Origin of the sequence: Melghirimyces thermohalophilus, from assembly GCF_900102685.1 — a bacterium.
Taxonomy (GTDB): domain Bacteria; phylum Bacillota; class Bacilli; order Thermoactinomycetales; family DSM-45169; genus Melghirimyces; species Melghirimyces thermohalophilus.
This window is the reverse complement of sequence record NZ_FMZA01000001.1, coordinates 56,498-168,223: the sequence shown is the minus strand read 5'-3', so window position 1 is coordinate 168,223 and position 111,726 is coordinate 56,498. Positions and strand designations below refer to the sequence as shown.

At 52.6% G+C, this 111,726-nt stretch carries 127 protein-coding genes, 6 tRNA genes and 3 pseudogenes (2 of these 136 only partly in view); 28 read left to right on the top strand and 108 right to left on the bottom strand.

Annotation, left to right across the window (positions count from 1 at the left end; all coding sequences use genetic code 11):
* The 31 genes from pgeF to BLP91_RS00785 form a co-directional block, all read right to left on the bottom strand.
* Positions 1–490, bottom strand: the 5' portion of a protein-coding gene (gene pgeF / locus BLP91_RS00935; protein WP_091565584.1) for a peptidoglycan editing factor PgeF. It extends 341 nt beyond the left edge of the window; the window shows 490 of its 831 coding nt (coding positions 1–490); the start codon lies at positions 488–490; its stop codon lies off the left edge, out of view.
* A 60-nt stretch (positions 491–550) separates the two neighbouring features.
* Positions 551–856 carry a YlmC/YmxH family sporulation protein gene (locus tag BLP91_RS00930; RefSeq protein ID WP_091565581.1) on the bottom strand — a complete coding sequence of 102 codons (306 nt, stop codon included), beginning with the start codon at positions 854–856 and terminating at the stop codon, positions 551–553.
* Positions 857–953: 97 nt separating this feature from the next.
* Positions 954–1,733 carry an RNA polymerase sporulation sigma factor SigG gene (sigG, locus tag BLP91_RS00925; protein WP_091565578.1) on the bottom strand — a complete coding sequence of 260 codons (780 nt, stop codon included), beginning with the start codon at positions 1,731–1,733 and terminating at the stop codon, positions 954–956.
* 361 nt (positions 1,734–2,094) lie between these two features.
* Entirely contained in the window at positions 2,095–2,817 is a 723-nt protein-coding gene (gene sigE / locus BLP91_RS00920; RefSeq protein WP_091565575.1) for an RNA polymerase sporulation sigma factor SigE, read from the bottom strand.
* A 32-nt stretch (positions 2,818–2,849) separates the two neighbouring features.
* Positions 2,850–3,758, bottom strand: coding sequence for a sigma-E processing peptidase SpoIIGA (spoIIGA, locus tag BLP91_RS00915; protein WP_091565572.1), 909 nt, complete (start codon positions 3,756–3,758; stop codon positions 2,850–2,852).
* Between the two features lie 221 nt (positions 3,759–3,979).
* Positions 3,980–5,089, bottom strand: a complete 1,110-nt coding sequence (gene ftsZ, locus BLP91_RS00910) for a cell division protein FtsZ (RefSeq protein WP_091565569.1) — start codon at positions 5,087–5,089, stop codon at positions 3,980–3,982.
* 40 nt (positions 5,090–5,129) lie between these two features.
* A complete protein-coding gene (gene ftsA / locus BLP91_RS00905) occupies positions 5,130–6,362 on the bottom strand; it encodes a cell division protein FtsA (protein WP_091565566.1) in 1,233 nt (410 codons plus the stop codon).
* A 257-nt stretch (positions 6,363–6,619) separates the two neighbouring features.
* Positions 6,620–7,348: a cell division protein FtsQ/DivIB gene (locus BLP91_RS00900; RefSeq protein WP_091565564.1), complete on the bottom strand. Its 729-nt coding sequence runs from the start codon at positions 7,346–7,348 to the stop codon at positions 6,620–6,622.
* A 147-nt stretch (positions 7,349–7,495) separates the two neighbouring features.
* Complete coding sequence (gene murA / locus BLP91_RS00895; protein ID WP_091565561.1) at positions 7,496–8,767, bottom strand: UDP-N-acetylglucosamine 1-carboxyvinyltransferase; 1,272 nt, start codon at positions 8,765–8,767, stop codon at positions 7,496–7,498.
* Positions 8,768–8,781: 14 nt separating this feature from the next.
* Entirely contained in the window at positions 8,782–9,690 is a 909-nt protein-coding gene (gene murB / locus BLP91_RS00890; RefSeq protein WP_091565559.1) for a UDP-N-acetylmuramate dehydrogenase, read from the bottom strand.
* Positions 9,691–9,803: 113 nt separating this feature from the next.
* Positions 9,804–10,913, bottom strand: coding sequence for an undecaprenyldiphospho-muramoylpentapeptide beta-N-acetylglucosaminyltransferase (gene murG, locus BLP91_RS00885; protein WP_091565556.1), 1,110 nt, complete (start codon positions 10,911–10,913; stop codon positions 9,804–9,806).
* A gap of 29 nt (positions 10,914–10,942) precedes the next feature.
* On the bottom strand, positions 10,943–12,040 hold the full coding sequence (gene spoVE / locus BLP91_RS00880) for a stage V sporulation protein E (protein WP_091565553.1): 1,098 nt from the start codon (positions 12,038–12,040) through the stop codon (positions 10,943–10,945).
* A 36-nt stretch (positions 12,041–12,076) separates the two neighbouring features.
* On the bottom strand, positions 12,077–13,489 hold the full coding sequence (murD, locus tag BLP91_RS00875) for a UDP-N-acetylmuramoyl-L-alanine--D-glutamate ligase (RefSeq protein WP_091565550.1): 1,413 nt from the start codon (positions 13,487–13,489) through the stop codon (positions 12,077–12,079).
* A complete protein-coding gene (gene mraY, locus BLP91_RS00870) occupies positions 13,447–14,448 on the bottom strand; it encodes a phospho-N-acetylmuramoyl-pentapeptide-transferase (protein ID WP_091565547.1) in 1,002 nt (333 codons plus the stop codon). Before mraY ends, murD begins: the two co-directional genes overlap by 43 nt.
* Complete coding sequence (locus tag BLP91_RS00865) at positions 14,449–15,834, bottom strand: UDP-N-acetylmuramoyl-tripeptide--D-alanyl-D-alanine ligase (protein WP_176757738.1); 1,386 nt, start codon at positions 15,832–15,834, stop codon at positions 14,449–14,451. It lies immediately after the preceding gene.
* Complete coding sequence (locus BLP91_RS00860; protein WP_091565542.1) at positions 15,815–17,326, bottom strand: UDP-N-acetylmuramoyl-L-alanyl-D-glutamate--2,6-diaminopimelate ligase; 1,512 nt, start codon at positions 17,324–17,326, stop codon at positions 15,815–15,817. The genes BLP91_RS00865 and BLP91_RS00860 overlap by 20 nt, the downstream gene beginning before the upstream one ends.
* A 123-nt stretch (positions 17,327–17,449) precedes the next feature.
* Complete coding sequence (locus tag BLP91_RS00855; protein ID WP_091565539.1) at positions 17,450–19,360, bottom strand: stage V sporulation protein D; 1,911 nt, start codon at positions 19,358–19,360, stop codon at positions 17,450–17,452.
* Positions 19,361–19,520: 160 nt separating this feature from the next.
* Positions 19,521–19,850 carry a YolD-like family protein gene (locus BLP91_RS00850; protein WP_091565537.1) on the bottom strand — a complete coding sequence of 110 codons (330 nt, stop codon included), beginning with the start codon at positions 19,848–19,850 and terminating at the stop codon, positions 19,521–19,523.
* 260 nt (positions 19,851–20,110) lie between these two features.
* Positions 20,111–21,865, bottom strand: a complete 1,755-nt coding sequence (locus tag BLP91_RS00845) for a peptidoglycan D,D-transpeptidase FtsI family protein (RefSeq protein WP_091565534.1) — start codon at positions 21,863–21,865, stop codon at positions 20,111–20,113.
* On the bottom strand, positions 21,862–22,272 hold the full coding sequence (gene ftsL, locus BLP91_RS00840) for a cell division protein FtsL (protein ID WP_091565532.1): 411 nt from the start codon (positions 22,270–22,272) through the stop codon (positions 21,862–21,864). Before ftsL ends, BLP91_RS00845 begins: the two co-directional genes overlap by 4 nt.
* A gap of 18 nt (positions 22,273–22,290) precedes the next feature.
* Positions 22,291–23,244: a 16S rRNA (cytosine(1402)-N(4))-methyltransferase RsmH gene (gene rsmH / locus BLP91_RS00835; protein ID WP_176757737.1), complete on the bottom strand. Its 954-nt coding sequence runs from the start codon at positions 23,242–23,244 to the stop codon at positions 22,291–22,293.
* Positions 23,245–23,246: 2 nt separating this feature from the next.
* On the bottom strand, positions 23,247–23,684 hold the full coding sequence (gene mraZ, locus BLP91_RS00830; protein WP_091565526.1) for a division/cell wall cluster transcriptional repressor MraZ: 438 nt from the start codon (positions 23,682–23,684) through the stop codon (positions 23,247–23,249).
* A 141-nt stretch (positions 23,685–23,825) separates the two neighbouring features.
* Positions 23,826–25,085, bottom strand: a complete 1,260-nt coding sequence (locus tag BLP91_RS00825; protein ID WP_091565524.1) for an adenosylhomocysteinase — start codon at positions 25,083–25,085, stop codon at positions 23,826–23,828.
* 33 nt (positions 25,086–25,118) lie between these two features.
* Positions 25,119–26,744 carry a bacillithiol biosynthesis cysteine-adding enzyme BshC gene (gene bshC / locus BLP91_RS00820; RefSeq protein WP_091565521.1) on the bottom strand — a complete coding sequence of 542 codons (1,626 nt, stop codon included), beginning with the start codon at positions 26,742–26,744 and terminating at the stop codon, positions 25,119–25,121.
* A 64-nt stretch (positions 26,745–26,808) separates the two neighbouring features.
* Positions 26,809–28,200: an MFS transporter gene (locus BLP91_RS00815; RefSeq protein WP_091565519.1), complete on the bottom strand. Its 1,392-nt coding sequence runs from the start codon at positions 28,198–28,200 to the stop codon at positions 26,809–26,811.
* A 25-nt stretch (positions 28,201–28,225) separates the two neighbouring features.
* On the bottom strand, positions 28,226–29,146 hold the full coding sequence (locus BLP91_RS00810) for a ketopantoate reductase family protein (RefSeq protein WP_091565516.1): 921 nt from the start codon (positions 29,144–29,146) through the stop codon (positions 28,226–28,228).
* A gap of 76 nt (positions 29,147–29,222) precedes the next feature.
* Positions 29,223–30,758: an acyl-CoA carboxylase subunit beta gene (locus BLP91_RS00805; RefSeq protein WP_091565514.1), complete on the bottom strand. Its 1,536-nt coding sequence runs from the start codon at positions 30,756–30,758 to the stop codon at positions 29,223–29,225.
* A gap of 18 nt (positions 30,759–30,776) precedes the next feature.
* Complete coding sequence (locus BLP91_RS00800) at positions 30,777–31,553, bottom strand: enoyl-CoA hydratase (RefSeq protein ID WP_091565511.1); 777 nt, start codon at positions 31,551–31,553, stop codon at positions 30,777–30,779.
* The gene (locus BLP91_RS00795; protein WP_091565510.1) at positions 31,550–32,467 is read right to left on the bottom strand and encodes a hydroxymethylglutaryl-CoA lyase; all 918 of its coding nucleotides are present in this window, start codon (positions 32,465–32,467) and stop codon (positions 31,550–31,552) included. Before BLP91_RS00795 ends, BLP91_RS00800 begins: the two co-directional genes overlap by 4 nt.
* Before the next feature lie 19 nt (positions 32,468–32,486).
* Positions 32,487–32,702, bottom strand: coding sequence for a biotin/lipoyl-containing protein (locus BLP91_RS00790; RefSeq protein ID WP_091565507.1), 216 nt, complete (start codon positions 32,700–32,702; stop codon positions 32,487–32,489).
* Positions 32,699–34,048, bottom strand: coding sequence for an acetyl-CoA carboxylase biotin carboxylase subunit (locus BLP91_RS00785; RefSeq protein WP_091565787.1), 1,350 nt, complete (start codon positions 34,046–34,048; stop codon positions 32,699–32,701). The genes BLP91_RS00790 and BLP91_RS00785 overlap by 4 nt, the downstream gene beginning before the upstream one ends.
* Positions 34,049–34,336: 288 nt before the next feature.
* On the opposite strand from BLP91_RS00785, the gene BLP91_RS00780 reads away from it, so the two are divergent.
* On the top strand, positions 34,337–34,810 hold the full coding sequence (locus BLP91_RS00780; RefSeq protein ID WP_091565505.1) for an N-acetyltransferase: 474 nt from the start codon (positions 34,337–34,339) through the stop codon (positions 34,808–34,810).
* Between the two features lie 92 nt (positions 34,811–34,902).
* Here the strand turns inward: BLP91_RS00780 and BLP91_RS00775 are convergent, their stop codons facing one another.
* Both BLP91_RS00775 and BLP91_RS00770 read right to left on the bottom strand, forming a co-directional pair.
* Positions 34,903–35,523 (bottom strand): RsfA family transcriptional regulator, encoded by a 621-nt coding sequence (locus BLP91_RS00775; protein WP_091565502.1) that lies wholly within the window; start codon positions 35,521–35,523, stop codon positions 34,903–34,905.
* 190 nt (positions 35,524–35,713) lie between these two features.
* Positions 35,714–36,457 carry an enoyl-CoA hydratase/isomerase family protein gene (locus tag BLP91_RS00770; protein WP_091565500.1) on the bottom strand — a complete coding sequence of 248 codons (744 nt, stop codon included), beginning with the start codon at positions 36,455–36,457 and terminating at the stop codon, positions 35,714–35,716.
* Between the two features lie 196 nt (positions 36,458–36,653).
* On the opposite strand from BLP91_RS00770, the gene BLP91_RS00765 reads away from it, so the two are divergent.
* A complete protein-coding gene (locus tag BLP91_RS00765; protein ID WP_091565497.1) occupies positions 36,654–36,881 on the top strand; it encodes a DUF2626 family protein in 228 nt (75 codons plus the stop codon).
* Between the two features lie 60 nt (positions 36,882–36,941).
* Here the strand turns inward: BLP91_RS00765 and BLP91_RS00760 are convergent, their stop codons facing one another.
* The 6 genes from BLP91_RS00760 to BLP91_RS00735 all read right to left on the bottom strand — a co-directional run bounded on the left by BLP91_RS00760 (position 36,942) and on the right by BLP91_RS00735 (position 41,354).
* Positions 36,942–38,069 (bottom strand): class I SAM-dependent methyltransferase, encoded by a 1,128-nt coding sequence (locus tag BLP91_RS00760; RefSeq protein WP_091565495.1) that lies wholly within the window; start codon positions 38,067–38,069, stop codon positions 36,942–36,944.
* Positions 38,069–39,019: a cysteine synthase A gene (cysK, locus tag BLP91_RS00755; protein ID WP_091565493.1), complete on the bottom strand. Its 951-nt coding sequence runs from the start codon at positions 39,017–39,019 to the stop codon at positions 38,069–38,071. Before cysK ends, BLP91_RS00760 begins: the two co-directional genes overlap by 1 nt.
* Positions 38,995–39,321, bottom strand: coding sequence for a rhodanese-like domain-containing protein (locus BLP91_RS00750; protein ID WP_091565490.1), 327 nt, complete (start codon positions 39,319–39,321; stop codon positions 38,995–38,997). Before BLP91_RS00750 ends, cysK begins: the two co-directional genes overlap by 25 nt.
* 77 nt (positions 39,322–39,398) lie before the next feature.
* Positions 39,399–39,935, bottom strand: coding sequence for a thiol-disulfide oxidoreductase ResA (resA, locus tag BLP91_RS00745; protein ID WP_091565487.1), 537 nt, complete (start codon positions 39,933–39,935; stop codon positions 39,399–39,401).
* A gap of 73 nt (positions 39,936–40,008) precedes the next feature.
* Positions 40,009–40,728 (bottom strand): cytochrome c biogenesis CcdA family protein, encoded by a 720-nt coding sequence (locus BLP91_RS00740; protein ID WP_425412155.1) that lies wholly within the window; start codon positions 40,726–40,728, stop codon positions 40,009–40,011.
* Between the two features lie 17 nt (positions 40,729–40,745).
* Positions 40,746–41,354 (bottom strand): TlpA family protein disulfide reductase, encoded by a 609-nt coding sequence (locus BLP91_RS00735; protein ID WP_176757736.1) that lies wholly within the window; start codon positions 41,352–41,354, stop codon positions 40,746–40,748.
* Positions 41,355–41,568: 214 nt separating this feature from the next.
* Here BLP91_RS00735 and BLP91_RS00730 point away from each other — a divergent pair, with 214 nt between their 5' ends.
* Together BLP91_RS00730 and BLP91_RS16280 are read left to right on the top strand one after the other, a co-directional pair.
* Positions 41,569–42,120 (top strand): TVP38/TMEM64 family protein, encoded by a 552-nt coding sequence (locus tag BLP91_RS00730; protein WP_176757735.1) that lies wholly within the window; start codon positions 41,569–41,571, stop codon positions 42,118–42,120.
* Between the two features lie 182 nt (positions 42,121–42,302).
* A pseudogene (locus BLP91_RS16280) lies at positions 42,303–42,431 on the top strand (3-hydroxyacyl-CoA dehydrogenase NAD-binding domain-containing protein); the annotation flags it as partial.
* A 137-nt stretch (positions 42,432–42,568) separates the two neighbouring features.
* Here the strand turns inward: BLP91_RS16280 and BLP91_RS00725 are convergent.
* The 3 genes from BLP91_RS00725 to BLP91_RS00715 all read right to left on the bottom strand — a co-directional run bounded on the left by BLP91_RS00725 (position 42,569) and on the right by BLP91_RS00715 (position 45,483).
* On the bottom strand, positions 42,569–43,213 hold the full coding sequence (locus BLP91_RS00725) for an SDR family oxidoreductase (protein ID WP_091565784.1): 645 nt from the start codon (positions 43,211–43,213) through the stop codon (positions 42,569–42,571).
* Between the two features lie 679 nt (positions 43,214–43,892).
* Positions 43,893–44,684 carry an OsmC family protein gene (locus BLP91_RS00720; RefSeq protein WP_176757734.1) on the bottom strand — a complete coding sequence of 264 codons (792 nt, stop codon included), beginning with the start codon at positions 44,682–44,684 and terminating at the stop codon, positions 43,893–43,895.
* A gap of 358 nt (positions 44,685–45,042) precedes the next feature.
* A complete protein-coding gene (locus BLP91_RS00715) occupies positions 45,043–45,483 on the bottom strand; it encodes a DUF2690 domain-containing protein (RefSeq protein WP_091565475.1) in 441 nt (146 codons plus the stop codon).
* Positions 45,484–45,703: 220 nt separating this feature from the next.
* On the opposite strand from BLP91_RS00715, the gene BLP91_RS00710 reads away from it, so the two are divergent.
* Positions 45,704–46,126 (top strand): DUF2690 domain-containing protein, encoded by a 423-nt coding sequence (locus tag BLP91_RS00710; RefSeq protein ID WP_176757733.1) that lies wholly within the window; start codon positions 45,704–45,706, stop codon positions 46,124–46,126.
* 110 nt (positions 46,127–46,236) lie between these two features.
* Here BLP91_RS00710 and BLP91_RS00705 read toward each other — a convergent pair.
* Positions 46,237–46,312: transfer RNA gene (locus BLP91_RS00705), tRNA-Ala, on the bottom strand.
* Positions 46,313–46,432: 120 nt separating this feature from the next.
* Positions 46,433–47,071, bottom strand: a complete 639-nt coding sequence (locus BLP91_RS00700; RefSeq protein ID WP_245661964.1) for an MBL fold metallo-hydrolase — start codon at positions 47,069–47,071, stop codon at positions 46,433–46,435.
* A 149-nt stretch (positions 47,072–47,220) separates the two neighbouring features.
* Between BLP91_RS00700 and BLP91_RS00695 the strand changes: the two genes are divergently transcribed.
* On the top strand, positions 47,221–47,802 hold the full coding sequence (locus tag BLP91_RS00695) for a YhcN/YlaJ family sporulation lipoprotein (protein WP_091565470.1): 582 nt from the start codon (positions 47,221–47,223) through the stop codon (positions 47,800–47,802).
* Between the two features lie 48 nt (positions 47,803–47,850).
* Here the strand turns inward: BLP91_RS00695 and BLP91_RS00690 are convergent, their stop codons facing one another.
* The gene (locus tag BLP91_RS00690) at positions 47,851–48,306 is read right to left on the bottom strand and encodes a pyridoxamine 5'-phosphate oxidase family protein (RefSeq protein ID WP_091565467.1); all 456 of its coding nucleotides are present in this window, start codon (positions 48,304–48,306) and stop codon (positions 47,851–47,853) included.
* 165 nt (positions 48,307–48,471) lie between these two features.
* Here BLP91_RS00690 and BLP91_RS17450 point away from each other — a divergent pair, with 165 nt between their 5' ends.
* Positions 48,472–48,672, top strand: a complete 201-nt coding sequence (locus BLP91_RS17450; protein ID WP_091565465.1) for a DUF2197 domain-containing protein — start codon at positions 48,472–48,474, stop codon at positions 48,670–48,672.
* On the opposite strand, the gene BLP91_RS00680 is transcribed toward BLP91_RS17450, so the two are convergent.
* From BLP91_RS00680 to BLP91_RS00640, 9 genes are all read right to left on the bottom strand, one after another.
* A complete protein-coding gene (locus tag BLP91_RS00680) occupies positions 48,642–48,938 on the bottom strand; it encodes a hypothetical protein (protein WP_091565462.1) in 297 nt (98 codons plus the stop codon). The two genes, BLP91_RS17450 and BLP91_RS00680, sit on opposite strands and share 31 nt — an antisense overlap.
* 33 nt (positions 48,939–48,971) lie before the next feature.
* Positions 48,972–49,256, bottom strand: coding sequence for a YlaH-like family protein (locus BLP91_RS00675; protein WP_091565460.1), 285 nt, complete (start codon positions 49,254–49,256; stop codon positions 48,972–48,974).
* Positions 49,257–49,268: 12 nt separating this feature from the next.
* Positions 49,269–50,114, bottom strand: coding sequence for a deoxyribonuclease IV (locus tag BLP91_RS00670; RefSeq protein WP_091565457.1), 846 nt, complete (start codon positions 50,112–50,114; stop codon positions 49,269–49,271).
* 107 nt (positions 50,115–50,221) lie between these two features.
* Positions 50,222–50,956 carry a glycerophosphodiester phosphodiesterase gene (locus BLP91_RS00665; RefSeq protein ID WP_091565455.1) on the bottom strand — a complete coding sequence of 245 codons (735 nt, stop codon included), beginning with the start codon at positions 50,954–50,956 and terminating at the stop codon, positions 50,222–50,224.
* Positions 50,957–50,969: 13 nt separating this feature from the next.
* The gene (locus tag BLP91_RS00660) at positions 50,970–51,278 is read right to left on the bottom strand and encodes an iron-sulfur cluster biosynthesis family protein (RefSeq protein WP_176757732.1); all 309 of its coding nucleotides are present in this window, start codon (positions 51,276–51,278) and stop codon (positions 50,970–50,972) included.
* Position 51,279: 1 nt separating this feature from the next.
* Positions 51,280–51,954 (bottom strand): endonuclease III domain-containing protein, encoded by a 675-nt coding sequence (locus BLP91_RS00655; protein ID WP_176757731.1) that lies wholly within the window; start codon positions 51,952–51,954, stop codon positions 51,280–51,282.
* A 22-nt stretch (positions 51,955–51,976) separates the two neighbouring features.
* The gene (locus BLP91_RS00650) at positions 51,977–52,732 is read right to left on the bottom strand and encodes a fumarylacetoacetate hydrolase family protein (RefSeq protein WP_091565447.1); all 756 of its coding nucleotides are present in this window, start codon (positions 52,730–52,732) and stop codon (positions 51,977–51,979) included.
* Between the two features lie 119 nt (positions 52,733–52,851).
* Positions 52,852–54,354 carry a leucyl aminopeptidase gene (locus BLP91_RS00645; RefSeq protein ID WP_091565444.1) on the bottom strand — a complete coding sequence of 501 codons (1,503 nt, stop codon included), beginning with the start codon at positions 54,352–54,354 and terminating at the stop codon, positions 52,852–52,854.
* A 153-nt stretch (positions 54,355–54,507) separates the two neighbouring features.
* Positions 54,508–54,699: a hypothetical protein gene (locus BLP91_RS00640; RefSeq protein WP_091565779.1), complete on the bottom strand. Its 192-nt coding sequence runs from the start codon at positions 54,697–54,699 to the stop codon at positions 54,508–54,510.
* A gap of 297 nt (positions 54,700–54,996) precedes the next feature.
* Between BLP91_RS00640 and BLP91_RS00635 the strand changes: the two genes are divergently transcribed.
* Positions 54,997–55,629 carry a YktB family protein gene (locus tag BLP91_RS00635; RefSeq protein ID WP_091565776.1) on the top strand — a complete coding sequence of 211 codons (633 nt, stop codon included), beginning with the start codon at positions 54,997–54,999 and terminating at the stop codon, positions 55,627–55,629.
* Positions 55,630–55,840: 211 nt separating this feature from the next.
* Here the strand turns inward: BLP91_RS00635 and BLP91_RS16275 are convergent, their stop codons facing one another.
* From BLP91_RS16275 to BLP91_RS00625, 3 genes and pseudogenes are all read right to left on the bottom strand, one after another.
* Positions 55,841–55,960: a GapA-binding peptide SR1P gene (locus BLP91_RS16275; protein WP_143003425.1), complete on the bottom strand. Its 120-nt coding sequence runs from the start codon at positions 55,958–55,960 to the stop codon at positions 55,841–55,843.
* A 173-nt stretch (positions 55,961–56,133) separates the two neighbouring features.
* Positions 56,134–56,337, bottom strand: a pseudogene (locus BLP91_RS00630) (SAV0927 family protein); the annotation flags it as partial.
* A gap of 59 nt (positions 56,338–56,396) precedes the next feature.
* Positions 56,397–56,843: a GAF domain-containing protein gene (locus tag BLP91_RS00625; protein WP_091565439.1), complete on the bottom strand. Its 447-nt coding sequence runs from the start codon at positions 56,841–56,843 to the stop codon at positions 56,397–56,399.
* 242 nt (positions 56,844–57,085) lie between these two features.
* On the opposite strand from BLP91_RS00625, the gene BLP91_RS00620 reads away from it, so the two are divergent.
* Together BLP91_RS00620 and BLP91_RS00615 are read left to right on the top strand one after the other, a co-directional pair.
* A complete protein-coding gene (locus BLP91_RS00620; protein ID WP_091565436.1) occupies positions 57,086–57,514 on the top strand; it encodes a DUF1885 family protein in 429 nt (142 codons plus the stop codon).
* A 147-nt stretch (positions 57,515–57,661) separates the two neighbouring features.
* Positions 57,662–58,882: a DNA polymerase IV gene (locus tag BLP91_RS00615; RefSeq protein ID WP_091565434.1), complete on the top strand. Its 1,221-nt coding sequence runs from the start codon at positions 57,662–57,664 to the stop codon at positions 58,880–58,882.
* A gap of 16 nt (positions 58,883–58,898) precedes the next feature.
* On the opposite strand, the gene BLP91_RS00610 is transcribed toward BLP91_RS00615, so the two are convergent.
* The 7 genes from BLP91_RS00610 to BLP91_RS00585 all read right to left on the bottom strand — a co-directional run bounded on the left by BLP91_RS00610 (position 58,899) and on the right by BLP91_RS00585 (position 61,053).
* Complete coding sequence (locus BLP91_RS00610) at positions 58,899–59,432, bottom strand: phosphatase PAP2 family protein (RefSeq protein WP_091565431.1); 534 nt, start codon at positions 59,430–59,432, stop codon at positions 58,899–58,901.
* Positions 59,433–59,624: 192 nt separating this feature from the next.
* A tRNA-Val gene (locus tag BLP91_RS00605) sits at positions 59,625–59,699 on the bottom strand.
* 15 nt (positions 59,700–59,714) lie between these two features.
* Positions 59,715–59,790, bottom strand: a tRNA-Ile gene (locus BLP91_RS00600).
* A 10-nt stretch (positions 59,791–59,800) separates the two neighbouring features.
* A tRNA-Asp gene (locus BLP91_RS00595) sits at positions 59,801–59,877 on the bottom strand.
* A gap of 5 nt (positions 59,878–59,882) precedes the next feature.
* Positions 59,883–59,958: transfer RNA gene (locus BLP91_RS00590), tRNA-Met, on the bottom strand.
* 70 nt (positions 59,959–60,028) lie between these two features.
* Positions 60,029–60,205 (bottom strand): hypothetical protein, encoded by a 177-nt coding sequence (locus BLP91_RS16515; protein WP_176757730.1) that lies wholly within the window; start codon positions 60,203–60,205, stop codon positions 60,029–60,031.
* Between the two features lie 305 nt (positions 60,206–60,510).
* Positions 60,511–61,053, bottom strand: coding sequence for a phosphatidylglycerophosphatase A family protein (locus tag BLP91_RS00585; protein ID WP_091565428.1), 543 nt, complete (start codon positions 61,051–61,053; stop codon positions 60,511–60,513).
* Positions 61,054–61,275: 222 nt separating this feature from the next.
* On the opposite strand from BLP91_RS00585, the gene BLP91_RS00580 reads away from it, so the two are divergent.
* Both BLP91_RS00580 and BLP91_RS00575 read left to right on the top strand, forming a co-directional pair.
* Positions 61,276–61,785 carry a YjcG family protein gene (locus BLP91_RS00580; RefSeq protein ID WP_091565773.1) on the top strand — a complete coding sequence of 170 codons (510 nt, stop codon included), beginning with the start codon at positions 61,276–61,278 and terminating at the stop codon, positions 61,783–61,785.
* A 13-nt stretch (positions 61,786–61,798) separates the two neighbouring features.
* Positions 61,799–62,239, top strand: a complete 441-nt coding sequence (locus tag BLP91_RS00575; RefSeq protein ID WP_091565426.1) for a GNAT family N-acetyltransferase — start codon at positions 61,799–61,801, stop codon at positions 62,237–62,239.
* A gap of 20 nt (positions 62,240–62,259) precedes the next feature.
* Here BLP91_RS00575 and BLP91_RS00570 read toward each other — a convergent pair whose 3' ends face one another.
* Complete coding sequence (locus tag BLP91_RS00570) at positions 62,260–63,102, bottom strand: PHP domain-containing protein (protein WP_091565423.1); 843 nt, start codon at positions 63,100–63,102, stop codon at positions 62,260–62,262.
* The gene (locus BLP91_RS00565) at positions 63,099–63,806 is read right to left on the bottom strand and encodes a hypothetical protein (RefSeq protein ID WP_091565421.1); all 708 of its coding nucleotides are present in this window, start codon (positions 63,804–63,806) and stop codon (positions 63,099–63,101) included. The genes BLP91_RS00570 and BLP91_RS00565 overlap by 4 nt, the downstream gene beginning before the upstream one ends.
* A 135-nt stretch (positions 63,807–63,941) precedes the next feature.
* Between BLP91_RS00565 and BLP91_RS00560 the strand changes: the two genes are divergently transcribed.
* On the top strand, positions 63,942–64,280 hold the full coding sequence (locus BLP91_RS00560) for a hypothetical protein (protein ID WP_091565418.1): 339 nt from the start codon (positions 63,942–63,944) through the stop codon (positions 64,278–64,280).
* A gap of 99 nt (positions 64,281–64,379) precedes the next feature.
* Here the strand turns inward: BLP91_RS00560 and BLP91_RS00555 are convergent, their stop codons facing one another.
* Entirely contained in the window at positions 64,380–64,598 is a 219-nt protein-coding gene (locus BLP91_RS00555; protein WP_091565415.1) for a hypothetical protein, read from the bottom strand.
* 42 nt (positions 64,599–64,640) lie between these two features.
* Entirely contained in the window at positions 64,641–65,171 is a 531-nt protein-coding gene (locus BLP91_RS00550; protein WP_091565413.1) for an AAA family ATPase, read from the bottom strand.
* A 115-nt stretch (positions 65,172–65,286) separates the two neighbouring features.
* Here BLP91_RS00550 and BLP91_RS00545 point away from each other — a divergent pair, with 115 nt between their 5' ends.
* Positions 65,287–66,648, top strand: a complete 1,362-nt coding sequence (locus tag BLP91_RS00545) for a sodium-dependent transporter (protein ID WP_091565410.1) — start codon at positions 65,287–65,289, stop codon at positions 66,646–66,648.
* A 35-nt stretch (positions 66,649–66,683) separates the two neighbouring features.
* Here the strand turns inward: BLP91_RS00545 and BLP91_RS00540 are convergent, their stop codons facing one another.
* The 4 genes from BLP91_RS00540 to BLP91_RS00520 all read right to left on the bottom strand — a co-directional run bounded on the left by BLP91_RS00540 (position 66,684) and on the right by BLP91_RS00520 (position 70,973).
* Entirely contained in the window at positions 66,684–68,162 is a 1,479-nt protein-coding gene (locus tag BLP91_RS00540; RefSeq protein WP_218119229.1) for an SEC-C metal-binding domain-containing protein, read from the bottom strand.
* 168 nt (positions 68,163–68,330) lie between these two features.
* Positions 68,331–69,338 (bottom strand): resuscitation-promoting factor, encoded by a 1,008-nt coding sequence (locus BLP91_RS00535; protein ID WP_091565405.1) that lies wholly within the window; start codon positions 69,336–69,338, stop codon positions 68,331–68,333.
* A gap of 268 nt (positions 69,339–69,606) precedes the next feature.
* On the bottom strand, positions 69,607–70,677 hold the full coding sequence (locus BLP91_RS00525) for a VanW family protein (protein WP_091565399.1): 1,071 nt from the start codon (positions 70,675–70,677) through the stop codon (positions 69,607–69,609).
* A gap of 65 nt (positions 70,678–70,742) precedes the next feature.
* Positions 70,743–70,973, bottom strand: coding sequence for a DUF1294 domain-containing protein (locus BLP91_RS00520; RefSeq protein ID WP_425412154.1), 231 nt, complete (start codon positions 70,971–70,973; stop codon positions 70,743–70,745).
* A gap of 266 nt (positions 70,974–71,239) precedes the next feature.
* Here BLP91_RS00520 and BLP91_RS00515 point away from each other — a divergent pair, with 266 nt between their 5' ends.
* Together BLP91_RS00515 and BLP91_RS00510 are read left to right on the top strand one after the other, a co-directional pair.
* Positions 71,240–72,562 (top strand): cytochrome ubiquinol oxidase subunit I, encoded by a 1,323-nt coding sequence (locus BLP91_RS00515; RefSeq protein WP_091565394.1) that lies wholly within the window; start codon positions 71,240–71,242, stop codon positions 72,560–72,562.
* A 13-nt stretch (positions 72,563–72,575) separates the two neighbouring features.
* On the top strand, positions 72,576–73,592 hold the full coding sequence (locus BLP91_RS00510; RefSeq protein ID WP_091565392.1) for a cytochrome d ubiquinol oxidase subunit II: 1,017 nt from the start codon (positions 72,576–72,578) through the stop codon (positions 73,590–73,592).
* 18 nt (positions 73,593–73,610) lie between these two features.
* Here the strand turns inward: BLP91_RS00510 and BLP91_RS00505 are convergent, their stop codons facing one another.
* The 17 genes from BLP91_RS00505 to BLP91_RS00425 form a co-directional block, all read right to left on the bottom strand.
* Positions 73,611–74,348 (bottom strand): gamma-glutamyl-gamma-aminobutyrate hydrolase family protein, encoded by a 738-nt coding sequence (locus tag BLP91_RS00505; protein WP_091565389.1) that lies wholly within the window; start codon positions 74,346–74,348, stop codon positions 73,611–73,613.
* Positions 74,349–74,470: 122 nt separating this feature from the next.
* Complete coding sequence (locus BLP91_RS00500) at positions 74,471–74,689, bottom strand: DUF378 domain-containing protein (protein WP_091565386.1); 219 nt, start codon at positions 74,687–74,689, stop codon at positions 74,471–74,473.
* A gap of 220 nt (positions 74,690–74,909) precedes the next feature.
* Positions 74,910–76,007 carry a flavodoxin-dependent (E)-4-hydroxy-3-methylbut-2-enyl-diphosphate synthase gene (gene ispG / locus BLP91_RS00495; RefSeq protein ID WP_091565384.1) on the bottom strand — a complete coding sequence of 366 codons (1,098 nt, stop codon included), beginning with the start codon at positions 76,005–76,007 and terminating at the stop codon, positions 74,910–74,912.
* A 131-nt stretch (positions 76,008–76,138) separates the two neighbouring features.
* Positions 76,139–76,390: a YkuS family protein gene (locus BLP91_RS00490; RefSeq protein ID WP_091565381.1), complete on the bottom strand. Its 252-nt coding sequence runs from the start codon at positions 76,388–76,390 to the stop codon at positions 76,139–76,141.
* Between the two features lie 13 nt (positions 76,391–76,403).
* A complete protein-coding gene (locus BLP91_RS16510) occupies positions 76,404–76,577 on the bottom strand; it encodes a hypothetical protein (protein WP_176757728.1) in 174 nt (57 codons plus the stop codon).
* On the bottom strand, positions 76,574–76,780 hold the full coding sequence (locus tag BLP91_RS00485) for a YqzE family protein (protein ID WP_245661960.1): 207 nt from the start codon (positions 76,778–76,780) through the stop codon (positions 76,574–76,576). The genes BLP91_RS16510 and BLP91_RS00485 overlap by 4 nt, the downstream gene beginning before the upstream one ends.
* 43 nt (positions 76,781–76,823) lie before the next feature.
* Entirely contained in the window at positions 76,824–77,351 is a 528-nt protein-coding gene (locus BLP91_RS00480) for a shikimate kinase (RefSeq protein ID WP_091565378.1), read from the bottom strand.
* A 480-nt stretch (positions 77,352–77,831) separates the two neighbouring features.
* Positions 77,832–78,221 (bottom strand): pilus assembly PilX N-terminal domain-containing protein, encoded by a 390-nt coding sequence (locus tag BLP91_RS00475; protein ID WP_091565375.1) that lies wholly within the window; start codon positions 78,219–78,221, stop codon positions 77,832–77,834.
* Entirely contained in the window at positions 78,218–78,652 is a 435-nt protein-coding gene (locus tag BLP91_RS00470) for a hypothetical protein (protein ID WP_091565372.1), read from the bottom strand. Before BLP91_RS00470 ends, BLP91_RS00475 begins: the two co-directional genes overlap by 4 nt.
* 26 nt (positions 78,653–78,678) lie before the next feature.
* Positions 78,679–79,044 (bottom strand): type II secretion system protein, encoded by a 366-nt coding sequence (locus BLP91_RS00465; RefSeq protein WP_091565369.1) that lies wholly within the window; start codon positions 79,042–79,044, stop codon positions 78,679–78,681.
* Positions 79,041–79,448, bottom strand: a complete 408-nt coding sequence (locus BLP91_RS00460) for a GspH/FimT family pseudopilin (protein WP_143003424.1) — start codon at positions 79,446–79,448, stop codon at positions 79,041–79,043. Before BLP91_RS00460 ends, BLP91_RS00465 begins: the two co-directional genes overlap by 4 nt.
* 34 nt (positions 79,449–79,482) lie before the next feature.
* Positions 79,483–79,824 carry a competence type IV pilus major pilin ComGC gene (locus tag BLP91_RS00455; RefSeq protein WP_176757727.1) on the bottom strand — a complete coding sequence of 114 codons (342 nt, stop codon included), beginning with the start codon at positions 79,822–79,824 and terminating at the stop codon, positions 79,483–79,485.
* Positions 79,825–79,840: 16 nt separating this feature from the next.
* The gene (locus BLP91_RS00450; RefSeq protein ID WP_091565360.1) at positions 79,841–80,884 is read right to left on the bottom strand and encodes a type II secretion system F family protein; all 1,044 of its coding nucleotides are present in this window, start codon (positions 80,882–80,884) and stop codon (positions 79,841–79,843) included.
* The gene (locus tag BLP91_RS00445; RefSeq protein WP_091565357.1) at positions 80,877–81,959 is read right to left on the bottom strand and encodes a GspE/PulE family protein; all 1,083 of its coding nucleotides are present in this window, start codon (positions 81,957–81,959) and stop codon (positions 80,877–80,879) included. The genes BLP91_RS00450 and BLP91_RS00445 overlap by 8 nt, the downstream gene beginning before the upstream one ends.
* Before the next feature lie 250 nt (positions 81,960–82,209).
* Positions 82,210–83,130 carry a ribose ABC transporter substrate-binding protein RbsB gene (gene rbsB / locus BLP91_RS00435; protein WP_091565351.1) on the bottom strand — a complete coding sequence of 307 codons (921 nt, stop codon included), beginning with the start codon at positions 83,128–83,130 and terminating at the stop codon, positions 82,210–82,212.
* 22 nt (positions 83,131–83,152) lie between these two features.
* Entirely contained in the window at positions 83,153–84,103 is a 951-nt protein-coding gene (locus BLP91_RS00430; RefSeq protein ID WP_091565347.1) for an ABC transporter permease, read from the bottom strand.
* Positions 84,100–85,599, bottom strand: coding sequence for a sugar ABC transporter ATP-binding protein (locus BLP91_RS00425; protein WP_091565768.1), 1,500 nt, complete (start codon positions 85,597–85,599; stop codon positions 84,100–84,102). Before BLP91_RS00425 ends, BLP91_RS00430 begins: the two co-directional genes overlap by 4 nt.
* Before the next feature lie 466 nt (positions 85,600–86,065).
* Here BLP91_RS00425 and uvsE point away from each other — a divergent pair, with 466 nt between their 5' ends.
* Both uvsE and BLP91_RS00415 read left to right on the top strand, forming a co-directional pair.
* On the top strand, positions 86,066–87,034 hold the full coding sequence (gene uvsE, locus BLP91_RS00420; protein ID WP_091565344.1) for a UV DNA damage repair endonuclease UvsE: 969 nt from the start codon (positions 86,066–86,068) through the stop codon (positions 87,032–87,034).
* 277 nt (positions 87,035–87,311) lie between these two features.
* A complete protein-coding gene (locus BLP91_RS00415) occupies positions 87,312–88,712 on the top strand; it encodes a NucA/NucB deoxyribonuclease domain-containing protein (protein ID WP_091565341.1) in 1,401 nt (466 codons plus the stop codon).
* 70 nt (positions 88,713–88,782) lie between these two features.
* On the opposite strand, the gene BLP91_RS00410 is transcribed toward BLP91_RS00415, so the two are convergent.
* A complete protein-coding gene (locus BLP91_RS00410) occupies positions 88,783–90,894 on the bottom strand; it encodes a M28 family metallopeptidase (RefSeq protein WP_245661958.1) in 2,112 nt (703 codons plus the stop codon).
* A 114-nt stretch (positions 90,895–91,008) separates the two neighbouring features.
* Complete coding sequence (locus BLP91_RS00405; RefSeq protein WP_091565338.1) at positions 91,009–91,410, bottom strand: secondary thiamine-phosphate synthase enzyme YjbQ; 402 nt, start codon at positions 91,408–91,410, stop codon at positions 91,009–91,011.
* Positions 91,411–91,794: 384 nt separating this feature from the next.
* On the opposite strand from BLP91_RS00405, the gene BLP91_RS16270 reads away from it, so the two are divergent.
* Positions 91,795–92,361, top strand: a complete 567-nt coding sequence (locus BLP91_RS16270) for a hypothetical protein (protein WP_143003423.1) — start codon at positions 91,795–91,797, stop codon at positions 92,359–92,361.
* Here the strand turns inward: BLP91_RS16270 and BLP91_RS00400 are convergent.
* Complete coding sequence (locus BLP91_RS00400) at positions 92,282–92,878, bottom strand: restriction endonuclease (RefSeq protein ID WP_245661956.1); 597 nt, start codon at positions 92,876–92,878, stop codon at positions 92,282–92,284. The genes BLP91_RS16270 and BLP91_RS00400 overlap by 80 nt on opposite strands.
* A 158-nt stretch (positions 92,879–93,036) precedes the next feature.
* Between BLP91_RS00400 and BLP91_RS00395 the strand changes: the two genes are divergently transcribed.
* Both BLP91_RS00395 and BLP91_RS00390 read left to right on the top strand, forming a co-directional pair.
* Positions 93,037–93,111: transfer RNA gene (locus tag BLP91_RS00395), tRNA-Gln, on the top strand.
* A gap of 131 nt (positions 93,112–93,242) precedes the next feature.
* Positions 93,243–94,061, top strand: a complete 819-nt coding sequence (locus BLP91_RS00390; RefSeq protein WP_425412153.1) for a metallophosphoesterase — start codon at positions 93,243–93,245, stop codon at positions 94,059–94,061.
* Between the two features lie 68 nt (positions 94,062–94,129).
* On the opposite strand, the gene BLP91_RS00385 is transcribed toward BLP91_RS00390, so the two are convergent.
* The 3 genes from BLP91_RS00385 to BLP91_RS00375 form a co-directional block, all read right to left on the bottom strand.
* Entirely contained in the window at positions 94,130–95,245 is a 1,116-nt protein-coding gene (locus BLP91_RS00385) for an MGDG synthase family glycosyltransferase (protein WP_091565334.1), read from the bottom strand.
* Entirely contained in the window at positions 95,238–95,828 is a 591-nt protein-coding gene (locus BLP91_RS00380) for a YkoP family protein (protein ID WP_091565331.1), read from the bottom strand. The genes BLP91_RS00385 and BLP91_RS00380 overlap by 8 nt, the downstream gene beginning before the upstream one ends.
* A gap of 87 nt (positions 95,829–95,915) precedes the next feature.
* Positions 95,916–96,581, bottom strand: a complete 666-nt coding sequence (locus BLP91_RS00375; protein ID WP_091565328.1) for a TerC family protein — start codon at positions 96,579–96,581, stop codon at positions 95,916–95,918.
* A gap of 137 nt (positions 96,582–96,718) precedes the next feature.
* On the opposite strand from BLP91_RS00375, the gene BLP91_RS00370 reads away from it, so the two are divergent.
* Positions 96,719–96,997 (top strand): 4a-hydroxytetrahydrobiopterin dehydratase, encoded by a 279-nt coding sequence (locus BLP91_RS00370; RefSeq protein WP_176757726.1) that lies wholly within the window; start codon positions 96,719–96,721, stop codon positions 96,995–96,997.
* Between the two features lie 4 nt (positions 96,998–97,001).
* Here the strand turns inward: BLP91_RS00370 and BLP91_RS00365 are convergent, their stop codons facing one another.
* The 7 genes from BLP91_RS00365 to BLP91_RS00340 form a co-directional block, all read right to left on the bottom strand.
* Complete coding sequence (locus tag BLP91_RS00365) at positions 97,002–98,654, bottom strand: M20/M25/M40 family metallo-hydrolase (protein ID WP_091565323.1); 1,653 nt, start codon at positions 98,652–98,654, stop codon at positions 97,002–97,004.
* 70 nt (positions 98,655–98,724) lie between these two features.
* A complete protein-coding gene (gene thiI, locus BLP91_RS00360) occupies positions 98,725–99,927 on the bottom strand; it encodes a tRNA uracil 4-sulfurtransferase ThiI (RefSeq protein WP_091565320.1) in 1,203 nt (400 codons plus the stop codon).
* On the bottom strand, positions 99,927–101,087 hold the full coding sequence (locus BLP91_RS00355) for a cysteine desulfurase family protein (protein ID WP_281220312.1): 1,161 nt from the start codon (positions 101,085–101,087) through the stop codon (positions 99,927–99,929). Before BLP91_RS00355 ends, thiI begins: the two co-directional genes overlap by 1 nt.
* A 163-nt stretch (positions 101,088–101,250) precedes the next feature.
* Positions 101,251–101,388, bottom strand: coding sequence for a hypothetical protein (locus BLP91_RS16505; RefSeq protein WP_176757725.1), 138 nt, complete (start codon positions 101,386–101,388; stop codon positions 101,251–101,253).
* A 2-nt stretch (positions 101,389–101,390) separates the two neighbouring features.
* Entirely contained in the window at positions 101,391–101,528 is a 138-nt protein-coding gene (locus BLP91_RS00350) for a substrate-binding domain-containing protein (RefSeq protein WP_091565315.1), read from the bottom strand.
* A gap of 163 nt (positions 101,529–101,691) precedes the next feature.
* On the bottom strand, positions 101,692–102,015 hold the full coding sequence (locus BLP91_RS00345; protein ID WP_176757723.1) for a type 1 periplasmic-binding domain-containing protein: 324 nt from the start codon (positions 102,013–102,015) through the stop codon (positions 101,692–101,694).
* Positions 101,984–102,268, bottom strand: coding sequence for a LacI family DNA-binding transcriptional regulator (locus BLP91_RS00340; protein ID WP_176757722.1), 285 nt, complete (start codon positions 102,266–102,268; stop codon positions 101,984–101,986). Before BLP91_RS00340 ends, BLP91_RS00345 begins: the two co-directional genes overlap by 32 nt.
* A gap of 187 nt (positions 102,269–102,455) precedes the next feature.
* Between BLP91_RS00340 and selD the strand changes: the two genes are divergently transcribed.
* The 5 genes from selD (at position 102,456) to wrbA (ending at position 105,105) form a co-directional block, all read left to right on the top strand.
* Entirely contained in the window at positions 102,456–103,508 is a 1,053-nt protein-coding gene (selD, locus tag BLP91_RS00335) for a selenide, water dikinase SelD (protein ID WP_091565305.1), read from the top strand.
* Between the two features lie 133 nt (positions 103,509–103,641).
* Positions 103,642–103,764 carry a hypothetical protein gene (locus tag BLP91_RS17215; protein WP_281220311.1) on the top strand — a complete coding sequence of 41 codons (123 nt, stop codon included), beginning with the start codon at positions 103,642–103,644 and terminating at the stop codon, positions 103,762–103,764.
* Positions 103,765–103,881: 117 nt separating this feature from the next.
* The gene (locus BLP91_RS00330) at positions 103,882–104,235 is read left to right on the top strand and encodes a YolD-like family protein (protein ID WP_091565303.1); all 354 of its coding nucleotides are present in this window, start codon (positions 103,882–103,884) and stop codon (positions 104,233–104,235) included.
* Positions 104,228–104,392 carry a hypothetical protein gene (locus BLP91_RS16500; protein WP_176757721.1) on the top strand — a complete coding sequence of 55 codons (165 nt, stop codon included), beginning with the start codon at positions 104,228–104,230 and terminating at the stop codon, positions 104,390–104,392. Before BLP91_RS00330 ends, BLP91_RS16500 begins: the two co-directional genes overlap by 8 nt.
* Before the next feature lie 59 nt (positions 104,393–104,451).
* Positions 104,452–105,105, top strand: a complete 654-nt coding sequence (wrbA, locus tag BLP91_RS00325) for an NAD(P)H:quinone oxidoreductase (RefSeq protein WP_176757720.1) — start codon at positions 104,452–104,454, stop codon at positions 105,103–105,105.
* A gap of 284 nt (positions 105,106–105,389) precedes the next feature.
* Here the strand turns inward: wrbA and BLP91_RS17445 are convergent, their stop codons facing one another.
* The 6 genes and pseudogenes from BLP91_RS17445 to BLP91_RS17440 form a co-directional block, all read right to left on the bottom strand.
* Positions 105,390–105,560, bottom strand: coding sequence for an SMI1/KNR4 family protein (locus BLP91_RS17445; RefSeq protein WP_425412152.1), 171 nt, complete (start codon positions 105,558–105,560; stop codon positions 105,390–105,392).
* Positions 105,561–106,564: 1,004 nt separating this feature from the next.
* Positions 106,565–107,236 carry an ABC transporter ATP-binding protein gene (locus BLP91_RS00315; protein ID WP_091565298.1) on the bottom strand — a complete coding sequence of 224 codons (672 nt, stop codon included), beginning with the start codon at positions 107,234–107,236 and terminating at the stop codon, positions 106,565–106,567.
* A 6-nt stretch (positions 107,237–107,242) separates the two neighbouring features.
* Positions 107,243–108,520 carry an ABC transporter permease family protein gene (locus BLP91_RS00310; RefSeq protein WP_091565296.1) on the bottom strand — a complete coding sequence of 426 codons (1,278 nt, stop codon included), beginning with the start codon at positions 108,518–108,520 and terminating at the stop codon, positions 107,243–107,245.
* The gene (locus BLP91_RS00305) at positions 108,517–109,563 is read right to left on the bottom strand and encodes an ABC transporter permease (protein WP_091565292.1); all 1,047 of its coding nucleotides are present in this window, start codon (positions 109,561–109,563) and stop codon (positions 108,517–108,519) included. The genes BLP91_RS00310 and BLP91_RS00305 overlap by 4 nt, the downstream gene beginning before the upstream one ends.
* A gap of 391 nt (positions 109,564–109,954) precedes the next feature.
* A complete protein-coding gene (locus BLP91_RS00300; protein WP_245661954.1) occupies positions 109,955–110,320 on the bottom strand; it encodes a hypothetical protein in 366 nt (121 codons plus the stop codon).
* A 21-nt stretch (positions 110,321–110,341) separates the two neighbouring features.
* Positions 110,342–110,470, bottom strand: a pseudogene (locus BLP91_RS17440) (type A2 lanthipeptide); the annotation flags it as partial.
* Positions 110,471–111,373: 903 nt separating this feature from the next.
* Between BLP91_RS17440 and selA the strand changes: the two are divergent.
* Positions 111,374–111,726, top strand: partial view of an L-seryl-tRNA(Sec) selenium transferase gene (gene selA, locus BLP91_RS00295; protein WP_091565757.1) — the start only. Its footprint extends 1,060 nt past the window's final position; only the first 353 of its 1,413 coding nucleotides appear in the window; the start codon lies at positions 111,374–111,376; its stop codon lies off the right edge, out of view.

The following is a 111,726-nucleotide window of genomic DNA, read 5'->3' as shown; positions in this document are numbered from 1 at the left end:
CTATTTCTCGTACCATCCGGGAACCGATCTTTCCCACTGTCCCCCGCCAGCCCGCGTGAGCCACCCCGATCCAAGCGGGGTCAGGGCTATAAAACAGGAGAGGAACACAGTCAGCGTAAAAAGAGGTCAGCAGAAGATCGGGTTCCCGGGTAAGCAACCCGTCTGTCTCCGGAAAAGCGGAATCCATGGACTCCCGACCCTTTCCTCGATCAGCGGAAGTCACCTCACGGATCGCCACTCCGTGCACCTGCTCACCGCAGGTCCAGGAAGAAAACGGCATACCCAATCGGCTGGCTAATCGTTTTCGGTTTTGGATCACCGTTTCCCGTCGACCGCCCACATGTAGTGCATAATTGGTGCTATTTGGGTTCTCTACGGATTCTCCGTCCCTGGCACTAATCCCTGCCGCCAAATGCGGAAATTCCCTTTCCCAGGATCGGAGAGAAAAATAAGGAACAGAAACGTCATCCTGTAACTGAAACGGTTCCATCGGTTTCCCTCCCCTAACCATATTACCATAGCCCGGGAAAGAGACAAAGCGATCCTTCCATCAGCGATTAAGTGCATCCGGGTTGGTTAAAAGCGGACGGGAATCCGATGTTTCCTCACTGAAATCGCGTTGAGTTTCCAGCCGGACCAGAATCACATCGGCACCGATCCGGATGATCTGATTCCAGGGGATTACCCATTCCTTTCCCCCTGTAAACAACCCGAACATGCGAGATTCTCCGGGAATCATCAACGCTTTCACCTTACCCAGGCGCAGATCGACTTCCAGATCGTAAATCTGACCCAGCTTCCGGCCGTCGCTTACGTTCACCACATCTTTGGACTGCAGTTCGGAAATTTTTATCATGCGGCCCACCCTGTCTTTCGGTTTTACTTCAAGTATATGAAACAGGCGGGTATTATGCCCCGCTGGTCCACGCAAAAAAAAACCGCATCCGGTGCGGTCATTGAATAAATTTATTCATCTGATGGATCGCCGCCTTTTCCAGACGCGAAACTTGCGCTTGGGAGATTCCGATCTCGTCAGCCACTTCCATCTGCGTTTTTCCATCAAAGAAGCGCATGGATAAAATCATTTTTTCCCGATTGTTGAGTCGTTCCATGGCTTCCCGGAGAGCAATCTCCTCCACCCAGTGAAGGTCTTTGTTCTCATCGTCGGAGAGCTGGTCCATCACGTAGATAGGATCGCCCCCGTCTTGGTAAATAGGCTCAAAAAGAGAAACAGGATCCTGGATCGCGTCCAGGGCGAAGACGACCTCTTCCTTAGATACATTCAGCTCTTTGGAGATCTCATTGACCGTCGGTTCCCTTGAATGGCGATAAGTCAATGTATCCCGTACCTGAAGCGCTTTGTAGGCAATATCCCGAAGGGACCGGGAAACCCGGATCGGATTGTTGTCCCTGAGATACCGGCGAATCTCCCCGATAATCATGGGAACGGCGTAGGTGGAAAACTTGACGTTTTGACTCAGGTCGAAGTTGTCGATGGCTTTCATTAAACCGATGCATCCCACTTGAAACAGATCGTCCACATTTTCTCCCCGGTTGTTGAAACGTTGGATAACGCTGAGCACCAGCCGAAGGTTTCCGTTCACCAATTTTTCTCGTGCTGATAAGTCTCCCTCCTCCTGCAGGGAGCGAAAGAGGGTACGCATTTCCTCATTTTTTAGTACAGGCAGTTTCGAGGTATCCACTCCACAGATTTCTACTTTGTTTCGCGCCATGGGTTCCCCTCCTACGGAAGCAATGCCTGAAGCGACGGCTCTCGGTTGCGGCTCGGGGAATCCGGACCTCAATCCCCGATCCCCCGAACGGCCCACAAAAGGAACCGAAGCGGTAGATTCCAAAATCACTGGCTGGGTCCCGCCTTGCAGCCTTCCCCTGATGATCGATCCCATTTCACACCAACTTAGAAGGGGAGACCGTGATGCGGGAAGTTCATTGTCAAGTATCTCCTGAGATGGGAAATTTATAAGTGGTTGCACCGCCCTCCCTGGATCGCAAAAGGATGAAACAAGGGACAGACCGTGGATTTGAGCTCATAAAAAAATCCCGCCACCGGGAAATGACCGGGGCGGGGATTCCTCACACCATTTTGTTAAACTCCTTGCGCAATCGTTTGATGATCCGCTTTTCCAAGCGGGAGATGTAGGACTGGGAAATGCCCAACAGGTCGGCTACATCCTTCTGTGTTTTTTCTTCTTCTCCGTTGAGACCGAAGCGCAGCTCCATAATTTTACGCTCCCGGTCGGAGAGTTTGGATAGGGCGGCCCGCAGAATTTTTCGGTCCACCTGTTCCTCAATATTGCGAAAGATCATATCGCTCTCCGTCCCCATCACATCGGACAAGAGCAGTTCATTGCCATCCCAGTCCATGTTAAGCGGCTCATCAAAAGAGATTTCGGAACGAATTTTGTTATTGCGGCGCAAAAACATCAAAATTTCATTTTCGATACAGCGAGAAGCGTAGGTGGCCAGTTTGATCTTTTTTGTCGGATCGAAGGTGTTGACCGCTTTGATCAATCCGATCGTTCCGATGGAGACCAAATCCTCGATATTGATTCCTGTGTTTTCAAACTTGCGGGCGATATAGACGACCAGGCGCAGATTCCGTTCGATCAGCATCGCGCGAACCGCTGCATCCCCGTTGGGAAGACGGTCCAACAGATGGGCCTCCTCTTCCCGGGTCAGCGGTGGAGGAAGTGCTTCGCTTCCCCCGATATAATATATTTCTTCTCCTTTCAACCCCATTTGCATAAGGATACGATACCAGAGGAGTTGCAAAGCCAACTTCCACTTGACGACCATACACTCAACCTCCAATCTTTGTTTTTCCTCACTCACCCCGCAGTCGGCATGCAGGCAGGATGCAGTATCGCCTGATAGGTCCCGTCGCTGGACAACCGTTTGCTGTCCAACCCGATCAACACCTTCCCCGCTTCCTTCCAGGTGCCATCCTGGAATACATCCACCCCCTCCGGCTTCAACGCCAACATCATCCCGCCGTCACTGGCCGCTCCGCGGAATGGAATAAACCGGATCCGAGTCATCCAATCGCTGGGCAGTTCCGAACTTAGTCGCTCCCAGCTCTGTTCCCGGGCTAATTTACCCACTGCCGGCGGAAGATAGGGAAGCAGAGGTTCCAATTCCACCATCATCACCGGTGTGCGCGTAATCGGATCCCGGAGCTGGTTACCGGTATCCATCAGACCCACACATTCCAGTTTGTGATTTCCGATCCGGATTGCCACCCGGGTCAGGTGATGGTTGACCGACTGACGTTCCTGAATCGATCCGAAGGAGAGACGGGCATAAAACCAAACCAGAGGAAAAGCCAACAGCACAAATACCCAGGAGACGGGAGAGCCCCACCCGTAGGATTGAGTAAGGAGCATACCGCCCGATGCTTGGACGTCTCCGGAAAAGACATAGTGGAGTGCAAACATCCCCCCTCCAGTCACAAAGGAAATCAGGTAAAAGACACCCAGGTTCCGGACAAAGGCCAGCGGACCGCGATAACCGACCGCCACCCAGACCATTAGAACGGAAAAGAGCATTTTTCCGAGAAACGTATAAGTAAGAGCCAAGGGCTGCAACAGATGTACCACAGCAAAACACGCACCGAGAAAAGCAGCTGTCAATAGACGCCAGATGGAGGTCTCCTGGCGTCTGATTGCCGCAGTCAACCACAACAACAAAAAATCGATACAGAGGTTGAGAGCAAATACCATGTCAGCATAAACAACCATATTTTGTTCCCTTCCTCTGCTCAAGGTGTTACCAGTATATCTAAATCCTATTTCAATGTCTGTCTAAACTTGCTGCCCGTCGAATACTTATTTTGTCGTTTTTTGGAGAGAGTCCATGAAAGAAGCCAGAGAATAGAGCGAGATCAGATGTGAATCCTTCCATATTGAAAAAGCCCGTCGGCCAGTTATAGGGCCAACGAGCTTGAAAGAATAGAAAAGGTTTACTTCTTACGGCGGTGGCGCAGGAAGGTGGGAATCTCCAACCCCCCGTCGGACTTTGGTTTGACGATATCGATCTGGCTGGTTTTCTCCGTGGAAGGACGGTTTTCCCGTTCCACACCGAAATCTGGTTTCCGCTGTCCGACCTCTGCTTCCTTCTGCGTATCAAATCCGGTGGCGATCACCGTGACCATAATTTCATCCTTCAGGTCTTCATTGATGACAGCTCCGAAGATCATGTTTACCTCGGGATCTGAGGCGGAAGCAACAATATCCGCCGCCTCATTCACTTCATAGAGACTGAGATTGGTTCCCCCGGTGATATTCATCAGCACCCCCCGCGCTCCATCGATGGAGGTTTCCAGGAGGGGACTGCAAATCGCCTTTTTGGCCGCTTCAGTCGCCCGGGATTCACCAGTGGCCCCGCCAATCCCCATCAGTGCTGAACCCCGTTCAGTCATGATTGTCTTCACATCGGCAAAGTCTAGGTTGATCAAACCTGGAACAGCGATCAAATCAGAGATCCCTTGAACACCCTGCCGAAGTACATTGTCCGCTTCTTGAAACGCTTCCAGCATGGGAGTGTTTTTGTCCACGATCTCCAAGAGCCGGTCGTTGGGAATCACGATCAAGGTATCCACCTTATCTTTCAGCTCCGCGATTCCCTGATCCGCCTGTAGAGAGCGTTTCCGGCCTTCAAAGGTGAAGGGACGGGTGACCACACCGACGGTGAGGGCACCCTGCTCCCGGGCCACCTCCGCGATCTCCGGAGCGGCACCCGTTCCGGTTCCGCCCCCCATCCCGGCGGTGACAAATACCATATCCGCACCTTTTAATACGTTCTCCACATTTTCCCGGCTCTCCTCCGCCGCTTTCTTCCCGATGTTAGGGTTGGCTCCTGCCCCCAGTCCCCGAGTCAACTTTTCACCGATCTGGAGTTTTACCGGTGCCTGGGAACGATTGAGCGCCTGAGCATCAGTATTGACGGCGATAAAAGAGACTCCCTGCACCCCGCTGTCAATCATCCGATTTACCGCATTGCTGCCGCCCCCGCCGACACCGATCACTTTTATTTGAGCGATTTGTTCCACTTCCATATCAAACTCCAACATCGATTGTCCCTCCAATATCAGTATAATTCTCTATAGGACCTCAGATGAACTCACCGAAAAAGTTTTTCAGCTTCATCCAGGTGGAGTGGCCCCCTTTTTTATTTGAGGATCGTTGCTGGCCGTTACCTTCAGGCAGCCGGTGTAAAAAACGTCGACGGATATAATGGATCATCCCCACTCCGCTGGTGAAGGAAGGATCCTCCACACCGATGTGACGGGGGGAAACCATTCGGACCGCCTGTCCCAACTGGTTCCGGGCTGCTCCGAGAGCGTGAGGGATCGACATCACGCCGCCGGTCAAAACATATCCCCCTGCCGGTTCGTCCACGTATCCCATCGATTCCACTTCATCCCGGATCAATTGAAATATTTCCTCCACCCGAGGTTCAATAATCATCCCTAATTCTTTCTGACTGACGGTTTTTTCACGATGGCTGCCGATCGTTTGAACCTCAAAGGTGATCTCCTCGTTCGCTTCCTCCACCAAAGCGACACCATATTTTCGCTTCAATTTTTCCGCGGTTTCCGTCTGCGTGCGTAGACCGTAAGCAATGTCGTGAGTGATGTATTCACCCCCGATGGGCAGAACGCTAGTGGCTGACAAGTGACCTTGTTCGTACACAGCCAAGGATGTGGTTCCGCCACCGATATCGGCCAGCACGACACCCATGTTTCGCTCATCAGTCGATAGACAAATTTCCCCCGCCGCCAAAGGCAATAAAATAATCCCGGCCACCGACAGATCGGCCTTTTCCACACACCGAAGCACATTGTGAATGATCGTTTTGGCGCCGGTCACGATGGTCGCTTCCACTTCGAGACGGACCCCCACCATCCCGTGAGGATCCTGGATCTCTCGCAGACCATCCACCACAAACTGTTTGGGGACCACTTCCACGACCGCCCGTTCCGGAGGGAGAGCCACCACGCGGGCAGCTTGCATCACCCGATCAATGTCTTCCTGACCGATCTCTTTGTTTTCTCCGGAAACCGCCACCACTCCATGGCTGGATTGAAGGGCTACATGATGACCGGAAATCCCTACAAACACATTGGATATGTCTATTCCAACCATCCGCTCGGCATGGTCTATCGCTTCACGGATCGATTGAACCGCTTGGTCAATATCAATAATGGCCCCTTTCTTCGTCCCCTTGGAGACTGCGGAGCCGACGCCGACAATCTGGGTATTTTCTCGGGTGACTTCGGCGACGATAACCCGCACCTTCGATGTGCCTATATCAAGGCTTACAATATACTCTCCACTGCTCAAATCCTGGGCACCTCCTTGCCCGAGATTCTGATACATGGTGGTGGAAATGGTATCTCTCTCTACTTGCAAGAGGGGAGAAGCGAAGGGAAGTTCCGCTTGTACCTCAATAATTCAACATCCACCGTTTTTTCCCCTTTTTCCCTCCCAACTTTTTCTTCCCCCTTTCCACCCATCTCCCTGATAGCGTTGTGAAACGATCAGGAGCGGTAACCCGAAAATCGCTGTCACGGGTCGAACCGAAACTCGATCACAGCGCCTTATGGCTCCCGGTGTTGGGTACCGGGAACGTACCAGGTGCTCTCCAGCAAGTTCAGCGTCCCCGGGGGACGGTTTTTGAAATGGGCGTAGTATTTCACTTTTTCGCCAAAATCCCGTGCCCGAACGTGAATCAAATGGTCCCGGCGCGTATATACCTTTACCAGATCGGAATATGTATCATCCTGTCCGGGACGAATCTCCGAGATTTCGTCAATCACCCCTGGGGATAAACGGGATAAGCCTTTGGCGACAGATATCAACACCTCTCCTTTGTTCAACCCGCGGATCACCGGCCGGTCCACCTCACCTTCCCAAGGATCCTCTCTCAACACGGAACCATCGGATAAAAGAGGGTACAGCCGGTCTCCACGAGACCAATAGCCCACCCGTTCCACCTCGTTGAGCCGAACGCGAACCGCGGAGGGAAAAGATTTGGTGACGGAAGCGTCACGAACTTCGGGAAGGGTGGTCAACGCTTCTTCAGCCTGTCCCGCATCCCAGTGGAAAAAAGACGTCCCCTTCACCAGACGAATGGTTTCGAGTACCTCCCGATCCGAAACCAGTTCGTTCCCTTCAATCCGGATGTTCCGTATTTCACTCAGGGGTGACTTCAAAAAGAGTACCACACCAATCCCGAGGAAAAACAGAAGAATAAAAAAGATGGCCGTAACCGACGGGGGCTTTCGACCATGATTCGAGGGGCGCAACGGCGGAACCCGCTCATCCACAGGCGACCACTCCTTCGCTTTTCCCCGCCCGGGGAGGGTTCGATGGAATCTTCATCTATGGTACCACAAAGAGGCAAACGTCCGGGACGGGGTTTTTTAAAAAACTGCATAAAAAAAAGCAGCCGCACTCCTGTGTGCCGCTGCAGATTACAAGGAGGCCACCTTTCCTGGGTAGCGCTGAATCTGTCCGCCCAGACGCAGGAACGTCTGATCCAAGCGCTCATAGCCTCGATCGATGTGATGTAAACCACTCACACAAGTCGTTCCTCGGGCAGCGAGGCCGGCAGTCACCAACGCAGCTCCCGCGCGAAGATCCGTCGCTTCCACTCTGGCTCCGGTGAGGGTAGGAACCCCCCGGATTTCCACCCGATTGTGACCTTGACGCAGATTGGCACCCATCCGGATCAATTCACCGACATGCCTTAGACGGCCGTCAAAAATTCGTTCAGAAATGTAGCTAGTTCCTTCTGTCAAAGACAACAGAACCATGATCTGCGGCTGCATATCCGTAGGAAATCCCGGATACGGTTGGGTCATCACTTCACCGACAGCTTTCGGTCGAAGGGTACCGCGGACCCAAAGAGCATCTCCCTCGATCTTTATTTCAGCCCCGGTCTGCTCCAGAAGATGTAAGGTAGACCGCATGTGGTCCGGTACCACATGGGTTAACAAGACCTCACCACCGGTAACAACGGCAGCTGTCGCCAGCGTCCCCGCCACAATGCGGTCCGGAATGATTTCGTATGAAACCGGATGAAGCCGTCTGACACCCCGGATTTTGACCGTATCCGTTCCTGCTCCGTGAACGTCGGCACCCATCCGGTTTAAAAACCGCTGGAGATCCACAATTTCCGGTTCCCTCGCAGCATTTTTGATCACGGTCTCCCCTTCGGCCAACACCGCCGCCATCATAATATTTTCTGTCGCTCCTACACTGGGAAGGTCGAGGTAAATGTCTGCCCCCACCAGTTTTGAAGCCTGACAGTGGATATGGCCTTCCTCCTCCCGAATTTCCGCTCCCAGCGACTTCAATCCTTTCAAATGAAGATCGATGGGACGGGCTCCAATGGCACATCCACCAGGCCGGAAAACGGTAACCTCACCGAAGCGGGCCAACAAAGGCCCCATGAGAAAGATGGAAGATCGCATCTGTTGCATCAATGCTTCGGGAATGTGTGTCGTCCGGAGGGAAGAGGTTTCCAGCTTGATACGATTGCTCTCCCACCTGAACTTGACGCCGAGGGCTTTTAAAATCCGGTTCATCACATCAATATCGGACAGTCGGGGCACATCCTGAATCTCGTGGATCCCCCCGACCAAAAGTGTGGCGGCCAGGATGGGAAGAGCTGAATTTTTCGCGCCTTGAACACGAACGGTTCCGTACAGAGGTTTTCCGCCTTTGATGACAAACTGCTCCAATGTTCCACCTCCGTCTACCCCTCGCCCACCACCTGAACTTCCGGTACCAGGGTGACACCGTATTTATCTTCGATGGTTCCGATGATGTGCTCAATCAGGGTGAGAACATCGTTTGCCGTCGCGTTCCCTCGGTTGATGATAAAGTTGGCATGTTGGGTTGACACTTCGGCATCGCCGACCCGGTATCCCTTCAAGCCGGCGGCTTCGATCAGCCGGCCGGAATGATCACCCGACGGGTTGCGGAAAACGCTCCCCGCACAAGGATACTGCAACGGCTGGGTCTGTCTGCGATAATCTTTCAATTTGGCCATGGCGGAAAGTACTTGTTCCCGGTCTCCTTCTTGCAGACGGAAGGTGGCTTCGGTGACCACTCCTCGTTTTTCCCTTTGCAAAATGGAGGTCCGGTAACTGAATTGAAGCTCCTGGTTAGAAAAGACCGCCCATTGGCCAGTCTCCAGCAGCACTTCGGCGGATTCCAACACGTGGGACAGCTCGGAACCGTGAGCGCCGGCGTTCATAAAGACGGCACCGCCAACAGTACCAGGAATACCACCGGCGAATTCCAGACCTGTAAGGCCCTGCCTGCTCACAAGAACCGACAGTTTAACAAAGGAGAGTCCACCTCCCGCCGTCACTCGGTCCTTGTCGATCCGCCACTCGTCCAGGCCATTTCCCATTTTGATCACGGCTCCGCGGATCCCCCCGTCTCTCACCAGCAAGTTGGAACCTTTCCCGATCACTCTCCAGGGAATCCCATGTTTACGGATGACCGCCATGGTCCGTTCCAATTCTCCTTTGGTTCGCGGGTAGATAAGGATATCCGCTGGCCCGCCCACCCTCCAGGTTGTGTGGCGTGACAGTGGTTCGTTGCTGCGAACATCCCGAACTTGGGATTCTTTGATCTCTTGAGCGATTTGCTCCACAGGTGGGGCCTCCTTTCGCAGACACTCAGCTTGAAAGTGATATCCGGGCACGGTATACGATAGTCTATGCCCCCGCCAACATTGTGTGACGAAAGCCTGCCCGACAGTTGCGGTCAACTAACTTTTCCAGCCAGTCGTTCCAATTCTTCAACAATCTCGCCAGCGGCGTCGGGACGACCCAATTGACGGGCGGTCTCGCTCATCTGCCGGCGGCGATCAGCATCTTCTGCGATCTCGCGAATCGTTTCCCACAAGCGCTCCCCGCTCAACTCCCGCTCCAGAATCATGCGGCCGGCTCCCTGTTCTTCCAGCCAGCGCGCATTGGCTTCCTGGTGGTTATTGGTCACATAAGGAGATGGAATCATGATGGAAGGAACCCCCAAAGCGGTCAACTCCGCCAAGGTAGAAGCTCCCGCTCTACCCACCACCAGAGAGGTTCCGGCGAGAACGTCGGGCATGTTATAGATGTATGGCCTTACAGTCAGGTTAGTGATGTCGTCCTTTATATTAGCAGTAACCGTCTCATAATGCACCTCTCCCGTCACATAGACGAAATGGAGGTGGCGTGCTTCCCGGATCTTAGGCATCATCTCGGTGACAGCATCATTCAAGGGCTTGGCCCCGCGGCTGCCGCCAAAAATCAAGATGACCGGCTTGTCCGCATCATGAATCCCCAGCGATTCCCTGCCCGCTTCGGCGTTGGCGCGGACCACTTCCGTCCCCCGGGGATTCCCCGTATGAATGATCCGCTCCGCTTTGGTCAAATGTTTCTCCGACCCACTCAAGCTGACGGCTACCGTATCCACATAACGGGAAAGAAAGCGGGTGGTAAGGCCTGGCAACACATCCGGCTCCAAAATCAGCGTCGGAACGCCCATCCGGGCGGCAGCATACAAGGAAGGACCGCTGACATACCCCCCCGTCCCCACCACCACATCCGGCTGGAAATCCCGGATATACTGTTTGCAATCCCGCACCGCACGGAGAAACTTGGCCACGGTTTGCAGGTTGTCCAGGGAAAGCTTGCGACGAAACCCTTGAATTTCCACATCAAAAAATTGAATGTTCCCTTCCTTTGGAACAATGCGCGCTTCTAAACCATTTTTCGTTCCGATGTAACCGATCTCCGCTTGGGGGTTCTGACGGCGAACCGCTTTAGCGATGGACAGGGCGGGGTAGATATGACCACCGGTTCCGCCCCCGGAAAGTAATACTTTTTTCATATGTTATCACCCGTTTTCGATCAGTCTTTTTATTTTGTGTAACGGGACAAGTTTAACAACAGGCCAACTGCCATCAAGGTTAATGTCAGGGATGAACCTCCGTAACTGAGAAAAGGCAACGTAATACCCGTAACAGGAAAGGAGCCGGTCACTACGCCGATGTTGATGACGGCCTGAATGATGATCATCGCCGTCACCCCCGTAGCGATGAGCGCCATAAACATGTCCGGCACCCGAATCGCCACCCGTAAGCCGCGCCACACCAACACCGCAAACAGAATGATGGCGGTTCCTGCGCCTAAAAAGCCGAGTTCTTCCGCCAAAATAGAAAAGATGAAGTCAGTATGGGGTTCCGGCAGGTAGAGATGTTTTTGCCGGCTCATTCCCAAGCCTAAACCCATCAGCCCTCCTGGGCCGATAGCAAACAGGGACTGGATCACTTGATAACCAGCGCCTAATGGATCCTGCCATGGGTCCAAAAAGGCAGTAATCCGTTGAATGCGATAAGGTGCCGCCAAGACGAGACCGGCAAACCCAGCTACACCCAACAGACAGAGGCCGAGCAAGTATTTTAAGCGAGCGCCCGCGGCAAAGATCAGCACAAAAGCCGTTCCCATCAAAACCGTACCGGTTCCCAAATCCGGTTGCATCATGATCAAGGCAAAAGCAGCGCCGGCGATGGAAAGGGGAATAACGATGCCTTTGGTCAGCGTCTGGTTCTCCCTCGCGTTAGAGGTTAAATATTGAGCCAAAAACAGAATGACCGCCAGCTTCATAAACTCTGAAGGCTGGATACTAAAAGCGCCGATCCCCAGCCAACTGCGCGCTCCTCCGCGAACCATACCCACTCCGGGAACGAGCACCAGAGCCAACAGGGCAAAACAGATCCACAAGGAGGGCTTCGCCCAGCGATAAAAAAGCTCGGGATCGATCCGCGAAATCAGCAGCATCAAAAAGACACCCAAGGCGGCAAAGAGCATCTGCCGCTTGGCGTAGAAGAAACTGTCGCCGAACTTGTCATAAGAGTAAGCGGCACTGGCGCTGTACACCATGATGACGCCGATCGTCAACAACGCGAGAATGGAAGCGATAATCACCACGTCCGGTGCGTTCCGTGGTTTGGGCATAGGCTTTTTCACCTCGGTGAAGATTTTGGGGCAAGCCTATTTAAGCCTATGCACGGCTTGTTTAAAAATGCTCCCCCGTTCTTCAAATGAGGTGTACATATCCCAACTGGCACAGGCTGGAGACAACAACACCACATCGCCTGCTGTTGCCAGACGATGGGCCCGCTCCACTGCTTCCGCAATATCCGAAGCCAACTCGCGGTAGGGGACTTTGGCTTCCTCCCCTCGGGCCAGCAGCGTATCCGCCGTCTGACCGATAGCGACGATCCCCTTGAGCCGGTCGCGAAAAACCGGGGTCAATTCCCTGAAATCGACGCCGCGATCCAACCCGCCCGCGATCAAGATAATCGGTTCGGTGAAGGATTCCATAGCGGAAATAGCCGCTTTGGCATTGGTCGCTTTGGAATCATTGAAATAGCAAACCCCGTCCACGGTCTCCACAAATTCCAGGCGGTGTTCCACTCCCTGAAAGGTGGCCAACTCCTCCCGGATCGCTTCCACCGGGCAGCCTGCAGCCAGAGCGATGGCCGCCGCCGCCAGGGCGTTTTCCCGGTGCACACCGGGCAGGCGGACTTCGTCTTCCCGCAAAATCCGAATCGGATCCCGATGTTCGGGAAGGCGAGCTGTCACCCAACCCTCCTCAAACATCAGCCCCCGGGCAACCGACTCCCGTCGGCTAAACCACCAAACGTCGACGTCCAACTCCGCAGCGACCGCTCGACACTCCGCGGAGTCCCTGTTAAGGACGGCAATATCCCCCGGCTCTTGGTTGGCAAACAGCTTTTTTTTGGAGCCTACATAATCCTCCATCGATCCGTGATAGTCCAAGTGGGCGGGCACCACATTGAGAAGGGCGCCGATCCGAGGTCGAAAGGAGCGGGTTCCCTTCAGCTGGAAACTGGACAGTTCCGAAACCAGCCATTCTTCTGCCTTCAGCTGCGGAGCGATTTCCGACAGGGCGGTTCCGATGTTGCCGGCGACGTGAACAGGAAGATTCCCACGATCCAGCATGCGTCCCACCATGGAAGTGGTGGTCGTCTTCCCATTGGAGCCGGTGATGCCGATGAGCGGAGCATCTGTCAACAGATAGGCGATCTCCACCTCCGTCACCACAGGAATCCCCAGCTCCTCCGCTCTTCGGATCAAGGGAATCCGATAAGGAATCCCCGGGTTTTTCACCAATAGATCCACTCCAGGTTGGATCAGATCGGGGGGATGCCCACCCAAGACCACCCGGATTCCTTCCTGTTCCAATGCCTCTGCCTCCGCCGTTTCCGAACGGGGTTTCCGGTCGTTCACCGTCACCTGTGCACCGAGGGAACGGAGCAGCCGGGCCACAGCCCGCCCACTTCTTGCCAGCCCCAACACCAGTACCCTCTTTCCGGCGAAGTCCTCACTCACCGGTTTCAAGTTAAGAACACCTCCAGGTAGATCCCTAAGCCAGCACATAGAAACCCGATAAACCAGAAGGTGGTAACCACCCGCCATTCCGACCAGCCCACCAATTCAAAGTGGTGGTGGATCGGGCTCATCCGAAAAATCCTTTTCCCCCGGAATTTAAAGGAGGAGACCTGGATCATCACCGACAAGGTTTCAATGACAAACACCGCCCCGATGATCGGCAGAAGCAGCTCTGTCTTGGTGATCACCGCCAGCGCCGCCAGCCCCCCTCCCAAAGCCAGGGATCCGGTATCGCCCATAAACACCTTGGCCGGGTGAGCATTAAACACCAGAAAGCCGAGCAGGGCCCCGACCACAGATGCAGAGAAGATCACCACCATATAGTTGCTCTGTACCATACCGATCACCGCATAAGCCCCGTAGGCGATAGCAGCTGTACCAGCCACCAAGCCGTCTAGACCATCGGTCAAGTTAACCGCGTTGGAAGCGGCAATCATCATCAACACCAACAGGGGCAGATAAAGCCAGTTCAACTCAAAATAGAGCTCGGTGCCAGGCATATGGATCGTGGAGATCGCCGGATTTTCCCCGCGAACAATCCGCACCTCCCACAACACCCAAAACAGCACCATGCCGATAAATAACTGACCCAGCAGCTTCTGTTTGGCTGTCAGCCCCAGGTTTCGCTTCATCACAACCTTGATATAATCGTCCATAAAACCCAGAATGCCATATCCCAGAGTGGCAAAAAGGAGAAAAAATAAATCCGACAACGATTCAAAGAAAAAGACATTGCTCAGCGGGATCGCGGTCAACACGACTACCGTGAGAAAGATCGTTCCCCCCATGGTCGGGGTGCCCGCCTTTTTCTGGTGGGCTTTGGGCCCTTCATCACGAATAGCCTGACCGAATTTTAACCGTCGTAGAACGGGTATGACGAACGGTCCCAACAAGACACCGAGGCCAAAAGCCACGGCGAGGGGAACCAAAATCAGCCGCATATCCATTTACCTTCGCTTCTCTCCTTTTGTCAGATGATCAACCACCCGTTCCAGACGGGCGCCGCGGGAACCTTTCACCAGTAGGACAACGGAAGAATCCCCGTCCTGATCCAGATGTCGTGCCGCTTCTTCTACCGTGGAAAAATGGGTGACCGCAAGAGTTCCCTCGGTCTCCCCGGCCGCGTCGGCGATCCAGCGAGCCCGTTCGCCCAGGGTGAACAGACGGGTGACACCTTGTTCTGCCGCATAACGACCTACCTCGCGGTGCAGGGCCTCCTCCTGATCCCCCAGCTCAAGAATATCCCCGAGCAGGACCCATTTCTCCCGGAAATCCTCCAGGGAAACAAGCAGGTCAATCGTCGCCCGCACCGCCGTCGGACTGGCGTTGTAGGCATCATTAACCACTGTCATCCCGTTAGAGGCGATCGCTGTTTCCAGGCGCATCCCCGATCTTTCCACTCGGTTCAGTCCCGTCTGAATCTCTTTTTCGACTAATCCGTAGTGGCGGCCGACTTGGATGGCGAGAAGCGCATTGACCGTATTGTGCCGCCCCATCATCCCCAGTTCAAAACGGGTTCCAGCAGCAGAGGAGCGAAAAGCGATTCCTTCTGTCCCCTTGAGCTCCAGCTCTTGGGCGATATCATCGTTACCAGGTGCAAACCCCACCCGAACCACCTTCCGCTCTTCGGCGGCCAGCCGTTCCTGCAGGAGGGGTTCGTCCCCGTCAACGAACAACACCCCATCCGGGGACAAGCCTTCACGAATCTCCAGCTTGGCATCGGCAATGGCTTCCCGGCTACCGAAAAACTCCAGATGTGCCTCTCCGATATTGGTGATCACAGCGGTATCGGGTGTTGCGATCTCGGAAAGTCGAGCGATCTCTCCAGCCCGGCTCATCCCCATCTCCACGACGGCCACTTCCGTCCCCGTCGGCATCGACAGGAGGGTAAGGGGCAGGCCGATGTGATTGTTCAGGTTGCCATGGGTGCGATGGACCTGATACCTAACACCTAAAACAGCGCTGATGAGATCCTTCGTGGTCGTCTTCCCGTTGCTCCCGGTCACCGCCACCAACTTCACCCCCAGCTCCCGACGCCAGGCGGCCGCCAGGTCCTGTAAGGCAACCAATGTATCCTCTACTTGAATCAAGGGGATCGGCGAATGGGCGGGCAACTCCTTGGCCCAGAGAGCAGCAGCAGCCCCCTGGTCCGCGGCGGCCTGCAAAAAGTCGTGCCCATCAAACCGTTCTCCCTGCAACGGGATGTACAGCTGGTTTTCTTTCATTTTACGGGTGTCGGTAGAAACCCCGTCGACCAACAAATGGACGTCGGCGACACCACCGCTCAGCTTGCCACCCACCTGCTGTTCGATTTCATTCAACGTTTTTTGCATTGTAACCCGATCCTTTTGACAGAATGGCTTTCCGTGCGACTTCGCGATCATCAAAATCATGACGGACGCCGTTGATTTCCTGATAGGTTTCGTGACCTTTTCCGGCGATCAAAATCACATCTTCCGGGCCGGCGCTCTCCACAGCATACCGGATGGCCTCCGCACGGTCAAAGATCGTTTGGATCCGGGCTTCAGCATCATCCTTCACTCCAGCCAGCATATCATCGATGATCTCCTTCGGATCCTCAGTTCGGGGATTGTCACTGGTGATGATCGCCTGGTCGCTGTATTCCGCCGCAATCCGGGCCATCACCGGCCGTTTGCTGCGGTCCCGGTCTCCACCACAGCCCACGACACAACAGACGGAGCCGGTAGCAAAATCACGGATGGTGGTCAATACATTCTCCAGGCTGTCAGGTGTGTGGGCATAGTCGACCAAAACCGTAAAGGGTTGGCCGGCGTCCACCGGTTCAAAACGACCGGGAACCCCCTCTATTCGATTCAGAGTATCCCGAATCTGTTCCGGAGAAACCCCTTCTCCCAGCGCTGCCGCTGCTGCGGTCAAAGCATTATATACGCTGAATTTGCCCACCAGCTTCATATCGATGTCGACGGACCCACGGAAGGTGTTCAACGTGAACCGGGTTCCGCCGCTATGGTAACGAATGTTTTCCGCCTGGACATCAGCCGGCTTTTCCACTCCATATGTAATCACCTGGGCGGGCGTTACCTCCATAAAAGCCCGGCTGGCTTCGTCATCGGCATTCAACACGGCCAGCGGTTGATCTTCAGCACGGTCCGCAAAAGTATTTCCCAATTGCCCAAAGAGGAGGCTCTTAGCATGTCGGTAACGTTCCATCGTCCCGTGGTAATCCAAGTGATCCTGGGTCAGATTGGTGAATACCGCCGTTTTGATGCGGCAGCCCCGGGTACGCCCCATGTGGAGGGCGTGAGAAGAAGCCTCCATCACAGCGTGGGAACAACCGGCATCCGCCATTTTACGAAACCCCCGCTGTAAATCGACGGCTTCCGGCGTGGTATTTTTCACCGGGTAGACATCGTTGTCCACAGACATATGAATCGTTCCAATCAACCCCGTTTTTCGTCCCCGATCCTGCAGGATTTCCCGGATTAAATGGGTAGTGGTCGTTTTCCCGTTGGTGCCTGTCACCCCGATCACCTTCAATTCCTGGGAGGGATGACGATAAAATACATCGGCGAGCACGGCCATGGCTCGGCGCGTGTCGGGAACGCGGACCACAGGCACGTCACCCGTAGCGCCCGCCTCCTCTTCCACGACCACCGCAGCTGCTCCTTTTTCCACCGCCTGGGATATATACTCGTGACCATCGACGGTAAATCCCTTCAGAGCGACAAATAAATCCCCCGGCTTCACTTGCCGGGAATCCACTTCGATCCCCTCAATATCAACATCGGTATTTCCGGTTGTCTGCGCAACCACGAGAGAACCGACCAACGTTTTCAGCTTCATGTGTTCCCTCCTCACCGACTCCATCCATTCGTCCGTAAATATCAACGATATGACACGAGAAATGCCAGGCAACTTTCCTGGCATCCATCTGGCATTATCAATCCTATTTTAATCTGCTTTTATTCATTTGTCACCCAAGTATATTCGGATCGGCGTGCCCTTTTCTACCCTCTCCCCGGGTTTGGGAGCTTGGTTGATCACCACCTCTCCCTTTCCGCTCACTTGGAGGGGGGTATCATAAAGGCTGTTTCGAATACGGGAAACGTTTTCCCCGATCAGATCCGGCACCGTCACAATCGGTTGGCTCGTCGGGATTTTCTCCGGCGGAATCTGTTTCTTCCGTTTTTCCACTCCCATATACCGCAAGCTGTCATACATGATGTTGCGCACAATCGGTGCGGCAACGACTCCGCCAAACTGAACCCCTTTCGGGTTGTCCACGGCCACATAGACAACCAGTTCCGGATCATCTGAGGGCGCCACCCCGATAAAGGAGACGATATGATTATTTTTCAAATAGCGGCCGTCGGGACCTACTTTTTGTGCTGTTCCGGTCTTGCCGCCCACCCGGTAACCGTCGATAAAAGCCCGACGTCCGGTACCGCGGGCGACTACGCTTTCCAAAGCATAGCGCACTTTTTTCGAAGTTTCTTCCGAAACCACCTGTCGTTTCACATTTGGTTTCGTCTTTTCCAATACCTCCCCAGTCTCGGGGTCTTTCCACGCCTTGTTAAGATAAGGTTCCATCAACTCTCCTCCGTTGACGGCTGCGGCTACCGCCGTCACCTGTTGAATCGGCGTAACTGAAACCCCTTGACCAAAAGCAGTGGTGGCCAGTTCCACCGGCCCCACTTGTTTCGGTTTAAAGAGGATGCCTTTGGCTTCCCCATTGAGATCGATCCCTGTCTTCTGACCGAAACCAAACTTGCGGATGTATTCGAACAGCTTTTCCTTGCCCAGCCGTTGCCCCAGGTTGACGAATCCGGGGTTGCAGGAGTTTTCCACCACCTCCAAAAAGGTTTGTGAACCGTGGCCGCCCCCTTTCCAGCAACGGAGCCGCGCCCCGCCCACCTTGACGTAACCCGGATCGTGAAAAGCCTCTTTCATATTCACCTTATTTTCTTCCAGAGCGGCGGCAAGCGTAATGATTTTAAAGGTAGAACCTGGCTCGTAGGTCCGCCAGATCGGCAAGTTTCTGTTGTATACCTCCGGATCTACATTCCGAAAATTATCGGGACGAAAGGTAGGACGGCTCCCCATCCCCAGGATTTCCCCTGTATCCGGATCCATCGCGATAGCGAGAACGTTTTCCGGATCATGCTGTGCCATCGCTTGATCCATTTCCCGTTCCACGATCGCCTGGATGTTTTTATCCAGCGTGAGAACCAAATCCATTCCATCTTCAGGGGGGGTGTACCGATCCACACCCCCGGGCAACCTTTCCCCCTTCGCATTGGCACCGAAGGAGACGTGACCCCGCGTACCGCTGAGCCGCTCGTCGTAAACCAATTCCAGTCCTGCCAGCCCCTGATTATCGATCCCGGCGAAACCGAGGATGTGGGCAGCCAGACTTCCTTGTGGATAATGGCGCCTGTTATCTTCCGCCACCACAATACCTGGCAGACGACGTTCCAAAATCGACTGGGCCCGCTCATTGCTGATTTTCCGACCATAGGGCTGAAGCCGCACAATCAGTTGTTTCTTCGTGATCTGCCGATAAATATTCTGTTCCGGCGCCATCAAAATGTGAGCCAGTTCCCGGGCAGTCTTGGCAGGATCTTCAATCTGAGCCGGAATCGCCAGCACCGAGGGAGAGCTGATATTGTAGGCCAACACTTCTCCCTTCCGATCCAGAATGCGGCCCCGTTTCCCTTCAAAGGGGATGTCCCTCGTCCATAGATCCCGGGCCTTATCGTTCAGCCAATTCCCTTCCACCAATTGAACATAACCCAACCGGGCCAGCAGGCCGGCAAATAGGAATAACCCGACCAAAAGGGTGATAAACAGGCGTCTCCGTACCTGGTTGCTGGGCATAGACAACAGCCCCACTCCTCCCCGCAGACAAGTCCTCCTAGAGACAACCCTATTCCGAAATCTCATACAATAGAACCGGCCCCTTTATCGCAAAAAAAAGAACCTATCCCAACGGAAGGTTTCCCCATACAATCGGCCGAGATCAATCTATGTTCCCGTATTAGGGAAGTTTGTCAGCTCCAACGATCGCCGTAAAAGAAATCGCTTCCTGAAACTCGCCGTTACATATCAGCAACATTCTTTTCACCAGATCAATCCCTACCACATGGCCGATCGATTCCCTCACTCTTCCACTATTGACAAAGCGAATCACGATAGGCTGTTCTTCCAGTTTGGAGCATTCAATCAGACGGCAGACGCGTTGTAAACTTATCGAATCGAGGGAGCGGAATTCAGTTTTTTCCGACTCTTTTCGCCGTAATTTTTCATATTTTGACATTTTTGACGGTGCCTTATTCCAGATCGAACGCTCATGTACCATCACTTCCATGTGATCACCTCATCCCCATATTGACCCCGTCTGGGTCGCCTCCCCTTCCTTAGAAGGAAAGGCGGTTTCTATCTCGGTTTCTTCCATTCCAACTTCAACCCGAGCATCTGACACCTATCATCTCAGGCGCTCCCGACAACCAATCAACCCGGCTGTTTCACCCCCGCTCCACGCTGCCTAGCCCGCGGCTATCCGTCCATTTTCGGCCAGATCACGCTTAATCGCGGTCCAATCGGCAGCAGGGCGGGCGGAGGAATACTCTAATCCGATTTTTTCTGCTCAGATTTGGGTACCTCCATCTCTCTCAGCGTTTTAGCGATGATTTCCCCTGCGGCTGGCGCGGCAACTGTTCCCCCGTGGGTCGATCCTTCCGGTTCATCCAGAGCGACATACACCACCACCTCCGGATCGTCAGCAGGAGCAAACCCGATAAAGGAGGCCACATATTTTCCTGTGGCATACCCGGAGCCATCTTCCTTAGGTTTTTGGGCGGTACCTGTTTTACCGGCAACGCGGTAACCCGCCACATCAGCTTTGCTGCCGGTTCCCTTTGTCACCACACCCCGGAGCAATTTTCGCACTTGACGAGCCGTCTCTTCGGAGACTACTTCCTTTCGAATCTCCTCGGGCTTCTTCTGTTTGAGCGTTTTACCGTTCCGGGGATCGCGGATTTCTTTCACCACATACGGCCGGTACAGCGTGCCGCCGTTCGCGATGGCAGAGACAGCCATCACCTGCTGTATCGGAGTAACCGCAATCCCTTGGCCGAAAGCAGCAGTCGCTAACTCCGTCGGATGAAGAGGAGCATGATTATAGAATACCCCATTTTCTTCCAGCGGGAGGTCGATCCCTGTTTGTCGACCGTGCGATTCCGTAATCCGACCGAAACCAAACCGATCGATGTACCGAGTCAGAACATCTGCCCCCAGTTCCTGAGCTAGACGGACAAATGCGACGTTGCTGGAGAGATAGACACCTTTGGCGTAGGTGATCTCCCCCCAGCCCTGTTCATTCCAATCCCGAAGCACTCGACCGCCAACTCGGATCGAACCGGATGGAAACTTGGCGTCAGCGTCGAAGACACCTTCTTCGATCGCAGCTGCCACAGTCACAATTTTAAAGGTGGATCCTGGCTCGTATTGGGTACGGATTGCCCGGTTGATGTTATTCTTCCCCGCCTCATAGGTAGCGCTGTATTGAGCGGGATTAAAGGTAGGGCGGCTAGCCATGGCCAATATTTCTCCAGAATCGGGGTCGGCCACGATAGCGGTCGCCCCCTCGGAATCATAGCGGGCGCTCACCTCATCCAGTACTTTTTCCACGTGGTACTGAATGTTGGCATCCAGTGTCAATACCAGATCCCTGCCGTCCTTCGGCGGTCGGTACTCTTCCGCGGAGTTGGGTGCTTGCATCCCCTGGCCATCCTTCTTGAAACTGATTTCCCCGCGCTGACCACGGAGTATTTTATCGTATTGCTGTTCCACTCCACCGACAGCCTTGCCCGCCATATTGACAAAACCGAGCACATGGGCGGCCAGTTTCCCTTCGTTGTATTGCCGCCCCGGAGTCTTGATCGGGTAGATCCCTTTTAGATCCAATTTCATAATCTTATCGGTCACTTCCCGGGAGACTTTATAATCCCCCTTTTTCCTCAGCTCCACCTGTCTTACATCTTTCCTGGTCAGATCCTTCAAAAGCTGTTTTTCCGGAATGTTCAGCAAGGGGGACAATTGACGAGCTGCCTTCTGCGGGTTTTCCAGGCGATTGAGATCGGCGGCGATCACATACTTGTCCACACTACCCGCCAGTTGCACCTCGCCGCTGCGGTCCAAGATACTGCCCCGCACCGGTTCGATCACCCGATTGACCTGCCAGGATTTTTCCGCCCGTTGCCGAAGTTCAGAAGCTTTGATGGTCTGAATCCAAAAAAGTCGAAAAATCACTGCCGTCAACAGGAGAACACATAGGAGGCCCACCAGCAGTGATCGTTTCTTGCTCGTCGGTGTCGGATTCATAAACCTTCAGCTCCGCCAGTCATTGACGGACGGTTTTTCACGTTCTCCTGTCCAGAACCTTTCGGTCGGTTTTTCTCGGCTAGGACCATCCCCTGATTCTCAGCGAATTGCCGGATCCGATCCCCGCTTTTCAATTGTTTTTTCTGCTGCTTCAGTGCCTGATTGGTCTCCTGCAATTCAGCCGTTTTTTGCTCCACCTGCTGTACCTTCATATTGATTTCCGCTGCCTTGGCGTAAAGCGACAAAACAGCAGTGGCGAGGGCGGCACAGATGATCACACTGACCAAATACAACAGTTTTTCTCCGGGAGGGAGTCCGTACGCGGGCTTTCGTTCTCTTTGCGCCGTCACTTTTTGTTGAGGTTCAGGTTGATACGCAACCGCCGTGTTTCCCCGGTACTCTCTCATTTTTATCTTTGACCCTCCTCACACTTTTTCCGCAACGCGCAATTTAGCCGACCGCGCCCGGGGGTTCTCCCCCTTTTCTGCTGCCGACGCTTGCATCGGTTTCTTTGTAATGATGCGGAGCTCCGGCTCCCTGCCACAGGTGCAGACCGGGAAATCCGGTGGACAGATACACCCTCTGGCTCTGTCCTGCATCATGTGTTTTACAATCCGGTCCTCCAGGGAGTGAAAGGTAATTACGCTAACCCTCCCTCCGGCACGAAGTCGGTCAATCGCCTGTTCTAACCCTTCCTCGAAGGCGTTCAGCTCGTCGTTTACTGCGATCCGCACCGCCTGGAAGGTCCGTCTGGCCGGATGCGGACCGGACCGTCGCGCCGGCGCTGGGATCGCTTCTTTGATGATATTGGCCAACTCCACCGTGGTTTCGATCGATTTGTGCGAGCGGTAATCGACAATTTTCTGGGCGATGCGACGGGCGAACCGTTCCTCACCATAACGGGATAGAATACGGCCGATCTCCTCCCGGGACCATTGGTTGACCACATCATAGGCAGTCAAATCACTGTCCGGATCCATCCGCATATCCAGGGGAGCATCATGTTGATAACTAAATCCCCGCTCTTTCTCATCCAACTGTGGTGAAGAAACACCCAGATCAAACAAAACGCCGTCCACCTGAGCGATCTCTAGTTCATCCAGTACCTGGGATAACCTTCGGAAATTGGATTTCACCAGACGAACCTCACACGCAAACCCCTTTAAGCGATGGGATGCGGCGGATAGTGCCTGATCGTCCTGATCCAATCCTACCAACAGTCCTGAGGAGCTGAGTTGCTCGGCGATCATCGAGCTGTGACCGGCCCCGCCCAAGGTGCAATCCACATAGACACCCTCAGGCCTCGGGCGGAGCGCTTCCACCGCTTCTTTTTTCATCACCGTTTCATGACGGAACAAAAGCTTCAACCTTTCTACCATACCTACAGGTTTAAATCCAAATCGACCAGGGATTCCGCGATTTCGTTGAAAGAATCCTCGGAGCTCTCGTAATAGGACGACCACGCTTCTCTACTCCAGATCTCCACACGGTTGGAAACACCGATGACGACACATTCCTTCTCCAGCTTCGCAAACTCCCTCAGGTTGCCGGGCAGGTTGACCCTACCCTGCTTGTCCAGCTCCGCCACCGTCGCGCCGGAGAAAAAGAAGCGCGTAAAGGCGCGGGCATCTGCTTTGGTAAAGGGGAGTGACTTCAACTTCTGCTCCAGTTGTTTCCACTCCGGCATCGGATAAACAAATAGACAGTGGTCGAGTCCACGGGTGATGACAAAGGATTCTCCCAGACCCTCCCGGAACTTGGACGGGATGATCATGCGGCCTTTATCATCGACGGTATGTCGGTACTCTCCCATGAACACGCCACCGCACCCCCTTTACCCCCCCTTACTCTCCACTTCCCTCCACTTTCCACCACATTGTAAATTATACCACATCAACACAAAAAAATCCTGCACCTTCGGCGCAGGATTTTTACAGATTCTGCTTCTCCAGGAATCGCCTTATACTCTCCAGCTACCCAAATATGCTTCTTGATCCGAGGTGAGATCATCGATACGCACACCCAGGGAGTGCAACTTGTAATTGGCCACCTGCTCATCGATATGATATGGAACATCGAGCACATGGGGACCGATCTTTTCATGGTTTTCCATGACATAGATCAAAGATAATGTCTGCAGGGCGAAGGTCATATCCATGATCTCGGCGGGATGACCATCGCCTGCAACCAGGTTGACCAGCCGGCCGTCACAGAGGAGGTGAATCCGCCGCCCATTCTCCAATTGATATTCAGTGATATCCCGGCGAACCCTCCGTTTGTCCACAGCCTGCTCCTCCAGAGCGATCTTGTCGATCTCCACATCGAAGTGACCCGCATTGGCCAACACCGCACCATCTTTCATCAGAGGGAAATGCCTTTCGGAGATCACTTTTTTGTTTCCAGTCACCGTGACAAAAATCTCACCGAGGGCGGCTGCTTCCTCCATCGACATCACAGTAAAGCCGTCCATGTGTGCCTCGGTCGCTTTGATCGGATCCACCTCGGTTACGATCACCCGCGCTCCGAGACCCTGGGCCCGCATAGCAACCCCCCGACCACACCAACCGTAGCCGACAACGACCACGGTTTTTCCGGCGACGACCAGGTTGGTGGCTCGGTTAATGCCATCCCAGACCGACTGACCCGTACCGTATCGATTATCAAAGAGAAATTTGGAAAAGGCATCGTTAACAGCGATCATCGGAAATTTCAGCTCCCCGGACTTTTCCAGAGCTCTTAACCGTAAGATCCCGGTGGTGGTCTCTTCACATCCGCCCTTCACCTGCTCAAGCAGATCCGGTCGTTCCGCATGGAGGATGCTAACCAGGTCACCTCCATCATCGATGATCAGATTGGGCCGGGTCTCCAGGGTGCGTAACAGATGTTCCTTATACTCTTCCGGTTCCGGATCGTATTTAGCATAGACCGTTACACCCGATTCGGCCAGGGCCGCTGCCACATCATCTTTGGTGGATAACGGATTGCTACCGGTAATCGTCACCTCGGCCCCGGCATCACGCAGCACCTCGGCTAGACGTGCCGTCTTCGCCTCCAGGTGGAGGGAGATCGCCACCCGTTGGCCGGCGAGGGGCTGTTCTTCCAAAAACTCCCGCCGAATCCGCTCAAGAACAGGCATATGCTGACGGGCCCAATCCATCTTAAGCCGCCCTTCAGGAGCCAAACTTCTGTCGCGAACGATGCTTTCCGAAATCGAATCCATTTCCCATCCTCCTCAATCCATGAAGCTTTGCCTTTACAGGAAGACCACCCGGTGGGCTCGGGTGCTGAGCAGCGGCGTTTGAACCAGTTCCTCCAGCCATTTTTCCCCGTATCGATTCAACCAGGGAATCACGTTATGCACTCGTTCCTGCAGTTGGCCTTTGGGGTAAAGCTCGGTCTCCAGCTGCGCAAAGCGGGAGAGATCCGTCTCTTCTCTCTTCGCCAGCGCCTTCCAGGTTTCCCTTTCCAGATACTCAATCTGTTGCAACACGAGCTTCCGGTTGGTCTCCCCCATCTGTTGCAAATCGGGGCGGACACCGGAGATTTGGCCGATCAAAGGCCGGTAGATCTCTTCCAACCGGGTCCGGACATCACGAAAGACTGCGTCCACATCCAATTGATACTGCTCTTTCAGCCACAACCGCTTCTTTTCCTCCAAGCGGTGAAACACATCATCGACGGTTAAGCGATACCGGTTCATCTCCTTTTCCGACTTTCTGCCAACTAAGGTCAACCCGATTCGGGGATATAAAATAGGCATCTCCATCCCGGCCAGGGAAAAGGCCGGTTTCAGCAAAGCCCAGTAGGCCAGCTCACCAGGTCCCAACACGGTAGCCAGAGTGGGAAAGAGATACTCCTGCATCAACGGTCGGGTCAGCACATTGTTGCTGAAATCTTCCGGGTGTTGGTGAAGGTGTTCCAACAGTTTTCCCCGAGTGAAGGTTTGCTGTCCGTCTTTCGTGCCAAAAAGCCCCTTCCCCACTCGATACAGGGGTTCTCGCTTCCCATCCACGATTAGAAACAGGTGGGCTTTATCGGGATGAACATCGACGGTGACCGGGTACCCATCCTGTTCCAGCCGATGGGACTGTTTCACCCACTCCTCCCCTAACGCTTCGTTATGCTCAATCAACCAAGTAAAGAAGGGGATTTCCAGTTGACGAAGGGGCGGAAAGGCGGAGTCGATCAACAGCAGCCCGTAACGACCGAACAGACGGTGCATCAGCCGTGCGAAATGGCGGGACAGACTGGCCGGTTCCTGGGACAACTCCATCAGGGTGGCCAATAACTCCTGCTTATAAGGGGTATCCGGCAGGTGCCAACCCAGTTCCTCGATCCAGCGGAGCAAGCTGTCCAGATCAGGCACTGTGCTGGAGATCGGGCGGTGCTCGTCCGGCACCGGAAGCGTCCATTTTTCCAGTTTCCCCTGGGTGATCAGATGAAGGTGGTTGACTTCCTCCAGATCATGATCTTCCCCCGCAATCCAGAAGATAGGGATCACCGGTCGATTCAACCGCCTCTCTTCCCTTTCCGCCAATTGAATCAATGTGATCGCCTTGTAAATGGTATAGAGCGGACCGGTCAAGATTCCCGCTTGCTGCCCACCTACCACCACCAGGCTGTCCGAGTGGGTGAGACGGTCGAGGTTGGACCGAACCGCCGGATGTTCCAATTCCCCGGCATGGTACTGGCTGATCACCCTGGCCAACTCTTCCCGAGACAACGGGCTCTCCCTTTTTTTTAAGATCCGCTCCCGTAAATGAAAAGACGAGTCATCTCCAGGAGGATAAGTATAGTACGGCTGCAACCGATCAAAAAAATGGAGATAATCTCGGTAAAGCGGATGATTCCATTCCAGAAAAATATCTTCTACTCTCATGCCAGACCTCTTTTCTTCCTCAATCAATCTCTCCCAGTATAGCAGAGGGTTCCCTTAAGGAACATCACCCTTCCGAATTCTCATCCACCTCTTTCGGCAGAGGCAACAGAAGGGATATGACAAAACCCAGAACAGCAGCGCCCGCTGCCGTTAGCATACCTGTTTGGAACCCTTGTTTCCACTGCATGGGCAAACCGTTAACCGCCGGTGAATCGGCGGGATTGAAAAAGGAAAGTCCGATCACAACCAGACCGAAGGCTGCACCCGCTGCGCGAAACATGGCTAAGGCGACCAAGCTGTTTTTTACTCGCCGGACTGGTACCACTTCAAATAACAGTTCGTGAACCGGGGCCGCCAGTGTAAATCCGAGACCGCCACCGAGAATGGCCAAAACCGCGAGCAGGGCGATCGGTTCCTCCATCAACGCCAGGATAAAATAAGCCGCTGCCGTAAAGAAAAAGCCCAACGCCAATCCCCCTTGATATCCCCAGCGGGCGGAAATCCAGCGGGCAAAAGGGAGTGTAAGCCAGGCAGCCCCAGCGACAATGGACAGATAGATGCCGCCGGTGCCCCGAGGTTGGCCAAACAGATCCGCCATCCAACCAGGGACCAGCACCACCGCCACCCAGGTACACCCAGCCAGTGCGACGGCGGCGTTTAAACCGATCAGCCGCAAATCTGTCATGAGCTCGGATTGGAAAAAGGGGTGTTCCGCCTGTCGCTCCACCATCATCATCGGGATTAGCAAGCCTACAGTCAACACAGCAAAGGGAAGAAATTCCGGATCGGTTATCATCCCCCACCCTTTGCGTGGATCCAGCTGGGAGACCGCCACCATAGCAGACAAAAGGATGCCGGCGAAATAGAAGAGTCCCACCGTGTGATAATCCGGAATCCGATAACCACCGCCTCGCGCAAATCGAAAACTGAGCACATAAATGACAGCAGCCACCGGCAAGTTGATCCAAAACAGCCAACGCCAACCGAAATGCCAAGTGATGCCGGAGGACAACATAGGGACCCAAATAAACAGTACCGCTAAAACCACGTGAACAAAGACTCGCCATGACCGCTTTCGCAGATAGGTGAGCCGGCGGATTTGCACCGAGAGAAGAGGAACGATCCCTCCCGCCCCCAGGGCCTGAACCACACGTCCGGCAATCAAGGTCACCCAGCTGTCGCTGGCACCCGCGGCGAAGGAACCGCCGGCAAAAAGCAGGAGGGAGAGGGCAAACCAATTCCGGATGCCAGCACGGGCTCCCCAAGCTTCCATCAAAGGCAAGGCCAGTACAAAAACCGCCAGGTGAAGGGCGATCACCCACACCACCGCCCGCACCGGAAATTGAAGGTCGGCGGCGATCACGGTAAGAGACGGCGCAACAATGCCCAGGTCTAGCGCACTCAGGAAAATAGCGATTATAAAAGCGTCCAGCGTCAGTTTTTTTCCGAAGGGCATCGGTCCATCGCCTCCAATTTCAACCCTACAGCAGTTTCCGCTCTTTCTCCGCCTGATGGATGAGGCCAATCAGCCGGCGGTTGAGAGGGGTGGGAATACCGTGCCGCTCCCCTCTGTCTGCCACTGCACCGTTGATAAAATCCACCTCGGTGCGCTTTCCACGGGAGAGGTCCTGCAACATCGATGACCGGTTCGACGCTGTTAATCGACACACCGTTTCAATTTGATCCGTCAATTCCTTCTTGGAGAAGATCCATCCTTCCGCCGCCGCCACCTGGACTACTTCCTCCAGGAGCCCCTCCATCCAACGGGTAAATCCGGCCTGTTTAGACAGTCTCCCGTTGGGGATGTTCCATAAGGCGGCCAGTGGATTAATCACACAGTTAACGGCCAGTTTCACCCACACCCGGCGGTCGATATCCGGATCGAATGAAACCGGCATTCCGGCGGCGGCCAGCTTCCGGACCAGCCGAGCGGAATTCCCAGGCATTTCCTCTCTGCATACCGGACCGATATAGGTGGAGCCAGTACCCGTGTGCTGCACCTGACCTGGTCCCAAGCGGAGGGCTCCTTCTGATGTGACCACGCGAACCAGGCGCATGGATCCTGTCCTGTCCTCCACCCCCAATCCGTTTTGCCACAGCCAAATATCAGGGGAAGGGGAGAGAGCAGACAGCAGCGGGAGCACCTCGGCGACCACCGTCTGTTTCACTGTCAAAAAGATGACATCGAAGGCGGGCAGATGATTCCCTCCGGACCACTCCACATGCGGATGCACCTGGAGTGACTTCCCTTGTTGATCGGTCCAGATCAAGCCTTGTGAACGGAGCAGATCCCGTTGCTCCCGGCTCCGCGTTATCACCCATGTTTCCGGAAAGAGTCGGCACAGGCGGCCGGCCCACAGAAGTCCGATCGCCCCTCCGCCCCAGACGCCAATCCGCAACATGCCCACCCCCCATCCCCCATATAATAACAGATTCCCCTCTCCACATGTGAGGGGAATCAGCAGGTGCCTTCCGTCTTCAAACCGGGTAGACGGGATGTCTGCGTCGGCTGAATGTTACCGATTTGTCGGCGTAGGCTTCCATCCTGGCGATCAATTGATTCCTGAGATCATCCGGAGGCACGATATCGTCAACGATCAATTCCGAGGCCAATCGTTGAATATCGATGTTCTCCTTGTACTCTTCCCTTTTTTGCTGTATAAATTCGGCCCGTTCCGCACCATCCAGTTCAGCGATCTTATTGCTATAAACGGCATTGACGGCAGCTTCCGGTCCCATCACCGCAATCTGAGCAGTAGGCAGGGCAAGACAACAATCGGGCTCAAAGGCCGGTCCCGCCATGGCGTAGAGACCCGCACCGTAAGCTTTTCGGACCACGACGGAGATCTTGGGTACGGTTGCTTCCGACATAGCCGCGATCATTTTGGCCCCGTGCCGGATCATCCCTGCTCTCTCTGTCTGAGTCCCGATCATAAATCCGGGAACGTCGGCCAAAAACAGGAGCGGAATGTTAAAGGCGTCACAAAGGGTGATAAAACGGGCCGCTTTGTCCGCAGAATCGACGAACAATACGCCTCCTTTCACCTTGGGCTGGTTGGCGATGATTCCGACCACCTTCCCGCCTAAACGAGCGAGCCCGGTGATCAACTCCTTAGCGAAGAGTTGTTTGATTTCATAAAAAGAACCTTCGTCAACCAGGGAGTCGATCAATTCCATCATATCGAAGGGGATATTTTGGTTTTCAGGAACAATCTCGGAAATTTTCTTGGCATCCGCTGCCGGCTTCACTCCGTCAATCGTAGCGGGGCGTTCACTATAGCGAGCCGGAAAATAGCTGAGATACTTCCGGGCGGAGGCGATCGCTTCGTGCTCGTCGGCCGCGAGAACATCCCCGCAACCGCTGATGCTGCAATGCATGCGAGCACCGCCCATCTCCTCCAGGGACACCTTCTCCCCGATCACCATCTCGGCCATACGGGGCGATCCCAAGTACATGCTGGCGTTTTTATCCACCATGATCACCACATCGCAAAAGGCGGGAATGTAAGCTCCGCCTGCGGCGGAGGGCCCGAAAAGGAGGCAGACCTGGGGCACCACTCCGGAGAGTTTCACTTGGTTGTGAAAGATCCTTCCCGCTCCCCGCCGTCCGGGAAACATCTCAATCTGGTCCGTGATTCGGGCCCCGGCAGAGTCCACCAGATAGATCAGCGGCACACGCATCCGTTCCGCGGTTTCCTGGATGCGAATGATTTTTTCCACGGTGCGGGCTCCCCAGGAGCCGGCTTTCACCGTCGAATCGTTAGCCATGACGCAAACGGTCTGTCCGTTCATCTTTCCTATCCCGCAGACGACGCCGTCGGCAGGGAGATTTTCTGCCGTCGCGTTGGCAAACAAACCGTCCTCCATCTGAAGCTCCTCATCCAATAACAGCTCTAGCCGTTCTCGGACGAACAACTTGTTTTGTTTTTTTAACTTTTCATGGTATTTGGGAGCGCCCCCTTGACGGACTTTCTTCACCTGCTCTTGCAAATTTTGCACCTTCGTCTCCTGCATCGCTTCTCCCTCCCGTAGTTATTCGCCCAGGTAGATTGGCTTTCTTTTCTCCTTAAAAGCGTGGAGCCCTTCTAACCGATCCTTGGTGGGAATCAGGGTTTCATAAGCTTGTGATTCGATGGCCAGACCGGTCTCCAGATCGACCTCAGATCCGTTATCGATGGCGTACTTGGCTTGTGCAAGAGCGAGGGGGGCATTTTGATTGATGCGGGCAGCCATCTCCAAAGCGGCATCCAACGCAGCACCGCCTTCCACTACCCGGTTTAACATCCCCCATTCATCTGCTTCCTGAGCCGTAATTCTTTGTGCGGTAAAAATCAGCTCTTTTGCTCGGGTGTTTCCGATCAACCGGGCCAAACGCTGCGTTCCGCCAGCGCCGGGAATGATGCCCAGGGAAGCTTCCGTCAAACCGAATACAGCGTGTTCATCGGCGATTCGGAGATCGCAAGCCAGGGCCAGTTCCATGCCTCCGCCCAGAGCCACCCCGTTTACGGCAGCGATCACCGGCTGGGGCAACTTGGATAAACGGTGGAAGGTTTCGCGGATCGTATGCACGTAGCGGCGCACCTGATCCTCGGTAAAGCCTCGCCGTTCTTTAAGGTCCGCCCCTGCGCAAAAGGCCTTGTCACCTGCCCCGGTGATGACGACGACCCGAGTCGCTTTAGAAAAACGGAGCTCGTCGACCACCTCGGACAACTCTTCTAAGGCGGGCAGGTTCAACGCATTGTATACATCGGGCCGGTTGAGTGTCAGCACAGAAATGCCTTCTTTTCGTTCCCACTCCACCTGGTTCATGTAGCCTTCCCCTCCTGCTGCTGTTTTGTGGCTGAGAAACTTTGAAGCACCTTGGACGGCAATGGTTTTCCCAATGCTTTTTCCGCCAAAAGGGAAGCCTCACATAACGCGTCCAGATCGATCCCCGTGTCAATCCCCATCCCTTCCAACATATAGACCATATCCTCTGTAGCCGCGTTTCCGGCAGCCCCAGGGGCATAAGGACAACCGCCCATCCCTCCGAAGGCGCTATCCAAGGTGGTGATGCCCTCTTCCAGGGCCACATAGGCATTCACCAGAGCCGTTCCGCGGGTATCATGGAAATGACCGGCCAACCGCTCCGGCGGCACATGACGTGTAAGGGTTTTCAATTTTTCCTTCACTTGAATCGGGGTAGCGACGCCGATCGTGTCACCCAAGGAAATCTCATAAACCCCCATCTTCAGGAGCCGCTCGCAAATTTCCACCGTCTGCCCGACGGAAACGTCCCCTTCATAGGGACACCCGAAGACCGTGGACACATAACCCCGCACCCGTTTGCCCTGGTGGAGGGCTTCCTTTACCACTTCCTCCAGCACCGGATATGTCTCCGCGATCCCTTTGTTGATATTTTTCCGGTTATGGCTTTCACTGGCGGAAAGAAAGACGGCATATTCGTCGATAGGGGTAGCGAGGGCTCGCTCCAACCCTTTCCGGTTAGGCACCAAAGCCCGATAACAGACATCTGACCGCTCGGGCAAGGAACAGGCGAAATCGACGGCATCAGCCAATTGGGGAATCCACCGGGGATGGACGAAGGAGGTTACCTCCATCTCCTTTACCCCCGCGGCGATCAGCCGCTCGGCAAGCTCCCTTTTCATCGCGGTGGATAGAGGCGTCGCTTCGTTTTGTAGCCCATCCCGCAAACCCACTTCCACCAGGGTTACTTCTTGCACCGGCGCTTACCTCCTTTCCTCAGCCATCCAATTCGACCAGAGTGTCCCCGTCATTGACAAAGCTGCCCACTTCCGCTTTTACCGCTGACACTTTGCCACCGTGGTCAGCCTGAACCGGAACCTCCATCTTCATCGACTCCAGCACAGCCACATCCTGACCCGGTTCCACCAGATCTCCTTCTCCCACCAATACCTGTAACACTGTTCCTGCCATTGTCGCCTGAATGGTTTTCATCTTTTATCACCTCGGATTGCATGATCGATGTTTGCTAAGAGTTGGGTGTCATATTGTCCACTGATAAACTCCGGGCGGTCCAGCACCTCTCTCAACAGGGGCAGATTGGACTGGATGCCCCGAACGTCAAAATCAGCCAGTGCCACTCGGCTCCGCTCCAAGGCTTCCTCCCGGTTCCTGCCATATACGATGCATTTGGCGATCATGGGATCATAAAAAGGGGTAACAGTGGAGCCGGACTCCACCCCTGCATCGACACGGATCCCTTCACCTGACGGCGGTACAAAAGCTTCCAGCGTTCCCGGGGAAGGTAAAAAACGGTCAGGATCCTCAGCGTACACTCGAAACTCCAACGCATGCCCCTGGGTGCGAATCGCCTCCTGATCCAAGGAAAGGGCTTTCCCTTGCGCGATATCCAGCTGCAGGGAGACCAGATCGAGACCGGTTACCATCTCCGTGACAGGATGCTCTACTTGAATGCGGGTATTCATCTCTAAGAAATAGAAGTTTTCATCGGGATCGACCAAAAATTCAACGGTTCCCGCTCCAGTGTAACCGACGGCTTCAGCGGCACGGACTGCCGCTAGACAAAGCCCCTCCCGTGTTTGGGGGCGGATGGACGGAGAGGGGCTTTCCTCCACCACCTTCTGGTTTCTCCGTTGCACGGAACACTCCCGTTCAAAGAGATGCAAAGTCCGCTCACCGTCTGCCAATATTTGTACCTCCACATGGCGTGGCGAAGGAATAAACCGCTCCATAAACAGCGTTTCGTCACCAAAATATGCTTTCGCCCGCCCCTGGGCAGTCGCAAAAGCTTTTTCCACTTCCTCAGGACCACGCAGTACCTGCATTCCGATCCCGCCGCCGCCGGCGCTGGCCTTTAACATTACCGGCCAACCGATCTCTTCCGCCTTCCGGATTGCCTCTTCGGGCGTATGAACGTCTCCCGTTCCAGGAACCACAGGGACCCCCGCGTCCTGCATGGTTTGCCGGGCAGTCACCTTATCCCCCATTTTGGCAATCACCTGGGGCGGGGGACCGACAAAGATCAGACCCTCTGCTTCCACCTGACGGGCAAAGGCGGCATTTTCAGACAACAGGCCGTACCCGGGGTGAACGGCATTGGCACCCGTATCGCGAGCCGCCTTCAGGAGGGCCTCCTGGTTGAGATAACTTTTGGCTACCGGCGGGGGGCCGATTTCAACCGCTTCATCCGCTTCTCGGACAAAAGGGAGATCCCCGTCCGCTTCGGAGTAGACGGCGACCGTCGGAATCCCCCTTTCCCGACACGTCCGGATAATCCGGCGGGCGATCTCCCCCCGGTTGGCGATCAACAGTTTTTTTATTTTCATCGATTCACCTCACTATCACATGGTCTTAGCTGTCGCGCGGGGCTATCTGCCCTCTCTGGTCTAGATCTGCGGCAGCTGGATCTCTCCACTCTTTTCTTTACTTTTCGGTGAGATCCACAAGATTCATTCGACCATTTCCACAGAAAATCCTCCCCTGAAAGGAAGGAATTTTACTCCAATGCTCCCGTGTGTCGCCAGGCACATAGGCAAAGGCAGGCAAAATCATGTATAATAAACAGTGAAATACGGTGAAGGGATAGGGACGGAAAGGAGATTCTTTCGATGAGCACACCGAAGGTGGAACGGTTGAAAATCAATTACAAAACGTTGGAAGAGTTTCAAAAGTTCCGGGAATACGGTTTGCAAGAGCTGTCCATGCTGGAAGACCTGCAAGCCAACATTATTGAAAACGACAGCAACTCCCCCTTTTACGGAATCTATGTGGACGGGCAACTGGTCGCCCGCATCAGCCTGTACCGAATTGACGGTAAATACGACCGCTACTTTGACCCGCCCCAGGATTACTATGAATTGTGGAAACTGGAAGTGCTCCCTCAATACCGGGAACAAGATTACGGTACGGCTCTGGTCAATCACGCCAAGACATTCGGACTGCCCATCAAAACCAACGCCCGCTGCCGCTCCGATGAGTTTTGGAAGAAAATGGGCTTCAAACCGGTAAATTATGATCCGGTACGGGATCGCGGGGAGAACCCCTTTGTCTGGTTGCCTTCAGGTGTTCAACTGCAAAACTGAAGCCCTGCTGTGCCAAAACTATAAAAAGAGAAACCCGCCGTCACTTGAGCTGGGTTTCTCTTTTTTATATTTGCAGGCCACAAACACCCCGTTCATTTATCCATACGCTCCAGATTACCATTGGATTCCATTCGGAATTTAGCCTTGGATTCAGGCTCCTCCTCCTCTTCTAAAAGGGCGAGCTTTCTCGCACGGTCCATAATCTGGATCAGGGCTTTATAATCATCATTGACCACGCGATAATCGGTCTGGACATGATTGAGACGCCCTTTCATCTCCTCGTTTTCCTGACCGAGAAGCTGCAGCTTCTCTTCCTGTTCTTCCAACTCTTTTTCCAGATCCTGCTGCCGTTTTTTCATCTCCATCACTTCTGATTTATGCTGGCGCAAAAAGCGGATAATCGCATCAAGTGAAGCGATCCGGTCCTGCCCCAGTTCTAACTCCCCGCCGCCGCCAGCCCGGTGCCGCACCGATTGCGTCTTCTGCTTTTTCTTTTGCCGCTGCGCTTTCGCGATTTGAATCGCGGCTTCATATTTTTTCCGCACCAGACTGTTCCAACGAAAGCCACAGGCAGCGGGCGTACGCCCCAACTTTTCCGCTACCTCTTCGAAAGCGTTCAGCTGGGTCCCCCCTTCCCGGATATGTCGAAGCGTCACTTCCGCCAACACCAGGTCATCATCCGGTGTCCACGCATCCTGTCTTTTCACAGCCATAAGCCCGAAAACCTCCAATCCTTGATCAACCGATTTACGGCATGCTGCGGGTTTGATCTATTTGTATGCATTTGCTATAAACCGTAGTATATGTAACTACTATTTCTTATAACCGAAACCCGTTCTTCCTATACATGGAGTCTGTCCCCCTAAAGAGAGAGCCCGCTCATTTGGCGGGCTCTCTTCCTGCTCAAGATCGGTTGAGAAAAGCATCCATGGCGCGAAGATGTTCCTCCGTTTCCCACAGCCGAGCGCAATAGCGGGCTTCCCGATCGACTGGATCCACCCACCCTCCGCTGGCCATTTCCATATAGGCTTTGATCACTTCGGCCGGTGCCTGGGCCAGCTCTTGGGCAAAAGACTGCACCGAGGTAAGGAAATTCTCTTCGGGAAACAATTTTATGATCCAACCCCATTGCTGAAGCAGGCGAGCATCGACACGCTTTCCGCTCAACAAAAGATAGAGGGCCTGGCTTTTGGGCAGCTGCTCGAACAGGCGGCTGCCTCCTCCCCAACCGGTAGTGATCCCGAGCCGGGACTGGACAAAGCCGAACACCGCTTGTTGGGAGGCGACGCGAAAATCACAGGAGGCGGCAATTTCACATCCGCCACCTACGGCTGTCCCTCGCACCGCGGCTACTGTCGGTTTACCCAGGGAACGAACTTTCTCCAGCAAGCGGCCCATGCGAGCCATCACAGGGAAGACCGCCTCTTCCGTCGTCAGTCGACGAAACTCCTCGAGATCTCCGCCGGAGACAAAGGCCTTCTCGTCACCGGCAAATACCAGTACCTTGAACGTCGGATCGCTCCCCCACTGTTCGATCCATTCTTCCAGTTCATCCATCATGCGCAGATTGACCGCATTCCGAACTTCCGGACGATTGAAGAAGATCCATCCGACGCCATCGCGCCGTTCCCAGCGCAGTGTTTCCATAGTAAATCCCCCAATCCATATCTTTTCCGTGAATTCCTGACGGTTTGATGAGACAAACTAACCGTGGCCTTGATCCCCTAGTAGCTGGGGAGTATAATAAATGATGATTACAGATGGAACGACGGATCGGACGAACACCGTCAACTAAACGGCGTCGTACATATCATCGTCAATCAATGTAAGGAGTTGTCTTCCAATGGACCGCATGTTTCGTGTTTTAGGGTTTTGGCTCCTGGCCATCGGCCTCATGTTTATGGCGGGCCAGATGTACATGTTGGCAGGCTTGTTCATGTTCCAGGCGGCCATCTTCTTTGTTCTCGGACTTATGAATTTTACAGAGCGCACGTATATGCTGATCTTCGGGGGGTACATGTTGGTCGCCTTCACCGGGATCGTGTATTGGTCCTTCTTTCAAGTTGGATAATGATATGGATAAAAAAAGCGGCTGTCCACTTCCGAGCGGGGGTGCAACAGCCGCTTTTTGTTATAATTCCGATGTCACACCTGACACTGGTTGGGCAATCCCTTTGGATTGAACCAATACCTGAAAAGCATCTCCCATCCCCCCAGCCACGGCCAAATGCCGAATCGCCCGATTCCGTTTCGCTTCCGGGCTGAAGGGATCCCGCGGAGGCAGGGTCCACCGCTTAAATATCCCCGCCCCCTGCAGAAAACGAGACTGATCGGTGTAGAGGAGGGTTTCCAAGCCCAGTCTCTTCCCCCGTTCCATCAGCGCGGTAAAATGAACATGACTGGTCATGTCCGAGGAGCCCGGATCCCGGTAGAAATCCCGGTGAAGTTGGTGTTGTCGGTAACAGCGGAGGGTTCCTTGCTTCCGTTCTGGGCGGGACAACTCCTCCACCGTCCCGCCGTAATCCAACGTGATCAGGTATCCCTTCTCCAGCCACCCCCCCACCTCTTCCAACCACTCCAGGGCATCCAAAGGAACTTCCGCCGTCCACCCTTCCGGCAACTGCCACTTCAGTTCCCGAAAATAACTCTCCAACTCCGGTCGGGACAGTGGCCCTGAAACCTCAGTCAATGCGGACTTTTCCCCCTCCTGGGCCACGTAGAGCTCCCGAAGGGCCCCCTGATCGGAAGTGACTCGGTGCACGGGAAAGGCATCCAGCAGTTCGTTGCTGTATAAAATGGCAGGTTTACCGTCGGGAATTTCGGCCACGCCGTTCACCAACCGGAGCGGAACGGGACATCTCCCCGCCAGCTCTTCCAACTGTGTTCGGTGATAATGGCTGGACTCGATTAGATAGAAAGCCGCGGGAAGTTGCTCCTGCTCGGCGAGGGATTGGATCACTTGCTGCGCCAACGTCCCATCCCCCGCCCCTGCCTCGATCAACAACCAGGGTGTGTCCGGTGGGAAGGTATCAACCATCCGTGCCATCGCCTGAGCCAAGCTCCAACCAAACACCTCTCCCACCTTGGGGCTGGTATAAAAATCCCCCTCCTTACCGATTTTAGGAAGCGGCCGCCGGTAATAACCGAGATGGGGATGATATAGGGCCAGCTCCATATAACGGCGGAAGGAAATCCTCTGCTGAGGATCGGCTTTGATTTCCCGCAGGATCTGGACAATCAGGGATCGGTCCATGGCCATCAGGGGGAGAACACATCCGTAGATAGATACCGCTCTCCGGTATCCGGAGCCATACAAACCACTTTTTTGCCTGAACCTAGCCGTCTTGCTACCTGCAAAGCCGCCCAAACCGAGGCACCGGAAGAGGGACCGACCAGGATGCCCTCCAGGCCCGCCATCCGCCGGGTCACCTCCGCCACATCTTCATCGGAGGCATGCAGGATCTCGTCGTAAATTTCCTGGTTTAAGGTGTCAGGGATAAAACCGGGGCTGGTTCCGGGCATTTTGTGAGGACCTGGCTCTCCGCCGGCCAGAACCGGAGAACCTTCCGGCTCGACCACGGCGATGAACAGATCGGGATAATGCTCCCGTAACACAGCCCCCGTCCCGGAAATGGTCCCGCCGGTACCGGCAGTAGCCACAAAGGCATCCAGAGTTTCCCCTTCCATTTGCCGAAGGATCTCCGGGCCCGTTGTCAGTTTGTGCACTTCCGGGTTGGCCGGGTTTTCAAACTGGAGGGGCATAAAGGAATCAGGGATTTGATTCAACAGCTCCTTCGCTTTACGGATCGCCCCCGGCATCCGTTCGCCCCCCGGTGTCAGGACCACCTCAGCTCCGTAGGCCTTCAGGATATTGATCCGTTCAGCGCTCATCGTATCCGGCATCACCAGTATCGTCCGGTAGCCCTTGGCGGCACCGACCATAGAGAGTCCGATCCCGGTATTGCCGCTGGTGGGTTCGATAATGGTGGAGCCCGGTTTCAAGAGCCCTTCCTCTTCCGCCCGCCGAATCATATTGAGAGCGGTCCGGTCCTTTACACTGCCCCCGGGGTTAAAAGACTCCAACTTCACATAGACGTCGGCATCTTCCGGGCCGGTCAGGCGATTTAATCGGACCAGCGGGGTGTCCCCTACCAGATCGGTCAACCAGTCGGCGGTACGGTTGCTTATTTTTCCATCGGTCCGGTCCATTCCAGCATCCCTCCCTTCAGGTTGTAAAGCCGTTGAAACCCGCGATCGGCCAGCACGTTGGCTGCGAATACACTCCGACGCCCGCTGCGGCAGATGAGCAGGATATCTTGATCTTTATAGGGCTCTAATTCCCCAGCACGAGATTCCATCTGATCATGGGGGATATGTCGGGCTCCGGGAATATGGCCCGCTTCATATTCTTCATCCCGACGCACATCGACTAACACGTACCGGTTTCGCTCGTTTTCATCCGCTTCACTCAGTTTGTGAGCTTCAATATCTTTATATCGCTTCTCTTCCATCGCAAAAAATCCCCCTGTTTTTCGTCGTTTCCCTATATGATAACACGACTTTCAGGAAAAGCAGAAGAAGCTCATCCTTATCCGGTTAACGCCTTCAATACGTAATTTTCCAACTGATCTTCATTCATCTGACCGTTTACTTTGCGGATAATGTTTCCTTCCCGGTCAATGAAAATCGATGAGGGAATCGGCCCGATCCCGTACTGCTCGGTCACCTTCCGCTCCCGGTCCATCGCGATCGGAAACTTCAACTCGTACTGGCGGGCAAAGGCATTCACCGCCACTTGAGTTTCAGCGATATTGACACCCACCACTTCAAAGCCTTTATCCTTGTGTTTGTCGTAAACGGTCTGAATCGCCGGCATCTCGTCACGACAGGGTTCGCACCAGGAAGCCCAGAAATTGAGCAGAACGACCTTTCCCTTCAGATCGCTCAATTTCATCTTTTCCCCGTCCAGGGTTTCCAGCTGGAAATCGGGAGCCTTTTTCCCCGGCTCCACTGCCGTCTCTTTTTCCCCCTCCCCGCCCATGGTTTGGTAGATGGCTAGCCCTACCAACACAACCATGACCAGCATCAAAATGCGGCGGACCCAGTAACGTGTTTTTCGGTTCATGTTGATCACCTTTCCCCTTTACCTGCAACATCCCGGTTGTTATCCGTGTTTCATGAAACCATCAAGCCATTGCTTAAAACCCGGTGAATCCCCCGAACAGGTCGGTCAGCCAGGCGATGATCCATGTCATCTGGTTCGTGTACAGAAGGATACCGAAGACCACCATCATCGCACCGCCCACCTTCATCAGGCCGTTGGAATATTTCAAGATCCAGCGGGTGCGACCCAAGAAAAAAGCCATGATGAAAAAAGGAACGGCAAAACCGAGGGTGTAGGCCGTTATGTAGATCAGACCCGCTGTCGGGTTGGCAGCCGCCAACAACAAAACCGAGGCCAAAATCGGCCCCGTACAAGGTGTCCAGCCGGCGGCAAACCCCATGCCGATAAAGGTTGATCCCGCATATCCCCAACGCTTTCCGCCAAAGCTCAGTTTCTTTTCCTGCATCATCCACCGTGGCTGAAACAAGCCTAGCAGAAAAAGGCCCATCGCCGCGATCAACACCCCGCTCAACATCCGGATCAAATCCTTATACTCCTTAAAAAACTGCCCAATCCAGCTGGCGGTGAAGCCCATGGCAAAAAAAATGATGGAGAACCCCAGGATAAAAAACAGCGTATGAACCATAGTCGATCGCTTTAAGTCCCCTGAACGGTTTTTATCCTGGAGCTGATTGACCGACACCCCGGTGATATATGAAATATAAGACGGATACAGCGGCAAGCAACAAGGGGAGATAAAGGACAGGACCCCTGCTGCAAAAGCCAGCCCGATATTGACGTCCACCACCCCGATCCCTCCTCCCTATGTTTTTACGAGGTGATCTTTTTCATGATGTTCATTAACTCTTCTTCGGAGAGCGTGCCCATCACCCGTTTGATCACTTGACCCTGCTCGTCCACGATAAAGGTTTGCGGGATATTGATAATCTGGTAATCATCCGCCACCTCACCCGATTCATCCCGCAGGATAGGGAAAGTGAAATCCTGTTTTTTTAAATAGTCATCCATGGTGATTTTTCCATCCCCAGTATTGATCAAGCGGAAATTGACCTGGTCCCCGTACTGTTCATAGGCTTTTTGCAAAAGAGGCATCTCCTCCCGGCACGGGCCGCACCAGGACGCCCAAAAATTGATTATGGTTGGTTTGCCGCCATTATCGGAAAGAGAGACCTTTTCACCTTGGAGGGTTTTCAAGGTGAAATCCGGTGCTGGCGATCCTTCACGGATCGCTCCATGTGTCTTCGATTCGGAATGATCCCCGCCTTGTCCCTCTGTTTCCTCTGAACGGGAAACCGCCTGCTCCGATCCAGAAGCTGTCTGGTCGCTCTTCGGTTCCACTGCCGTCCAAACCGCCGCTCCCGCCGCCGCCAGGATGATGACCCCGATCAAAACATGGCGCCATTGGAATCGATGGTTCATCGAATCGCCCCCTCCTTTACAACCGCCCTCCTGAAGGTCCCCCTTCAACCCCAGTCGGTATGATTTTATCATCCATTGTCGGCTCGCCCCAATGATTGTAAACCGAATTTGTGGTGTTTCTGTGAAAAGTCCGGCTTTCGCCGATCAGTTGCATCTCTTCTATTATAGTATGAGACAAGGATCGGATCCTAAAGAACGGAGGCAAATTTCATCTATGGCCGAAACTGTCGCCCAGTGGCTTCTCTCGCTGGAAAAAGATGGAATGGTGGTTGCCATCCTGGTTAATACCTTGCTTCAGATCCCTGGCTTCATACCCAGTGTCACCATCACCGGGGTGAACGTGTTTCTTTGGGGACCGGTATTAGGTGGAATCGTTTCCTGGTTGGGGGAAGTCCTGGGGGCGGGTGCCGCATTCTTTTTCTTTCGGACGGGCTACCGTATCGGGGCCGGACGCCGGTTCCCAGATTGGCGTTGGATTAACCATCTCAATCGCTGGCCGCCCCACCGTCAGTTCATCTCTCTCCTAGCGGCGAGATTGGCTCCTATGATCCCTTCCGGCGCGATCAATTTACTCGGATCCTTGACCACCATCCGTTTCCAACATTTTCTCCTGGCCACAGCTATCGGCAAAATCCCTTCTATCGCTCTGGAAGTATGGGTATCCCACGATCTGATCCACGTTCGAGAGCATGGTCTCCGCCTGGCCATGCTCTTGATCGCCCTGGTGTTGGTCCGATGGTTGTGGAAGCGGAAAGGGGGAGGATGATCATTCCCATCCCACTCTATAATGAACGGTTGATACCCTTTTATATGGCATAAGTGGTAAAACAGAAAGCAACCTTTGAATGAGAACATCCCTCTGTGCCTCCATACCCTTTTCCTTGCAAAATCGCTGAAAGTTGCCACTCTTGCATGAGGAATAAAAGCAGTTAAAATCGGAGAATCGCCATGGATTATAAACAGATCACTGTTGCCAGCGGCGGTGTTTTGAGAAGTCAGATTGCGTACCAGACCGCTTTCAAAGGATTTGACGTTCAAGTATATGACGTTGATGATGAAGCATTGGAGCGCAAAAAACCACTTAAGGTTCCTAAAACATCTCCTTGATTATACTGCGTGTGGAGGTAGCAGCGCAGGAGGAACATCCGCATTTTTATATATAGGTCCAGCAAAAAAGCAGCTCCCTTAAAGGAAGCTGCCAAGGAAAAGCATGCTTATATCTGTTTCACGGCATCCAAGATCGGCGTCTCCCCGGAGATAAGATCAAAAGCGCGGTTGTAGGTGCGGGGCTCGTTTAGGGAAGCAAAAATGGTACGGGCCACATCCTCTCGGGGGATCGTGGACCGTTCCAGATTTTCGGCGGCGGTTACTTTGCCGGTGCCAGGCTCGTTTAACAGCCCTCCAGGACGAATGATCGTGTAGGTTAGCCCGCTCTGTTCCAGAACCCGATCCGCATAATGCTTGGCCACGAAATAGGGCTTGATTTTCTCGCTCCAGTTTTCCCGGTTGTGGGCCTGAATGGCGCTCACCATCACAAACCGCTTCACCCCGGCCTGTTCCGCGGCTTCCATCGTCTTCACCGCCCCATCCAGATCGACCAACAGGGTCTTGTCCGGTCCCGTGGCTCCGCCGGAACCGGCAGTAAAGACCACGGCGTCACACCCCTTAGCGGCTTCAGCAATCTCCTCCACCGTTCCTTCCAGATCGGCCAGCACCGCTTCAATCCCTCTTTCCTTCAGAGCCTCCTCTTGCTCCTCTTTGCGCACCATCGCCCGGACGGCATGCTCCTCGCTCTCCTGCAAGAGCGCTACCAACTGTCGGCCGATCTGACCGTTTGCACCGACCACCAACACTTTCATCTGTTTCGATTCCCCTTTCAACATAGATTCCAACCATCCTTATTCCCTTTTGTATCCGCAATCATGCCTGTGATATAGATACAAACAACATCTCCAAAGCCGCCGGAGTCGATGAGAATGGAACAACATCGGGGCCGGCGAACGCGTCTTGGTACAACTTTTGCGCCGTCGAAGGATAAGCGTGAGAACACCAAACCGGCCACATCTTTGATCTCGGGTAAATCGACCGAATAGCTGAGTAGTCCGTGCGAATTTCGGGTACCATTTTGATTGTAGAGGTTAACAGTAATCGTGTTAATTTACCGAAAAAATATCCCTTGACAAAATAAGAGACATGATCGTCCTTTGGTGTATGGACACAACCATAGCCTTCCAAAGGAACCGATATGTCTCGTACTCCCGACTCGCCATATCGATACGATCTCAAGAAACAGCGGTACGGCCTGTACCGTTCCAAATCAGCACTGAACATATGGATGGGGTTACGCAACAAGGTTTCTGAAACACGGACGGGCGTCAACGCGTTGGCTCGTGAGATCACACCTTCGACGCGAAGCCATTTCGTCACCCGAAAATTTGGAGCGAATCACCTGGAGCAACTAACAACGAATGCTTTTTCGATCCAAATGCTTATCATAACGGAAAACGGGGATGTGGTATGAAATAGTTAGAGTGTAAGTCATTTCTTGACGATCTTATCCATCATAAAATTCATTTTATCCATCAATGGTTCTTTTATCTCGAGCGGAATCTCCATGTCGTCTACGGCTTTCTCTAGTAAGTCCAGCCAAACTTTTGCCCGTTCAGGGGTAGTATGAAATTGATGCCTTTGTTCAACTTGCTTAGCACTGTCCTGATCGACATCCGGAGTGTCATTGTTTACTATTCGGGAAATAAATATTTTTTGCCGGTTTTTGAGTCTATTGATATCGACATTCCGTTTAGTGAACATGGAGCTAAAGTAAGATTCCTTCGTTAGGTAATTGTAGAATCGCTCAACCAATTCGTCGATCTTTTCTTGTTCGAGCAATGCATTTGTGACCCGTACCTTCCCTACCTCGTAAGCAACGTTTCCCGCGATAGTTTTCCCAATGAAGCACTTATCGCGAGCGGTGATTGCGGCCTGCTCATATTCAGATAGCTGCGATTTTTCCCCGCCAACGATAGTCGGATGGACAATTAGTCGGCTGAATTTCATCTGTTCGGGATAATCAGTGACGATTCCTTCTGCTCGCAGTGTAACGTGTTGCACCGGCAACTCTTTTTTGACTAACGTTGAATAGAGTGTACCACTGTAACAAGCCGTTACCGCACCGACTAGCATATCTTCAGGGCTTGAACCCATCCCCTTACCACCCATGGAAACAGGCACAGAATAACTGACTGTCTCTTGACCTATTGTAATCTTACCTTCACCTTTTTTACCAGTTCCGCTCCATGTTGCTTCGGATGCAAATGTAAGATCTGCCATTATAACAATCTCCTTTCTTTGTATTTCAATTATAACCTTAGGCATTTTTCAATCCGTGAATTGGCCATTTACAGGCCTCCCAACTTTTCTTTATCTTCATCTCCATTAGATCATACTCATAAGCTATTTATTGTGATTTAAATCACATGAGAGAGATCGTGATGCGGCTCTTATATTATAAATACAAAAAATATTAAGGTGGACTATAAAATAGACATATCTGTGATTGCCTGGGCGAAATGTCCTTTCTTCCCTGTCTTCCCTGTCTTCCCTGTCTTCCCTGTTTGGCACAAAATAAGGTTGATTTTTAAAACAAAAAATCCCCCCGCAGTCAACGAGGGGGATGGATTCCCGAAAGTTAGTAGGAAGCGGTTCTCGCTTCCCTGAAGACGATCCCATTATCGTGCACACCCTCCGCAAAGGAGGTCACATTGTGATCGTTCACCTGCTGGGTAAAGCAGGAGGATTGACCCGCTTGTAAGGTGCAAGAATAGCTCCTCCCGTCGCTGTTACGGACGATCCGGGCTTCTCCCAATCCGCGCTCGCTCGGCTCGTGGGGATAGTCGGCCGTGATTCGCGCCCAAGCGGTCTCACAGGAGGGGCTGTAGCGCAACTCAATCACCGAGGCGCTATCGATTTGAGCGGAATGAACCGTTCGCGCATCACTGGCGCATGGCGTTTGGTGGGGCCATGTACCCGTGTAGCTCTCGGACCAGGCATAGGTTTCGCTGTGAAAAGCAAAGAAGCTCAGACTGAAAACAGTCACGAAAAAAAGAGAAAAAGTGAAAATCCTTTTCATCCGTCACCCTCCACTCTCAATTTTGTTAATTCTATGTCAGTTAAATTTTAGCATGTTAAGGTAGAAACTTGCAACGATGAATCAATAAAAATAGCGAAAATCAAAAATATCTTAATCTTACGGATTAATTATCACCCAATTTTAGCTATTATATGTTAGAATAGGGGAAATATAGAATCTTTTCAAAAGAGAGTTGATTGAATTGAAAAAAGGGATGTTGATGCTCTCGTTATCGTTTGTCTTCACTACTTTCTTTTTCGGTCTGAGCGGCGCCCACCAAGCAGTTGAAGCCGCTCCTCTGGATGGTACGGATCCCGTCAGCACCGGTTGTGCCAATAGTGCGATCACCGTCGAATCCGCCCGGATCGATCCCTACGCCACGATCGAACTCCGTTACAGTACCCAGTGTGAAACCGCTTGGGCGCGGATCACAGCGTCGGTCGCCCATGATCCCGGAAACGATTACGGTGGAAACGCGAAGGTCGTGCGAAACAGCGACGGGAGGTCCTACAGTTGTGAAATCCCGGCTTACCAAACCTCCTGCTTCACCTCCCAAGTGAACGATTCCGGAGTCACTTCCTTTGCGGAAGGAACACACGATGTGGGGGCTCATACATATCGGGCGAGAACCGCCGCTTATTAGGTGGGGAAATCATAGGTTGCGTAAACATAAAGGTCCTTCCACGACAGTGAAAGGACCTTTTTTGCTGCTTAATGTACAGCAAAAAACCCTCGATGGATCGAGGGTTGGGTTGGTGGAGCATAGCGGGCTCGAACCGCTGACCTCTACACTGCCAGTGTAGCGCTCTCCCAGCTGAGCTAATGCCCCCTGTGAGTGATATTTTTTAGCGAGACAGATTCTATTATACACAAAGCCGATGTCTTGTCAAAGGGTTTTTTCACAAAAAGCGGGAGGAAAAACATATAAGTTTTCTCTCCCGCGCATCGATTAGCCCAGCATTCCGGTGACAAAGGGGTTGGTGTCCTGCTCCCGACCAATGGTGGTGACCGGGCCGTGGCCAGAATAGACGATTGTCTCTTCAGGCAACTCCATCATGTAATCATGTATGGAACGCATCAACGTATCATAATCCCCCCCTGGCAAATCGGTGCGACCGATCCCTCCGGCAAAGAGAACATCACCGCTAAAGACCGTTTCGCCGTGGAGAAAAGAGATGCTGCCCGGGGAGTGGCCTGGTGTATGGGTGACAGTAAAGGTTTCGCCCAGGAGATTCAGTTCTTCTCCCCCTTTTAACACCTTCTCCGCCGGCCGGCACCGAACCGTCTCCACACCGGGAAACAGGCTGGAACCATTTTTATTCGGATCCTCCAGCCAGTCGCTTTCCCGTTCATGGATCCACACCGGCGCTCCCGTGGCTGACCGGACTTCCTCCAGTCCTCCGATGTGATCAAAATGGGCATGGGTTAACAAAATGGCTTCAATCTCCAATTCCAACTCCTGAATGCGCTGAATCGCTTTTTCGGGGCCGCTTCCGGGATCAACGACCACTCCCCGGCCTCCCTTTTCCTGATACAAGAGATAACAGTTGGTCATCATCGGCCCCAATACAAAACTTTCCACTTGCACAGTTCTCACCTTCTTTCCTGGTTCAGTCGTCTGTATTGTATCAAAGCCGAGGAAGCGTTTCAGTCCTGAACGAGCATCGATGCAGGTACATGGATTCCCCAGTTGCCGGTTAAACTATGGCCAACCATGACTGGAAAGGAAGGTAGGCCATGACCCGAATACTAACCCTTATCTGTGCTGTCGGCCTTCTTGTCGGTTGTCAACCGGCCAATAAATCTCCCGCCAACGAATCGGCACCGAAAGCGAACAACGCTCCCCACACCGAAAGAGTGAAACAAACGGAACCGGAACCGCGACGGACGAACAACAATCAGGCCGTCGCCCGCCGTTTGACGCAACTCGCCACCCAGGTGCCCCAGGTGGAAGGAGCTACGGCGGTAGTTTTCGCCGGTTACACAATCGTAGGACTTGATCTGAACTCCACCCTGGACCGGAGCCGAACCGGCGAGGTGAAATACGCTGTCGCCCAGGCCTTGCATGAGGATCCCCAAGGGGCTAATGCCTTGGTGACCGCCGATCCCGATCTGGTGCAACGGATCCGGGAACTGTCCGACGATATAAATCAAGGACGCCCGGCGGCTGGTTTGGCGGAACGGCTGGGAGATATCGCTGGACGGATCGCCCCTCAGCCCTCCAAAGAAACGCCTCAGAAAGAACAGCCTCCATCCCAGACAGACCAGGAAAGAATGAACCAAACCCGCAACCCCAAACCCGCCCGATCCAACCGGTAATACGAGTAAAAAAGCCGGCGGCAAACAGATGCCGTCGACTTTTTCTTGTTAGCCCCTCTTGATCGCTTCCATCACCTGACGGTCTAATTTTTCCGCCGCCTCCCGATCATAAGTTTTGGTGTACTGAGGCTCTTTCACAACTTGTCCCCCGTGAAACATCACATCATCAACCTTTTCAATATCGATCACGATCCCAACCGCCTTGATCTGAACACCCTGCAGCCGTTCATGCGCCACCCGAGCACGGCCGACGATGGAGTAGGTGGTTTCAGGTCCGATCAGGGTGATGGTCACCGCGGGATTGGCCTTTACATTGGCAATCACCCGGGAACGGTGTCCCACCGCGACACGTAGATGTTTTTCATTCGGAGCAAAAATCCAGGAAACGGCATTGACTACAGGGATCCCTGTCTCTGCATCCACCGTAGCCAACAGAGCATAAGGCTCTTCTTGCAATTTGTGAAGCAACGTTTCTGTCAACTGACTGGATACTTCTTCAGCCATCTTCTTCCTCCTTATCAACCGGTCAGCGCTGACGATATCGTTTTTACCGTCGGATGATGTATACTGAAGGGTGAAGGATCGAAAATCCCTTCGAATGCAAACGGACAAGCCGTCCAACCGGACAAACCCCTGCCAGGGAACAAAGAAAGGACAGAAAGCGTTGCGATGAAAACGAAGTGTGTGTTATGTGACCGTACCTTTACTCCGGCGCCCCTACAGGAGAAAAAACTGAGAAAACATCCCCACCGGATGTTCCTATGCCCGGAATGCCACCAACGGATCAGCCAACAGACGCTGGATCGAAAAAGTGAAATGGACCGGAGAAAAACCTCCTGTCAGTCCTCCTCCGGCCCGCAGTCTGGCTGATTGTATTTCGGCTCGGCTTCGATACTGGACAAAAGTTGCTCCACCTGTTCCCGGTCAAACTGAAATCGCTCTTCTTCCCCATTCCGGTCCAAGCTCACCCGGTATTCCTCTTGTTCCCGTTCCACCTTAATTTCTTCCACTCCATGATCTTCTTCCAAAATATGCCGAAAAAAACGAGCGGTCTCCACCGCCGACCGGTCACGGGGCCGTGCCTCCTGAACAACCATGATCTGCAGCCAATTGAAAAGGGCGTCTCTCAGATTCATGATTTTCCGTCTCCTTTCCCGAAAATGATCGGCTCACTTGGAGTCGGTATGCTCTTTGCGCGCTCCCATCCACATCCGGATCCTGGCCACGGCAATCATCACCAGGGTGATCCCCAAAATCTCGATGATGGGAAAACGAAGGAAAAACATCACCCATAACAGGAGACAACCCACGGCCAATACCACATAGACCAAAAGCGATTTGAGTACAGGCAGCCGCCGGGCAAAAGCCACTTTATACACAATGGCCGTCATCGTCACAATGACCAGGTAGGAGATCAAGGGGTGTGACTTTAACCAGATGTTGATCGCTTCCATTCCGTTCCCCCCCTAATCTGCCGGTTTTTCCTCTTTCAGTTGATGAAGATAACGGATCTCTTCGGCATACTCATCTTCCTGCTCCACGGGCGTTTCCAGCACAACCGACAACCCTTCAAAAACCTCGGAGCGGAGAAACTGGGCCAATGCAGGAGCGCCAATCTCCCCTTGCCCGATTTTTTCGTGCCGATCCTTGCGGGAATTATACGGGGCTTTGCTGTCATTGAGATGAATGGCCACCAGGTGTTCCCGATAACCGGTCTCCAACATCCGGGTCACCAGCTCATCAAAGGTGTCCCCGTTCCAAGCGCCGGCGGCAAAACCATGGCAGGTATCAAAACAGAAACCGATCTTTTCCGGATAATCGGTTGCTTCCCGAATCTGGACCAGATCCTCGATCGCAAGTCCTAGTTCGCTCCCTTGTCCGGCGGTATTTTCCAAAAGCAGCCGACAGTTTCCTTCGTAATCGGCCAAAATTTCATTCAAGGTGTCCACCATGCGCTCCGTACCCGCCTCCACTCCTTCTCCCACATGCTTTCCACAGTGGACCACGGCACCGACGGCACCGTATGTGTCGGCGATGTGGAGATCCTCTTTGATGGAGCGGACCGTCACTTCGTGTAAATCCGCCTTTGGTGTGGACAGATTGGTGATGTACGGAGTGTGCGCCACCAGGGTGATCCCCTGTTCTTTCATCAATTGAACCCCTTTTTCCGCATCCTTGTAGTTCAATTTTTTCGGGCGCAACCCCCGCGGGTTTTTGGTAAAGACCTGGAATGATTCGGCTCCGAGCTCCCCGGCGCGTTGGCAGGCCTTGGAAAACCCCTTGGCTACACTGATATGGCATCCAAGCTGCATATTGATCCCTCCCGATCACTAAAGAAGCGCCACCTCGGGCGCCTCTTGAAACAACCTCATCATACCACTTTGTCCTCTTCGACCGCAACAAAATGGAAGGGGACGGCTCATCCCTCTTCCCTCAACACATCCCGCAGTCTCTCCACCTGGTCGGTAATGATTCCGTCCACTCCCAGTCTGATCAGGCGGCGCATCTCCTTCACCTTATTTACCGTGAAGGGACGGAGGGGCAGCCCCGCTTTTCGGCACCCGTTCACCGTTTCCGCCGTCACCGTCGGTGAGTAAGGGTGCATGGATGTGGCTTTCGCTCCGCGAGTATAGGCCCAAGGCTCCACCAGGTTGGCCATATAGAGGATCGCTGTATCCAGCTGAGGGAGCCGTTCCTTCATCTGTTGCAGACTGGCATGATGGAAAGAAGAGATGATGGTTCGCTCCGCCCTGCCATATCGGACGATCCGCTCCGCTACCGCCTCCTCCAGCCCCGGTTCCGGGAACTTGAGGTTTTTTAGTTCAATATTGATCGATAAATCCCGATCGGCAACCCAACGAAGCACCTCGTCCAAGGTGGGAATTTTCTCCCCGCGAAAAGCTTCGCCGAACCAGCTTCCCGCATCCAGTCGGCGAAGCTCCTCTAAAGTCAATTCCCGAACCCAACCGGTGCCGTCGGTGGTCCGCTTCACCGTGTAGTCGTGGATCACCACCACTTCGCCATCTTTGGTTAGATGTACATCCAATTCGATCCCGTCGGCTCCCGCTTCCGCCGCCTGTCGGAACGCCGCCATGGTGTTTTCTGGAGCGACGGCAGAAAACCCTCGGTGTGCAATCACTTGCAGGTCCTTCATATGGCATCTCCTTCTACAGATAAATGTGGTGAAGATAGATCTGGTTAGAGCTTTTCAATGCAAAAGTATCACGTTCCGGATGGTAGTCGATGGTGATCTCCGGATCAAAAAACGGGCGGCTGTCCGGATCCATCACCAAGGTGAATCTATCCACATGCCACCGTTGATCCTCTGGCCGAGGGATATCCCAGTTCAGTTCATACAACACCGTCGCCCCGCATCCACACCCGTCATGGGTGGCCGCCAAACGCAAGGCGGCGTCCGGTTCAGGCTTTTTATCCCACAGCGCCTGAACAGCTGCCGGGGGTATATGGATTTTCATATCATCTGCCTCCTGTCTCTCCACCGGCTTCAACATAAATACATTCTTCGCGAAAAGGACAGCTATGACAACGAGGGCGCCGCTTTTTGCAGTGCTCTTTTCCCAACTCTACGATGAGGGCGTGAAACCGGCGCAGCACATCCTGGTTTCTGATTTGGGACAGAACCGATTGGCGAATATCTCTGTCATCCATTTTGACGCCTCGCAAGCGGAGCATCAAGCGCCTGGTGTAGGTATCCCCGATAAATGACGTCTTACCGAAGACGTAAAGCAACAACATATCCGCGGTTTCCGGACCGATCCCTTTGATGGTGAGGAGCTCTTCTCGCAAGCGATCTCTAGAGAAATTTGCTGCCACCGGCCGGATTCCCCCGTATCCGTTCAGCCACCGGCATACCCGGTGGATCGTGGCCGCTTTGTTTTGATAAAATCCTGCAGGGCGAATCGCTTCCATCAACTGTTCATCAGGGACGCGGGCCACCCTCTCCGACCGATTCCAACCCTTCGCGCGCAACCGTTTCAGCCCCCGGCTGGCGTTGGACCAGGTGGTGTGTTGAACCAGGATGCTTCCCAAAAGCTTCTCGAAGGGATTATCCAATCCCCACCAATCCGCCTCCGTCCACCCCGGCTTCCATTTATCAAGGATTTCTTGGATGTGGATCCAATCCAGTTGCAACGGGACCACCTCTCCCTTCCTGCTACCCGGTCACCCGATGAGACAATGCCCCGATCCCTTCAATCTCCATCCGCACTTGATCACCGGGCTGAAGGGGACCCACCCCGCTCGGGGTTCCAGTAAGAATCACATCACCTGGCTCCAAGGGGAACACGGCAGAGATCGCTTCCACCAACACCGGAATGGAATGAACCATCTCCGACGTTCGGCCATCTTGGCGCACCTCCCCGTTTACTTCCAGGCGAATCCGCAGATCCGAAGGATCCAGCTCTGTTTCAATCCAGGGGCCGAGTGGCTTAAAGGTATCGAAGGATTTAGCACGGGTAAACTGCCCGTCCTTTTTTTGCAGGACCCGGTTGGAAACATCGTTTCCGCAAGTATAACCGAAAATATACTCCCTTGCGCGTTCCCGCGGGATCGCCTTCCCCCGTTTCCCGATCACCACCGCCAATTCCGCCTCATGATCGATACGGTCCACCCGGTTCGGGAGATAAATCTCCTCCTCTGGACCGATCACGGCCGTGGGAGACACGAGAAAGATCATCGGCTCTTTTGGAACCGGTTTGCCCCCTTCTGCGGCATGAGCGGCGTAGTTTCTTCCGATGGCGATCAGTTTGTTAGGGGTAAGCGGAGCCAAGAGGCGTACATCATCGTGGGCCACCGCCTCTTCTGTCACCGTATATGAGCCGAACATCTCCCCCTCCACCGGATAAATTCCATTTTCCTTCCAAATACCCATCCATTCTTGTCCATCCCGTTGAAAGCGCACCCATTTCATCGGTAATTCCTCCATTTCTCGTCGATGTATGATCCAATATAGGGGCAACGCAAAGAACTGACAAGTGAAAAGGCGTCCACGCCCTTCACGGGCAGGACGCCTTGTGATATGGGAAACACTCACTTTCCGGCAAATTGCAAGGCCAGTTGGGCCAGGGTGCGGACACCCACTCCAGTCGCCCCTTTGGTATGGATGCCGCGATCCTTTTTACAATCAGCAGTACCGGCGATATCCAAATGGACCCACGGGGTGTCTCCGACAAACTGTTTTAAAAAGATCCCGCCCTGAATCGTTCCAGCGGGGCTGCCTCCTTCATTTTTTACATCAGCCACATCACTTTCAAGATACTCCTCGTATTCCTCAAACATAGGAAACTCCCATACCTTTTCTCCCGCTAACCGAGCGGCTTCCTTCACTTCATCTCCCCACTCCGCCTCATTGGTCATCACACCGGTGGCAGAATGACCCAAGGCGATGATCACCGCACCGGTTAAGGTGGCGGCATTGACGAGGGAGGTGGCCCCCCGGCGCCGGGCATAAGCGAGGCCGTCGGCCAGGACCAATCGGCCTTCGGCGTCCGTGTGGTTGATCTCGATGGTTTTGCCGCTGAAGGAGGAGATGACGTCCCCCGGCCGGTAACCATTCCCGTTGATCATATTTTCACAGGCGGGAATTACCCCCATCACATTGCAGTGGGGTTTAAGGGTTCCGATCGCTTGCATGGCGCCAAAAACCGCGGCGGCTCCAGCCATATCCCCTTTCATCGTCTCCATTCCCCGCCCCGGTTTCACCTGAATTCCGCCGGAGTCAAAGGTAACCCCTTTGCCCACCAAGCCGAGCACTTCGCGGGATTCAGGAGCCCCCCGGTAATGGAGCAGGATCATACGGGGCGGTTCTGCACTCGCTTCGGAGACAGCCAAAAGCGCATCCATCCCCAGTCCCCTCAATTGTTCCTCATCCAGGATTTCCGCCTCGATGCCGCACCGATCCGCCATCTCTTTTGCCTTGTCGGCGAAAACGGCCGGTGTCAGCTTGTTGGCGGGTTCATTGGCCAAATCCCTCGCGGCGTTGGTCGCTTCGGCAAAGGCACACCCCCGTTCGACTCCCGCCTGGAAAGCCGATTGGCTCACGCCTTCGATGCATAAACGGACGCTTTCCAATGACTCCCGCTCTTCATCCCCATCCTGTTTATAACCACGATAGCGGTAAAGGCCTAACTCGATTCCTTCCACCACTGCCTGCACCAGATCCGCCGAGTTCCAACGTCCCTTTTTATTTTGCGAACAACCGATAGTCAGCTGCTTCACGCCGGCGGCCTGGGCTTTTCTTGCCGCCACTGCCATTCCGCTGCGCAGCTTGTCCAAGGTGAGCTCCTCTTGCGTACCTAAACCGAGTACCAATAATCGTTTAGCGGGAATTTTTCCCCAGTTGTGAAGCAGGGTAACCTCATTGGCTTTTCCCGTAATCTCGCCATCTGAAATCAGCCCGGAAATTCGGTGATCCAAAGCTTCGTCCACTTCCCGAGCGTACCCGGTCAACGATTCCCTCCCCTGTGTATGGACCACAACCAGACAGTCAGTCACCAGGGAGGTCAATTTCTCTTTGGTACTTTTCCACTCCATGTTTTCCCCTCCCGCGCTATTTGTGTAAGCGGGATGCACAACAATAAAAAAAGTGCATCTCCGGATATGAGACACACTTTTTCTTTTCGACGATTTCCCCCCATGTTCCTCTTTTGCATGGAAATTGTTCTATCGTCATGGTCAAATTCGTTTTTATAACGCTTCCAACATCAACATTTCCTGGCGCAAATCCTTCAGCCGATCTTTACATTGTTTTACCCGGTGGGGGTCGTTGTTGACCATTGCCTCGTGCAACAGGGCCAGCTCATAATCCAGCTCCAGACGCAGGACCGGGATTCTCTTTTCCGGCTCCCGACAACGAAACGCCTTGATCACATCTTCCATGGTCACGCTGCACCCCTTTTCCTCTTTTCATCCTTCTCCATGACTTTCCCACCACCCGGGCTGATGGGATAAACGGACATCCATTATTTGGCACAAACGAAACTCTGGCAACAGGATGCCCCCATCTTTCCCGAATTAAACCTGTATGTCGGCAGAAGTCTTTTGATTGAATATTTTTACTCCTTAATCTACGCGTCCCCTTGGCAACCGGTCACGGTATCCTCCCATTTTTATCTCGGTTTTCCTTGTCAAGCATTGTGTTATGATATAAAGAAATCAGTAATGGTGGTGAAAGAGATGTCCGTCAAAGGTTTTAATAGCAGTGATTTTGAGGTGTTTGCCCTCGAAGGGTTGGAGCCGCGGATGGAAGCCCTGAAAGAAAACATCCGTCCCAAACTGCAACAGATAGGAGAAACGATCGCTCCTGATCTGTCTAAACTCACCGGTGAAGAGATGTTTGTTCATGTCGCCAAACATGCCAGACGGACGGTCCACCCTCCAGATGAAACCTGGGTCGCCTGGTCGGGCCATAAGCGAGGATATAAATCTCAGCCCCACTTTCAAGTCGGCCTGAGACGAACCCAACTGTTTGCGATGTTCGCCATCATTTACGAATATCCGAACAAACCGGAGTTTGCTCAAAATCTGATGGGGCAATTGGATGAACTCCTTCCGGAACTGCCGCCCGACTTTGTCGTCTCCAAGGACCACACTCAGCCAGAAGTCCACAGGATCGGGGACCTGGGCTACGATGGGATGGAAAACGTTTTGAAACGCCTTCGTGAGGTGAAAAAGGCCGAATTCCTGTGCGGACGCATCTATGATGCAAAGGATCCCATCCTCCAAAACGGTGATCAGCTGGTTCAAGGGATCCTAGAGACTTTTCGCACGCTGGATCCGCTTTATCGTCTGGCTTCCTTTTCCCGCTGATCAACGATCAAGCCCCCTTCCTTCGGGAGGGGCTTTCTGTTTGAAATGATTATATAATAACAACATATGCATTTCTTTTCAGAAATCATGACACTGCTGACGGGTTTTATCCTCCCGCCTCCTGTCTCTTCTCCCCACTGCGGCTATCCTTGCACACAAAAACCCGCGGTTTTCCCCGCGGGCCCTCTTCGTCTATCCCATGAAACCGGTCTTACTCTTTCTCTTCGCAATGGTCGTCGCAACCCTGACACGTCCCATATAGGGTTCCGCTTTTATCACCGTCGACATAGGTGATGACCTCATCACAGTTTTGGCATACGATTGCTTCCATTTCGTCATCCCCCTTTAAAAGCGGAATTAAAAAAGAAAACGCTTTAATTGTTATGGCACATTGATTATAATATGATATACCAATGGCGTCAACCGTGTGAATTAATGTTTTACAATCAGGAAATGAGCACAAAAAAAACCGACTTTCGTCGGTTTTCCATCACTGGGTATCCTCTAGCCCGAATCCAAGGTGAGGAAAGGAACGTTCCTTTGCAGGAATTCGGAGATCTCTTCCGCTTCCTTCCTCGACCGCAGATTATATATTCGCTGCAGGTCCTCCAACTTTTCCACATCATCCCGGGAGAGCAGGGCAGAGTGCCCCGTCTGTAAGCAGACAATCAACGGTTTGCCGAAAAACATGCCGGTGTTAACGATGCCAAAATCGTAACACCGCCCCTGGAGCTACCCCGGATTGCGGGAGGCTGCAGCGGTATCGATTACGGATTGCATTCTTCCACTTTTGTTTCAAAGAGGGATGCGATCTCACAAAAGAGGGCAATATCCTCCTCATCCACACTGTGAACCGGTTCTCCCACCACCACCAGCTGACCGATCAAATGGTGCCCCCGGTAAAAGGGGACAAAAATTTCCACTCGGTTTCCCGTCTGCTCGCGGACCACCCCGCCTCGGGCTGCCGCCATACTGAGCAGTCCCTCACCGAAGGGAACAACGGGCATCAGAGAACAAAATCCGGCGCCGCAATATTCCCGAAATTGATATCCCGAAGTTAAGTAGACACCTGCATAGCGGTAGGCGGATACCTTTTCATACAAAATCTTGGCTACAAACCGGTACAGCCCTTTCACGGAAACAGAACCGTTCAGACGGTCGGAAACCACACCGATTTCCGCACGAAGTTCATCCAACAGATCTGCTTTACGCATCCAACCCATCCCCCACTGCCGGAGTAAATTTTAGTATAGCACAGTCCCCATCGCCACACAATTTACTTTTCTAAATATTCCACCATCATTTTTCTCCTCTATAATTTGATTCTACAAGAGCCGGTCTATCTCCTATGTAACTTTCATGGAAAAATGAAATTTAACTCCGTGAAATCCCTTCTATCCCCCTGTCTGTAAACATGCTAACATGAAGATAAAAAGGTCAGGGGTGAAAGCCAACCGTGTCCAAAAGCGCCTTCATTAAATTGGTGGATGGATCATCTTCTGCGACGGTAGATTTGCAGGATGTAAAGAAGGAGTTGTCCCGGTACGTGGAAATGACCACCGACACCGGCAAACAGTTGGACTGGGAGTATGCGGAGGCCGCCTTCCCTTACACCATGGAGGAAAAACAGACCGATGGGACACGCTGGCTCCTGCTGAAGGGAAAGGAGCCCCAGCTGTACAAACATTTGATTGTAGGGGTCAACACCGGCACCCTCGAGGCGGTCCGATCCGTTCCCCACATTCAGATCGTAGTCCCCGACGGAGCCACCCACGGTGATACCGCGAAAGCCAATGAATTCTCCCGCTTTTTGGCGCGTTCTTTCCAAGGAGAACTTCACCTTTTTAACGGACGCGTCATGTATTTTTACCCCCGCAAACCTTGATCGCCGCTCCTTCGCGCCGCCCTTTTGCTGGGCGGTTTTTTGATGGAGGAATCAATTCCTCCATTTTCCGCTTTTCATCTCTCCTTGAAAAGCATATCATTAAAGCGAGGAACGTTTGTTCCCGTCGATGAAAGGGGGTTATGATCGATGGGCAAAAGGAAACGCACCGTTTTGCTGGCAGACATGAACGCCTTTTATGCCAGCGTGGAACAAACACTGGACCCTTCCCTCCGTCATCGCCCGCTGATTGTCTGCGGAGATCCGGACCAACGTCACGGTATTGTTCTGGCCGCTTCCTACGAAGCCAAAGCCTTTGGGGTGAAGACCGGGATGCCCGTGTCCCGGGCTAAGGAACTGTGTCCCGATGCGAAGTTGATTCCCCCTCACATGTCCACCTATGTGCAATACTCGGTTCGGATCGTCGATATTTTGAAGGAGTTCTCTCCCCTGGTCGAACCCTTCTCCATCGATGAGGCCTTTGTGGAGCTGACCGGATGCGAAGCCCTCTTCGGGGACGGTGAAACCGCAGCCCGGCAAATCCAACAACGGATCGATGAGGAAACGGGGATCCCCTGCTCCATCGGTGTCGGACCCAACAAACTGTTGGCCAAGATGGCCGCCGATCTAAAAAAGCCCCGTGGATTAACGGTGTTAACCCAGAAGCAAGTGGCAAAACGGCTGTGGCCTCTGCCAGTGGTTCGATTGTTTGGCGTGGGACACCGTATGGAACATCATTTACACCGCATGGGAATCCGTACCATCGGTGACCTGGCTCAAGCGGATCCCGACCTTCTCCACCACCGGTTCGGGATCATCGGACGGGTGCTCCACCAATCGGCCCACGGTATTGACGACAGCCCCGTCGATCCGCATTCCCTCGATGGAAACAAATCCATCGGCCACCAGTTTACACTGCCCCGGGATTATACCGAAGAGAAGGAGCTCCGGCTGGTTCTCCGGGAACTGGCGGAGGAAGTGGCCGGTCGGGCCCGCCAAGCGGGAGTCGTCGGGCAAACCGTCTCCCTCACCCTCAAGGGAGCCGACTTCCGCTCGATCCACCGAGCGCTGACCATGCCAGACCCCTCCAATCTGGGACGCCCCCTGTTCCAGGCAGCGATGACCCTGCTGCACCAACACTGGCACGGGCAACCGGTCCGTCTGGTCGGAATCACTCTCAGCAACCTCCGAACCGATCGGGGCATCCAACTCAACCTATTTGAACAGACAGAAAAAGAGCAGCGCCTGGCCGAAACGGTGGATAAAATCCGACAAAAGTTCGGCAAAGAAAGCATCCTGCTCGCCCAGTCCTTAACAGAGAGCAGCGTTTTTTCAGACCGGGCGGGCAAAATCGGCGGACACCGCATGTAGAGAGCGATACCAAGGCTCAGTACTGAAGAAAGACAAAATGGGATCCGGCAGCAAAAGCCGTACCTAACCAGATGCCGACGATCACGTCGGTAGGATAATGCAGACCGAGATAAATACGGGAAAGGCCCACCAACATGGCCAAGGGGAACAATATCCAAGCCAACCAGGGAAGGTGAAGGACCCACACCACTGCCAGCGAGAAGGCGGCCGTCGTGTGACCCGAGGGAAATGAGTAATCCTGCAGCGCATCAGACGTAATGAAGAGGCCGGAGATCTCGAGATATGGCCGCAGACGATGCCAAAAATGCTTTCCCAGACGCACCACCAAATGGCTGAACACCAGCGCAACCAATCCCTCCAGCGCCCAGTAGCGGGCAAAGGAGTCAATCAGCAACCACCAGGCAGCCAGGAAGGCCAAGCTAAATCCGGCCCCTCCCAGGTGGGTCACCCGGGGCATGATCCAATCCATCACCCGACACCTCCATCGCTGGTTGACATAGGAAACCCAGCGGTCATCCACGTTCTGCAAACGGGCTGCCAAACGCTTCATGGTCCCAACTCCTTTGACTCAGCCGGAATTCTGTCGCTTTCATCCTAACGGACCCTTTTAAACCAGGGATTAACGGATCATTAACCTTCAATGGATATGCCAAGAGACAGGGAAGTGGTCGGAATCCTCCCTTTTGGGAACTTGACAAAATGGTGCCGAAAATGAAAATCCCGCCTTTAAAAAAGGCGGGTTTGGTGGGCAGTACTGGGATCGAACCAGTGACCTCTACCGTGTCAAGGTAGCGCTCTCCCCCTGAGCTAACTGCCCAAAAATAGTTCGTCTTGGTGGGCCCAACAGGACTCGAACCTGTGACCGATCGGTTATGAGCCGACTGCTCTACCAACTGAGCTATAGGCCCGGAATAAAAATGGCGGAGCTGACGGGACTCGAACCCGCGACCTCCGGCGTGACAGGCCGGCGTGAACTCCAACTTCACCACAGCTCCTCAATTGGTTGCGGGGGCAGGACTCGAACCTGCGACCTTCGGGTTATGAGCCCGACGAGCTACCGACTGCTCCACCCCGCGGCGACAACAATTAATATACATGATCTCCGTTAACAATGCAAGGGGTTTTCCAAAAAAAAATTTTTCCCTTTTAAGGGGTTTTCCATTGATATCGCACCCCGTAGCGTCCCTTTTTAGATTGGAACACTTCCACTTCCTCAGGGCTCTCATAACCGTATATCCACCAATCCTCCTGCATACGTGTTGCCAGACAACGGGCTTGAAACCGCGAATCATACAGCTTGGCCCAATAGATCCAGTCAGACATCTTGCACCCTCCCCTTTGGCTCAAATGTATCTTCCGATATTGTTCCTGGAGATGGTGGGATTCATGCCTATGACAAGGGACATCCGTACATTTTTCCCCGGCGCCGATACTTCCCCTTTATCATCACATAAGATAAAGCAACAATCGGAACCGGGCCCCACGGAACAAAAGCGTCAGCTGGCGTTCCGTGGGAACCCTGATTGTTGCTCAACCATCTGACCTCCATTGGACAGATGTTCCCTCCTCTACTTCGGGCTGAAATGACAGCCCGTTTTTTATGTGTCCTTTTTCGCTTGTATCCTGTTTCATCCCGCAAATGGATCCTGCACTTCGCTGGGAGGTTCTCCCTCTTCTTCCTCGTCCCGAAGCCGGTGAGCGATACGGCTGGAAGCCGACGCGGCTATACTGGCCACCAAATCGTCTAAAAAGGTGTGGATGGGACCTCCTTTTTTGGTATCCAGTTTTTCAATCAATCCAATCTTCTTCTTATCCAAGTAACCAAAGGTTGTGACTGCGATGCTTCCGTAACCAAAGACCGATCCCAGAGCCAAGGTCTCATCGCACCCGAACAACCCTTCATCCTGCTTCACCAGGGATAGGAGCGGTTCGGAGAGTTCTCCTTTTTCCGCCAACCGATCCAACTCGACCCCGACAAGTATCGCATGCTGAAGCTCTCTCTTTTCCAGGACAGCGTAAATGCTCTCCACACAATTTTCCATGGTCAGCTGTTCATTGTAGGGAGACTGCATACGGTAAACGATTTCGGCGATTCCTTCGACGGTAACTCCTCGCTCCTTCAATCGTTTCAATGCGGCGGCTTTCACCTCTTTACTGTGAACGCGCTCCATGTTCGGGTTCCTCCCTCCAGCCTGTTTCGAGGCATAATTTCATCTTATCACAAATTTACACCGATACCTAGCAGCCATATATGATGGCCCCTCACTTTATCAGGAAGCGGTTACCGGGTATAATAAGAGGGGGAGAAAGTGTCTTTAAATGGAATGCAGAGCTTGATACGGCAGGAACCAAACGTCATGAACGATCGGATCCATCTCAAAGGAGGGAAAAAGATGAGATACGGTGTTGCAACTTTTCCGGAAAAGAAGATTCAAGACTTCGCCAATTCTTATCGAAAAAGGTATGATCCTCATTATGCCTTGATTCCGCCTCACATCACCTTGAAAGAACCCTTTGAACTGAATGAGGACATGCTTCCGCAAGCCCTGCAACATCTGGAACAGGTGGCCAAAGAGACCTCCGCCTTTACCGTTCGTCTACCGAAGATCAGCACGTTTCATCCTACCAACAACGTGATCTATATTGCGGTAGATGAAACGGAGGCGGTAAAAAACCTCCATGAAAAGATCAACCGAAAATCAATTTACCATGAAGAGGAATACAGTTATATTCCACATATCACCTTGGCTCAGAAGTTATCCGATTCTGAACTGCACGATGTCTACGGGAGCCTGAAGATGCTAAAGGTGGAGTTTGAAACGCGGATCGATCGATTCCATCTCCTCTACCAGCTGGAAAATGGCTCCTGGACGATTTATCAATCCTTTCTGTTGCAGGAATAACAGAGGGATGTCTATGAACTACAGAATTGAGCCTGTCGACAAACAAAAACACCTCTCAGATGCTTTGGCCCTTCGTTACGAAGTGTTTGTAAAGGAACAAGAAGTGCCTCTCTCCTTGGAAGTCGATGAGTGGGAGGAGACGGCCGTCCATTTTCTGGCCTGGGAACAGGAACGACCGGTGGGAACAGCGCGGTTGCGCTGGATCAACGATGGGATCGGAAAAGTGGAGCGGGTAGCCGTCCTGAGCTCCCATCGCGGCACCGGCTTGGGACGGGCCTTGATGGAAGCCATCGAACAATACGCTATCGCCCAGGGAGCCTCCCAACTAAAACTGCACGCCCAAACACGTGTCCTCGGCTTTTACCGAAAACTGGGCTACTCCTCTCAAGGGGAACCTTTTTTCGATGCGGGCATTGAACATATGGAAATGAAAAAGCCGATCCTCTCCCCCTGAGGACCGGCTTTTTTTACAAGTTATTCAGAAGGGGAAACAGACAGCCTCTCCACCGTCTCCCTGTCGGTCACACAGGTGCCGAGAGGGGCGTGATACATCGACCCGTGACGCTCCCCATGAAAATCGGAACCACCGGTGGTGGGCAATTGAAACCGACGGGCCATCTCCCGATAGCGAGCCCGCATCTCATCGTCATGATCGGGATGATTGACTTCGATGCCGGCAAGCCCCTGTTGGGCGAGGTGGAGGACGAGTTCATCTTCCCCGTACAAGCCGGGATGGGCCAGGACCGGAACACCTCCCGCCTCTCGAATCACATGGATCGCCTCTTCGGGATGAATCCGCGGGGTGATTACGTAAGCGGCCCCATCCTTGCCGAGATAACGGTCAAAGGCCTCATTCATCGACTGAACCACTCCCTTTTCCACCAACACCTCGGCAAAGTGGGGACGGCCCACATTGGTTTTCCCATCTTTCTTTTTAGCGCGCACCTCTTCCATGGTGATCGAGATGCCCAAGCTGTTCAACTTTTCCAACAAGAGTTCATTGCGACGCTGACGAGCTTCACGCTGTTCCTGCAGCCGAAGGCGAAAAGCCTCATCTGTCCGATCGACGAAATAGCCCAACATATGGATATCCTTCCCATGGGCCACCGTGCTGATCTCCACACCGGGGACCACCTGGATCCCCAACTCTTTTCCCCGTGCCATCGCTTCCTTTACCCCATCCACTGTGTCGTGGTCTGTAATCGCGATGCCATACAGGTTTTTTTCCTTTGCCATCTCCACAACCGCTGCCGGCGAGAACATCCCGTCGGAGGCTGTAGTGTGTACATGAAGGTCCAAAAGGTCCAATATCCTCATCTCCCTTTTTGCTCTTTTTCTCCGTGGACTCTATCCAGCCAATGAATCAGTCCGACGCCCCAACGCTGCATAAAAACTCGCCAAGAAAAGGATTCATCGGTTCGCTGCCTCCATTCTGCCTGATACATAGACTCCAACCATTCATTCATCGCCTTGGCTTGCTTTCGGGTGACAGGAGCCGCGGGACCAGCAGGAACGTGGTATACTCCTACCTTAACTGGACGCAGTAAATACAACGGCGAACCTTCCTCAAGCCCGTTAAGCCCCAACACCAGGTCACCGGCATCCTGGCCCCTAAAAAATTCTCTGGCCATAGAACAGCCGCTCTCTTCATCGATCTGTAACCGGAACACCGACAGATAAGAGGTCATAAGGGAGGCGATCATTCGCAGCTCCTTGTCTGTAAGATCGGTGCGGTATTTATGGAGGTAACCATCCAAATGCCTGTACCCGCGGATGTTCAGATAGTCCAAAGCATACCACAATTGAAACCAATCTTCCCATTGAGGGTTTTTTTCCGGAAAGGAATCATCTCCAGTGATGGTGGAAAAAACGTGACGAGCACGGACTTTTTCCCGGAGGTTGGTCTCCCGGTCAGCATAACAGCACAACCGGTTTAGCAGACGATTAAATATGCGGGTCTGTTCTCCTTGCCACTGGTCCCTCCGACGGAAAAAGTCAACAATCCCCCGTTGGTCATCCATTCTCCTCCCTCCTTTTTTCTCTTTCGTTCATAATTTTCCCCCGGGTTCATACGATGAAAATACCTTTCGTTGGCGCAAAACCCACATGTGCAGAGCAAAGCCAATTATATTTACCGACCATGAGGAGGTTTCAATTTGGGGTTAAAAATGAAACGGATAACGGGATTGGTGTATGCCCCCGATCAAATTGACCGTTTCCTGTGTTCCCGGGGCTTTGTCCGCCGTAACGGACAACCGCCCGTCTACGATCTGCGCATCCGGGATCATATTTCCGGGGAGGAATTCCGCCTCCGGATCCCCACCACTCATCATCGTACAAAAAATCAGCCGACCATCCATTTAAAGTTGGGGCAACCCGTTCTCCACCGGTTGAGCGGAGGCCGTCGAGACGGGTTTATACCCGACCATATCAGGGAGGCGACGGAGCATAAAATCGCTGAAATCTTCTCATACCTTTACTCGGTTCATTCTTAAGCTAACAGCATGAAAACGGACCCGTAGGTGGGTCCGCTCTTTTTTGTCCAAGGGAAAAGACGGGCATCCCAAACCGGGTGCCCGCCACACTCAACGGATTCAGGTGCGTTTTTTCACTTCTTCTTCAATCCGCTTACCCAACTCCTTACCCTTCTCAGGAGATCGGTTCGCCTGGGCTTCAGAGACGCCCAATTCCGAGGCCACCTCGTTCATCATATTTTTGATCTTGCGATCATCGGAAGTTTCTCCAGCTTGAGCTCGAGGAGCTGCGCCTTCACGTTTGGACTGTTCATTCTTCTGGTTTAAAAAGCGGAACACACTGAACGCCCCCTTCTGTTGATGTTGAGTGCCCGCTTAGTATCACTCCATCACCGGTCTTTTATGTTTCCGTTTGATGGTTACCCGAACGTTGTTCAGCTCCTCCTCACTGACTACGTAAACCTGGTCAAACCTTTCCTCCCGGATGGTCCGTTTGGTGTCCTGCAAATAAGCGTGGAAACGGCGGATCACCTCAGGGGGCACCTGTCTTTGCCGTTGTTCATTTCGTTCCAGACAAACATTTAAGGGGAGATCCAACAAAATCACTGCACTTGCAAAGCCGTGTTGACTTGCCAGCTTTTGAAAGCTGGCCCGGCTGCTTCTATTGAGGGAGGTGGAATCGATTACGGTCAATTTGCCCAAACTCAACCGCAGGTGACAAATGTGTCGCACCAGAGAAAACGTCTCGCGATGAACGGACATATCCTCCACATCATCGCTAACCATTTCTCGGCACCGATCCGAGGAAACGACTTGTGTTGAAAGGAAGTGGCGATTGGCAAAGGTGGACTTGCCGCAGCCCGGCGCCGCACACATCAAAATCAATGACCGCTCGGGAAAAACCAATTCCATCCTAAGAACCTCCTCTGTCCATCATATACCACAGGATCACTTGTTTTTTCCTCTTTGATACTGTGTTACACTGAAGTGAAAAAAATCATCTGATCCGTACAGGAGGTTCACAACTTTGGCACCGGATTCAAATTCACGGGAACAATGGTCCGGAAAGATCGGTTTCATTCTTTCCGCTATCGGTTCCGCCGTCGGACTGGGAAGCATCTGGCGGTTTCCCTTTGTCACCGGTGAAAATGGTGGCGGAGCTTTTGTGCTCATTTATGTCGTCTGCGTTTTATTACTGGGACTGCCAGTTCTCCTTTCAGAGATTGTTCTGGGTCGCAGCACCCAACGCAATCCCGTCGGCGCCTTAAGAAAACGGGCACCGGGCACGCCTTGGTTTTTAGGCGGGTTTATCGGGATTACAGGTACCATCATCATCCTCGCCTTTTACAGTACAGTTGGAGGGTGGACCCTCTCCTACATCTGGGGGGCACTGGCCGACGGATTCGGCCAGATGTCCATCCAACAGGCGGAAGCTCGCTTTACCCAATTCATCTCCGATCCCATCATCCCGATTCTGTGGCAATTTTTATTTATGATGCTCACCATGGGCATCTGCCTGTTTGGATTGCAAAACGGGATTGAACGGACGAACAAATTTTTGATGCCGATGCTGGGGATCATGTTGATCATCCTGGTGATCCGGGGAATCACGCTACCCGGCTCTGGTGAAGGGATTCGCTTTATTCTTTACCCTGACTGGTCCAGCGTCACCTTCAATACCGTCTTTGAGGCCTTGGGAATGGCCTTTTTCTCCTTATCCATCGGCGCTGGCACCATGGTCACATACGGCAGCTATCTGCCGAAAAAAGAAAGTATCCCTCACGCAGTCAAACATGTGGTCCTGTTTTCCACCCTGGTTTCCCTGGCAGCGGGATTGGCGATCTTTCCGGCGATCTTTTCTTTGGGCTATGAACCGAACACCGGCCCGCCATTGGTCTATATCACCTTGCCGGCGGTATTTGCTCAGATGCCGGGCGGCAGTTTATTTGCGATCCTGTTTTTCTTCCTGTTGAGCGTAGCCGCTCTCACCTCTTCCATCTCCTTGTTGGAAGTTCCGCTTCGCTACCTAGAGGATGAACATGGATTCAGCCGTAAGAAGGGCACCTTGCTGGCTGGCGGGTTGATTTTTCTACTGGGAATCTTCGCCACCCTCTCCTTCAGCACACTGTCCCATGTCAAAGGGATTGCCGGACTACCGATCTTTGAATCGATGGACTTTATCGCTTCCAACGTCCTGCTCCCCCTGGGCGGACTGGTCTTTATCCTGTTTGCCGGATGGAAATGGGGGATTCGGCAGGTTTTCGATGCAGCTAAAGGGGAAGACGGTAAAGGCCTTCCCGCACAGCTCTTCTGGGAATGGATCGCCCGTTGGGTAACACCGGTTTTGATCCTAATCGTCTTTCTCTTTCAAGTTCTGTCCAATCTGTAATGACAAAAGTGCTCCCCCGATAAGGGAGCACTTTTTTATTCGGCCAGCTCTCGTTCAAATACCCTAAGATAAGGATATACGGCTTCCACGGAAACCATGCGGGCCTCCCGAGGGTGAGGGGATAACTTTCCTCTCACCCAGAACCGGTTATCCAACCCCGCCGGGGGCGGGCTTTGTATGTTGGCCTGAAGGGGAATCCATTGCCCGCCGATCTCCAGCGAGGCTCCTGTGGATGAGATCCCCAACTGAAAGATCCCTTCTACAAAAGGCGGGGCCATCTCTTTAGATAACCCGTTTTCCGCCAACCAGCGCCGGGCTTCAAAGGCACGAGGCAACTCTTGAATCGATTCCTTGTAGACAGAGGCAAAAGTGGGATAAATGTCGCAGATCGCTTCTTCCCGGATCCAACGAAATAACCCTTTCAAGGTGTTGAGAAAGATTCTTGAGCGGATCGGTCCGCCCTTGCCCTTATCTACGTACCAGACACCGAAAAAATGCGACAGAACCTGCTCATCTAAAAGAGACCAGGTAAAACTCTCCCCAAACCGGATGGAAAGATAATCTTTTAATAAGTCCAGCGATTCCTGATACAGTTCCCGCGTTTTCTCCTGAAAAAGGGAAACGTATCGATCATAAAACAACTGGAATTGCTGCCCCACCACATCGGGCAAGCTCGCTTTTTCTTCCGGCACCGTAGGCATTCGAAACAGATCTTCTATAGGAGCTACCTTGGGGAGATCCTTCAAATCCTCTCCCCGGTCACCGATCACCTCCGGCAGCGTTTCCGGCTGATCGGAATTTTCCAGTTCCCGAGCCCTTTTCATGAGCCATCCGAGCACCTGCATCCCGTTCTGTTGCCAGTATTCTCGTTTTAGATCGCCTTTTCTCTGTATCTGTTCGTTCAAGTGCACCAGGATCTCCCCCCTCATCTCAACCCCAAAAGCAGTATAAGGGCCAAACAGCTCGTAACGATTTACCAAACGGGAGAGGCGCGCGAACATCAACATGCCTTCTTTGATGGGCTCGTCCAGCCGCACTAAAAACTCCTTCTCCTCGACCAAAGAGCGTAGTCGGGCTTCCCCTTCGCCCACCTCAATCACTTCATAACAGCATAGATGAACTTCTGTCAACTCCTGTGCCATTCGATCGGATTCCGACGTCCGCTCCGACAACTGTTCCCGCCAAACTTCGACAGGTCTCTGCCCGTGATAACAAGGGGCGTCAAATAAAATCCAAAACCGATAGGTGTAAGTTAGATTGGCAGGAATCGGCTTGTCCGCAGGAAGGTGGAAAAACTCTTTAAAACGAAGGTCCCAAATTTCATCAATTTCCTCCGAGCAGACTTCCTCAAACCACCGATTCAACTCCGTGACCAAACGGGACTTGGCTTTCCGCTCTCTCTCTTCTCGCACTTGTTCAGCAGATTGAATGGCCACGACCCGTTCGCAACACTTTTTGTATTTCTTTCCGCTACCACAGGGGCATGGATCGTTACGACCGGCTGTTACAGGCATATCGACACATCCCGTAAGATATCCTTTTCTGTAGTATATACGAATTACCCACCTGCTGACAAAAAGTTTTGGAAAAAGCTGATCATTTTTCCACTCCTTTAACCCCTGCTTCTTCAAGGATTTCAGACAAAAAAAATCCCGCGTAAAATTCGCGGGATTTGAACCTGATCATTCGAGAATATAAACCGTCACGTTGCGACGTCCCCACTGGATCGCCTCTGATTCACTTTCAAAGTAAAGGTCGATCACGTTGCCGTTGACGGCACCGCCTGTATCTTCCGCCACAGCGCGGCCGTATCCAGGAATGTACAACTCAGTCCCCAGTGGGATCACTGCAGGATCGACAGCCACCGTACCCCGGCGGGGGGTCGTTCCGGTTGCTGTTTTGTTTCCGGTAGCGGTATATCCGGTCGTCTCCGCTTCCATGGTTTTTTTGTACTTCAGACCGGCGATCCGCGATCCGGAAGACAGTTCAGTATCCCCTTTAGCCGAGGCTTCCTCCGCTTCACCGGAACCTACTTTGACGATTTGTGCCGTCGGTTTGATCTCGTCGATCTTTTTCTGGTCGGTCACCATCGCCTTGCCATTTTTAAATAATGCTGTCACTTGATAAATGACTTTTCCCTTTTTCCCTTCCCGGACCACTTCTTTTTCCCCTTTTGGAATATCCGGGTCTTCTTTCTTTTTAACGGAGTAATCCGTCTCTTCCACTTTCTTTTGAACCTTTTTCTCAATTTTATCGATCACAATGGTCATACCATTTGTAATCTTTTGATCCAATGTAGCATTCATCTGGTCGTTCTTATTTACATCCACCTTCTGCTCTTTCAGGAATTTTCCCACCGTCGGCTGGAGTGTGGTATGTTCCTCGGGGTCCTTATTTCCCACTTTTAAGGTTACCGAACACTTACAGGTAAGCTGGATATCCGTATCCTCCTGGATCTTTTGATCCCACGGGATACTCGGTTTATACTTTTCTTTCAGCTTGGCGGGTTTCATTCCTTCTTCTTTCAATGCATCCGACAGTGTCCCGTTGAAGACCGCTGTCTGAACGGTTTTCTCTCGATCACTGAAGGTGATGTTCACTTCTTTGTTCATCATGGCATAACTGACGTAGGCTCCGGATAACAGTAGGACGGCGGCAACCCCTAGTACGATGATCAGGGTTTTTTTCATGCTAAACCTCCCTTTTTCCCACTGGTCAAAAGACGGTTTTATTATAGCAGAGTTCAAGAAAATGTCTATGAAAAAATTACATTACAGGAAAGACCTCCAGTTCGATGCAGCCCGTCAGTTGGCGGAACCAGCGTTTTTTCCAACCACCGATATACGCAATTTTCCTTTTAATCCCGGATCCTGACGTCCAGCACCCTTCTCTCTCCGAGATCCCTGTGGAACGAAAAGAGGAGAGCGGTTGATCGTACTCCGCTCTCCGGTGATCCCACTACTCCTTGGTCCCGGATAAACGATCAAGCGGCAACGGTTCCTGACGATGCTTTTTCGCATCCTCACGAATCGACTGTTTCTTCTCCGGAGCCGGTACCTCCTCCATATCGGGTTTCGTTTTCGGTGCGTCCTTTGTCTTTTTCGACTGGTGGATGGTATTGGAGGGCCCGAAGATCTTCACCGTTAAAACCCCGTTTTTGGCGGTAGCAGAAACCAGAATCGGTTGATTCAATTGGTTTTGAAAAACAAAATCGGGTCCACCCCAGGAGACCGTGGCATCCTTCCCCTTGGGAACATACGTTACATGTTTACTGTGACTCACTCGCTGCAAGATCCGTAGTCCAGCACGTTCCACACTGTTATATAAGGTTGAAGAGGTTTGACAGATGCCCCCTCCCACCCCTTCTGTATATTCACCGCGCACGATCACCTTGGCGGGACGATAACCGCGGGCCTTAGAACGTACACCCACCGATCGGTTAAAGGAAAAAACCTCTCCGACAGGAACCACTTGATGATCGATCGCCTTGACTGACAGGTCGATGTTATGGGAACGATTTCTGTGGCTGGGGTCGTACACCGTCGTGTAGGAAGCGAGCTGTTTCTGCTTGATCCGCTTCAACATCGCCGTGGTCACCTGCGGCCTCCAGGTTTGTACTGGAACCTCTTGGGGACGCTCGAGATAGGCATGGGGTTGATCCAACCATCTGTCCACCATCCCGCGCTCCACCCTGAGCCCGTCCTTTTGCGGAATCAGCTTTCGATCGCGAAAATGTGCCGATTGAGGCGGACGATTGATCGCTCTTTCTACGCGGGCAAACCAACGATAAAAAGCATCCCGATCCAATGTTGTGGGATCTATCCCATCATAGCCGACCCGGGAAAGATCGAGGCGCCACTCTTTTTCTCCGTACTGAAGGATCAAAGGGGAAGAGGTTTCCCGTTTGATGGAGTGAGTCGCTTGGGGATCTGCCAAGGGCTCTGCAGTGCCGCCGCCGACAGGGCCAGAGGATGAAGCGCAGCCGGAAGTTAACAGCAGCACAGACAGTAACATAACCAGAAATTGCACCCACTCACCTCCTCCCCTTTAGTTTGTCAAGGAAGGCAGGATACACACTGGGAAGATCAGGGGGATTAAAAGATGTCAAGCATCCATCCCCCGCCCGCCAAAACATACAGCAGGATCAGCACCGGGATGCCGATGCGAAAAAGAGGATGCATCGTTTTATGGCGAAATAAGTACATACCTAAATACAAGCCAGGAGCGCCCCCAAACAGAGCGGATAAGATCAGGTTCCGCTCTGGAATTCGCCATGCTCCTTTTTTGGCTCGGGCTTTATCCACTCCCATCAGACAAAAGGCCATCCCATTGACAGCGACGAAATAAATAAGAAGGATATCCATAATTAAAGATTATGCCAATCATAACAAAGAAACTATACGCCATCTGTCGGATTTTTATCTTCACCCCTGTTTGTTTTACAGATAGACCCAGGGAATGGTCTTTCTATACTTAAGGTTTGAATAGATATTATTTATTTCGTGAATCAACCCTTTGTGTCTCACAACATGTTCCCGGGTCATTGGGATGAAAAATGACTCATCACGCGAATGGGGAGTGTGAAACCACGATGGATCCCACCCTTCTCAGCCGGATTTTAACAGCGGAGACATTGGCCTTCCATATCATTTGGGCCACGATCGGCGTCGGCGTTCCTATATTTATTTCCCTGGCGGAAGCTTGGGGAATATATAAAAAAGATGATCACTACATCCTGATGGCACGACGCTGGACCCGTGGGTTTGTAATCACCGTCGCTGTCGGCGTCGTCACAGGCACCTCCATCGGGCTGATGCTCAATCTCTTGTGGCCGCGATTTATGCAACTGGCCGGAAACGTCATCAGCCTACCCCTGTTTCTGGAAACCTTTGCTTTTTTCTTTGAAGCGATATTTTTAGGGATTTACCTCTACACCTGGGATCGGTTTAGAAAACCGATTTACCATTGGCTCACATCGATCCCTATCATCATCGGCTCCGCCCTGTCCGCAGTATTTATCACCACCGTCAACGCTTTTATGAATACACCAGCCGGGGTTCAAATCGAGAACGGAGAAGTGACCGACATTTATCCCCTGGCGGCCATGTTCAACCCGGCAACCCCCAGCAAAACAGCTCATGTCCTCTCTTCCTCATATGTCGCTTGCGCCTTCCTCCTCGGAGGAATTGCCGCCCATGCCCTTCTCAAAGGGCGTCATTCTACCTACCACCAAAAAGGGCTAAAAATGACCATGATCGCCGGTCTGATTTTGTCTGTGGCCACCGCAGTGGCCGGCGACATGTCCGGAAAGTTTTTGGCCAAGAACGTTCCGGAAAAGTTGGCAGCGGCGGAATGGCATTTTGAAACCCAACAAGAAGCGCCGCTGATTATCGGGGGGTATCTTGACGAAAACCAAGAAGTGCAAGGAGCGATCCAAATCCCTTGGGCCTTGAGTATCCTCGGCAAAGGGAAGCCAGATGGGGAAATCATCGGGTTAAATGATTTCCCTGTCGATGAACGCCCACCTTTATACCTGCACTATCTGTTTGACGGAATGGTTCTCATCGGAGCCTTCCTGATTTTGATATCCGCCCTGTTTCTTTACGCTTGGTGGCGACGAAGAAACCTCTGGCACCCTTGGCTGCTGCGGGGGATTGTGCTTGGCGCCCCGATGTCATTTTTGGCGATCGAACTGGGGTGGATCTATGCAGAGGTGGGCCGTCAGCCCTGGATCATTCGGGGGGTGATGCGGGTAGATGCCGCCTCCACCACCGCCGATCATGTCGGGGTGTTATTAGTGGTCTTCACCCTTCTCTATATCACTTTGGCCGTCATCGCTGTCTCTGTTCTGCGGAGGCTGTTCCATCACCACAGTCCCGAAAAAGAGTTGGAAGAACGCAGGATTATCCTTTAACGGGGGGATCATATTGCCGCTGGAGCTGATCGGTATCACCGTCCTATGGACGTTTTTGTACGGTTATCTAATCGTCGCCTCCATCGACTTCGGTGCCGGTTTCTTTTCCTATTACAGCGTGCTGACGAAAAAGGAACATCGTATCACTCAAGTGATCAACCGGTATCTCTCCCCGGTCTGGGAAGTGACCAACGTGTTTCTTGTCTTCTTTTTTGTGGGGATCGTGGGATTTTTCCCGGATACCGCCTATTACTACGGAACTTCCCTGCTGCTTCCCGGAGGCATAGCGCTATTGCTGCTGTCGATCCGGGGCTCCTTTTACGCCTTTGCCAATTACGGGGCGCGACAGAACAGCAGCTTTCTGTTTTTATACGGGATCACAGGCCTGTTGATCCCGGCTTCTCTATCGACGGTCTTAACCATTTCCGAGGGGGGGTTTATCCGGGAAGAGGCAGCAGGAAAGGTCCGATTCCTTCCCTGGGAGCTCTTGACCAGTCCCTACTCCTGGTCTGTGGTTTTTCTCGCAGTAGTCAGCGTCCTGTTTATCAGCGCCTCCTTTTTAACCTACTACGCGGATAAAGCCAAGGATGGTCCCGCTTTTGAAACCCTGCGCCAATATGCTCTCTTCTGGAGCAGTCCGACGATGGTAGCCAGTATGTGGGTATTTATGGCTTTATCTCGTCACAATGAGGAACATTTTCAAAACATGTGGGAGATCGCATGGGTATTCCTGCTTTCCCTCGCTTGCTTTCTCGGAGCAGTCTATCTGATCGGGCGGGGAAAACGCCTGGGGTGGGCCTTTATATTGGTGATGCTCCAGTTTGGATTCGCCTTTTTTGGTTACGGGTTCTCCCACTTACCCTACCTTCTGTATCCCTATATCACCATTCACTCCGGACTCACCCACTCCAACATGGGCTGGGCCCTGGTCATTTCCTTTGTCGCGGGCTTGTTTCTGCTGATTCCTTCCCTCCTCCTCTTGCTGCGACTCTTTCTGTTCAATGCCAACTACGTCCAGGGGAAAAAATAAAAAAAGAGCCGCACGGGATCATCGTGCGGCTCTTGTCGTTTTTGATTCACGGCAGGCGTCCACGAAACTGCGAAAGATCCGACGAGCAAAGGGATCCCGGCGATACAGATTCTCCGGGTGCCACTGCACGCCCAGTATAAAGGGCTCTTCTACCCTTTCAAAGGCTTCCACCACCCCATCGGGAGCCGTGGCTGATACGGTGTAACCTTCCGGGATGTGACGAAGGGCCTGGTGATGGAAACTGTTGACCCGCGCCCGATCAGTGCCGGCGATCTGCTCCAGCAAGGTACCACGACGGATTTCGATGCTGTGGGAAAGATAATCTCGAGGCCCGCGCTGGGCGTGTTGGATCAGATCCTCCCGTTGACTGTCGAGATCCTGATACATATCCCCGCCCAGAGCAATATTCAGGACCTGACAGCCTCTGCAGAGAGCAAGAACCGGTTTTCCCGCCCTTACCATCGCTTGGGACAAAGCAATTTCCATTCGGTCCCGCTCCGGCTCCACCCTCCCCAAACCGGGCTGGGGTTCCTCACCGAACAGCGAAGGATCAATATCATCCCCTCCAGTCAACATCAGCCCATCGATGCTTTCCACCATCCCCCGGAGAGAATCCGGATCATTTGTAAGAGGAAGCAGGAAGGGGATTCCTCCCACATCCAGAAGGGCATCGCTGTTGTCCTTTTTCAACGTCAACTGCTTTTCCCTCTCGCTATAGGTGAGCGTAATACCAATCACCGGTTTTACGGGTGCCATTCCCTCTCCCCCGTTCCCTTTTTGTCTTTTTATTCTTCTGTCTGATCTTATCTTATCATGTTCATCGGGGGGAAGGTACCAAAAAACACCTGCCATAGCAGATTAAGAGAAGGGATCGTCATTTACTTCGCAGGCACTCGATTATTCATCAGGAAACGAATGGCATAGATCCCAGCGAGACCGACCAGCGCGTAGATGATCCGGCTGAAACCGGAGGATTCCCGAATAGAATCCCCTCCAAAAAGAGCAGACACCAAATCCCATTGAAATAAGCCGACCAACAACCAGTTGATCGCTCCGACAATCGTCAAAATCAAGGCCAGACGCGAAAAGGTACTCATCGAAAAAGCCTCCTTATCTATACTTTGTTCTCAGGTTGCCACGAATCCATTCATTTTATGATCACCAAGAGGGAAGTCACCGGCCTCCTTCACACTCCACCTCACCGCGGGACACTTCCGCCTTAAAAACGGGTTTTAGACTCTCATCCCGGAAAACGTACATGTCGGGCATACATAAAAAAACAACCGACGTGGGACGTCGGCTGTTCAAATCCATAGGTCACGCTTTTTGTTTTTCCTGTTCCTCTTTTTGACGATACTCCTCAGCGATTTTGTCGATCTCCTTTTTCAGTTCCTCCACCATCTGATCCTCAGGGACTTTGCGGATCGTTTTTCCATGTCGGAACAAGAGACCTTCACCCCGGCCGCCGGCGATTCCAATATCGGCTTCCTTCGCCTCCCCGGGGCCATTGACGGCACAACCCAATACGGACACCTTAATCGGTGCTTTAATTTTGGAGATGTACTCTTCCACCTCATTGGCGATACTGATCAAATCGATTTCGATCCGGCCGCAGGTGGGGCAAGATACCAGAGTGGCGGCGTTAGCCGCGAGACCGAAACTCTTCAACAGTTCCCGGCCCACTTTTACCTCTTCCACCGGATCGGCACTCAGACTGATCCGCATGGTAGAGCCAATCCCTCTGGACAGGACGGCACCCATCCCCGCCGAGCTTTTGACCGTTCCCGAAAAGAGTGTGCCGGACTCGGTGATCCCCAGATGAAGCGGATAGGGGATTTGCTCCGCCGCCTTGGTATAGGCTTCAATAGCCAGCCTCACGTCCGAAGCCTTCAGAGAGACAACAATATCGTGGAAATCCAAATCCTCCAGGATTCCGATGTGGTACAAGGCACTTTCCACCATGCCGTCCGCTGTCGGATACCCGTATTTCTCCAGGATCCGTTTTTCAAGGGAGCCAGCGTTTACCCCGATCCGCATCGGGATGCCGCGTTCCTTCGCTGCTTTTACGACTTCCTCCACCTTTTCCCGTTTCCCGATGTTTCCCGGGTTGATGCGGATTTTGTCAATACCGCCTTCGATCGCTTTTAGCGCCAAGCGGTGGTCAAAATGGATATCCGCTACCAGCGGGACATTGGTCTGCTTCTTAATCTCCGGGATCGCTTCAGCAGCCCGCATATCGGGGCAAGCCACCCGGACAATCTGACAGCCGGCCTCTTCAAGCCGGTTGATTTCATCCACTGTGGCTTTTATGTCATGGGTTTTCGTCGTAGTCATGCTTTGAATAACAACCTGATCATTTCCGCCGATCTGAATGTTACCCACTTTTACGGGTCTTGTTTGAGTGCGATGATACATTCGGTATCGCCCCTTTAGTCCATAGAAACTCACACTCCGTACATTATATATCATTTCGCAAACGGAAAAAAGGAGCCATACCCTAAGTTGGCTCCGGCTTAATCAAAATTTTATATTCTCCTTGCCTGTCCTTACTGCTGGTTCATCCCCCGTTGCACGGATTGGTACACTTCCTCGGGAGTCAGTCCCTCGGCGTTGATCACCTGCATTTGACCCATGGCGTCCTGCATTCCCATCATATCTTTGTCTTCACCGGAGATGACGCAGCAATCGCAGTTTTGCAATTGATCAGCATTCAAGGGTTCCACCTGACATCCTTGGCTTTGCAGATATTGGCTGACATGGTTTAAGCCTTCTTCCACCGCGACGCGATAGTTGTTCATCAGTTCACCTTCTTTATCCGTTATTGTTGGCACCAGTTGATTTTTCTTCATCTTTTACATAGGCGATCAATGCCACCTGACCGTCCATCAATTGGTTTAGCTCCTGCTCGGCCCGGGTGATCCGATCGAGGACATCATTCCGGTCTTTCAGGTTGACCAGTCGGTAGGAAGGATTGTCTTGTCTCACCGGGTATTGCCCCCTCTCAAACGGGACCTTTGTTTATGCGTAAACATCTTCATCCCGAAGGGGACCATGCCAAACCAGCGAACTCCCCAGGAAGGACGCTGCTGTTTGCGGCTGATCCGCTCTTCCCTGCGTCGATCCCTGGGCGTGTCCATATATTTCACCATTTCCTGAACCAGGTACTTGAGAAAGTCCTGAGTCGACATGGACTCCACCCCCTGTTCTTCAGTGTATCCAGGGGACAACGCTTTAAACCCCGCCGCCGTCGGAACACCCTTTCCAACTCTTGATAATCCGTTCCACCGATGCTGCCGGGGTCAGCCCGGTGGTATCGAGATAAAAATCAGCAAAATCGTAAACCCCTTGCCTTTCCCGCTTCAGTTCCCGCACCCGCCGTCGGGCGTTGCCTTCGAGAAGCGGGCGGGACTGATCCGACACCAGACGCCGGATCAACTCCTCCTCCGTCGCATCCAAAGCGACGGTCCAGCCGCTGGTCGCAATGCGGTTGGTATTGGCTGGATCCAGCACAATTCCTCCACCAGTGGTGATCACTTTCGTTTCTCCCTCAGTCACTTTCCATAAGATCCGTTTTTCCCATTCCCGAAACCGGACCTCTCCGCCTTCCGCAAACAGTTCCGGGATACTTCTTCCTGCTTGCCGCTCCACTTCCGTATCGGTATCCACCCAGGGCCAGCCCAACCTTTCCGCCAGCATCCGGCCCACGGTGCTTTTTCCTGTACCCATAAAACCGATCAAAATCAGGTGATGCTTTTCCAAACCACCATCGCTCCCGTATGTACAAGTTTCGCTCATTATAACACGGAGCAACCGCATCATTTGTTTACCATTAATGAAGTGGGGTTAAATCGGAGGATCTTTCACTGGCAGTGGAAGGGTACAATGTATCTATCGATAACCGTCGGACATCCGTCTGATTCACGCTGAACAACCGATCAGTTGCTGATCCCGGTTATCTTTGATCCATTTTTGCTCCCTTTTGCAAATACGTAAAAAAAATGTCCGAACCCACACATACGAAGAATACTGCTCTTTGTGCTAGGAAGGGATCCATCAGCCCCACCGCTTTCAACCACCGAAACGGAAAATATCCGCAACAGGTAAACATGTTCTCACCCTGTCATTCCTGACTACACTAAAAAACGGAGCGAACTTTTAGCCACTCCGTTTTCAAATTGAAACCATACTTTATCGTACATCTCTCCAAGCGGACATATCCGATCCCATCGTTTTGGAACGTTATGGTTCCCAGCGACGAATGGTGCAGGTGCGGGGGTCGAGTTCTGCCGCTATCGATTGTTTCACGTTCTCCTTCTGGGCCACGGAGCGAATGCGGAAGATTCCATCCTCTGTCTTCTCTACCGTGCTGCGGGTGTGGAATCCATTCAGAGGAGTCGACAGGGGGCGATCCCCGTTAGGGTCAGCACATACCCTCTGCCTCATCCTTGCGAGTCCGCTTTCGGCGGCGTATTGGGCCTGGATTCGAGCCCAGTCCGTATTCGCAGCCTGCAGGGAACGGGAATAGCTGGAGAGTGCCGTCGATGTCAAAAGAAAAGCCAACACCGTTACAGCCAGGGCAAAGGGAAGAGCCATTCCCCGTTCATCCTTCAGCCATGTGCAGTCCTTCACGGGTCCACCCTCCCCCGGAAGAAGAATTCCGTCTCGTAATCCCCGTGCCAATTCTGCATCCCGAGCTCAATCCGAACCCCGCCTGCTTCAGGGGTAAAGTGAACCATATAGACATCGTGGATCAGGACAGTAGTTCCGCGAAAGTTGGATTGACCGGACTGGCTCACACTGCGAATGATCCGCCGCTTATCCAGTTTATAACGGATGGTGCCTTCCTCCGGTTGCTCAAACAGCAGCCACCCCTCCGATGTCAAACGAAAATTCTTCCCCTGGCGCAGATCCTCCCGGACATCAGCGGCAAAAGCCCCCGCTCCCGAGCGCAACGCCTGTTCCGCCAGGATGGTCTTCATCCCCTTTTCCAATTCCAGGCTGACAGCGAGAACAATCGGGATCAGCAGCACCAACAAAGACATCACCACCGCCAGTTCCACATAGGTGAATCCGCCCTCCCCTCGCATCAAGGCGTGTAAGTCAAGCTTTTGAGGCTTTGTTTTCGCTCTTTTTCTACCGCGTCCACCCATAAAACTTCCACATAAGAGCCCGTCAAGTGCGATTCCACCCTTTTTTTCCGCCATCGGAGCTTATACACCGTTCCTTCGATCGTTTTTTTCCTCTCCCCCTGGGAAGGAACGGAGACCGTCGGGGATTGAATCCGCTCCATCTCCGCTTCCAGCAAGTGAGAGGCTTGCGTCCGCCGAACGTGGCTTTCATGGTGCATCTTCAGTTCACTAAGCACTGGCAACGCCACAGACAGCAACATACCGAACACCATCAGGGCGGTCATCGTCTCCACCAAGGTAAACCCCTGTTTATCCCGGATCATGGCTGCACCTCCACTCGGGGACGACCGGAGGCGACCTGTACGACAACCCGTCCGACGATCTCCTTCCCCTGCATGAGTTGAAAAGTACCCCCTCGGCTTTGTCCCGAAGGGCGAAAGACGAGTTGACCCGAAGGAAAGTTGCTGGTCAGGCGGGTTCCGGCTGGCGCTGTCCCTCTGGACAGCCGCTGTTTCCCCTGGTAAACAGCATAGGAGGAACCCTCTCGATTCACCTTTAGGTAGACATCGACTTCCCCGATCTGAGCTTTACGCTGGGCGAGCCGTATATCCTCGGCGAGAAGTCCTAGAAACCCTTCCCGCTCCTGCCGATCCCCCCACTGGACAAAGGCAGGGAGTGCCAATGCCGTGATCAGACCGGCAAGGGTGAGAGTGATGGTCAACTCCACCAGGCTCCAACCTCCATCACCTCGCCATAACTGTTTAATCCCCATGAACAGAGCAGGTCACCCGCTTCTCCACCGGTGCATCCTTTTGGATCCGGTAATTCCCTTTGGCGGGACAAGTGGGGACCGTCCTTAGATAGCCCCGCCGCTTCATCTGTTGAGCATTGTCAGGATAACTTCCCAAATCCAAATAGTAGTTGTCTGCCTGGGATCCGATCAGTTTTCGGTTAGCGTCGCAAGCCTTTTCCTGGGCCGATTCCCCCGCCGCTTTCAGATTGGGAAGAGCGATAGCGATGATCACACCGATCACAAACAGCACCACCAGCATCTCAATCAGAGTGAAGCCCCGTTCATCCCGCCAAACGCGCTTTGGGTTCATGATCATTCTCCTTTCCTCAAATGGCCCGCACCAGGTTTAGCATCGGCAAAAACAGTGCCAACACCGTCATCGCCATCATCAACCCGATCACAAAGATCAGGATCGGCTCCAGGCTGCGAGTGAATCGATCCAACCGCTCCTTCATCATCATTTCCGTGCTCTTGGCCAGGCTCAACAACGCCTGATCAAGCTCCCCTGACTCTTCACCTAAGGCCACCATCCGGTTCAAGGAGGGAAGAAAGAGGGGGCCTTCCCGTTTCAAGGCCCGATGCAGGGGCTCACCCGCCAACAACCTTTCCCGGATTCGCACCATGCCCGTTTTCAACGGTGGCCAGGGGATCAACTCATTGATCACTTCCACCGCTTTTAACAAAGGGAGGCCCGCTCGGAGCAAAGAACCGAGTTGAATCGCCAAATAGTGAGTAAAGCGAAGGGCAAAATAGGAGCGCACCACCGGAAGACGATAGAGGGGAGCTGTCCACCGGTTTCGCCTGTCAGAAGGGAGACGGCGGATGATCATGATTGCCACTACAGCGAGAAGAAAAGCCATCCCCACAACCAAAAAGACGATTCGCAGCGACTCATGAAAGGAAATAAATAACTGCGTATACACAGGCAGCGACAAACCCATCGTTTCATACATATCTGAAAACCGAGGCACCACTGTCGTCATCAGGAATAGAAAAGCCAACACCACCAGCAGCAAAACCACCGCGGGATAGGTTAAGGTCCGGGTTAGTTCGCGTATCAACCGGCCCTTCTCCGCATAATACTGCTCACATTGCTGAAGGCCATGACCATAATCCCCATACTCCTCGGCCGCCCGGAGAAGGGAGATGAACAGCGGCGGCAATCCTTCTTTGGCCAGGGCCTCCGAGAAGCTGATCCCGCCGTCCAACTGCCGGAGAATCCTCCCTGCTTCCTCTCCCCGAATCACCTCCTGCTCCGACAACAGGCGCAGACTGGGAACCAGGGGAAATCCGGCCTGCAACAATCCGGACAGATGTCGGCTAAATCCCGCCAGACGGTCGGCACTCCATCTGTTCTTCCGCTTACTCATACACGTCCACCACACGATGGTACTCGGATATGGTCGTCTCCCCCGTCATCACTTTCTCCAGCATCGCGTCGGAGAGGGAACGCATCCCCGCCTTCCGAAAGTTTTGCCGCAGTCGAGACAGAGGAGCGCGATCCACGATCAGCGGATGGAAATCCTCCTTGACCGACAAAATCTCAAACACTCCAGTCCGATTTTTAAACCCCATCTGCCGGCAATCGTCACACCCTTTCCCTTTACACCCCTGGCAAATGAGTCGAACCAGCCGCTGGGCGACTACCCCCGTCAAAGCGGAAGCGATCCGGTAAGGTTCGATCCCCATATCTAACAAGCGGGTGATGGAGCTGCAGGCATCCACCGTGTGCAAGGTGGATAAGACCAGATGACCGGTCAAAGCAGCCCGGATGGCGATATCTGCTGTCTCGGCGTCCCGGATCTCACCGACCATGATGATGTTGGGATCTTGGCGCAGAACGGCGCGAAGTCCCCGGGAAAAAGTCAACCCGGCTTTGTTGTTCACCTGGATCTGATTCACCCCGGCCAGCTGGAATTCCACCGGGTCCTCCAAGGTGACTACATTGACCTCCTCCCGATTCAACTCCTGCAAAATGGCGTACAGACTGGTGGTCTTTCCCGCCCCCGTCGGTCCGGTGACTAAGATCAGCCCACCGGGGCGCCGAATGATCTCCGTCAGCCGCTTTTGCTCCTCCTCCTCCATCCCCAACTCCGCCAGCGACATCTGTTCCGGACGGTTGCGCAACAACCGCAACACCAGCTTCTCCCCGTACAGCGTAGGCATACTGGAGACGCGCACATCCACCCGTTCTCCCCGGTGGGTCACTGTCAGGGCCCCATCCTGGGGCAGGCGTTTTTCCCCGATATCCAGGTTCCCCATCACCTTCAGCCGGGAGATCAATGGATACATCTCCTCTTTGGAAACGGAGCCGACGGGAACCAAGAAACCATCCACCCGCTGTCGAATCTGCAAAACCTCCGCTCTCGGCTCCAGATGCACATCGCTGGCCCGGGTATCCAAGGCCTCCTCTAACAACCGATTCACATAACTCGCCGTATCCATGCACCACCACCCCAACAGGAAAAATTTATGATTCGATACCACATTTCGACAAATGACGACGAACCCCTTCCTGATCCTGCAAATTTTTCTTCTTTTTCCTTATAAAAATAATTCGTCGCAACATGGCGGCGAACCTTTCCCCTTCAATATGGCCCCTGGTAGTTTTTGCGATCCAGTCTACGAAAGTCCATCTGCCGGCTGACCTCATAACATGAAAAAAGCCCTCCATTTGAGGGCATTACTTTCGTGCTTATTTCGTAATCAATTCCAGTTCCACTGGATAGAATTTCTTTACCTTTTTTCCTTTGGCCACTTTCACAGCGACTTCCACAGCCGTTTTCCCGATTTCGGAGGGCTTTTGGGCGATGGTGGCTCCCATTTCCCCTTTTTTAACGGCTTTCACGGCATCATCGGTGGCGTCAAAGCCAACGACGAGGATATCCCTCTTGGTGGACCGGATAGCTTGGACAGCCCCCATAGCCATTTCGTCATTATGGGCAAAAACGGCCTCAATGTCGTCTTTGCTCTGGAGAATATTCTCCATCACAGTCAACCCTTTGGCGCGGTTGAAGTTGGCCGGCTGTGACGCGACTACTTCGACTCCGTCCTTGCCGTCTACCGCTTGGTGAAATCCTTTCCCCCGGTCACGGGCTGCGGAAGTCCCGGGGATTCCTTCCAGCTCGACGATATTCCCTTTTCCCTTCACCTGTTCGAGGATGAAGTCGCCGGCCATTTTCCCACCTTCCACGTTATCAGAAGCGATGTGGGCCACCACTTCTCCCCCTTCCGCTTCCCGATCCACAGTGATGACAGGGATATTGGATTGGTTAGCGGATTCCACTGCCGTCGCGATGGCTTTGCTGTCAGAGGGGTTGATCAATAAAATGTCCACGTTTTTCTGAATCTGGTCTTCCACGTCGTTCAACTGCTTGGCGTTATCGTCCTGTGCGTCGGCTACGATCAGTTCGGTTCCGGCTTTCTTGGCCGCTTGTTCCGCTCCTTCTTTTAGGGAAACAAAGAACGGGTTATTCAGTGTGGAGACAGACAGTCCGATCTTGATATTGTCATCCTGCTTCTTCTCTTCCTGTTCCAGTGCAGACTGGCTGGAACAGCCCACCACCACGCCAAAGACCAGCGTTGTCACCAACAACATAAGCCCCATTTTTTTCATTGTGATCCCCCTCGTACTATAATCAGGATTTCTGGGAACGATCCAGTAAGACCGCCAGGAGGATGACGCCCCCTTTGACCACCTGTTGGTAGAAAGAGGAGACATTCATCAGATTGAGACCGTTGTCCAACACGCCGATGATCATCGCCCCGATCAGGGTCCCAGTGATCCAGCCCCGTCCACCGGCGAGACTGGTTCCCCCGAGGACCACCGCAGCGATGGCATCCAGCTCGTAGGTGGTACCCGCCGTTGGTTGGGCGGAACTGAGCCGGGAAGTCAGAATGATTCCGGCCAATGAAGAGAAGAAACCACTGATGGCATAGACGCCGATTTTCACCCGATGCGTTCGAACTCCCGAGAGCATGGCTGCCTCTTCATTTCCTCCGACGGCATAGACATGACGACCGAAAGTCATATTTTTCAACACAAAGGATAGGATCAAAAACGTACCGAGCATCCAGAAAACCGGAATGGGGATTTCGAGAAAATAACCTTTCCCCAGCATGGCAAAAACATCGTTATCAAAGGCGATGGGACGCCCCTCGGTGTAAACCAGGGTTAGCCCCCGATAAACCGTCATCGTAGCCAACGTGGCAATAAAGGGTGCCACTCTGCCTTTGGTTACCAGAACTCCGTTGGCGGTCCCCATCACAGTCCCTGCCGTGACCCCGATCAGCACGGCTAGCACCGGATCCATGCCCCCGGCCAGCATCCCGGCACTAAAAGCTCCGGAAAGGGCCAGTATAGACCCGACAGAGAGATCAATCCCCCCGGTCAGGATGACAAAAGTCATACCGAAAGCCAGGAGAGCGTTGATAGAAATCTGCCGCAGAACATTGAAAATATTGGTAAAACTGAGGAAATCTCGGCTAATCATCGACAAAACGATCACGATCATTCCGAGTCCCAGAAGTGGACCCAGTTTTTGTGCCAGGCCCACTCGGGTAGTTGAGGGATTCAATGGAGCCTTCATGTCACTTCGCCTCCCGAAGCAGCCGTCATCACCTTTTCCTGGGTTGCCTCTTCTTGCGTAAATTCACCCTTGAGTCGACCTTCATGCATCACCAACACTCGGTCGCTCATCCCAAGCACTTCCGGCAGGTCCGAAGAAATGAGGAGAATAGCCATCCCCTCCCGAGCAAGGTGGTCCATCAGCTGATAAATCTCTTCCTTGGCCCCTATATCCACTCCCCGAGTTGGTTCATCCAGAATCAGCACTTGGGGCGAGAGCGCCAGCCACTTACCAATCACCACTTTTTGCTGGTTCCCTCCAGAAAGCGTCTTAACCTCCTGCTCCAAGCTGTTCCTTTTGACTCGTAAGCGCTCTACTTGCTCCCGGACCAGACTCTCTTCTTTCCTGCCACGGATGATGCCCTTGGAGGAGAGGGAGTCGAGATTGGGAAGAGATAGATTTTCCCTTAGGGAAAGGGGCAACACCAGGCCTTCATCCTTTCGGTTTTCCGTGACAAAAGCAATCCCATGCTGGATGGCATCCTCCGGCCTTCGGATCTCAACCTTCGCCCCGCTCACCCAAACATTCCCACGATCCGGTTGGCAGACCCCGAAAATCAGCCGTGCCGTCTCCGTACGCCCCGCTCCCATAAGACCGGCAAGACCCACGATTTCGCCAGCGCGGATCGAGAAGGAAATGTCCTCCACTTCCCCCCGACGGGTCAATCCTTCCACACGAAGACGCTCTTCCCCCGGAGCCACCGGTTGACGCCGATAGCGGCTTTGAACTTCTCGACCCACCATCATCCGCACCAACTCATCCATATCCGTCTCCACCACCGACCGGGTGCCGACATACTCTCCATCCCGAAGGACCGTAATCCGGTCACATATTCCGGAAATCTCCTCCATTCGGTGGGAGATGTACACCACCCCAACCCCCTGCTTTCGGAGAGAACGGATCACTTCAAACAGGGATTCGATTTCCCGATTGGTCAGAGCCGCTGTCGGCTCGTCCAGTACCAATATTTTCGCTTCGAGGGAGAGCGCCCGGGCAATCTCCACCATTTGTTGCTGACCGACAGACAACTCGCTCACCTTACGGGTGGGATCCATATCCACTCCCAGCCGTTCCAGCCAATTTCGTGACTCCTGCCGCATCCGTTCCCACCGGATCCACCCGAATCGACTAAAAACAGATTCCCGTCCGAGGAACAGGTTCTCCATCACCGTGAGATGGGGGATCAGGTTCAATTCCTGGTGAATCATCGCGATTCCCAACGAGCCAGCCTGACGCGGATTGGTAATCTCCCGCTCCTTACCATGGATGCGCACCGTTCCCCCGTCCTTTTCGTACACTCCCCCGAGGATCTTCATCAGGGTGGACTTTCCGGCTCCGTTTTCACCCATGAGCGCGTGTACTTCCCCCGGATAGAGCGAAAACTGCACATCGGAGAGCACCCGTACGCCGGCGAACTCCTTTTGAATCCCTTCCATCTCCAAAAGTGGAGCTGTCATCCTCATCATCGCGACATCCTCTTTCCCATAAAATCATTCCATCGACGTATTTCTGTGAAAACCTCCAAATTGTGCTTCACCCTCACACCACGCTGATCGGAGTTGGATAAATAACGGTATAGATCCAATCCCCCTCTGTACCTTCTACCTCCGATCCAGTTCCGAGAAAAACGGGTTCATGATATTCAGTAAGATGAGCGTAATTATCTCGGATCGTTATCATCATACTTTTAAACCTATTTATGTAACCGATTACATACAGATTAATCGGTACCTTGAGAAGTGTCAATTGGGTAAAAAATCGGGAAAGATGCTCAACTCAAACCTCCCTACCGTCCATGATGACGAGCTTCGCGATGAGAACACCTCAAATGGAGGGCTTTACTTTTTTGAACTTCAATCAGAATCCTAGGGCAGAACATGACTACACTCTTTTTAGGGCACCCTTAAATGGGGTGAAGTTGCGATGATTGTACGCCTTGGATTTGTAGCGATGAGTAAACAGGTGCCTAATGCGTCACCATCCAAAACCATGACTGAAAAAATGCTTAAAAGGATCGGTCCCAAGTGGGCGGCCAAAAAGGTATTGCGCTTGGCACGGGAAAATCTGAAGAACACCAAGCGGATTTTGTACCATGCGATTGCCCATGATATTCAGTTTTATCGTTTTTCCTCACGATTGATTCCCCTAGCTTCCCATCCCACATTTGAAAAAGTGGATTTTGTAAAGCCATTGGTGCCGGAGTTAAAGGAAATTGGCCAACTGGTACGGGAACACAACCTGCGTGTCGGTTTCCATCCAGAACATTTTACCGTGCTCAATTCACCGCGCCCTGATGTTCGGCGGGCTTCTGTCCAAGATTTAGTACGCCATGTTCGCATCCTGCAGGCGATGGGACTGGGTCCGGCGTATAAATGCAATATCCATGTGGGTGGGGTCTACGGGGACAAAGGATCCGCTACGGAACGCTTTATCCGTACATTTCAGGAGCTTGACCCCCAGGTTCAAGCCCATATTTGCTTGGAGAATGATGACACGACGTTCACTGCCCGTGAAACCCTCGATATTGCCCAAACTGTCGGCGTGCCATGCGTGTTGGATCTGCATCATCACCGGATGAATCACAACGGAGAGTCACTTGACAGACTATGGCCGGAAATCGCCCAAACATGGAGAGGAGAAACATTCCCTCCGAAGATACACATATCGAGCCCTTATAGCAAAGATAAACCCAAACATCATGCCGAACATGTCAGGCGCGAGGATTATCTGCCGTTTTTACGCATGGCAGCCATACATAGCGATGCCTTGGATGTCATGATCGAAGCAAAGGGAAAAGATACAACTTTACTTCAGTTAATGGAAGAAATTCCTTCAGAACCGGGAATCAAACCCTTGGATCAAGCCAGCGTAGAGGTTTTTCCAAAAGACTGATACGGGGGCATCGAAACGAAAATCAAAAAAGACCAGCATTTTGTCAGTCCCAGCATAAAAACAAGCATCAAGTTCTTAGGCTAATGCCTTTGATGAACAATTTGAAGATATCCCAGACAAATACTGAACCCATCTGCGGTTGTGTCCCCACAAGGGTGTTTCACTGGTCTCCTACCCATTCCACGGAAGCGGTGTTCTCTTTTTATTTTAATGGAATATTTCCCCCCTCGCTGTATTTATATATAGAGAGTGTCAAAACGGGAATGGGGGTAAATAAGTGAAAAAGGGATTCCGTTGGTTCCGTGTGATCTTGACGATGGCAATCACCCTGTCGCTTGTCATTTCACCCACCTTAGAAGCAAAGCCCAAGTCTACACCGAAAGAAAATGGTTGGTTTGTGATGCTTCCGGGGGATGAACAGGAAGCCGCTAAGCTGCAGAAGCAGTTAGAAAATGGAGCCACTCCCGCTGATCTAAACTTACCTTCAGGCAAAGTAGAAAAACGGTCCTTTCAATCACTGGATAAATTGCAACAGGAGGATGCCCAAACAAAAGAGACCTATGCAGTGAAGGTAGATCCACCCGTAAAGGTCGCCAATCGGTGGGTCCCACCAAAGTTTGAGTACGACTACATCAGTAAAGATGAATGTATCAGACAAGCGAAGAGCAATCGGGACAAAGGATGGATAAAGAACCACTTTGCCTGGTGCCGGAGTAAGATCGTTAGCTACGGTTGGCAAAGATATCGCTTCCCATTACCTATCCCAATTACGTACGGAATTCAATACCGGATTACAGAGATCGGATATGGTACCAACTCACAAGACAAGGACAAAAAAGAGCGGGAAGTCTTCTTTGACTACTACATCGATGACATCTATACCACCCACCCGTTTTTGAATGGCGCCAAGCTAAAGGTAGACATCGATTGCCAGGCCTTGGTTCAACCCGAAGACTGCAAAGAGAAGGGAGGCCCTATCGAACGAACGATTGCTCAATGGAAGAGCAACAACTATGGCAGCAAGACGTTGTATTCCACACCACCCCCGAAAAGTGACTTCAATCCAGAACAGAAGGGTTATATGGAATTCTACACCCACCAAGTGATGAACCCACCACAAAACTTGCCGACTCGAACACTGGACTCTCCGAAACAGAAAGTCCGCTGGGACTCTGCTGATTACATGATGGTGATCCATCCCAATCAACGATTTTATAACGCTGGCATCTTCAGCGACGTCCGACCGGTCATTCACTTTTCCAAAAGCGCTCCCCATGTCATGAGAGAGCAAGCACAGCACATCGAAGATGCGCTCAAGCGTCCGGAGACGACTTATCCCTATCCGGGTCCTGGCAAGATCATTCCAGGGGGAACCTATGAAGCTCCGCTCAGTCGGTTGAGAGACAAATCAGCCATCAAACGCAACCGAGGCAAATCACAAAGAACGTGCAAGAGGTTACACAGGGATGGAGTGTTACCCAAGCCAGCGAATAGCGAGTGTGATGAGTTTCCCTTCGCGTCTACTTGGCAAGGGGCCTCCACCGGCGGAGTAGGAAAGTATTCGGTCCGGTATATCAGCAAAGATTCCAACCAAGCAGGCGGAGCCTGGATCGCAGCCTGGTATGCCTATGACCGAATATTGGGAAGGGATCTATTCAATGTGAAAGTGGTTCCATAAATACACAAACACCCGTTCAACCTAGGAACATAAAAAAGAGTGGCCCGTGAAAAAGGCCACTCTTTTTTCTTCATCGGACAGCAGATTGGGCGGTGTCCGCGGCATCCTGGAGGGATGCCTCCAGCCAGTCGGCGGCTTGTTGGACCGCGCTCTCATCCCCCGACTCCAGCGCCTCCGCCAGCGCCGGGAGTGGTTGGGCGGCGTAGCCAGTGGTCAGACCCGGTGCCCAGATCTGGTGTTTATACCAGGGACGGGAGGGGATGCCCTCCTCCTGCATCAGATCTCGCTCTTGCTTAAGCAAGGCGCGGTTAATCGAGCGCAGTTTTTCCCTTTCCTCAGGGGTGATTCCATCTTCGATCAGGGAATCCGCTTCTTTTTCCAAGTTTCGGGCCGCTTCCTGCCAAGCTTTGGCTGCTTCGATGGCTCCTTTCAACTCTTCTTTAGAAGCACCCTTTTCCACCTGCTCCAACAGGAGCTTCTCCACCGTTTCCCCGTAAGCAGAATACTGAAGGGGCAGTACATCGGCATTGGCCAAACGAAGGGCGAGGATGCCGTGTACTTTTGCCGCGGCAGCTTGGTGTTGATAGCCCGGGTCCAAAAACCGTTCCATGGCATCGGTGTTGTCATAAGCGCTGTGATACTGTCCGCCGGGGGTGCTGAAGCCCGCATCGATCGAGGGGACTCCGTTGTGTTGCAGGAAGGCGGTATAGTCCGACCCGCTCCCCAGTTGTCCGATGGTCGGTTTTTCACCATCGGAACGCTCCACCCAGTCCTCATAGATGCTCTTCCCGTTGCGGGGTTCCGTCACATCTTTGGTGACCGAGGTGATCAAATGGTTCAGCGAAGGAACCGCACTGGCGTCAAAATACTTGCCACCGACCCCGTCCAAATTGAGATAAGCCACCGCATGTTTCATCAATGGGTCCCGTTTTTCCTCAGCCCACTCCGTGGAGCCCAATAGTCCATACTCTTCCCCGTCCCAGCCGGCGAGCACAATCGTGCGCTCGGGCTGCCAACCTTTTTCGGCCATTTTCCCCAATACGCGGGCGATCTCCATCGTCGTCGCCCAACCGGAAATATTATCCTGAGTGCCATAGCCCCAAGTATCCCGGTGAGCCCCGATCACAATGGTTTGCTGCGGGTATGTTTTCCCGGGGATCTTGACGATCACATCATGGACCGGTTTTTGTTCATAATCGATATCGAGATCGATCTTCGCCTTGGCGGAACCCGGTCCCAGATGGTAGGTGAAGGGAAGGCCTCCTTGCCACTCCTGCGGTGCTTTCGGTCCGTCCATACTCTTCAATAAATGTTTCGCTTCCCCATAAGAAATCGGGGTGGTGGGAATAGTCGGCAGATGGTCTGCCTCCTCCGGGTCTAGCCGCTTCTCCCCCTGAATCGATGGCGTACCCGGGGTTAAGGGGTCCCCGGGATACTGGTAGATGGGCAGGATACTGCCCCGCTGAATCCCGTCTGCCGGCCGCCAAGGGCCGTCGGGGTAGACCTTCCCTTTTTTGTATCCGTCATCGGCCGGATCGGAGTAGATAATCATCCCCACCGCCCCGTGTTGGGCGGCCAGATCCGGCTTCACCCCCCGGAAATTCTCGCCGTAGCGGGCGATGACGATCTTCCCTTCCACCGAGACACCCCGCTTTTCCAATTCTGCAAAGTCCTCCGGCCGGGCGTAATTGGCATAGACCAACTCCGCCTCCGCTTTCCCCGCGGGAGAATAGGCGTTGTACCCCGGGAGCACTTCCTCCTTAAAGGGAGTCTCTTTCGGGAGGTTTTCCATCACCTGCAGTTCCCTTTTTTCCGGAGCGGTTTGGGTCACTGAAATCTTTTTCGGTGTGGACAGATACACATCATAGCTTTTTACTTTCGGGTTCAACCCAGCTTTTTTCAATTTCTTCACAGCATAATCCAGGGAGGCGTCGTTCCCTTCACTGGCCACCTGTGACGGCCGTTGGCTCATAGCGCGAGAATCTTTTTTGATCCTCTCTGCGCGAACCCCTTCAGAATAACGCTCTTCAAACTGCTGCTGCCAGTTGTTCATCTCTGGGCTGAAGCCCGTCAACCCTTCCGATGGCTGAGCCTGGACAGGCCAGGCACCCGTCGAAAAACTGGTAGTCGTCACCAGCGCGGCGGTCAAAATGCCCGCCAAAGCGATGCGTCGTCGTCTCACACCGAGAACCTCCTTTTGGCATGATCGTATGTTACTAAATATTTAGACAAATGTTTCAAAAATCCTACTCATAACAGAAAAAGAGATGAAGGGAATCTCCCTTCACCTTCTTCATCAACCTGCCATGATTTTCACGTACACTTGTCGCCGCCGGGGACCGTCAAATTCGCATAAGTAAACCCCCTGCCAAGTACCCAGCAACAGGCGTCCCTCTTCGATGATCAGGGTTTGGGAAGCACCGACGGTGCTGGCTTTCAGGTGGGAAGCCGAATTCCCCTCGGCGTGCCGATATTTCGGATGCTCCCAAGGATACACTTCATCCAGCCGCATGAGCATGTCCCGTTTCACATCGGGATCCGCGTTTTCATTGATCGTGATCCCGGCAGTGGTATGGGCCGTATAAACCACCAGAATCCCATTTTGAACCGCCTGTTCCCGCAGAATCGCCTCCAACTCGGAGGTGATCTCCACCAGCTCATCCCGGCGGTTAGTGGAAACAGTAAATGATGTAAGCATCTTACCACCCCATTTCTCCTATACTTTTTCTTTGCTTTTCATTTTAACGCAGCTTTTGGCTTTTCCTATACCTGTGTCAGGAACACCCACTGTTCTAGATAACATGCATTGGAAGAATTTTAGGATTGACAAATATAGAACAAATCTACCACCTAAAGGAGGGATGCCCTTGGTGGAATCGATGCGCCGATGGAGTACGACGCTGTTGGATTACATTGAGTAGCGTCGGAAACGATGGATAGAGGCGCATCCGTTGCTCCTCAGGCGATAAAAAAAGCTTATATGGTGCTGACCTGGCTGCTGTTGGGATTGGCGGTCCTGGCTTGGATCTTCATCCCCCAGGCAAGAGATGCATGGGTTCAGTTTTTGTGGAGCTATTAACTTTTGTGGCAGTTTTGGTTTTTGTCCCGGAGCAAGACGCTGTCCTGGACCCCCTATGCCCGGCTGTTTGCCGTAGGGGCCTGGATCGTCGCTCCCCTGTCCGCCCTCACAGTTTCGAGCAGTTTCGAGATCGCTGACGCCTACTTTGCCGGATTATTAGAGGGTCTGTCCGACTGGTGGCAAGGGTTAGACGGCTGGGAGAAAGCCGGCGTCATCATCACTGCCGCCGTCATCGACGGCATCCTCACCCTCGCTACTGGTGGCAGTATCTGGGCTGGTGGTTTTACTGCCCTGGGTGCAGCGCTTACCGCCCAGGAAGCGGGAGCCGTCGTCGTGGCGATGGCAGTAGATCAGATTTTAAGACGCACCCCCGCCGGCCGTTGGGTCGACAGGGTGGCAGAGTTGGTGAAAAGACGGTCCCAAGAACGCTTTAGAGTTTCCGGCACAAAAATGCGGAAAGCTTTTTTTATTGCTTCCCGCATCCCCGCTGTCAAGCCTCCTGTACTCCGGTTCTGTGTCCCTTTGCGGGGGATTTCACATGAGCATCCCAGGCTTCTGTTTTTAGGGTGACGTTTTGCAGCCAGAGATCTACCAGCCGGTGGCCGTCGATCAGTTGGATGCCCGTCTCATCGGCGTAGGAACGAGCGGCCGGGGTAAAGGTTCCACTGGTGACCACGCAGCCTCCCGCCGCTTTTGTCTTCACCATCCGTGAATGAATGATAGCGATCGGTTCGAAGTCGATCGGCTCGTTGATGCATTTCACCTGGATCAGATGAAGTCCGTCCGCACGCTGATGTTCGATATTCACCCCCAGGTCCCCAGTCTGTTTGGTAACCGAGGTGCTCCCGCCCAAGCCGGCCGCCAGTACCCTGGCGACAAAATGTGCAAAGTCGTATTTGGAGTCCTTCGCTCTCTCCCGCCGGAACCGTTCAGTCAATCCCTTGAGCAAGGTCTTCTTCACCTCGTCTGAGGGGCTAAAATAATCCACACAGAGGGATCTCATGTTGGCCAGCTCCCTGTTTTTGCGTAAGAGATGGACCAGCGCCACCAGCAGTACGAATACAGAACCTCCCGCAAACCATTCCATTCTTTCTCCGCCTCCTGTTATTGAGTCCGTCGTCATCCAGTCTGGTCGATTTCTCTCGGATCCAAACAACGTATTTTTCTTGCGTTTTTTGTATAAAATCGCCGTCGCTGAGACACAATGAAAATGCCGAGGCACCGATGGAAACAAGGCGAATATAATGGGGAGTAGCCAAGCGGTAAGGCAACGGACTTTGACTCCGTGATGCGTAGGTTCGAATCCTGCCTCCCCAGCCACAGGAAAACCTTGGGTAAAATCCAAGGTTTTTTCATGGTTTGATCACTCGACTTTACCGACCAGATGTTTTACCATATGAACGTATATGGTTGTACCGTTTTTTATGTAGAGAGGAGTGAGAACCATGACGATTGTCTGGATTGTTCTCGCACTCATCGCTGTTTTGTTCACCATCTGGGCTGTCGCGCGTTGGAATACCTTTCGGCCGCTGGTGAAACAGATTGATATCAAAGTTTCTCACCCACTGGATACGCACGGACTTCGAATTTTACATTTATCCGATCTTCATATGGAAAGGTTATCCATCAGCCCGGAAGCCTTGCTGAAACAGGTGCAGGGAGAGCGAATCGACCTGATCGCGCTGACGGGAGATTATCTCGATACCGTCTCGATGACGGATCGCTTTTTGCAATATATGGACGTTTTGAAGGATCTTCAACCCCGTTACGGGATGTACGCGGTATTTGGGAACCACGATTACGTGATCGCTGACCATCTTCCGTATCTGCAACGGGAAATGGAGAAACGGGGATGCGTGGTGCTTAAAAACGAACACGTTCGCGTCCCCATCGGCGACCAAACCTTGAACATTATCGGCATCGATGACCACTATACGAATCGAAGCAATGCCGATCAAGCCTTTGCAGGAGTGGAAGAGGGAATCAACCTGGTGCTCACCCACGACCCTGAAATCGTGTTGGAAATGGATCATCACTTTGACTATCTCTTGTCTGGCCATTTCCACGGCGGACAGATCCATTGGCCCAAACCGTATCACCTGAAAAAGATGGGCAAACTCTACAGCCTCAATATTATCAGCGGCCTTCATTACCATAAAAACCGCGCCTTCTATATCAGTGATGGACTGGGACAGACCGGTTTCAAGATGCGCCTGCGCTGCCGTCCGGAAATCACCTTTCACAGCATCGGCAGCGGCCCGTCGGCGTAAAGAATTTTTTACAGAAGAACCCCTTCTCTGACCAACGGTCAAAGAAGGGGTTCTTTTGCTTCGGTCGGTTACTGGATATGTTCAGCAATCACGTCAGCAGCATCGAGTGCGGAGCGGGGACGTCCCAGTTGGCTCACACGTTCTCGCATCGTTTCCCATCGCTGGGGCGATTGAACGAAGGAACGGATATAGCGGGGAATCTCTTCCGGCTGATCCTGACGAAGAGCCACCCGGTGTTCTGTTAAAAAACGGCTGTTCCGCTCCTCCTGCCCCGGAATCGGTTGGCAGATCAGCATGGGAAGACCCGAGGCCAGTGCTTCCGAACTGGTCAGGCCCCCCGGTTTGGTGACGATCAGATCGGAACTCTTCATCAAATCGCGCATCCCGTTTATATAGCCAAACAGATGAACCTGCCTCTCCGTCTGAAAACGTGATTTCAGCCGTTCCAGGAGCTCCTGGTTTTTTCCAGTAACCACCACCAGATGGGCGTCGCACATATCCCTGCTAAACTGCATGATCGCCTGTTCGATAGGTCCCAACCCCACTCCGCCGCCCATCAACAAAACGGTAAAAGCATCCGGCGAAATCCCCACCCTGCGCCGAAACACCTCTGGCTCCGGTGCGGGGTCGGCAAAGGTGGGATCGATCGGAATTCCGGTGCGATAGATTTGCCGATCGGGGACCCCGTAGTGATTTTTTAGCTTAGCGGCCACATATTCATGGGCGACCAAGTAAAAGTCGACGGCAGGATGAACCCAAAAACCGTTGACATCAAAATCAGTGATGGCAGCCCCTAGCTGAAAAGGTTGCACTGCTCGCTCCTTGGCTTCCGCGATCGCCCCCAAACAAAAGGCATGAGTACTAACCACCACACGGGGGCGCTTCCGGTCCAAGAGCTCCCTCATTTTACCGGCCAACATCCGGGACAGGGAACTGCGGAAGGTTTCGCTAAACTCCCGCTCCTTGCTGTACGCCGCTCCCCACAACCCCGGTGCGTATTGAATGGTGTTTAAGTATACTTTTCTAACCATCCCTTCCAGATTACGGCTGAAAAAGGGCAACCCACAGGCGATTTCCACATCCAAATCAGATTCCGAGCGGTTCAGTCCCCTGCGAATCGCCCGCGCTGCCTGAAAGTGTCCGCTTCCTCCAATGGTTTCTGTTAATACCAATACCTTATCCATGATCTCGACCCCGCATATGTTGCTGGTTAAATTGCTCCTTAGAAATGAATACCCTTTTGGGAACAAGATGATGCCTGTGCTCGGAAACTCGTCCCCAGCCTTGGGGGTGGCAACAAACCAAGATCCACTTGAGAAAAAACGACTTCAGCAAGGGTCGCAATCGGCCCGGAAGAGTCTGCACATCAAATCCCAGTCGCCCCGCCCCTCGGTGCAGAAAGGTGGTCCCCAACAACACGTGGATCTCAGGCCCTTGTGGGTGTCCTTCTAAATACCGGGCCAAAGCAGGAAAGGAACGACGGATCTGCCGAAGCACCAACAGCTCCTCCACAATTCCCCCATGCCCGTCAGCTTTGCTTCTTTCCGTCAACAATTGGGCGATGCGGAAGTTGTGCAGATGAAGCTTGGCATACAGATCCCCCTTTTCCAACCGGACGCCGTCCCGGGTAATCAATGTCTCTCCGCGATAAGGCTTCACAACCACACGGAACAGATTCTGACCGGATTCATCCACATACTGCAAACGGGTCAAACGGTAGTAAAATTTATCAATCCAACGCCAAACGGACAGTAAAGCCCCCGTCACTCTTCACCCCTCCTTTCATGAAAAACCGATGTTAGTATCCGCTAAAAAGGTAAAGGGCATACGAAAGCCCGTCCACAGAGCAACAATTTAGCGATGGGAACGAGCTTCTTTCCAGGCGTGACCCACCCACAGCACCAACAGGACCAGCGCAGTCGGAATCAGCCAGCTGAGAAACTCAGCGTATACAATTACATTCTCGTGTATCACCGGATCATCGACGATCAATTGGCCCGCCGTGTAGGCCAAAATGCCGGCACCCACATATACGAGCCAAGGGAGGCGGTTCATGATGGAAGCGACGGTCTTGCTCCCCCACATCAACAGAGGGATGCTAAGAGCGAGACCGAACAGAACCAGCCAAAAGTTTCCGTGAGCGGCACCAGCGACTGCCAATACGTTATCCAGACTCATGACGATATCGGCTACGATAATCGTTTTAATCGCTGAGCGAAGTCCCTGTCCCACATGGATATCCGCTTCTTCTCCCTCATCGGCCAACAGTTTAATGGCGATCCAGATCAACAGGAGACCTCCGACCGTTTTTAGCAGCGGCACTTTTAACAGCCAGACCGCGATCAGCGTCAGGGTGACGCGCAGCAACACAGCAGCGCCTGTCCCATACAAAATCACCTGTTTCCGCTGCCTATCCGGCAACTTGCGCGCGGCCATCCCGATCACAACCGCATTGTCGCCGCTTAAAACCAGATCCAAGATAATAATGTTGAAAAAACCGAACCAAAATTGTGTATCCATCCTTTGATACCAACCCTTCTAAGAGCCATACGACGTTACTCTTCAATATATCGCTCTCAAACATAAACATGCGTTTCCCGGAACAAACCACAGGGAACAGAAGCTGAAGAACCCTTACAAAGGAGATGATCTCAGGCATGAAGCTTTCTTCCAAAGAGATTAAAAACCGTTTGTCTGGTTTAAACGGCTGGAAAGAAGAAAATAGCACTTTGATGAAAACGTACCGCTTCCCCTCTTACATGGACGGGGTGAGATTTGTGGAACGAATAGCTGAAGCCGCCGAGGAGGCGAATCACCACCCGGACCTGCTCATCCGTTACGGCCAGGTCGAGGTGAGACTCACCACCCATGACGTCGGCGGGATATCGGAAAAGGATTTTCAGCTCGCTCAAGTGATCGAGACCCTGACCGGGTGAGCGGTCATTTCCCCACCAGATCCTTGATCACCCGGTAATTTAGGTTGGGGACGGTCTCCATGGAGTAAGCGACCTCCACCCGTTCCCACTGTTTGTGGGCGTCCATACCGTAGGGACCGATGTTGACCGCTGGCACATCCAGCGCCCGTATGGCGTCTACGTTCATCTGATGCTTGGTGCCCCATGCGGGCATATTTTTTTCCAGGGAGCTGAGCCCCTCTCGATCGTCACTGATGGCCACGAAACTCATATCGGAGATATAAGGAAAGAAATTGCGCACCTTAATCGGATGGGGGCACATCTGCTGAATCTCCTCGACAGCTCGTTTTACGGCTCGAATCAACCGCTGATCCCGTTTCTCTCGATGATTGAGGACAATCCGCGGAATATACATGGAGGCGTAAAACAGAATCACGGCGGGGGTTTTTTGCTCATCCCAGCTCCACAATTCCTCAACCATTCGACAACAGTAGTCCCTCAGATCCAACTCCTTTTCATTAAGGAGGTTCATGGAAAAGAGACGCATACTCTCTTCAAATGGGCTCCCGTAACGAGTCAAACAGTGATGATAAAATTCGTCATAGGTGTAAACCCGGGGGGTCCAATCCGGAAAGAGCTGAGGATCTCCGGTGCGTTCGCAGTATTGCCGCTGTCGTTCTCGGCACAGCCGGTTGGCTGCCTTAACTGCATCCCAGGCTACTTCTTTTAGCTTCTCCAGCACATCCTTCGGAGACCAGCTGGTAACGAAAAAATTATAGTAAGCAAATGCGGTGATCGGTGTCTGCACATCATATTTGGTTTTTAAATCCGTCTGTTTCAAGGAGATGGGAGGAAGGGTCGTCTCCCCGTACATCTCATCACAAAAGGCGGGATTGTAATCCAGTCGGCGGGTCAGCTCCGCTGCCACCAGATTGGGATCAAACCCCTCGAAGGCCTGACCGACATGGGTCTCTTTGCCGGCGATGAAAAAAGCGGGCAACAGTTTTCCCACGGTCCCCATATAGACATAGCGGTGGGGATCTCCTTCAAAGCGGGAGGAAGTGTAATCGGCGTTGATAGCAGCGATGTAAGTCAGCTCCTCCTCCTGGGCCAAGCGAAGAAACTCCGACAGCGCAGACAGGATCCCGCGGGAATTGTCCTCTTCATCGCACTCGGACAGAAAGAGAATATTTCCCCGTAGTTCTTCCGGGTGTTCGGCAAAGTATCGGGTGAGTGCCATATGACCCGCCAACCCAGACTTCATGTCCAGGGAACCGCGGCCACAGGCCCACTCTCCCCTCTGCAAATCCTGCCTCACCCGGTCGGGGATCGCTGATCCCTCCCATCGCTTCATCAATTCGTCAGGGGTAAAAGCCAGCTGTTTCCACTTCCCGTAATCCTCCACCCCCACCGTATCCATATGTCCCATCAGGATCACCGTCTCCCGAAAGGTGGCATCCCCGCCTTTGACCAGCGCCATCACGTTATACCGCTCCCGCTCGTCGGAGGAAGTTTTCACCATCCGCAGGTGGCCCGGATTCGCTTTGAAATAAGGAAGTTCCTGAAAGTAATCGACGATCCGATAGGCGATATCCCGTTCCCCGATGGTCCCGTTGATGCTGGGGTGATGTACCAATTCTTTCGTCAGTTGGAGCACTTCGTCCTTCCAAGGTTTCATCCCATCCCCTCCCATTATACCACTCGTAAAAAACCCCACCTTTTAACATCGGGTGGGGCAAGAGACAGGGTTAAAACAAAGACGAAAATTCTTCTTCCTGGCGATCCGGAGTAAGTTCCACCCGCTCCGTTCCTTCTACAGCCGCAGTCACCAGTTTCTCCACGTCCAGACGGGCCTCCAGTTCCCGGGCTCGTTCCACTCCAGGGCGGGTCACTGGATTTTTAGGCTGGAAGACTGTACAACAATCCTCATAGGGGAGGATTGATGTCTCGTAAGTACCGATTTTTCGGGACACCTCCATGATCTCCTGCTTATCCATCCCAACCAGAGGCCGAAGCACGGGCATACGGGTGACGTCGTTGATAGCATTCATGCTCTCCAGGGTTTGGCTGGCCACTTGGCCCAGGCTCTCTCCGGTCACCATCGCCAGCGCCCCATTTTTTCGGGCCAGCTTCTCGGTAATCCGCATCATGAAGCGGCGCATGATCGTGATCATGTAGGAGGAAGGACACTGTTCCCGGATCTGCGTCTGGATCTCTGTCAAGGGCACCACATGGAGCTTGATCTTCCCGGCATACCGGGTGAGAATCTGGCCTAGATCTTCCACCTTTTTTCGAGCCCGTTCGCTGGTAAAGGGATAACTGTGGAAATGGACAGCTTCCAGGGCGGCTCCCCGCTTCAACGCTAGATACGCTGCCACCGGACTGTCGATCCCTCCGGACAGCATCAGCATCACCCGGCCGCTGCTGCCTACAGGGAGACCGCCGGGACCCGGCAGTCCGGAGCCATTGTACAAGTAAGTCCCCTCCTGCCGCACCTCCACCCGCAAAGCTAACTCCGGATGGTGCACATCCACTTGGAGACCCTCGGTATTTTTCAGGATATGACTGCCCAAAAGATGGTTCAACTCCTGTGAAGTATGGGGGAAATCCTTCCGCGCCCGTTTGGCGATCACTTTAAAGGTGCGAGGGCGGGGATGAACCTCCTGTACCAGTTGCAGCGCAGCCTCCCGAATCCGGTTGATGTCGGACTCCACCCGTCTAGCGGGTGAGATGTCGATCACCCCAAACACCTCTGTCAGCGCTTGGGTCACATCATCCATCGGCTGACCATTCAGCTCCACAAACACCCGTCCGTAGGTTTTTGTCACTCGCACCCCCGGGAATGGCTTCAGCTTTTCCCGGATATTGCGAACCAGCCGGTTTTCAAATTCGGAGCGATTTTTCCCCTTCAACGCCAGCTCACCGTATCGAACTAAAATCAGATCGTTCATCAGGATCCCCCCTTCATCACGTGTTGCAAACGAGGAATAACCGCGGTCAAGGCCTCGATTCCCCGCTGGATATCTTCATCCCGATTGTCTGCCCCCGTGCTGATCCGAATCGAGCCTACGGCGGTTTCATCATCCAGACCCATCGCTTTGAGCACCCGGCTTGGCTCTTCCCCTTTGGAAGAACAGGCGGACTTGCTGGAAACCGCCACCCCCTTCTCTTCCAGGGCGTGGACAATCACCTCTGACTTCAGCCCGGGAAAGGAGAGGGACAAAATGTGGGGAGCACCCCCCTTTTCCGACGTATCCCCATTGATGCGGACATCTTGCAGTCGGTCTGTCACCGCCTCGATCATCTCTTGCTTCCACCGGTACATCCGAGGAACAGCTTCTGCCCTCCGCTGTTCCGCCAGCACCGCCGCTTTGGTGAAGCCCACGATTCCCGGCATGTTCTGAGTGCCGGAGCGGAAGCCCCCTTCCTGGCCGCCACCGACTAACAGCGGGGAGAGCGTCACCCCTTCCCGGACGTAAAGGCAACCGACTCCCTTAGGGCCGTGAAATTTGTGTCCAGAGAAGCTCATCAGATCGACCCCCCATTCCCGAGGTCGGACCTCCAGCTTTCCGATGGATTGCACCGCATCCACATGGAAAAGAACCTTCGGATAATCCTGGAGGAGGCGGCCGATCTCCGGAATGGGTTGAACGGTTCCCATCTCATTGTTGACATGCATGACGGAGACCAGGACCGTATCCTCCTGCAGGGCCGCCGCCACATCCTCGGGCCGGACGCGCCCCTGTTGATCCACCGGCAGGTAGGTCACCTCCCAGCCCCATTTTTCCAATTGACGGCATACCTCGTAGACGGCAGCATGCTCCACCTGGGTGGTGATCAGGTGACGTCCCCGTCCTCGATGCTGGTAAGCCACCCCTTTAATGGCTGTATTGTTGGCCTCGGTGCCGCCGGAAGTAAACACTAGGCTTTGCGGGGAAACCCCCAGAATCCGAGCCACTGTCTCCCGGGCCTGTTTCAACAGCCGTTCAGCCTTGCCTCCCAACCCGTGCAGAGAAGAGGGGTTGCCATATATATCGCGCATCACATCGCTCATCACCCGAATCACTTCCGGATCCGGCTGCGTTGTCGCACTGTTGTCTAGATATACCATACCATTCATCCTTTTATTCCCGTCTGGATTCGATCTGAAAATCATCATACCACAGCAGATACCCCGGTGAAAGAAGCACGGCAACCACCGCTTACAGCACATAATGGGCTTCCTTAAGACATAAAATGCCGGTTCCCTTTCCAAATAAGAAACCGGCTGTTGTTCAAATTTGGGCCGAATCCACCGCGGTTCCATTTCCACGCCGTGTAGATGCCCGAACTTCCAGACAGGAAGGGAGCAAAAGCTCCTTGTTCTGGTTTTGTTTTTCCGGATGTTCCAACCTCTCCAGCAACAGTGCCATCGCTACGGCTCCCAATCGTAAGAGAGGATCCGAACACTGGTCAGCGGGGGATGGGTATGGGCCATCAGCGGCGTATCGTTAAATCCGAGGATGCCCAGTTCATCCGGAACCGCCAATGCTTCATGCTGGGCAAAGCGCAGGGCACCCCCGCATCAAAAAAGATCCCCGCCTTTCGCATCCTGACTAAGGCGCGAAAGCCCCCTTCCTCGGAAAAGTCCGCTTCCGTAATCCGTTTTTCATCAATGGGAAGACCTGCCTCAAACATCGCTTGTCGATAACCCCGCAGGCGGTCCAGGCTGACGATCAGATTTTTTGAGGACCGCTTAAAAAGGCGATGGAGCGATACCTCTGTTGCAACAAATGTTTCGTCGCCTGAAAGGCTGCCTGAACGTTGTCGTTGTTCACCGATGTAACGGAGGAAGCCGTACTCCGCCCGATCAAGACGAAGGGGATCCCTTCTTTTAGCAACGTCTCGATCAGGATATCTTTCACCCAGGAGGTGGAAACCACCCATCCATCCACCCGCCGCTCCCGAATCAGCTGCAGGCACTTTTCCCTTTCCTCCTTTTCGCTGCGGCTGATAGATAGAAGGATATTATAATCCCTCTCTTGAGCGACCGACGACAACCCCCGGAGCACCTCGGAAAAAAGGATTGGAAAAGGCCTGATCCGCCGGTCTCGACAAGGTGAAGCCGACCGTACGCGTTCGTTTCCGAGCCAGACTCCACGCAATGGCGTTGGGGACGTAATTCACTTCCTTCATCGCCTTACGAACTCGTTCTTTCGTCTGATCGCCAATCCGATCACTCCCGTCGATCACACGGGAAACCGTGGATGGGGAAACGCCTGCGATTTTAGCAACATCTTTGATCGTGGCCATCAATCGGATCTCCTTTCGCTTCCCACCTGGGGCGCAACCGTTTTCTTTTTCCATTATATATGACACCAGCGCCATTCTACTTCGCTTCTCATCCAAATTCACTCTTTTTCACCAGCCTTCCTTCCCCATTCCCACTTCGAGTATAATAAGGCTGGATGTCCCACATGGTATCAAGGAGGTGAGTAGGATGAAAGAACGGGACGAAATTCGCCTTACTCAACTCTCTTCAAAAGCAGGCTGAGGCTGCAAAATCGGTCCTTCGGACCTGACGCAGGTTCTGCGTCATTTACCCCGTGAGCAAGAGAATCGAAACGTCTTGGTCGGACTGGACGAACCGGACGATGCTGGTGTGATCCAGATGGACGAAGAGACGGCTTTGGTCCAGACCGTCGACTTTTTCACCCCGGTGGTGGATGATCCTTATGCCTTTGGGCAGATCGCCGCTGCCAACAGTCTGAGCGACGTCTACGCGATGGGGGCCACCCCCATGACAGCGCTCAACCTGGTCGCCTTTTCCGTTGGCAAGCTGGATGCTTCCCTGTTGGCCGACATGTTGCGAGGGGCGGCGGATAAGGTAAAGGAAGCCGGCGCCACCATCATCGGCGGACACTCCATCGATGATCCCGAACCCAAACTGGGGCTCGCCGTCACCGGCAAAGTTCATCCTGACCGCATCTGGCGAAAAGGGGGATCCCGCCCCGGTGATCGGTTGATCCTGACCAAACCCATCGGTGTCGGCATCCACACCACCGGCATCAAGCGCGGAAAAGTGACGGAGGAGGAAATCGAGCGAGTGACCCGGGTGATGGCCACCCTCAATCGGACGGCCGCAGAGACTTTGTCCGCCTTCGATGTACATGCTTGCACTGATATCACCGGTTTTGGCTTGTTGGGTCACGCCTCGGAAATGTCCCGGGCCGGCTGCGTCGGTTTTGAGATCGAGTCGCAGGCGGTCCCGCTTCTCCCGCGCACGGCAGCCCTGGCCGAGGAGGGAGTCGTGCCCGGTGGTAGTAAAGCCAACGCCCAGCACCTGACCGACTGCCTTTTGCTCGACGATGCTGTCAGCGACACCATGCACATCATCTTGTGTGACGCCGTCACTTCCGGCGGGCTTCTCGCCGCCCTGCCACAGGAACAGGCGGAGGAAGCTCTGACCGCCCTCCATCAACAGGGGGTGGAAGACGCCCAGATCATCGGCCGCGTCACAGAGGAACAACCGGGGAAAATCTGGGTGCTATAAACTCACAAAGCCCCTGGCCGTAAGGTTCGGCAGGGGCTTTGTTGCGTGCAACCCGCACTTTCCCGGTCGTTGGCCACGTGAAAATGTTTTCTCCGCTCCTATTTAGATCATACCTCCTCGGATCACAAAACAGATGGTCAATCTAGACCGAAGACGGGACATCCTCGCACTGGCGGAAGCTTATGGAACACAGGAAGTGATGTTGATCACCAAAGAGCTACGAACTGATCGCCTGGGCATTTCACTGACCCCATGATCCTCATCACCTCATCCCCTCATGCCTGCTATTGGTTTGAGGGATTTTTCCGCAGGCCCCTGTTAGAAATTGCCGCTGATACAGGAACGTTTGTTCGGTTATAATGGAGTCGAGGTGATGCATGTGAAAGCATTGGAGCGTGGGAACAAGTTGTGGGAAGGTCACCGGATGATCCTTCCGGAACATGAGGAAGAATTGTGGCGAGAACGAAAGAAAAAAGAGGAGTATCGCCCACCGGAATTGGATCCCGATGCCTTGGAGGAAATCGCCCGCATGATCGAGTGGTCCATGACCGAAGAAGAGCCGGTAGAGATCACTTATGCCAGCAAGCACGGACCAAAAACCTACATCGGTCACGTCGTCCGCATCGATCCCGTAGAACGGTGGCTGATCATGCGTAACGGAAGGGAGAAAGAGATGATCCCCTTCTCCATCATCCTGGGAGCGGGAGAGCCTCCGGAAGATGACTGAACCGACCCCGGATTGGGAACGGCTATACAAAGCAGCGGGCGAAGTGATGCATCAGGCTTATCATGAGTTGCTGGACATCGCCACCCACTTGGATGACCGGAAGACGATTCAGCAGCGCATCTGGCAGCTGGCCGACCAATTGATGCGGTATAAATAACTGCGATTTCTTTTTTTTATTTAGTTACTTTACAAATGTAAGTGTATAGTTTACTCTAAATGTGGATCACATCATCACAAATAAAGGAGTCGATCCAATTGTCCGATGTGAAACTGGCTGTGATTTACTACAGCTCCACGGGAACCAACTACCAAATGGCCCAGTGGGCAGCTGAAGGCGCGAGGGAAACCGGTGCCGAGGTCAAGATCCTCAAGGTACCGGAAACCGCTCCGGAAGCGGCCATTGCCCAAAACCCGGCCTGGAAAGCCCATCTGGAGGCCACCAAGGATGTACCGGAAGTGACGCTGGAAGACCTGGAATGGGCCGATGCCATCATCTTCAGTGTTCCAACCCGTTTCGGCAACGTGCCCTCCCAACTCAAGTCCTTCCTGGATACCACCGGCGGCTTGTGGTTCCAAGGCAAGCTGGCTAACAAAGTGGTCAGTGCCATGTCCTCCGCCAATAACCCTCACGGCGGTCAAGAGCAGACTATTCTCCAGCTCTACACCACCATGTATCACTGGGGGGCCATCGTGGCTGCACCGGGGTATACCGATCAATCGGCCTTCACCTCCGGCGGCAACCCCTACGGCAACAGCGTGACCGTAGACCAAGAAGGCAATATGCAAGAAGATGTGGAAGTGGCGATCAAGCATCAAGCCAAACGCACTGCCCAAGTGGCCCAAGCGGTCAAACAAGGTCTCAAGGGATAAGACACATAGAAGTTTCAACCCCACGCCGATAGCGTGGGGTTTGTTTGTTACAAGCCTTTCGTTATTCCGACAATCATCCTGCTGCGGTCAAAGGGCAAAAGCCATCTAGGCAGATAAATCCGCCAAATGAATGTGGACCCCAAACGCCTTTGCACATCCATTTCACTGGCTATATGTACTCATCGATTCCTCATTGGGCTTCTTTTTAATTAAAAAAACAGCCCAAGGTCTAACCCTCGGGCTACAGCATCTCTTGAAAATATGGGTTAAATCAAACGTTATCGTTAAAAGTCGTCATCTTCTTCAATTATCCCGGCCACAAGCTTAGAAAAAGTACGGCATAAGGGTTCGATGTCTCCCTCTTCATGGTCATAGGCAACTAGAGAAGGAGTTTTCCCTTGCCGGTAATCAAAACAATAAACATTCCCGAACGAATCATTGGCAAACGGGATCAGTTCTTTCGGTTGATCATGTATGGTATTTAGCTCTCCTATATTTCGAGGATATGGATGGGGCTATCTTCATTAAAACTAAGAAGCCGGTTGATGACACCTTCTCCATATTCATCTAAGTGAAATGTGTCGGGGATGGGGGTCCTCCGTGGTTCACTTTTGCGCATTCTTTGTAGTCTTCAAACCCTTGAGAAAATCAGATGTCTTTAACCGTCTCATTTAACTTTACCTAAATGAGACATCATCCCGCAGGTCGCAGCCTGGGACCGGCGGCATCACCCGCGACGGTCCCAGGGTAGCGGCCAAGTTGGATGAAAACCAGGTGTCCAGAGCAGTATCGAGCACGACGTCCATCTGTTTACCGATCTAAATAAATTGGGTATGATGAACATAGGATAACAAAGACCGCTGGGGTGGCACCCCCGACGGTCGATGCACCGCGACGCTCGGCGAAGGCCGGTCGCATGAGGAGCAGAGACGCCCCCAACTAAGCGAAAGGGCCGTTAACCATTGCGCTTAGACTGGGGGCGTTTGCCTTTTCTCCTGGAGATCCGTTCTTCCACGAAACGCCAGATTTCAAGCAACGCTTTTTGCAGCAGATAGGACCGCAAGGATCTTCTCCAGCATGGCCGCACCCCTCTTTCTAGGGAGTTACGACCGGCCCCCGGCATCACTTGCGTCTTGGTGGCTCTATACCGTAAAGGGAATAAACTACCAACAAAACTAATTCAGCACAGTCCAGTCCTTGCTATCAGGCGGGGGTTTTTAAATACAAGTCTCGCTCTACTCAAATGATGCATGCTGCCTCTGATGTACTTTAGGTCAAATGGGGGCATTGGGGCTTAGTTGGACTTCCAAGAGGGGTTCACATCAAACTCTTTCAACTTTTCGTCTTCTTTAAACCCCCGAGGGTGGTCCCTCTCGGGGATAATCAAATATTGCTGAAAGCTATTTCCTGTTGAATCCGTTCTCCCTCTCACAATACCGAGTTTGCGAGTCATGCTTTCTTAAGAAGTGATCGGGGCCACTTTTCCTTCTTGCATATAGTAGATTTGTTGACAATAATCGGCAACGACTTGGTCATGAGTGACAACCACCAGGGTTTTTCCCTGCTGATTCAGCTTTGCAAAGATATCTAAGATCTCCGCTTCCGTTTGTTCATCTAAGGCTCCCGTCGGTTCATCCGCCAGGATTAGATCGGGGTTTTGGATCAGTGCCCGGGCAATCGCCACACGCTGCATTTCCCCTCCTGACAACGTATCCACCGCTTTAGACTGGAGTTCTGTAATCCTTAAATCCGCTAACACACGATCGACTCGATCACGAATCTCTCCTCTCGACAACTTGCTGTAACGCAAAGGCAGGGCAATATTTTCAAATACGTTTTTACTGTCAATCAACGCAAAATTTTGCACGATAAAGCCGATATGTTTTTTTCGGAACTGGGCCCGTTGGTTCCCATTCATCTCGCTGATATACACTTGTTTATACTGGTAAACGCCACTGTCTGCAGTATCTAAGCCAGCCAGGATATTGAGCAGGGTGGATTTTCCCGATCCACTCCGACCCATAATCGCCAGCATATCGCCTTGCTTAATTTCCAAATCAAGTCCGTTCAAAACATCGACTTGCCGCTCACCGACCTCATATGATTTTCTGAGATCCTTCAAGGTGATCAAGGGGAATCACTCCGATCGTTTTAATAAGCTGCTAATTTCAAGTTTGCGGAATTGCAAATAAAGAGGCAGAGCGGAGATCAGAACGATGACGGCAAAGAGCATTGTATTCATCAAGGTGTACATCCCAAAGGACACTTCGATTACCTGTCGATACAAGAGCGTGACCACGAGCCCTGGTAATCCCACCATGAAAAAAATCTCAGCCAGAAAGTAAGAAAACAGCTGATTGAGAGTCGCCCCGGAAGCGAGATGAATCGCCATATTTCGGTAGTTATCTTGAAACTTGGTTATCATTAAGATTGAAATGCTAAGTATACATACCAGGAATAAGGAGCCCGCCATGATTTTTAATAGATTTTTATTGACTTGGATTGCCGAGAACATGAAATTAAGGGTATCGCTATTTGCCCCCATGATTTGCATATCGGAAAAATCGGATACCTTCTTCACCTGCTCCAAATCGCGGCGAACTACATACGGTTCCTCATCACTAAAAATGGTCCCATTGATCAGCTGCAGGTAATGTCTTTTCTGAAATAATTCATCCGCTTCTGTCTGGGGAATCTTGTCAAATTGCAAAGCGGGCATCACGATATAACGATCCAAATACAATTCAGGATGGTTGTAATTAAATACAAACGTATCAGGTTGAATAAATCCTTGAACGATCAGTGTGAGATCCTTTTGGATATATTTTGCCGTTATTTCATCTCCCACATTGTAAAAGGGTTCATACTTCGCTCCTAATAAGACCGGAATCGTATTTCCATTATAATGGAAATCCTCAGATGAAAATCCGGCTCCTTTACTCAATGGAATCGAAAAACGGGTAAACCCATGTTCATTGATCTGAACTGCCTTCATAGGCTTATAGGAGCGTTTCTTTAAGCGCTCAATGGGTGCCCCTTGTTCATAACCATGAAAAAATGGATCCCACTTTTGATCGTCGCCTAGTTTCACTTCAATCATCTGGTTAAACAGATAGATATAACGCTCTTCAAACTGGGCTTCTAAGTTTTGATACAAGGTTTTTAGTTGATCGAGGGAATCCGGCTGTTCCAAAAATGCCTGTAATTTACTGTCCGGTACAAGGCCATCGGATAGCTGATAGAGGGTCAGTTCATCCAAAGGTTGTAAGCGGTCCGATTTGCTTTCAATCCTGGTATGGGTAAGAAATAACAAAGTACCGATGAAAAACAAGGCGGTAATCTGAATCGCGATCAGCACAGAAAACCATTTTCGGCGTTTGAGGCTCTCCCAAACTTCTCGTAGGATCATATTCATGAGCGAGATGTTCCTTTCCTGGCCATTGGCTTCAACCCATTCCTTTTCGATACCCAAATGGACAGCAGGGAGAAAAGAAGGATCCAGCCATACGCCATCAAGAGTTGCAACGTATAAGAAGTAAGGAAGTTAGGATTCATCTTATCCCAGACCACAAATAGAACCGAACTTCCGATCGAAACCAACGTGTAACAAGCGGAAATGATCAAAAGATACTGAACCGCCATACGTATGTAAATTTTGCTCAGCGAAATCCCATGCTGCCATAAAATCAGCACCTCAGTTTTTCTCTTGTTGAACCAATACTGGTTGAACAAAAGACTAGAAACCAATAGGATGCCGGCAATCGTGATCCAGATGCCCCTTTGGTAGGAGTTAATACCGATGTAGCGCTGTATTCCATGATCATCTCGATCAATCACTTGGATAGATATCTGATTTTGATTGACGGATAAGGCTTGATCTTGTTGGAACCTATTGTCCTCGGTGTTCATGACATACAGATTGGGAAATCGATCGATCGCATCCATATTGACAAGGGCTAACTCGTCTACCTCCGAGGGATAAGAAGCGCCCATCCGGCCGATCACCTCGAAGGTTTTTCCGGCCAACCGAAAATATTCCTTTCCACCTTTTTGAAACACATCTTCTTTCCCGACCCTTTTTCCCACTTCTTGACCCAGCACCGCAACCTGCTCTCCGTTGTAAAAATCGGAGGACGTAAAATACCGACCCGATACCATCGGAGGGACAAAGGTCTCATCTTTAAAGTAGATGGCCCGATCCGCATATTGTTCCTTGGTATCTAATTCATTAAAAATCGTAAAAGGTTTGTTCGTATCCAGTTGTCTCCAGTCGATGGATCGACTTGAATCCTGTAATGTAAACGTGAAACTCGTCGGATCATACAGCCCCCGGGTCAAGATACCCATCTCTTGTTGTTTGATCTGATAGTAGTTTGCGGAGACGATCAGGATACTGATCAACAAATACAATACAATCAACCACAAGGTCCCATCTCGTTGCCATTGCCTGATTTGCATAGACGCCCCTCTTTTTTAAAATGGATAACTTAGTACTTAGAAAAAAGCAGGCATCGCAAATGAACACCTGCTTTTCCCTTTTAATTATCTTCTATAACTAGAATCTACACATCGTGATTTTGCATGGGTCAAATCAAGATTCCACACGTGCTCGAGTATAATACCCAATATGTTTCCCCGACCACCCATCACCGGAGCCCTCAGTCCAACCTCTATGGTCGCACGAGGGAGCATTATTAGCATCCCAAATACATTTTCCCTCGATCCAACCGGTTGGTATTTACTCACTTTTGGCTTGTTTAGAAGATGATTAACAGGCAGGTATCTTTTCGATACCCGCCCTGTTTCGAATGTGAAATTACCAATACTAAACGGTGAATTTAATTTGTTCTTAGTTACCATAATAAGTTTTTGCTGTATACAAGATGTTTGCATACGGAGACCTAGCATTTGTGTAATCCCAACCCCATTGCCTAAAGCTATCAGTTATTACCTGGTCCCCACTTTCCATACGGGCACGGGTATAATGATAAACCCCATTCCACGTAGTTTCACCCGCCGCACGTTCCAGATAGGGGTCATCTGGATGGGGTTCCACCCAACCATTATGATCGACCGCTTCAATACCTACATTCTTAGTATTCAGTTCCCCTTCGCTCCAACCTTGATAGACTTCAGCTGCAGACGCTGGAACTGATAAACTACCACAGATCAACCCGACTGAAAGCAACTGAACAACCCTTTTTTTGATTTTCAATATAATCCCTCCTATAGAAAATGCTGAGTTGTAATAACATTCGTGGCTGATTGTGCAAACTACACCGCCGCTATTTGCAGCAGTTGTTGTAACACGCAAAAGTTCTTCATCACTGACGTCTTTAATTGCTTTTAAGGCTTCTAATTTCAGGTTTTACATCAATAATTCACCTCTCTATGAATCTATTGGATATTTATCTATCCTAAACCATATTGTAATTAGTTTGTTGTTTTTTGCAAATAAAAATTACTAATAACACAATTCAGGTAAATAACTGTATTTTATAATAACCTGGATAAAAAGGGAGCCTAGTCCGTGATAAAAGCTCCCTCCCCGAGCAGATCTAGTTGTTTATAGAACACAATCAAGATATCCCACCACAAGCAGTCCATCCCCGTACTCCCAACTATAGACCGGATATTCCATAAGATAATAACGGGAGAACTTCGCTACTTCGACTAGGTTGTAAGATCGTGGAATATCGGGGCCTGGCTTAGCGTATGATTGACACAATGAATCTCCCCATACTGTTTAGAAAGATTTTGTGTTTTTACAATTGTCGAAGTACCCATATGAAACATCAACTCCTTTCGATGATTTCTAATTGAACTGTAAGATATCCACCTTTCCCTATCCTGAAGAAAACCATACAGCAACCTTAAATCTAAGTTTTTTCGGGTCCTGTCCAAATCGAACAAAGTAGTTCATGCCGGTTGCTTTACCGGGTTGAAGACGCCATAACACTCGAATTAAAACTTTGAGTGATGGTTCGATCGCTTTATCATGACCCAGGGGACAAAGTTCTGGCAAAAGGTGATCCACTGGCACGAGGCGGAAGTGGTCATCACCGGATACCGGAAAACGGCCCCCGGTTGGTCTTTTCCAGGCGCCAGCCCATCCGATTCCTAGTGCCTGTGGTGCATCCGTTGTGTAAAAATGAACCCATGGTATTTAGTGTCATGATAGGAAATCGAACTGCCACACAGTTTTGCACCGGTCCCTTCACTCCGCTATCATGAGGATACCGGATATGAAGTGGAAAGGTGAATGCCCATGCCGACAGAAACACAACGCCGAGCGCTGCGCCGGTTGCCAGCGGTGCATCAAATACTGGAGCGGGCCGAGTTGGCCCCCTGGTTGGAGCGCCTGCCTCGGGAATGGATCACCCAGGCCATCGCCGATGTCCTGGCCATGCGCCGGCGTGAAATCCTGGAGAATAAAGGGGATGTAGAACCGGACCAAACGTTGGTTACCCGTGTGGAGGAAACGCTCCAACGTCTCACTCACCCCCGACTCACCCCGGTGCTCAACGCCACTGGGATTGTGCTGCACACCAACCTGGGGCGGGCGGTCTTGAGCCAGGCGGCAGCCGAGGCGGTTCAACAAGTGGCTCTTTCCGCCAGCAA

Excerpts from the sequence above, each read along its gene's own strand:
- BLP91_RS00720 (WP_176757734.1), bottom strand. The coding sequence starts at position 44,684 with ATGGCAGATCTTACATTTGCATCCGAAGCAACATGGAGCGGAACTGGT.
- BLP91_RS00715 (WP_091565475.1), bottom strand. The coding sequence starts at position 45,483 with ATGAAAAGGATTTTCACTTTTTCTCTTTTTTTCGTGACTGTTTTCAGT.
- BLP91_RS00540 (WP_218119229.1), bottom strand. The coding sequence starts at position 68,162 with ATGCCTGTAACAGCCGGTCGTAACGATCCATGCCCCTGTGGTAGCGGA.
- BLP91_RS00385 (WP_091565334.1), bottom strand. The coding sequence starts at position 95,245 with ATGGATAAGGTATTGGTATTAACAGAAACCATTGGAGGAAGCGGACAC.
- BLP91_RS00355 (WP_281220312.1), bottom strand. The coding sequence starts at position 101,087 with ATGGTATATCTAGACAACAGTGCGACAACGCAGCCGGATCCGGAAGTG.
- uvsE (WP_091565344.1), top strand. The coding sequence starts at position 86,066 with ATGATTGTACGCCTTGGATTTGTAGCGATGAGTAAACAGGTGCCTAAT.
- BLP91_RS00635 (WP_091565776.1), top strand. The coding sequence starts at position 54,997 with ATGTCCGTCAAAGGTTTTAATAGCAGTGATTTTGAGGTGTTTGCCCTC.
- BLP91_RS00515 (WP_091565394.1), top strand. The coding sequence starts at position 71,240 with ATGGATCCCACCCTTCTCAGCCGGATTTTAACAGCGGAGACATTGGCC.
- BLP91_RS00585 (WP_091565428.1), bottom strand. The coding sequence starts at position 61,053 with ATGGAGCGCGTTCACAGTAAAGAGGTGAAAGCCGCCGCATTGAAACGA.
- BLP91_RS00670 (WP_091565457.1), bottom strand. The coding sequence starts at position 50,114 with ATGCAGCTTGGATGCCATATCAGTGTAGCCAAGGGGTTTTCCAAGGCC.
- BLP91_RS00805 (WP_091565514.1), bottom strand. The coding sequence starts at position 30,758 with ATGCAGGAGACGAAGGTGCAAAATTTGCAAGAGCAGGTGAAGAAAGTC.
- BLP91_RS00450 (WP_091565360.1), bottom strand. The coding sequence starts at position 80,884 with ATGAGTAAGCGGAAGAACAGATGGAGTGCCGACCGTCTGGCGGGATTT.
- spoVE (WP_091565553.1), bottom strand. The coding sequence starts at position 12,040 with ATGCCCAAACCACGGAACGCACCGGACGTGGTGATTATCGCTTCCATT.
- ftsZ (WP_091565569.1), bottom strand. The coding sequence starts at position 5,089 with ATGTTGGAGTTTGATATGGAAGTGGAACAAATCGCTCAAATAAAAGTG.
- BLP91_RS00310 (WP_091565296.1), bottom strand. The coding sequence starts at position 108,520 with ATGAATATGATCCTACGAGAAGTTTGGGAGAGCCTCAAACGCCGAAAA.
- BLP91_RS00725 (WP_091565784.1), bottom strand. The coding sequence starts at position 43,213 with ATGAAAGTGTTGGTGGTCGGTGCAAACGGTCAGATCGGCCGACAGTTG.
- BLP91_RS00640 (WP_091565779.1), bottom strand. The coding sequence starts at position 54,699 with ATGGAAGATGTGATCAAGGCGTTTCGTTGTCGGGAGCCGGAAAAGAGA.
- BLP91_RS00770 (WP_091565500.1), bottom strand. The coding sequence starts at position 36,457 with ATGGAAACACTGCGCTGGGAACGGCGCGATGGCGTCGGATGGATCTTC.
- BLP91_RS00765 (WP_091565497.1), top strand. The coding sequence starts at position 36,654 with ATGGACCGCATGTTTCGTGTTTTAGGGTTTTGGCTCCTGGCCATCGGC.
- bshC (WP_091565521.1), bottom strand. The coding sequence starts at position 26,744 with ATGAGAGTAGAAGATATTTTTCTGGAATGGAATCATCCGCTTTACCGA.
- rbsB (WP_091565351.1), bottom strand. The coding sequence starts at position 83,130 with ATGAAAAAAATGGGGCTTATGTTGTTGGTGACAACGCTGGTCTTTGGC.
- BLP91_RS00520 (WP_425412154.1), bottom strand. The coding sequence starts at position 70,973 with ATGGCCTTTTGTCTGATGGGAGTGGATAAAGCCCGAGCCAAAAAAGGA.
- BLP91_RS00845 (WP_091565534.1), bottom strand. The coding sequence starts at position 21,865 with ATGAATCCGACACCGACGAGCAAGAAACGATCACTGCTGGTGGGCCTC.
- BLP91_RS00775 (WP_091565502.1), bottom strand. The coding sequence starts at position 35,523 with ATGGCTGTGAAAAGACAGGATGCGTGGACACCGGATGATGACCTGGTG.
- thiI (WP_091565320.1), bottom strand. The coding sequence starts at position 99,927 with ATGAACGATCTGATTTTAGTTCGATACGGTGAGCTGGCGTTGAAGGGG.
- BLP91_RS00430 (WP_091565347.1), bottom strand. The coding sequence starts at position 84,103 with ATGAAGGCTCCATTGAATCCCTCAACTACCCGAGTGGGCCTGGCACAA.
- BLP91_RS00695 (WP_091565470.1), top strand. The coding sequence starts at position 47,221 with ATGACCCGAATACTAACCCTTATCTGTGCTGTCGGCCTTCTTGTCGGT.
- BLP91_RS00855 (WP_091565539.1), bottom strand. The coding sequence starts at position 19,360 with ATGCCCAGCAACCAGGTACGGAGACGCCTGTTTATCACCCTTTTGGTC.
- BLP91_RS00660 (WP_176757732.1), bottom strand. The coding sequence starts at position 51,278 with ATGAAAATCCATATACCCCCGGCAGCTGTTCAGGCGCTGTGGGATAAA.
- BLP91_RS17450 (WP_091565465.1), top strand. The coding sequence starts at position 48,472 with ATGAAAACGAAGTGTGTGTTATGTGACCGTACCTTTACTCCGGCGCCC.
- spoIIGA (WP_091565572.1), bottom strand. The coding sequence starts at position 3,758 with ATGGTTGTTTATGCTGACATGGTATTTGCTCTCAACCTCTGTATCGAT.
- BLP91_RS00465 (WP_091565369.1), bottom strand. The coding sequence starts at position 79,044 with ATGATCCGGGATAAACAGGGGTTTACCTTGGTGGAGACGATGACCGCC.
- ftsL (WP_091565532.1), bottom strand. The coding sequence starts at position 22,272 with ATGAGAGAGTACCGGGGAAACACGGCGGTTGCGTATCAACCTGAACCT.
- BLP91_RS00665 (WP_091565455.1), bottom strand. The coding sequence starts at position 50,956 with ATGAAGGACCTGCAAGTGATTGCACACCGAGGGTTTTCTGCCGTCGCT.
- BLP91_RS00425 (WP_091565768.1), bottom strand. The coding sequence starts at position 85,599 with ATGACAGCTCCACTTTTGGAGATGGAAGGGATTCAAAAGGAGTTCGCC.
- BLP91_RS00750 (WP_091565490.1), bottom strand. The coding sequence starts at position 39,321 with ATGGAAGAGAAGCGATATAAAGATATTGAAGCTCACAAACTGAGTGAA.
- BLP91_RS00645 (WP_091565444.1), bottom strand. The coding sequence starts at position 54,354 with ATGGAGTGGAAAAGTACCAAAGAGAAATTGACCTCCCTGGTGACTGAC.
- BLP91_RS00710 (WP_176757733.1), top strand. The coding sequence starts at position 45,704 with ATGCTCTCGTTATCGTTTGTCTTCACTACTTTCTTTTTCGGTCTGAGC.
- BLP91_RS00535 (WP_091565405.1), bottom strand. The coding sequence starts at position 69,338 with ATGAAAAAAACCCTGATCATCGTACTAGGGGTTGCCGCCGTCCTACTG.
- BLP91_RS00305 (WP_091565292.1), bottom strand. The coding sequence starts at position 109,563 with ATGCAAATCAGGCAATGGCAACGAGATGGGACCTTGTGGTTGATTGTA.
- BLP91_RS00330 (WP_091565303.1), top strand. The coding sequence starts at position 103,882 with ATGCATGTGAAAGCATTGGAGCGTGGGAACAAGTTGTGGGAAGGTCAC.
- BLP91_RS00550 (WP_091565413.1), bottom strand. The coding sequence starts at position 65,171 with ATGGAATTGGTTTTTCCCGAGCGGTCATTGATTTTGATGTGTGCGGCG.
- BLP91_RS00650 (WP_091565447.1), bottom strand. The coding sequence starts at position 52,732 with ATGAAATGGGTGCGCTTTCAACGGGATGGACAAGAATGGATGGGTATT.
- BLP91_RS00760 (WP_091565495.1), bottom strand. The coding sequence starts at position 38,069 with ATGGCCATGGACCGATCCCTGATTGTCCAGATCCTGCGGGAAATCAAA.
- rsmH (WP_176757737.1), bottom strand. The coding sequence starts at position 23,244 with ATGGTAGAAAGGTTGAAGCTTTTGTTCCGTCATGAAACGGTGATGAAA.
- BLP91_RS00850 (WP_091565537.1), bottom strand. The coding sequence starts at position 19,850 with ATGGAAGTGATGGTACATGAGCGTTCGATCTGGAATAAGGCACCGTCA.
- BLP91_RS00800 (WP_091565511.1), bottom strand. The coding sequence starts at position 31,553 with ATGAACCAGGTGGAGTGGGAACGAAAAGAAGGCATTTCTGTGCTGACA.
- BLP91_RS00610 (WP_091565431.1), bottom strand. The coding sequence starts at position 59,432 with ATGAAGCGTTTGGCAGCCCGTTTGCAGAACGTGGATGACCGCTGGGTT.
- cysK (WP_091565493.1), bottom strand. The coding sequence starts at position 39,019 with ATGGACCGGACCGATGGAAAAATAAGCAACCGTACCGCCGACTGGTTG.
- BLP91_RS00400 (WP_245661956.1), bottom strand. The coding sequence starts at position 92,878 with ATGGAATGGTTTGCGGGAGGTTCTGTATTCGTACTGCTGGTGGCGCTG.
- BLP91_RS16275 (WP_143003425.1), bottom strand. The coding sequence starts at position 55,960 with ATGGAAGCAATCGTATGCCAAAACTGTGATGAGGTCATCACCTATGTC.
- BLP91_RS00780 (WP_091565505.1), top strand. The coding sequence starts at position 34,337 with ATGAGCACACCGAAGGTGGAACGGTTGAAAATCAATTACAAAACGTTG.
- BLP91_RS00365 (WP_091565323.1), bottom strand. The coding sequence starts at position 98,654 with ATGAAACCTTGGAAGGACGAAGTGCTCCAACTGACGAAAGAATTGGTA.
- BLP91_RS00825 (WP_091565524.1), bottom strand. The coding sequence starts at position 25,085 with ATGGATTCGATTTCGGAAAGCATCGTTCGCGACAGAAGTTTGGCTCCT.
- sigE (WP_091565575.1), bottom strand. The coding sequence starts at position 2,817 with ATGGTCGTCAAGTGGAAGTTGGCTTTGCAACTCCTCTGGTATCGTATC.
- BLP91_RS00675 (WP_091565460.1), bottom strand. The coding sequence starts at position 49,256 with ATGGAAGCGATCAACATCTGGTTAAAGTCACACCCCTTGATCTCCTAC.
- BLP91_RS00505 (WP_091565389.1), bottom strand. The coding sequence starts at position 74,348 with ATGGCACCCGTAAAACCGGTGATTGGTATTACGCTCACCTATAGCGAG.
- BLP91_RS00815 (WP_091565519.1), bottom strand. The coding sequence starts at position 28,200 with ATGCCCTTCGGAAAAAAACTGACGCTGGACGCTTTTATAATCGCTATT.
- BLP91_RS00565 (WP_091565421.1), bottom strand. The coding sequence starts at position 63,806 with ATGGATGACCAACGGGGGATTGTTGACTTTTTCCGTCGGAGGGACCAG.
- BLP91_RS00445 (WP_091565357.1), bottom strand. The coding sequence starts at position 81,959 with ATGGATACGGCGAGTTATGTGAATCGGTTGTTAGAGGAGGCCTTGGAT.
- wrbA (WP_176757720.1), top strand. The coding sequence starts at position 104,452 with ATGTGGATCACATCATCACAAATAAAGGAGTCGATCCAATTGTCCGAT.
- BLP91_RS00930 (WP_091565581.1), bottom strand. The coding sequence starts at position 856 with ATGATAAAAATTTCCGAACTGCAGTCCAAAGATGTGGTGAACGTAAGC.
- BLP91_RS00370 (WP_176757726.1), top strand. The coding sequence starts at position 96,719 with ATGAAGCTTTCTTCCAAAGAGATTAAAAACCGTTTGTCTGGTTTAAAC.
- ispG (WP_091565384.1), bottom strand. The coding sequence starts at position 76,007 with ATGTATCATCGCACTCAAACAAGACCCGTAAAAGTGGGTAACATTCAG.
- BLP91_RS16515 (WP_176757730.1), bottom strand. The coding sequence starts at position 60,205 with ATGTCTGACTGGATCTATTGGGCCAAGCTGTATGATTCGCGGTTTCAA.
- BLP91_RS17215 (WP_281220311.1), top strand. The coding sequence starts at position 103,642 with ATGGTCAATCTAGACCGAAGACGGGACATCCTCGCACTGGCGGAAGCT.
- murG (WP_091565556.1), bottom strand. The coding sequence starts at position 10,913 with ATGAAAAAAGTATTACTTTCCGGGGGCGGAACCGGTGGTCATATCTAC.
- BLP91_RS00680 (WP_091565462.1), bottom strand. The coding sequence starts at position 48,938 with ATGAATCTGAGAGACGCCCTTTTCAATTGGCTGCAGATCATGGTTGTT.
- BLP91_RS00730 (WP_176757735.1), top strand. The coding sequence starts at position 41,569 with ATGGCCGAAACTGTCGCCCAGTGGCTTCTCTCGCTGGAAAAAGATGGA.
- BLP91_RS16505 (WP_176757725.1), bottom strand. The coding sequence starts at position 101,388 with ATGGCACTGTTGCTGGAGAGGTTGGAACATCCGGAAAAACAAAACCAG.
- BLP91_RS00490 (WP_091565381.1), bottom strand. The coding sequence starts at position 76,390 with ATGAACAACTATCGCGTCGCGGTGGAAGAAGGCTTAAACCATGTCAGC.
- mraY (WP_091565547.1), bottom strand. The coding sequence starts at position 14,448 with ATGGATATGCGGCTGATTTTGGTTCCCCTCGCCGTGGCTTTTGGCCTC.
- BLP91_RS00570 (WP_091565423.1), bottom strand. The coding sequence starts at position 63,102 with ATGAGGATATTGGACCTTTTGGACCTTCATGTACACACTACAGCCTCC.
- BLP91_RS00455 (WP_176757727.1), bottom strand. The coding sequence starts at position 79,824 with ATGAACCCAAAGCGCGTTTGGCGGGATGAACGGGGCTTCACTCTGATT.
- BLP91_RS16500 (WP_176757721.1), top strand. The coding sequence starts at position 104,228 with ATGACTGAACCGACCCCGGATTGGGAACGGCTATACAAAGCAGCGGGC.
- BLP91_RS00580 (WP_091565773.1), top strand. The coding sequence starts at position 61,276 with ATGAGATACGGTGTTGCAACTTTTCCGGAAAAGAAGATTCAAGACTTC.
- BLP91_RS00615 (WP_091565434.1), top strand. The coding sequence starts at position 57,662 with ATGGGCAAAAGGAAACGCACCGTTTTGCTGGCAGACATGAACGCCTTT.
- BLP91_RS00485 (WP_245661960.1), bottom strand. The coding sequence starts at position 76,780 with ATGTCGACTCAGGACTTTCTCAAGTACCTGGTTCAGGAAATGGTGAAA.
- BLP91_RS00340 (WP_176757722.1), bottom strand. The coding sequence starts at position 102,268 with ATGGCCACGATCAAAGATGTTGCTAAAATCGCAGGCGTTTCCCCATCC.
- BLP91_RS00405 (WP_091565338.1), bottom strand. The coding sequence starts at position 91,410 with ATGCTTACATCATTTACTGTTTCCACTAACCGCCGGGATGAGCTGGTG.
- sigG (WP_091565578.1), bottom strand. The coding sequence starts at position 1,733 with ATGGCGCGAAACAAAGTAGAAATCTGTGGAGTGGATACCTCGAAACTG.
- BLP91_RS00625 (WP_091565439.1), bottom strand. The coding sequence starts at position 56,843 with ATGCGTAAAGCAGATCTGTTGGATGAACTTCGTGCGGAAATCGGTGTG.
- BLP91_RS00690 (WP_091565467.1), bottom strand. The coding sequence starts at position 48,306 with ATGGCTGAAGAAGTATCCAGTCAGTTGACAGAAACGTTGCTTCACAAA.
- BLP91_RS00575 (WP_091565426.1), top strand. The coding sequence starts at position 61,799 with ATGAACTACAGAATTGAGCCTGTCGACAAACAAAAACACCTCTCAGAT.
- BLP91_RS00500 (WP_091565386.1), bottom strand. The coding sequence starts at position 74,689 with ATGAGTACCTTTTCGCGTCTGGCCTTGATTTTGACGATTGTCGGAGCG.
- murD (WP_091565550.1), bottom strand. The coding sequence starts at position 13,489 with ATGTGCTGGCTTAGGGATCTACCTGGAGGTGTTCTTAACTTGAAACCG.
- BLP91_RS00865 (WP_176757738.1), bottom strand. The coding sequence starts at position 15,834 with ATGCAAAAAACGTTGAATGAAATCGAACAGCAGGTGGGTGGCAAGCTG.
- BLP91_RS00735 (WP_176757736.1), bottom strand. The coding sequence starts at position 41,354 with ATGAACCATCGATTCCAATGGCGCCATGTTTTGATCGGGGTCATCATC.
- BLP91_RS00860 (WP_091565542.1), bottom strand. The coding sequence starts at position 17,326 with ATGAAGCTGAAAACGTTGGTCGGTTCTCTCGTGGTTGCGCAGACAACC.
- BLP91_RS00810 (WP_091565516.1), bottom strand. The coding sequence starts at position 29,146 with ATGTTGCGGATTGGCGTCTGGGGCGGAGGGGCGATCGGACTTCTGTGG.
- resA (WP_091565487.1), bottom strand. The coding sequence starts at position 39,935 with ATGAACCGAAAAACACGTTACTGGGTCCGCCGCATTTTGATGCTGGTC.
- BLP91_RS00375 (WP_091565328.1), bottom strand. The coding sequence starts at position 96,581 with ATGGATACACAATTTTGGTTCGGTTTTTTCAACATTATTATCTTGGAT.
- BLP91_RS00790 (WP_091565507.1), bottom strand. The coding sequence starts at position 32,702 with ATGAAAACCATTCAGGCGACAATGGCAGGAACAGTGTTACAGGTATTG.